Annotated in this window: 90 protein-coding genes and 1 pseudogene (1 of these 91 only partly in view); 36 read left to right on the top strand and 55 right to left on the bottom strand. The window is 75.9% G+C overall.

Going from position 1 to position 105,191, the window contains the following annotated elements; translation table 11 throughout:
• The first annotated feature begins 202 nt into the window (after positions 1–202).
• Positions 203–1,432, top strand: a pseudogene (locus PHK61_RS09450) (IS110 family RNA-guided transposase).
• A 78-nt stretch (positions 1,433–1,510) separates the two neighbouring features.
• On the opposite strand, the gene PHK61_RS09445 reads toward PHK61_RS09450, so the two are convergent.
• Positions 1,511–2,065 (bottom strand): hypothetical protein, encoded by a 555-nt coding sequence (locus tag PHK61_RS09445; RefSeq protein WP_274280703.1) that lies wholly within the window; start codon positions 2,063–2,065, stop codon positions 1,511–1,513.
• 201 nt (positions 2,066–2,266) lie between these two features.
• Between PHK61_RS09445 and PHK61_RS09440 the strand changes: the two genes are divergently transcribed.
• Positions 2,267–2,941 (top strand): GPR1/FUN34/YaaH family transporter, encoded by a 675-nt coding sequence (locus PHK61_RS09440; protein ID WP_274280702.1) that lies wholly within the window; start codon positions 2,267–2,269, stop codon positions 2,939–2,941.
• Between the two features lie 124 nt (positions 2,942–3,065).
• On the opposite strand, the gene PHK61_RS09435 is transcribed toward PHK61_RS09440, so the two are convergent.
• The 6 genes from PHK61_RS09435 to PHK61_RS09410 all read right to left on the bottom strand — a co-directional run bounded on the left by PHK61_RS09435 (position 3,066) and on the right by PHK61_RS09410 (position 11,728).
• The gene (locus PHK61_RS09435; RefSeq protein ID WP_274280716.1) at positions 3,066–6,641 is read right to left on the bottom strand and encodes an error-prone DNA polymerase; all 3,576 of its coding nucleotides are present in this window, start codon (positions 6,639–6,641) and stop codon (positions 3,066–3,068) included.
• Between the two features lie 107 nt (positions 6,642–6,748).
• On the bottom strand, positions 6,749–7,132 hold the full coding sequence (locus tag PHK61_RS09430) for a DoxX family protein (protein WP_274280701.1): 384 nt from the start codon (positions 7,130–7,132) through the stop codon (positions 6,749–6,751).
• A gap of 133 nt (positions 7,133–7,265) precedes the next feature.
• Positions 7,266–8,183, bottom strand: coding sequence for an RNA polymerase sigma-70 factor (locus PHK61_RS09425; protein WP_274280700.1), 918 nt, complete (start codon positions 8,181–8,183; stop codon positions 7,266–7,268).
• The gene (locus PHK61_RS09420; RefSeq protein WP_274280699.1) at positions 8,180–9,103 is read right to left on the bottom strand and encodes an NAD-dependent epimerase/dehydratase family protein; all 924 of its coding nucleotides are present in this window, start codon (positions 9,101–9,103) and stop codon (positions 8,180–8,182) included. The genes PHK61_RS09425 and PHK61_RS09420 overlap by 4 nt, the downstream gene beginning before the upstream one ends.
• A 73-nt stretch (positions 9,104–9,176) precedes the next feature.
• Positions 9,177–10,883, bottom strand: coding sequence for a DNA polymerase Y family protein (locus PHK61_RS09415; RefSeq protein WP_274280698.1), 1,707 nt, complete (start codon positions 10,881–10,883; stop codon positions 9,177–9,179).
• Positions 10,880–11,728 carry a hypothetical protein gene (locus tag PHK61_RS09410; protein WP_274280697.1) on the bottom strand — a complete coding sequence of 283 codons (849 nt, stop codon included), beginning with the start codon at positions 11,726–11,728 and terminating at the stop codon, positions 10,880–10,882. The genes PHK61_RS09415 and PHK61_RS09410 overlap by 4 nt, the downstream gene beginning before the upstream one ends.
• 102 nt (positions 11,729–11,830) lie before the next feature.
• On the opposite strand from PHK61_RS09410, the gene PHK61_RS09405 reads away from it, so the two are divergent.
• A complete protein-coding gene (locus PHK61_RS09405) occupies positions 11,831–12,607 on the top strand; it encodes an NAD-dependent epimerase/dehydratase family protein (RefSeq protein WP_274280696.1) in 777 nt (258 codons plus the stop codon).
• Here PHK61_RS09405 and PHK61_RS09400 read toward each other — a convergent pair.
• On the bottom strand, positions 12,559–12,879 hold the full coding sequence (locus PHK61_RS09400) for a chorismate mutase (protein WP_274280695.1): 321 nt from the start codon (positions 12,877–12,879) through the stop codon (positions 12,559–12,561). The two genes, PHK61_RS09405 and PHK61_RS09400, sit on opposite strands and share 49 nt — an antisense overlap.
• Positions 12,880–12,943: 64 nt before the next feature.
• Between PHK61_RS09400 and PHK61_RS09395 the strand changes: the two genes are divergently transcribed.
• Positions 12,944–14,341, top strand: a complete 1,398-nt coding sequence (locus PHK61_RS09395; RefSeq protein ID WP_274280694.1) for an MFS transporter — start codon at positions 12,944–12,946, stop codon at positions 14,339–14,341.
• An 11-nt stretch (positions 14,342–14,352) separates the two neighbouring features.
• Complete coding sequence (locus PHK61_RS09390; protein ID WP_274280693.1) at positions 14,353–15,249, top strand: alpha/beta hydrolase fold domain-containing protein; 897 nt, start codon at positions 14,353–14,355, stop codon at positions 15,247–15,249.
• 17 nt (positions 15,250–15,266) lie between these two features.
• Here PHK61_RS09390 and purH read toward each other — a convergent pair whose 3' ends face one another.
• From purH to sucC, 6 genes are all read right to left on the bottom strand, one after another.
• A complete protein-coding gene (purH, locus tag PHK61_RS09385) occupies positions 15,267–16,856 on the bottom strand; it encodes a bifunctional phosphoribosylaminoimidazolecarboxamide formyltransferase/IMP cyclohydrolase (RefSeq protein ID WP_274280692.1) in 1,590 nt (529 codons plus the stop codon).
• Entirely contained in the window at positions 16,853–17,470 is a 618-nt protein-coding gene (gene purN, locus PHK61_RS09380; protein WP_274280715.1) for a phosphoribosylglycinamide formyltransferase, read from the bottom strand. Before purN ends, purH begins: the two co-directional genes overlap by 4 nt.
• Positions 17,471–17,531: 61 nt before the next feature.
• Positions 17,532–18,944, bottom strand: a complete 1,413-nt coding sequence (locus PHK61_RS09375; protein ID WP_274280691.1) for a cell division protein PerM — start codon at positions 18,942–18,944, stop codon at positions 17,532–17,534.
• 245 nt (positions 18,945–19,189) lie between these two features.
• A complete protein-coding gene (locus PHK61_RS09370; protein ID WP_274280690.1) occupies positions 19,190–20,761 on the bottom strand; it encodes a DUF5336 domain-containing protein in 1,572 nt (523 codons plus the stop codon).
• 57 nt (positions 20,762–20,818) lie between these two features.
• Positions 20,819–21,703 (bottom strand): succinate--CoA ligase subunit alpha, encoded by an 885-nt coding sequence (sucD, locus tag PHK61_RS09365; protein ID WP_274280689.1) that lies wholly within the window; start codon positions 21,701–21,703, stop codon positions 20,819–20,821.
• 1 nt (position 21,704) lies between these two features.
• A complete protein-coding gene (sucC, locus tag PHK61_RS09360; protein WP_274280688.1) occupies positions 21,705–22,877 on the bottom strand; it encodes an ADP-forming succinate--CoA ligase subunit beta in 1,173 nt (390 codons plus the stop codon).
• Between the two features lie 294 nt (positions 22,878–23,171).
• Between sucC and PHK61_RS09355 the strand changes: the two genes are divergently transcribed.
• Together PHK61_RS09355 and PHK61_RS31890 are read left to right on the top strand one after the other, a co-directional pair.
• Entirely contained in the window at positions 23,172–24,125 is a 954-nt protein-coding gene (locus PHK61_RS09355; protein WP_274280687.1) for a lipase family alpha/beta hydrolase, read from the top strand.
• A gap of 367 nt (positions 24,126–24,492) precedes the next feature.
• Positions 24,493–25,749, top strand: a complete 1,257-nt coding sequence (locus PHK61_RS31890; RefSeq protein WP_337993945.1) for a M23 family metallopeptidase — start codon at positions 24,493–24,495, stop codon at positions 25,747–25,749.
• Positions 25,750–26,227: 478 nt separating this feature from the next.
• Here PHK61_RS31890 and pcrA read toward each other — a convergent pair whose 3' ends face one another.
• Positions 26,228–28,543, bottom strand: coding sequence for a DNA helicase PcrA (gene pcrA / locus PHK61_RS09345; protein WP_274280713.1), 2,316 nt, complete (start codon positions 28,541–28,543; stop codon positions 26,228–26,230).
• 469 nt (positions 28,544–29,012) lie between these two features.
• On the opposite strand from pcrA, the gene PHK61_RS09340 reads away from it, so the two are divergent.
• The 4 genes from PHK61_RS09340 (at position 29,013) to PHK61_RS09325 (ending at position 33,609) form a co-directional block, all read left to right on the top strand.
• Positions 29,013–29,351 (top strand): chorismate mutase, encoded by a 339-nt coding sequence (locus PHK61_RS09340; RefSeq protein ID WP_274280686.1) that lies wholly within the window; start codon positions 29,013–29,015, stop codon positions 29,349–29,351.
• 103 nt (positions 29,352–29,454) lie between these two features.
• Positions 29,455–29,772, top strand: a complete 318-nt coding sequence (locus PHK61_RS09335; RefSeq protein WP_274280685.1) for a hypothetical protein — start codon at positions 29,455–29,457, stop codon at positions 29,770–29,772.
• A 255-nt stretch (positions 29,773–30,027) separates the two neighbouring features.
• Entirely contained in the window at positions 30,028–31,791 is a 1,764-nt protein-coding gene (locus tag PHK61_RS09330) for a hypothetical protein (protein ID WP_274280684.1), read from the top strand.
• Between the two features lie 111 nt (positions 31,792–31,902).
• On the top strand, positions 31,903–33,609 hold the full coding sequence (locus PHK61_RS09325) for a serine/threonine-protein kinase (RefSeq protein ID WP_274280683.1): 1,707 nt from the start codon (positions 31,903–31,905) through the stop codon (positions 33,607–33,609).
• A 10-nt stretch (positions 33,610–33,619) separates the two neighbouring features.
• Here PHK61_RS09325 and PHK61_RS09320 read toward each other — a convergent pair whose 3' ends face one another.
• Positions 33,620–34,297, bottom strand: coding sequence for a response regulator (locus PHK61_RS09320; RefSeq protein ID WP_274280682.1), 678 nt, complete (start codon positions 34,295–34,297; stop codon positions 33,620–33,622).
• Entirely contained in the window at positions 34,294–35,667 is a 1,374-nt protein-coding gene (locus PHK61_RS09315; RefSeq protein WP_274280681.1) for a PspC domain-containing protein, read from the bottom strand. The genes PHK61_RS09320 and PHK61_RS09315 overlap by 4 nt, the downstream gene beginning before the upstream one ends.
• Positions 35,668–35,822: 155 nt before the next feature.
• On the opposite strand from PHK61_RS09315, the gene PHK61_RS09310 reads away from it, so the two are divergent.
• Together PHK61_RS09310 and PHK61_RS09305 are read left to right on the top strand one after the other, a co-directional pair.
• Positions 35,823–37,055 (top strand): PspC domain-containing protein, encoded by a 1,233-nt coding sequence (locus tag PHK61_RS09310; protein ID WP_274280680.1) that lies wholly within the window; start codon positions 35,823–35,825, stop codon positions 37,053–37,055.
• Positions 37,048–37,308: a hypothetical protein gene (locus PHK61_RS09305; protein ID WP_274280679.1), complete on the top strand. Its 261-nt coding sequence runs from the start codon at positions 37,048–37,050 to the stop codon at positions 37,306–37,308. The genes PHK61_RS09310 and PHK61_RS09305 overlap by 8 nt, the downstream gene beginning before the upstream one ends.
• Before the next feature lie 63 nt (positions 37,309–37,371).
• Here the strand turns inward: PHK61_RS09305 and PHK61_RS09300 are convergent, their stop codons facing one another.
• Both PHK61_RS09300 and PHK61_RS09295 read right to left on the bottom strand, forming a co-directional pair.
• Positions 37,372–39,306, bottom strand: coding sequence for a primary-amine oxidase (locus PHK61_RS09300; protein ID WP_274280678.1), 1,935 nt, complete (start codon positions 39,304–39,306; stop codon positions 37,372–37,374).
• Between the two features lie 45 nt (positions 39,307–39,351).
• Positions 39,352–40,824, bottom strand: coding sequence for an APC family permease (locus tag PHK61_RS09295; protein ID WP_274280677.1), 1,473 nt, complete (start codon positions 40,822–40,824; stop codon positions 39,352–39,354).
• A 281-nt stretch (positions 40,825–41,105) separates the two neighbouring features.
• Between PHK61_RS09295 and PHK61_RS09290 the strand changes: the two genes are divergently transcribed.
• Entirely contained in the window at positions 41,106–42,584 is a 1,479-nt protein-coding gene (locus PHK61_RS09290; RefSeq protein WP_274280712.1) for an APC family permease, read from the top strand.
• Positions 42,581–43,309, top strand: coding sequence for an IclR family transcriptional regulator (locus PHK61_RS09285; RefSeq protein ID WP_274280676.1), 729 nt, complete (start codon positions 42,581–42,583; stop codon positions 43,307–43,309). The genes PHK61_RS09290 and PHK61_RS09285 overlap by 4 nt, the downstream gene beginning before the upstream one ends.
• A 108-nt stretch (positions 43,310–43,417) precedes the next feature.
• Here PHK61_RS09285 and PHK61_RS09280 read toward each other — a convergent pair whose 3' ends face one another.
• Positions 43,418–44,563: a PucR family transcriptional regulator gene (locus PHK61_RS09280; RefSeq protein ID WP_274280675.1), complete on the bottom strand. Its 1,146-nt coding sequence runs from the start codon at positions 44,561–44,563 to the stop codon at positions 43,418–43,420.
• Between the two features lie 100 nt (positions 44,564–44,663).
• Here PHK61_RS09280 and PHK61_RS09275 point away from each other — a divergent pair, with 100 nt between their 5' ends.
• The 4 genes from PHK61_RS09275 to PHK61_RS09260 are packed head-to-tail and all read left to right on the top strand — an operon-like array spanning position 44,664 to position 49,937.
• Positions 44,664–45,254: an urease subunit gamma gene (locus PHK61_RS09275; RefSeq protein WP_274280674.1), complete on the top strand. Its 591-nt coding sequence runs from the start codon at positions 44,664–44,666 to the stop codon at positions 45,252–45,254.
• The gene (locus PHK61_RS09270; RefSeq protein ID WP_274280673.1) at positions 45,251–46,939 is read left to right on the top strand and encodes an urease subunit alpha; all 1,689 of its coding nucleotides are present in this window, start codon (positions 45,251–45,253) and stop codon (positions 46,937–46,939) included. The genes PHK61_RS09275 and PHK61_RS09270 overlap by 4 nt, the downstream gene beginning before the upstream one ends.
• 8 nt (positions 46,940–46,947) lie before the next feature.
• Positions 46,948–48,609 (top strand): amidohydrolase, encoded by a 1,662-nt coding sequence (locus PHK61_RS09265; protein WP_274280672.1) that lies wholly within the window; start codon positions 46,948–46,950, stop codon positions 48,607–48,609.
• The gene (locus tag PHK61_RS09260; RefSeq protein WP_274280671.1) at positions 48,606–49,937 is read left to right on the top strand and encodes an MFS transporter; all 1,332 of its coding nucleotides are present in this window, start codon (positions 48,606–48,608) and stop codon (positions 49,935–49,937) included. Before PHK61_RS09265 ends, PHK61_RS09260 begins: the two co-directional genes overlap by 4 nt.
• Before the next feature lie 15 nt (positions 49,938–49,952).
• Here PHK61_RS09260 and PHK61_RS09255 read toward each other — a convergent pair whose 3' ends face one another.
• The gene (locus PHK61_RS09255; RefSeq protein ID WP_274280670.1) at positions 49,953–51,176 is read right to left on the bottom strand and encodes an FAD-dependent monooxygenase; all 1,224 of its coding nucleotides are present in this window, start codon (positions 51,174–51,176) and stop codon (positions 49,953–49,955) included.
• A 135-nt stretch (positions 51,177–51,311) separates the two neighbouring features.
• On the opposite strand from PHK61_RS09255, the gene PHK61_RS09250 reads away from it, so the two are divergent.
• Positions 51,312–51,461: a hypothetical protein gene (locus PHK61_RS09250; protein WP_274280669.1), complete on the top strand. Its 150-nt coding sequence runs from the start codon at positions 51,312–51,314 to the stop codon at positions 51,459–51,461.
• On the opposite strand, the gene PHK61_RS09245 is transcribed toward PHK61_RS09250, so the two are convergent.
• Complete coding sequence (locus PHK61_RS09245; RefSeq protein WP_337993944.1) at positions 51,458–52,579, bottom strand: aminotransferase class I/II-fold pyridoxal phosphate-dependent enzyme; 1,122 nt, start codon at positions 52,577–52,579, stop codon at positions 51,458–51,460. The genes PHK61_RS09250 and PHK61_RS09245 overlap by 4 nt on opposite strands.
• Positions 52,580–52,658: 79 nt before the next feature.
• The gene (guaA, locus tag PHK61_RS09240; RefSeq protein WP_274280668.1) at positions 52,659–54,221 is read right to left on the bottom strand and encodes a glutamine-hydrolyzing GMP synthase; all 1,563 of its coding nucleotides are present in this window, start codon (positions 54,219–54,221) and stop codon (positions 52,659–52,661) included.
• 77 nt (positions 54,222–54,298) lie between these two features.
• Between guaA and PHK61_RS09235 the strand changes: the two genes are divergently transcribed.
• Together PHK61_RS09235 and PHK61_RS09230 are read left to right on the top strand one after the other, a co-directional pair.
• The gene (locus tag PHK61_RS09235) at positions 54,299–54,913 is read left to right on the top strand and encodes a PadR family transcriptional regulator (RefSeq protein ID WP_274280667.1); all 615 of its coding nucleotides are present in this window, start codon (positions 54,299–54,301) and stop codon (positions 54,911–54,913) included.
• A complete protein-coding gene (locus PHK61_RS09230) occupies positions 54,910–56,256 on the top strand; it encodes an FAD-dependent oxidoreductase (protein WP_274280666.1) in 1,347 nt (448 codons plus the stop codon). Before PHK61_RS09235 ends, PHK61_RS09230 begins: the two co-directional genes overlap by 4 nt.
• A 39-nt stretch (positions 56,257–56,295) precedes the next feature.
• Here the strand turns inward: PHK61_RS09230 and PHK61_RS09225 are convergent, their stop codons facing one another.
• Both PHK61_RS09225 and PHK61_RS09220 read right to left on the bottom strand, forming a co-directional pair.
• Positions 56,296–56,724 carry a cytochrome P450 gene (locus PHK61_RS09225; RefSeq protein WP_274280665.1) on the bottom strand — a complete coding sequence of 143 codons (429 nt, stop codon included), beginning with the start codon at positions 56,722–56,724 and terminating at the stop codon, positions 56,296–56,298.
• 41 nt (positions 56,725–56,765) lie between these two features.
• A complete protein-coding gene (locus PHK61_RS09220) occupies positions 56,766–57,431 on the bottom strand; it encodes a cytochrome P450 family protein (RefSeq protein WP_274280664.1) in 666 nt (221 codons plus the stop codon).
• Between the two features lie 74 nt (positions 57,432–57,505).
• On the opposite strand from PHK61_RS09220, the gene PHK61_RS09215 reads away from it, so the two are divergent.
• Complete coding sequence (locus PHK61_RS09215; protein ID WP_274280663.1) at positions 57,506–58,129, top strand: TetR/AcrR family transcriptional regulator; 624 nt, start codon at positions 57,506–57,508, stop codon at positions 58,127–58,129.
• On the opposite strand, the gene PHK61_RS09210 is transcribed toward PHK61_RS09215, so the two are convergent.
• Both PHK61_RS09210 and PHK61_RS09205 read right to left on the bottom strand, forming a co-directional pair.
• Positions 58,086–59,141, bottom strand: coding sequence for a maleylacetate reductase (locus PHK61_RS09210; RefSeq protein ID WP_274280662.1), 1,056 nt, complete (start codon positions 59,139–59,141; stop codon positions 58,086–58,088). The genes PHK61_RS09215 and PHK61_RS09210 overlap by 44 nt on opposite strands.
• A 22-nt stretch (positions 59,142–59,163) precedes the next feature.
• Positions 59,164–60,123: an amidohydrolase family protein gene (locus PHK61_RS09205; RefSeq protein ID WP_274280661.1), complete on the bottom strand. Its 960-nt coding sequence runs from the start codon at positions 60,121–60,123 to the stop codon at positions 59,164–59,166.
• 92 nt (positions 60,124–60,215) lie between these two features.
• On the opposite strand from PHK61_RS09205, the gene PHK61_RS09200 reads away from it, so the two are divergent.
• From PHK61_RS09200 to PHK61_RS09180, 5 genes are all read left to right on the top strand, one after another.
• Positions 60,216–61,856, top strand: coding sequence for a bifunctional 3-(3-hydroxy-phenyl)propionate/3-hydroxycinnamic acid hydroxylase (locus tag PHK61_RS09200; protein ID WP_274280660.1), 1,641 nt, complete (start codon positions 60,216–60,218; stop codon positions 61,854–61,856).
• A 32-nt stretch (positions 61,857–61,888) separates the two neighbouring features.
• The gene (locus PHK61_RS09195; RefSeq protein ID WP_274280659.1) at positions 61,889–62,788 is read left to right on the top strand and encodes an MFS transporter; all 900 of its coding nucleotides are present in this window, start codon (positions 61,889–61,891) and stop codon (positions 62,786–62,788) included.
• A complete protein-coding gene (locus PHK61_RS09190) occupies positions 62,788–63,159 on the top strand; it encodes an MFS transporter (RefSeq protein ID WP_274280658.1) in 372 nt (123 codons plus the stop codon). The genes PHK61_RS09195 and PHK61_RS09190 overlap by 1 nt, the downstream gene beginning before the upstream one ends.
• Positions 63,156–63,989 (top strand): IclR family transcriptional regulator, encoded by an 834-nt coding sequence (locus tag PHK61_RS09185; RefSeq protein WP_274280657.1) that lies wholly within the window; start codon positions 63,156–63,158, stop codon positions 63,987–63,989. Before PHK61_RS09190 ends, PHK61_RS09185 begins: the two co-directional genes overlap by 4 nt.
• A gap of 84 nt (positions 63,990–64,073) precedes the next feature.
• Positions 64,074–65,285, top strand: a complete 1,212-nt coding sequence (locus tag PHK61_RS09180; protein ID WP_274280656.1) for an RtcB family protein — start codon at positions 64,074–64,076, stop codon at positions 65,283–65,285.
• A 4-nt stretch (positions 65,286–65,289) separates the two neighbouring features.
• On the opposite strand, the gene PHK61_RS09175 is transcribed toward PHK61_RS09180, so the two are convergent.
• A complete protein-coding gene (locus PHK61_RS09175; protein ID WP_274280655.1) occupies positions 65,290–67,017 on the bottom strand; it encodes a phosphoenolpyruvate--protein phosphotransferase in 1,728 nt (575 codons plus the stop codon).
• 208 nt (positions 67,018–67,225) lie between these two features.
• Here PHK61_RS09175 and PHK61_RS09170 point away from each other — a divergent pair, with 208 nt between their 5' ends.
• From PHK61_RS09170 to PHK61_RS09150, 5 genes are read left to right on the top strand one after another with little or no spacing between them, the layout of a single operon-like run.
• On the top strand, positions 67,226–67,996 hold the full coding sequence (locus PHK61_RS09170; RefSeq protein ID WP_274280654.1) for a DeoR/GlpR family DNA-binding transcription regulator: 771 nt from the start codon (positions 67,226–67,228) through the stop codon (positions 67,994–67,996).
• Positions 67,997–68,013: 17 nt separating this feature from the next.
• Positions 68,014–68,970: a 1-phosphofructokinase gene (gene pfkB / locus PHK61_RS09165; protein WP_274280710.1), complete on the top strand. Its 957-nt coding sequence runs from the start codon at positions 68,014–68,016 to the stop codon at positions 68,968–68,970.
• Positions 68,967–69,425 (top strand): PTS sugar transporter subunit IIA, encoded by a 459-nt coding sequence (locus tag PHK61_RS09160; protein ID WP_274280653.1) that lies wholly within the window; start codon positions 68,967–68,969, stop codon positions 69,423–69,425. The genes pfkB and PHK61_RS09160 overlap by 4 nt, the downstream gene beginning before the upstream one ends.
• Positions 69,422–70,993 carry a PTS fructose transporter subunit IIC gene (locus tag PHK61_RS09155; protein WP_274280652.1) on the top strand — a complete coding sequence of 524 codons (1,572 nt, stop codon included), beginning with the start codon at positions 69,422–69,424 and terminating at the stop codon, positions 70,991–70,993. Before PHK61_RS09160 ends, PHK61_RS09155 begins: the two co-directional genes overlap by 4 nt.
• The gene (locus PHK61_RS09150) at positions 70,990–71,304 is read left to right on the top strand and encodes an HPr family phosphocarrier protein (protein WP_274280651.1); all 315 of its coding nucleotides are present in this window, start codon (positions 70,990–70,992) and stop codon (positions 71,302–71,304) included. The genes PHK61_RS09155 and PHK61_RS09150 overlap by 4 nt, the downstream gene beginning before the upstream one ends.
• A 102-nt stretch (positions 71,305–71,406) precedes the next feature.
• Here PHK61_RS09150 and PHK61_RS09145 read toward each other — a convergent pair whose 3' ends face one another.
• The 6 genes from PHK61_RS09145 to guaB all read right to left on the bottom strand — a co-directional run bounded on the left by PHK61_RS09145 (position 71,407) and on the right by guaB (position 81,150).
• The gene (locus tag PHK61_RS09145; protein ID WP_274280650.1) at positions 71,407–74,646 is read right to left on the bottom strand and encodes a bifunctional cytochrome P450/NADPH--P450 reductase; all 3,240 of its coding nucleotides are present in this window, start codon (positions 74,644–74,646) and stop codon (positions 71,407–71,409) included.
• Entirely contained in the window at positions 74,643–75,353 is a 711-nt protein-coding gene (locus PHK61_RS09140; protein WP_274280649.1) for a hypothetical protein, read from the bottom strand. Before PHK61_RS09140 ends, PHK61_RS09145 begins: the two co-directional genes overlap by 4 nt.
• Positions 75,350–75,511 (bottom strand): hypothetical protein, encoded by a 162-nt coding sequence (locus PHK61_RS09135; RefSeq protein WP_274280648.1) that lies wholly within the window; start codon positions 75,509–75,511, stop codon positions 75,350–75,352. Before PHK61_RS09135 ends, PHK61_RS09140 begins: the two co-directional genes overlap by 4 nt.
• 83 nt (positions 75,512–75,594) lie before the next feature.
• Positions 75,595–78,369 (bottom strand): AAA family ATPase, encoded by a 2,775-nt coding sequence (locus PHK61_RS09130; RefSeq protein ID WP_274280647.1) that lies wholly within the window; start codon positions 78,367–78,369, stop codon positions 75,595–75,597.
• 85 nt (positions 78,370–78,454) lie between these two features.
• Positions 78,455–79,591, bottom strand: coding sequence for a GuaB3 family IMP dehydrogenase-related protein (locus PHK61_RS09125; RefSeq protein ID WP_274280646.1), 1,137 nt, complete (start codon positions 79,589–79,591; stop codon positions 78,455–78,457).
• A gap of 17 nt (positions 79,592–79,608) precedes the next feature.
• Positions 79,609–81,150 carry an IMP dehydrogenase gene (guaB, locus tag PHK61_RS09120; RefSeq protein WP_274280645.1) on the bottom strand — a complete coding sequence of 514 codons (1,542 nt, stop codon included), beginning with the start codon at positions 81,148–81,150 and terminating at the stop codon, positions 79,609–79,611.
• An 87-nt stretch (positions 81,151–81,237) separates the two neighbouring features.
• Here guaB and PHK61_RS09115 point away from each other — a divergent pair, with 87 nt between their 5' ends.
• A complete protein-coding gene (locus PHK61_RS09115) occupies positions 81,238–81,624 on the top strand; it encodes a DUF5319 domain-containing protein (protein ID WP_378023403.1) in 387 nt (128 codons plus the stop codon).
• A 65-nt stretch (positions 81,625–81,689) separates the two neighbouring features.
• Here the strand turns inward: PHK61_RS09115 and PHK61_RS09110 are convergent, their stop codons facing one another.
• From PHK61_RS09110 to PHK61_RS09100, 3 genes are all read right to left on the bottom strand, one after another.
• Positions 81,690–82,568, bottom strand: coding sequence for an anti-sigma-D factor RsdA (locus PHK61_RS09110; protein WP_274280643.1), 879 nt, complete (start codon positions 82,566–82,568; stop codon positions 81,690–81,692).
• Positions 82,569–83,147: a sigma-70 family RNA polymerase sigma factor gene (locus PHK61_RS09105; RefSeq protein ID WP_274280709.1), complete on the bottom strand. Its 579-nt coding sequence runs from the start codon at positions 83,145–83,147 to the stop codon at positions 82,569–82,571.
• Positions 83,148–83,461: 314 nt separating this feature from the next.
• Positions 83,462–84,058 carry a response regulator transcription factor gene (locus PHK61_RS09100; protein ID WP_116709579.1) on the bottom strand — a complete coding sequence of 199 codons (597 nt, stop codon included), beginning with the start codon at positions 84,056–84,058 and terminating at the stop codon, positions 83,462–83,464.
• Positions 84,059–84,695: 637 nt separating this feature from the next.
• Here PHK61_RS09100 and PHK61_RS09095 point away from each other — a divergent pair.
• Positions 84,696–84,986 (top strand): WhiB family transcriptional regulator, encoded by a 291-nt coding sequence (locus PHK61_RS09095; protein ID WP_274280642.1) that lies wholly within the window; start codon positions 84,696–84,698, stop codon positions 84,984–84,986.
• A gap of 69 nt (positions 84,987–85,055) precedes the next feature.
• Here PHK61_RS09095 and groL read toward each other — a convergent pair whose 3' ends face one another.
• From groL to glmS, 9 genes are all read right to left on the bottom strand, one after another.
• Complete coding sequence (groL, locus tag PHK61_RS09090; protein ID WP_274280641.1) at positions 85,056–86,687, bottom strand: chaperonin GroEL; 1,632 nt, start codon at positions 86,685–86,687, stop codon at positions 85,056–85,058.
• A 115-nt stretch (positions 86,688–86,802) separates the two neighbouring features.
• Positions 86,803–87,114, bottom strand: coding sequence for a co-chaperone GroES (groES, locus tag PHK61_RS09085; protein WP_116709688.1), 312 nt, complete (start codon positions 87,112–87,114; stop codon positions 86,803–86,805).
• A 128-nt stretch (positions 87,115–87,242) separates the two neighbouring features.
• Positions 87,243–87,743: a ribosomal protein S18-alanine N-acetyltransferase gene (rimI, locus tag PHK61_RS09080; RefSeq protein ID WP_274280640.1), complete on the bottom strand. Its 501-nt coding sequence runs from the start codon at positions 87,741–87,743 to the stop codon at positions 87,243–87,245.
• The gene (tsaB, locus tag PHK61_RS09075) at positions 87,740–88,459 is read right to left on the bottom strand and encodes a tRNA (adenosine(37)-N6)-threonylcarbamoyltransferase complex dimerization subunit type 1 TsaB (RefSeq protein ID WP_274280639.1); all 720 of its coding nucleotides are present in this window, start codon (positions 88,457–88,459) and stop codon (positions 87,740–87,742) included. The genes rimI and tsaB overlap by 4 nt, the downstream gene beginning before the upstream one ends.
• A gap of 9 nt (positions 88,460–88,468) precedes the next feature.
• Positions 88,469–88,987: a tRNA (adenosine(37)-N6)-threonylcarbamoyltransferase complex ATPase subunit type 1 TsaE gene (tsaE, locus tag PHK61_RS09070; RefSeq protein WP_274280638.1), complete on the bottom strand. Its 519-nt coding sequence runs from the start codon at positions 88,985–88,987 to the stop codon at positions 88,469–88,471.
• Positions 88,984–90,183: an alpha/beta fold hydrolase gene (locus tag PHK61_RS09065; protein WP_274280637.1), complete on the bottom strand. Its 1,200-nt coding sequence runs from the start codon at positions 90,181–90,183 to the stop codon at positions 88,984–88,986. The genes tsaE and PHK61_RS09065 overlap by 4 nt, the downstream gene beginning before the upstream one ends.
• Positions 90,180–91,349, bottom strand: a complete 1,170-nt coding sequence (alr, locus tag PHK61_RS09060) for an alanine racemase (RefSeq protein ID WP_274280636.1) — start codon at positions 91,347–91,349, stop codon at positions 90,180–90,182. The genes PHK61_RS09065 and alr overlap by 4 nt, the downstream gene beginning before the upstream one ends.
• On the bottom strand, positions 91,346–92,809 hold the full coding sequence (locus PHK61_RS09055) for an NAD(P)H-hydrate dehydratase (protein ID WP_274280635.1): 1,464 nt from the start codon (positions 92,807–92,809) through the stop codon (positions 91,346–91,348). The genes alr and PHK61_RS09055 overlap by 4 nt, the downstream gene beginning before the upstream one ends.
• Positions 92,810–92,877: 68 nt before the next feature.
• The gene (gene glmS / locus PHK61_RS09050; protein WP_274280634.1) at positions 92,878–94,764 is read right to left on the bottom strand and encodes a glutamine--fructose-6-phosphate transaminase (isomerizing); all 1,887 of its coding nucleotides are present in this window, start codon (positions 94,762–94,764) and stop codon (positions 92,878–92,880) included.
• 113 nt (positions 94,765–94,877) lie between these two features.
• On the opposite strand from glmS, the gene PHK61_RS09045 reads away from it, so the two are divergent.
• Complete coding sequence (locus PHK61_RS09045) at positions 94,878–95,759, top strand: dienelactone hydrolase family protein (protein WP_274280633.1); 882 nt, start codon at positions 94,878–94,880, stop codon at positions 95,757–95,759.
• Here PHK61_RS09045 and PHK61_RS09040 read toward each other — a convergent pair.
• From PHK61_RS09040 to eccCa, 9 genes are all read right to left on the bottom strand, one after another.
• On the bottom strand, positions 95,731–96,486 hold the full coding sequence (locus PHK61_RS09040; RefSeq protein ID WP_274280632.1) for a hypothetical protein: 756 nt from the start codon (positions 96,484–96,486) through the stop codon (positions 95,731–95,733). The two genes, PHK61_RS09045 and PHK61_RS09040, sit on opposite strands and share 29 nt — an antisense overlap.
• Positions 96,483–96,905, bottom strand: coding sequence for a hypothetical protein (locus PHK61_RS09035; RefSeq protein WP_274280631.1), 423 nt, complete (start codon positions 96,903–96,905; stop codon positions 96,483–96,485). Before PHK61_RS09035 ends, PHK61_RS09040 begins: the two co-directional genes overlap by 4 nt.
• 164 nt (positions 96,906–97,069) lie before the next feature.
• Entirely contained in the window at positions 97,070–98,488 is a 1,419-nt protein-coding gene (gene glmM / locus PHK61_RS09030) for a phosphoglucosamine mutase (RefSeq protein ID WP_274280630.1), read from the bottom strand.
• Positions 98,488–99,123, bottom strand: a complete 636-nt coding sequence (gene rpsI, locus PHK61_RS09025) for a 30S ribosomal protein S9 (RefSeq protein ID WP_274280629.1) — start codon at positions 99,121–99,123, stop codon at positions 98,488–98,490. The genes glmM and rpsI overlap by 1 nt, the downstream gene beginning before the upstream one ends.
• The gene (gene rplM, locus PHK61_RS09020; RefSeq protein WP_274280628.1) at positions 99,120–99,563 is read right to left on the bottom strand and encodes a 50S ribosomal protein L13; all 444 of its coding nucleotides are present in this window, start codon (positions 99,561–99,563) and stop codon (positions 99,120–99,122) included. Before rplM ends, rpsI begins: the two co-directional genes overlap by 4 nt.
• Before the next feature lie 154 nt (positions 99,564–99,717).
• Positions 99,718–100,014: a WXG100 family type VII secretion target gene (locus PHK61_RS09015; protein ID WP_274280627.1), complete on the bottom strand. Its 297-nt coding sequence runs from the start codon at positions 100,012–100,014 to the stop codon at positions 99,718–99,720.
• A gap of 46 nt (positions 100,015–100,060) precedes the next feature.
• Positions 100,061–100,429, bottom strand: a complete 369-nt coding sequence (locus PHK61_RS09010; protein WP_274280626.1) for a WXG100 family type VII secretion target — start codon at positions 100,427–100,429, stop codon at positions 100,061–100,063.
• A 98-nt stretch (positions 100,430–100,527) separates the two neighbouring features.
• Positions 100,528–102,645, bottom strand: coding sequence for a type VII secretion-associated protein (locus tag PHK61_RS09005; protein WP_274280625.1), 2,118 nt, complete (start codon positions 102,643–102,645; stop codon positions 100,528–100,530).
• On the bottom strand, positions 102,642–105,191 hold the 3' portion of the coding sequence (gene eccCa, locus PHK61_RS09000; RefSeq protein WP_274280624.1) for a type VII secretion protein EccCa. It continues 1,575 nt past the right edge of the window; the window shows 2,550 of its 4,125 coding nt (coding positions 1,576–4,125); its start codon lies beyond the right edge, outside the window; its stop codon occupies positions 102,642–102,644. The genes PHK61_RS09005 and eccCa overlap by 4 nt, the downstream gene beginning before the upstream one ends.

Genomic DNA, 105,191 nt, shown 5'->3' with positions numbered 1-105,191 from the left:
CTGTCTCAACTCGCCACGCCGCTGGCCACCGTCACCAACGTCCTGGCCGGGTACAGCTAGATCGTGCCCCTCGTCGGTGAGCGAGGAGTTCGTAGGGCTGGTGGGATGTCGTGCCCGGCCGACCGCGCCGCGAGCACTGTTCCATTAGGTCGCACCCGTTCTCCTCCAGGCTCACCGGATCGGTGCAAACGAAGGAGAGCTGGTGCTGTTCGTCGGAGACGACTGGGCCGAGGACCATCACGACGTCGAGATCGTCGACCAGGCCGGGCAGCGGCTGGCGCGCCGGCGTCTCGACGAGGGAGCGGCCGGCCTCGCGGCGCTGCACGCGCTGATCGCCGACCATCTCGACCCGGACGCCGAGTCCGACCAGGTGCTGGTCGGGATCGAGACCGACCGCGGGCCGTGGGTGCAGGCACTGCTCGCTGCGGGCTATGTCGTCTATGCGGTCAACCCGCTGCAGGCCGCTCGCTAGCGGGAACGCCACGGGGCCTCGGGCGCCAAGAGCGATCCCGGCGACGCGCACGTACTGGCCGAGCTGGTGCGCCTCGACCGTGACCACCACCGCCCGATCGCCGGTGACTCGACGATCGCCGAGCACGTCAAGGTCGTCGCCCGCGCCCATCAGTCGATGATCTGGTCGCGGCAACGACAGACCAACACGTTGCGATCGATGCTGCGCGAGTACTACCCCGGCGCTGTGGCCGCGTTCGACGACCTCGCCGGGCGTGACGCCCTCGCGGTGCTCGCGCTGGCACCGACCCCGGCCCAGGGTCGGCGTCTGCGCGTGGCGCAGGTCGAGAAGGCACTGCGCGCCGCCGGCCGCCAGCGCAACCTCCCCGCGACTGCGCATCGCATCGTGGCGGCGCTGCGCGCCGAGCAGCTCGAGGCCCACCCCGGGGTGGTGGACGCCTACGCCGCGAGCGTGAAGGCCCTGGTCGCGGTGATCGGCGAGCTCGCCCGCCAGTGCGAGGTCCTGCGAGGCGAGGTGCAGGCGGGTTTTGGCCGGCACCCGGACGCTGAGCTCTACCTGTCCCAGCCCGGGCTGGGACCAGTGCTCGCCGCCCGGGTGCTCGCCGAATTCGGAGACGACCCGCACCGCTACGCCGACGCGCGGGCCCGCAAGAACTACTCCGGCATGGCCCCGGTCACCCGCGCCTCGGGCAAGACCCGAGTCGTGCTGGCCCGCCACGCCCGCAACCGCCGCCTGGCCGACGCGCTCTACCAGCAGGCCTTCGCCGCCCTGAACACCTCGCCCGGCGCCCGGGCCCACTACGACGCTCATCGCGCCCGCGGCAACACCCACCACCAAGCCCTACGGGCCCTCGCCAACCGGCTCGTCGGCATCCTGCACGGCTGCCTGCGCCACCGACGTCTCTACGACGAGGCCACCGCATGGCACCCCGTCGACAACACCACCCCAGCCGCAGCTTGACCGCTTACGACCGTGGGATGTCTAGCGCGCGCTCCGCGTCCCCGCCGGGCGACCGATGGCCCGCGACCGACCGGCGGGTCAGCCCCGACGGCGACCGAGGCGCGCGGTCAGCGTCGGCGAGGCCGTCGCCGCGTTGGCCGCCGCGACGACGCCCGCGTAGATCGCGTGCTGGACGAAGCTCGTCACCACCAGGCGGCGCTCCCAGTGCCACGGCGGTGGCGTCTCGCCGAGCACCGGGAACAGGCCGAGGGCCATCACCTGGGACGCGGTGAAGAACGCCAGCCCGGCCGCAGGCTCGCGGCGCAGCACGCGCTGCAGGACGACGTGGGCGGCGCCGACCGCCGAGCCGTACCCCCAGTGCACGAGCCAGAACAGCGCCGTGCGCTCCTGCGACGACCGCGGCGACCACCCGACGACGTGGCGCGTCAACGTCGCCGCGGCGATGACGACGTGCTCGCTGTCGTCGTAGTCGAGGACCACGCCGGCGTCCTCGGGGGTGATCCCGTGGCGGCGGGTGAAGCGGCGACGCCGGAGATGGGCCGCGAGGGCCATCGCGCCGGTGCCGACCGCGCCGCCGAGCGCCCCTCGAGCGGTCTCGCGCAGCACCCGTGCGTCGTCGCGCCGTCTGCCCATGGGGGCCAGCATGCCCTGGATCGGTTCACGATGCGGACGGACAGGTTCCCCCTCCGTTCGTCCCCCTCCGTTCGTCCGGTGACGCGCGAGGCGTGTCCCACACCACACTTGGTTTCACACCGGATTCACGTCGTTGCGCCGCGTGGCGCAAGGGGGCGAGCCCCGTGCGTGCATCCCGGTCGGCAGAACGAAGGAGTGGGGATGACCACGATCGACGAGCAGTCCGCCGACGCCGGTGGCGCGCACGCCGCCACCGACACCGCCGCCGCGGACGCGGCAGCGGCGGCAGGCGCCAACCCGGCACTGGTCGGGGTCCCGACGTTCGTGATCGGGTCGGTGGCACTCGGGCTGTACCTCATCGGGTTCACGGGCGCCTCGAGCACCGCCCTGGTCGGCATGCTGCCGATCCTGTTCATGTGCACCGGCATCGGGCAGCTCGTGGCCACGGTGTGGGCGGCGCGCACGGGCAACGGTGCGGCCGCCGCGATCTTCGGCATCTTCACCGGCTTCTGGCTGAGCTTCGCGGTGCTGGCGACCTCGCTGGGCGCCGACTGGTTCGGGCCGACCTCCACCGACACCGCCGTGGCGACGGGGGCCCAGGAGACGTTCCTGCTCACGTGGCTGATCGGCGTCGTCGTCCTCACCGTGGCCTCGCTGCGCCTGCCGGCGATGTTCACCGTGCTGTTCGTCCTCATCGACGCCGCCCTGCTGATCGTGCTGCTCGGCACCTCGAGCGGATCGACCGGGCTGCTGTTCCTCGGCGGCATCGTGGTGTTCGCCTTCGCCCTGGTCGGCGTCTACATGTTCGTGGACGCCCTCGGCCAGGCGACCGGCGGCAAGCCGATGCCGATGGGCAAGCCGATCGTCGGCGGCTGACCGACCGCCGCGGTGCCGGGCCGCGGTGCCGGGCCGCGGTGCTGAGCGAAGGGCCCCTTCGCTCGGGTAGATGGGCCGTGGGCGCCCGTCGCCGGGTCCTCGTTCGGCAGCGGTCCTACAGGGGTCAGCGGAAGTCCCGCGAGCTCGACGGCACGCGGAGCTCGAGGCGCTCGACGCGGTCGGCGACGAGGTTGACCACGCTCGGCGCGTCGTGGGCCCGCTCGACACGGCCGCGGATCACGAGCGCGGCGCTGGTGCGGGCCACGACGCGGTGGCGCGCCCAGAGGCCCTCCGAGCAGACGACGTTGAGCATGCCGGTCTCGTCCTCGAGGTTGAGGAACGTCGTCCCGCCCGCCGTCGCGGGACGCTGGCGGTGGGTGACCACCCCGCCGACCTCGATGCGCTCGCCCTCAGGCACGGCGGCGACCCCGGCCACCGAGTACGCGCCCCGCTCGTCGAGGGCGGCGCGCAGGTGGGTCACCGGGTGGCTGTCGGGGGTCAGGCCGGTGGCCCACACGTCGGCGACGGTGAGCTCGACCGCGCTCATCCCCGGCAGCGCCGGGGCCTCGAGCCCCACCGCGGTGTCGGGCAGGCGGTCGTGCCGCACCCCGTCACGCACCACCCCCACCCCGGCGGCGGCCGCGCCGGCGGCCCACAGCGCCTCGCGGCGGTCGAGACCGAAGCAGCCCAGCGCCCCGGCCGTCGCGAGGGCCTCGACGTGGGCGGTGGTCAGCTCGGCGCGGCGGGCGAGGTCGGCGACGTCGCGGTAGGCGCCACGGGTGTCGCGCTCGGCCACGATCCGCGCGGCCACCTCGTCGCCGAGCCCCCGCACGCCGGCGAGCCCCAGCCGCACCGCGACCCCGCCGGCGCTGCCCTCGTGCGGCTCGAGGCCCGGGGTGTCCAGGGCGACCTGGACGTCGGGGCCCAGCACCACCACGCCGTGGCGGCGGGCGTCGGCGGTGAGCGACTGGGGCGAGTAGAAGCCCATCGGCTGGGCCCGCAGCAGCGCCGCGCAGAAGGCGGCGGGGTGGTAGAGCTTGTACCAGGCGCTGACGTAGACCAGCGACGCGAAGCTGATCGAGTGGCTCTCGGGGAAGCCGAAGTTCGCGAACGCCTTGGTCTTGTGGAAGATCGTGTCCGCGAGGTCGCCGGTGATCCCGTTGGCCGCCATGCCCTCGTAGAACCGCGCGCGCATCCGCTCGATCCGCTCGCTGGAACGCTTGGCCGACAGGGCGCGCCGCAGCTCGTCGGCCTCGGCGGCGGAGAAGCCGGCCACGTCCACCGCGAGCTGCATGAGCTGCTCCTGGAACAGCGGCACCCCGAGGGTCTTCTCCAGCGCCGGCTCGCAGAGCGGGTGGTCGTAGACGACGCGCTCCAGCCCGTTGCGCCGCCGGATGTAGGGGTGCACCGACCCGCCCTGGATCGGCCCGGGCCGGATGAGGGCGACCTCGACCACCAGGTCGTAGAACTCCCGGGGCCGCAGCCGGGGCAGCGTCGCCATCTGGGCCCGGGACTCGACCTGGAACACGCCCACCGAGTCGCCCTCGGCGAGCATGGCGAACACCGCGGGGTCGGTGGGCTGCAGGTCGTGCAGCTTCACCCGCACCCCGTGGTGTTCGGCGACCAGGTCGGCGGCGTAGTGCAGCACCGAGAGCATCCCCAGCCCCAGCAGGTCGAACTTGACCAGCCCGACCGCCGCCGCGTCGTCCTTGTCCCACTGGATGACGCTGCGCCCCGGCATCCGCCCCCACTCCACGGGCACCACCTGGTCGACCGGGCGGTCGCAGATGACCATGCCGCCGGAATGGATCCCCAGGTGGCGCGGGAAGCCCGCGATCTGCTCGGCGAGCGAGGCCACCGCCGGCGGCATCTCGGGCACCTGGCCCGCGAGCTCCGCGCCGGGACCCCACCGGTCGATCTGCTTGCTCCACGCGTCCTGCTGGCCCTGCGAGAACCCCAGCGCGCGAGCCGCGTCGCGCACCGCCGACCGCGGCCGGTAGGTGATGACGTTGGCGACCTGCGCGGCCCGGTCGCGCCCGTAGCGCGCGTAGACGTACTGGATGGCCTCCTCGCGGCGGTCGGACTCGATGTCGAGGTCGATGTCGGGGTAGCCGTCGCGCTCCGGGGAGAGGAAGCGTTCGAACAGCAGGCCCATCTGGACGGCGTCGACGTGGGTGATGCCCAGCGCGAAGCAGACCGCCGAGTTGGCCGCCGACCCCCGGCCCTGGCAGTAGATGTCGTGGTCGACGCAGTACTGCACGATGTCGGCGACGATGAGGAAGTAGCCGGGGAAGCCCTGCTGCTCGATGACGTCCAGCTCGTGGTCGATCACCTCGAACGCCCGCGGCGAGCGCAGCCGGTCGCCGTAGCGCACCCCCGCCCCCAGCCACGTCAGCCGGCGCAGCCAGCTCGCCTCGGTCTCGCCCTCGGGCACCGCGAACGGCGGGAGCTCGGGGGCCAGCAGCTCGAGACCGAACGCGCACTCGCGCCCCAGCGCCGCGGCGTGGGCGACGGCCTGCGGGTGGCGCGCGAACCGCTGCGCCATCTCCGCCCCCGAGCGCAGGTGCGACGGCCCCGGCGGCAGCCAGCCCTCGGCGTCGTCGAGGCTGCGCCGCGCCCGCACCGCCCCGAGCGCCGCCGCGAGCCGCGCACGGTCGGGCGTCGCGTAGTGGGCTCCGGTGGTGGCCACCGTGCGCAGACCCCGGCCCCGGTCGGCGCGCCCGGCGAGCTCGGCCAGCGCCGCGTTGCGCTCGGTGTCGTCCGGGAGGCCCTGGTCGGTGAGCTCGACCGCGACGTTGTCGACGCCGAACAGCGCGACGAGCCGCTCGATCTCGCGGGCGGCCGCCTCCGCCCCGCCCGTCGCCAGCGCCCGGCGGACCGACCCCTTGCGGCACCCCGTCAGCACCTGCACGTGCCCCCCGAGCGTCGACGCGACGCGCTCGGGGTCGTACACCGGGCGGCCCTTCTCGCCGTGGGTGTGCATCTGTCCCTCGGTGATCGCCCGCGAGATCGCCCGGTAGCCGTCGGGGTCGCGAGCGAGGACCAGCAGGTGGTCGCCCTCGGGGTCGGGCACGCCGTTCTGCGGGGCGGACAGGCCCAGCGAGAGCTCGGCGCCGTAGACCGTCGGGACCCCCAGCTCCTGCGCGGCCTCGGCGAAGCGCACCACTCCGTACATGCCGTCGTGGTCGGTCAGCGCGATCGCCTCGAGGCCCAGGCGCGCCGCCTCCTCGACCAGCTCCTCGGGGTGCGACGCGCCGTCGAGGAAGCTGAAGTTGGAGTGCACGTGCAGCTCGGCGTAGGGGACGGTCGTGCCCGTGGCGCGCGTCCCCGTCGGCGGACGGTAGGGCGTGCGGTGCCGCGACCACGCCGGGCTGTCGCCCCCGTCGCCGGGGAACTGCTCGTCGCGCGGCGGCCGCAGGGTGCCCGGGCCGTCCACGCGATCGCCGTCGTCGAAGGCGAGGGGGTCGCGCACGAAGTCGTCCGGGGGCCAGGGGCCGATGTGCCCCTCGTGCGGCTCGTCGTCGCGCCGCCGGACCGCGGCGTCTCCCTCCCGACGGGTCGGGCTCCGCTTCGCAGCGTCTCCCTGGATCGCCTTCCGCGTCCCGTTGCCCCGCCCCTGCAGACTGGGCCCGTCGGCCGGGCGCCCGGACAGCAGGCGTTCCATCTCCGACCAGTCGACCGGCGGGTTGTTCCACCCCATCGGCACCTCGCGAACCGTCGATCGAACACGTGTTCGACAGAATAGACGATGGGGGCGACGGAGAGGGGCGCCCGCAGTCCCGCGCCGGTCGACCGGTCGGGGCGCGGTCAGAGGACGAAGGGCTCCGCGCCGACGCGACCCCACACGACGAACGCGGCCATCGTGAGATAGAGCAGGTTCAGCATCACCAGTGCCGTCTCGCCGCGGCGGCCGTGGGTCACCATCGCCCCGACCATGAGCACGATCCAGCAGACGGCGGTCACCGGCACCAGCACCGGGGCGACGCCGGCCACCGCGGGCAGGATCAGGCCCACCGCGGCGAGGAGCTCGAGGACGCCGAGCGTCTTGACGAAGCCGGCGCTGGCGCCGCCGGTCCATCCACCGCCCGGGACCGCGGGGAGCTTCTCCTTGGGCACGAACACCTTGGTGATCCCGCCGAGCAGGGCCACGGCGGCCAGCACGGCGGCGACGATCCAGAGTGCGAGATTCATCGGTCCTCCTGACGGGGGTGTGCGTGATCGCCCTCGGGGGCGTGGTGCCGGCCCACGCGACCGGGGGCGGCCGGGGCTCCCGGACGACGCGGTCGTCCGCGGCGGAGCCGTGTGGGACGGGTGGTCCGGAGCGTCAGCTCCGGCGGGCCTCGGTGGCCTCGCGGGCGATCTCCCAGGGGTCCGCCACGGGCCCCAGGTGCCGGAGCTTGTCCGGGTTCAGGACCGAGCGGATCGTCTGGATCCGCCCGTCGAGGACGTCGAGGGTCCAGGTGGTGAGGACCTGACCGTCCCGGTCGCGGAAGATCGCTCCCGGCTGACCGTTCACCGGGCGTGGCTCCACGGTGACGCCGATGCGGACGAGCGGCGGGACGTTCGCGGCGAGCACCCGGACCACGTTCTCGACGCCGAGGACGCCGCGGGGCCATCGCGGAGCCTTGCCGCCACCGTCGCCGACCAGGTGCACGTCGGCGGCGAGCACCTCGCGGAGCCCGTCCACGTCACCTTCCCGGAAGGCGTGGAAGAACCGGTCGGCGAGCTCGTCGCGCTCCTGCCGATCGGCGTCGAAGCGAGCGCGGCCGGTGTCCATGTGGCGGCGCGCGCGGGCGGCCAGCTGGCGACATGCCGCCTCCGAGCGGCCCACGGCCTCGGCGACCTCGGGGAAGCCGAACCCGAACACCTCGCGCAGCACGAACACCGCACGCTCGGGCGGGGTCAGCCGCTCGAGGAGCAGGAGGGCGGCCGTCGACAGCGAGTCGGCCAGCTCCGCCGAGCGCTGCGGGTCCTCGTAGGGATCGGCCAGCAGGGGCTCGGGGAACCACGGCCCGACGTACTCCTCGCGGCGCATCCGCGCCGACCGCAGCACGTCGATCGAGATCCGGGTGACCACGGCGGAGAGGAAGGCCTTGGTCGACGTGGGCGATGTCGGGGAGGCGTCGAAGCGCAGCCAGGTCTCCTGGACCGCGTCCTCGGCCTCGCCCACGCTGCCGAGCATGCGGTAGGCGATGGCGAACAGCCGCGGCCGCAGCTCCTGGAACTCCTCAGCGCGGGTCACAGCAGCTCCTCCTGGAAGCCCTGGCGCCACGACGGGTGCCGCAGCTGCCAGCCGAGCTGCTGCTTGGCCTTCGCGTTGGAGAAGCCGCGCCCCTCGGTCATCGCCGTGACCGCCACGTCCCCGGCCACCAGCCGCGCGAGCCAGGCGGGGACCCGTCGGGGCGGCTTCGCCCCGGCGCACGCGGCCAACCAGGGGAGCCACTCGCGAGCCGGAGCGGGTTCGTCGTCGACGACGTCGAACACGCCCCTCGCGTGCTGCTCCACCGCCAGGACGGTGGCGCTCGCCGCGTCGTCGAGGTGCACCCACGAGCTGTGGCCACCACCGCCGCCGACCAGCGGGAACGCCCGTCGGCGGACGAGCTCGACCTGGTCGTCGGTGGCACCCGGACCGTAGAGCCCGCCGTACCGCAGGACTGCGCCGTCCGCCCTGAGCACTGCGTCCTCGAGGTACCGGAGGGCCGCCATCACCGGCGCGGCCGACCCGACGCCGGGGTCCAGCGGGTCCTCCTCGGACTTCACCCATCCGCCCTGGCGGATGCCGTTCCAGCCGGCGTACCCCTGGGCGACGACGTGGGGGACCCCGGTGGCCTCGGCCGCGGCGAGCAGGTGATCCGTCCCCTCGGTGCGCAGCCGGTTCGTGAGGGCGAACCACCGATCCATGTGCCGCAGGTCGGGCTTGCCGGCGATCGCGGTCATCTGGTGCACGATCACGTCCGGTCGTGCGGTGGCCACCGCCTCACCGACCGACGCGCCGTCCAGGCCGTCCATCACGACGGCCTCGGCGCCCAGCTGTTCGAGGAGGTCCTTCTTCTGCGGGCCCGTGGTCGTCGCCGTCACCTGGTGACCACGGGCCACGAGCTGCGGCACCAGGCGCCGCCCGACGACCCCGGTCGCTCCCGCCACGAACACTCGCATGGCCATCGCCCTCCCGGACCGAGACATTGTCCCTCCGGAGACGAGACAGCACCGCCCGGCTGTGACACGAGGCGGCAGCTCAGTCGTAGATCCCCTCCACCGCCCAGCGGCCGTCGCGGTGCACCAGCAGCAGGGCGCGCCCGACCGCGTCGGCGCCGGAGGCGACCGGGTCGGGCGCGAGGTCGGCCGCCGGGTCGGGCTCGGGGTCGCGGCCGGCGGCGATCTCGTCGGCGTCGGTGCTGCACACCACCTGGATGCGCAGGCTGCCCCCGGCGACGGCGCGGGGGTCCCACCAGCGGCCGGGATCGGGCCACGGGCCGCCCCACGCGCGCACCGGCGCGGTGGGGGCCGACGGGTCGGCACCGAGCGCCACGTGGGCGGGCGGGGCCGTGAGCCGCCCGCGGGAGGCCCGCCGCACCGGGGCACCCCCGGCGTCGAGCACCCGCGCCGGCAGCGGCTCGGGCGGCACGCGCGCCGGCGAGGGCGCCGGGAGGACGCCGGGCCAGGGCGCCTCCGGGTCGGCGCCGCGGGGCACCCGCTCGTCGCCCCAGGGCACGAGGCGGATCCGCTCGCCGGGACCGCGCCCCCCGCCGGACACCCCGGTGAGCACCTCCTCGGGCCCGAGCAGCCCCTGGACGCGCACCAGCGCCCGCCCGGCCCGCTCGTCGGCCACCCCGACCTCGCCCCAGAGCCCGAGCTGCAACCGCCCGGCGTCGACGACCTCCTCGGGCACCAGGCGCAGCACGGTGAGCCCGCCGTCACGCCTGTCGCCCTGCCGCCGTGACAACCAGCCCTCGAGCTGCCAGCGCACGCGGTCGGCGGTGCCGTGCGGGGTGAGCGGCTCGGCGCAGCGCCAGACCCGGGCCAGCTCGTCGCCCTCGGTGGTGCGGGCCTGCACGCCGAGGCGCGTGCAGGCCAGGCCCGCCCGGCCCAGCGCCTCGTGCAGCCGTTCGGACAGCGAGCGGGCGGCGAAGGCGGCGGCGTCGACCCGGTCGACCGGCGGATCGAGGGGGAGCTCGACGGTGAGCTCGTCGGGGATCCGGCGCCGGGAGGGCGGGCGCTCGTCGAGCCCGCGGGCCAGGCGGTGGGCCCGGACCGCGGCGGCGTCGAAGCGCGAGGCCACGTCGGTGGCCGACAGGTCGGCGAAGGCGCCCAGCGTCGTGAGCCCGAGCCGGCGCAGCAGGCCGATCAGCTCCGCGCGCGTCGCGCTCGCGTCGTCGTCGGCGCCGGCGGTGTCGGGCTCGACGCCCGGCTCGAGCTCGAGCTCGGTGACCGGCAGCGGCGCCAGGAACGCCGGGCTCCCGCCGGGCGGCACCAGCAGCGAGCGGCGGGCGGCGAGGCCGGCGGGGAACAGCCCGTCGGCCACCCCCACCTGGCACTCGACGCGGGTGCGGCCCGCCACGAGGTCGACCAGGCGCTCGGCCACGACCTCCTCGCCCCCGAAGTACCGCGCCGGGCCGCGCGCCGAGAGCGCGACGAGCCCCGGGCGCACCACCTCGACCCCCGGCGCGAGCTCCTCGACCGCCGCCGCGACCGGCTCGAAGCAGCGGGCGTCGCGCTCGGGGTCGCGGGCGAGCACCGCGAGGTCCGGGCAGCGGGCCTGGGCCTCGCGTCGGCGCAGCCCCCGTCGGATGCCCTGCGCCCGGGCCGTCGCCGAGCAGGCCACCACCCGGTGGGACGCCAGCACCGCCGCGGGCCGCGCGGGCGGCAGCCCCGCCTCGGCGGCGCCCGCCACCACCGGCCAGTCGGGACACCAGAGCGCGAGCACCCGCGCCGGCGCGCTCACCCGGCCACCGCCCCGAGGCGGGTGGGCGCTCGCTCCACCCGCCGGGGCGGGCCCGTCAGCGGCGCCCCGACCGGCAGCTCCCCGTCCGGCAGGCACGTCCCGGCGGGCCCGGGCAGCAGCAGCGGCTCCTCCTGCTCGCCCGGCCGGCCCCGGGCCGCGGAGCGCACCCGGACCCGCCGCGAGCGCAGGCGTCCCGCGCCGTCGCCCCCGAGCCCGGCCCAGGCGCTGCCCTCGGCCCGCAGCTCGACCTCGGCCCCCGGCCACGCGCCCGGCGCCCCGACCGGCACCAGTACCGCCCCCCGCTGGCGGACCCGTGCGCCGAGCCGCTGGCGCTCGCCCGCGGGCCACCGCACGCCGGGCAGCGTCGTGTCGAGCACGACCACGTCGACCCCGTCGACCAGTGCCGCCACCACCGCCGCCGGACGCGGCCCGGGCCGGGGCACCAGCGCCGTGCGCGCCAGGTCGAGCCCCGCCTCGGCCGCCGCCTGGACCCCGAGGTCGCCCAGCCCCACCACCGCGCACCACGCACCGTCGCGCGAGGCCTCGGCCAGCAGCGCGAGCAGCAGCGACGTCGACCCGCACACCGCGACCGTCGACCCGCGCCGCAACCCGCCGTCGGGCAGCAGACCGGCCAGCGGCGCGGACACCGGCAGCACCGCGCTGCCCTCGCGGTCCGCGCGCGGCGGCTCGGCCGGCACGACCTCCTCCGGGACCGGGTCCGGCGCCCGTTCCGACACCGGAGCGCGCCGCCGGCCCCGCAGCTCCGAGGCCCGCACCACCCCGAGGTCGGCCCACCGCCGCGACGGGGAACCCTGCTCGTCGAGCAACGACGACGCACCACCCATGAGCGCCCTCCTCGAACACGTGTTCGAACACCGAGAACGCTAACCCACACCCCCGACAACCGCCGAGCCCTGCGGGTGAGGTCACGAGAACGGAGGAGACCCATGCGCGTCCTGGTCACCGGCGCCTCCGGGCGGATCGGCGGCTACCTCCGGGCCCGCCTCCCCCGTCCCGGGCACACGCTGCGCCTGCTCGACATCGCCACCCCGGACGACGTGGGCGAGCAGGAAGAGGCGGTCACCGCCTCCGTCACCGACCTCGACGCGATGGTCGAGGCCTGCGCCGGGGTCGACGCCGTCGTCCACCTCGGCGGGCAGAGCGGCGAGGCGCCGTGGGACCGGATCCTCGCGACCAACATCCACGGCACCTACGTCGCGTTCGAGGCCGCCCGCCGCGCCGGGGTCGGCCGCGTGGTGTTCGCGAGCAGCAACCACGCCGCCGGCTTCCACCCCGCCACGGACCCCGTCCCCGACGACCTCCCGACCCGGCCGGACACCTACTACGGCGTCAGCAAGGTGACCGGCGAGGCCCTGGGCAGCCTGTACCACGACCGCTACGGCCTCGACGTCGTCTGCCTGCGCATCGGCACCTGCAGCGACACCCCGCCCAACGCCCGCGGGCTCGCGACCTGGCTCTCGCCCGACGACTGCGGCCGGCTCGTCGAGGCCGCGCTGACCTGCCGTGCGCCCGGGTTCCGCGTCGTCTGGGGCGTCTCGGCCAACACGCGCCGGGTCTGGTCGCTGGCCGGCGCGCACGAGATCGGCTACCGCCCGCAGGACGACGCGGAGGTGTTCGCCGCGGAGGTCGGCGACCGCACCGCCCCCACCGACGGCTACGTCGGCGGCGAGTTCGCGGGCCCGTCGTTCGACACCCCGGACTGAGCGACGATCGCCTCCTCGACCCGGATCGCCTCCTCCATGAGCAGGTCGGCGAGCCGGACGAGGAAGGTCCCGGACAGGCCGTTGTCGCGGGCGAAGTCGGCGGCCTGCTGCTCGACCTCCTCCGCGCGCCCGGGCTGGAACACCGCCATCGACGCGCGGGCCTTCACCGCCCCGACGCGCTCGATGCACCGCATCCGGTCGCGCACCAGGGCGTAGAGGGCCTGGTCGATGCGGTCGAGCTCCGCGCGCAGGATCTCGAGCTCCTCGGTCATCGGACCTCCACTTGAACGACGCAGAGTGATGACGAACTGAGCATGACGCCCTAACGTACTCCTCATGGCCCTGTCGACGGCTACGGTGCGTGCCGCAACGCCGTTCCTCCCCGTCGCCGCGGGTCTCTTCTGCATCCAGCTCGACTTCTTCTCGCTGGGCCTCGCCCTGCCGACGATCGCCCTCGAGCTGGGCACCACGGTCACGAACCTGCAGTGGCTGCTGAGCGGCTACATGATCGCGCTGGGGGCGCTGCTCATCCCGAGCGGACGGCTCGGCGACATGCTCGGGCGGCGCGAGGTCGTGCTCGCCGGGATCGCGCTGTTCGGACTGAGCTCGCTGGTCTGCGGCCTGGCGAGCTCCGTCCCGGTGCTCATCGGCGCGCGCGTGGCGCAGGGGGTGGGCGCCGCGCTGATCATGCCGTCGAGTTTCGCGCTGGTCACCAACGCGACGACCGAACAGGAACGTCCGAAGGTGACCGGGGTGCTCCTCGGCATCTCGGGCGTCGGCACCGCCCTCGGGCCGGTCGTCGGCGGCGTCCTGTCCTCGACGATCGGCTGGCGCTGGGTGTTCCTCGTCAACGTGCCGGTGGCGCTGGTCGCGCTCTGGGGCGGGCGCCGGATGCGCACGTCGCGTGACGAGGAGGCGGGCCGCGACCTGCGGACCCTCGACTGGTGGGGCGTCGCGACCGTCGTCGGCGGTCTCGTCGCGATCAGCGTGGCGATCGACGACGTCGGCGTCGAGGGCTGGACCGCCCCCGTGACGTGGGGACCGCTGCTCGGCGGGGTGGCGCTGCTCGCCGCCTTCGCGGTCCGCGAGCGCCACGCCGCCGCGCCGCTCGTCCAGCCCTCGCTCGTGCGCAACCGCGTGTTCGTCCTGCTCTGCCTCGCCGGCACCCTGGCCAACGTCGGCACCGTGGCCTACGTCGTCGCCGCGACCATCGACCTGCAGACCTTGCGGGGGCTCCCGGCCGCGGCCGCGGGGCTGGCCTTCGTCGTGTCCTCGGTCGGGCTCGCCGCGACCGGGCCGCTGTCGGGGTGGCTGACGACGAAGGTCCCGCCCGGCCTCGTCATGGCCGTGTCGGTGCTGGCCTCCGCGCCGGCGCTCGTGCTGCTCGCGCTGGCCGCGCCGCTGCCGCTCTACGTCGTCGCGCTCGGGCTCTGCGGGCTCACCACCGGCATGGGCTACGGGCTCGGCCCGCTCGCCGTGCAGAACGTCCTGTCGCCACAGCGCTCGGCCGAGGGCACCGGGGTCGTGCTCACCTCGCTGATCTGCGTCGGCGGCATCGGCATCGTCGCGGCCACCGCGGTGATCGAGGCCGTCGGCCCGCACCCGCCCACCACGGCCGGCCTCGCCCTCACGCTGATCGCGATCGCCGCGCTCCTGCTCGTCGCCGGGGTCGCCGCCCTGGTCAGCCAGTGGCCGCGGCACCGGGTCGCGGCCGCCGACCCCGTCCCGACCTGAGGAGGACGACCGTGGTGAGTGCCGAGGCCCAGCGCTTCGCCGACATGTTGCGTGGGGCGCCGCGGATGGCCGAGATGCCGCTGACGGCGCAGCGGGAGGCCGGCGAGCACGCCGAGGACCTCACCGCCACCCCCGAGCACGTCGCGTACGAGCCCGCCGACGGCGTCGCGGGGACATGGGTCCAGGCGACGGACCGCGCGCCCACCAGCACCGTCCTCTACCTGTTCGGCGGCGGGCACGTCATCACCTCGCCCGCGTCACGCCACAAGTTCTCGGGCCACCTCGCCCGGGCACTCGACGCCCGCGTGCTCCTGCTGGACTACCCGCTCGCCCCCGAGCACCCCTACCCGCAGGACGTCGACGCGGCGGTCGCGGCCGCCCGGTGGCTGCTCGAGCAGCAGGGGGTCCCGAGCGGGCGCCTCGTGCTGGCCGGCGAGTCGTCCGGGGGCGGGCTGGTCCTCGAGACGCTGCTGGCCGCCGCGCGCGCCGGGCTCGCCCGCCCGGCGGCGGCCTACCTGATGTCGCCGTGGGCCGACCTCACCTGCTCGGCGCCGTCCTTCGAGGCCCGCCGCGCCGTCGACCTCGAGTGCAGCCGCGAGAGCCTGACGCGGATGGCCCGCCAGTACCTCGACGGCCACGACCCCACCGACCCCGCCGCCTCGCCCGCGCTCGCCTCGCCCACCGACGTCGCCGCCGCCTGGCCCCCGCTGCTGGTGCAGGTCGGGAGCCACGAGGTGCTGCTCGACGACGCCCTCGCCGTCACCCGCGCCGCCGCGCTGGCCGACGTCCCGGTCACCCTGGACGTCGGGCCGCAGATGCAGCACTTCTTCCAGCTCGGCGTCGGGGTCTACCCCGAGGCGGCGGCCGCACTGGCCCGCGCGGGGGCGTGGCTGCGCCAGCAGCTCTAGGTGGGCTCTGGTGGGCTCTAGTGGGCGAAGTGGCGGGTGCCCGTGAGGTACATCGTCACGCCGGCCCGCTGCGCCGCCTCGATCGTCTGCTCGTCGCGCACCGACCCGCCGGGCTGGACGACGGCCGCGACCCCGGCGTCGGCGAGGACCTCGAAGCCGTCCGGGAACGGGAAGAACGCGTCCGACGCCGCCACCGAGCCGGTCACGCGGTCGCCGGCGCGGGCGACCGCGAGGCGCGCGGCGTCGACGCGGTTGACCTGGCCCATGCCGACGCCGACGGTGGCGCCGTCGTGGGCCAGCAGGATCGCGTTCGACTTCACCGCGCGGCAGGCACGCCAGGCGAAGGCGAGGTCGGCGAGCACGTCCTCGGAGGCCGGAGAGCCGCAGGCCAGGGTCCACGACGCCGGGTCGTCGCCCGGGGCGTCGACGGCGTCGTGCTGCTGCAGCAGCAGGCCCCCGGAGATCGGGCGCTGCTCGACCGGGGCGGGCGTCCACGTCGCGGTCAGCACGCGGATGTTCTTCTTGCGGGCCAGCACCTCGACCGCGCCCTCGGCGTAGGACGGCGCCACGATCACCTCGGTGAAGATCTCGGAGACGGTCTCGGCCATCGCCACGCCGACCTCGGTGTTCGTCGCGATGACGCCACCGAACGCGCTGGTGGGGTCGCAGGCGTGGGCCTTGCGGTGCACGGCGGCCACGTCGTCGTCACCGGTCGCGACGGCGATCCCGCACGGGTTGGCGTGCTTGATGATCGCGACGCAGACGCCGTCGTGGTCGTGGGCCGCGCGCCAGGCGGCGTCGGTGTCGACGTAGTTGTTGTACGACATCTCCTTGCCGTGCAGCTGCGTCGCGCCGGCGACGCCCGAGGTCACCTCCGGGTCGCCGTAGAGCGCGGCGGCCTGGTGCGGGTTCTCGCCGTAGCGCAGCACGGCCCGGCGTCGGGCCGTGGTGCCGACCCAGCCCGGGAACGGCGAGCCGGGCACCGACGGATCCGGGTCGGAGGCGAGCACGTTGCCCATCCACGAAGCGACCGCCACGTCGTAGGACGCGGTGTGGCGGAAGGCCTCGGCCGCGAGGGCGCGGCGGTCGGCGAGCGTGACGCCGCCGTTCTTGGCCTGCTCGAGCAGCCACGGGTAGCGCGTCGGATCGGTGATCACGGTCATCGTCTCGTGGTTCTTCGCGGACGCCCGGATCATCGCAGGACCGCCGATGTCGATCTGCTCGACGCAGTCGTCGGGCGAGGCCCCGGACGCGACCGTCTGCGTGAACGGGTAGAGGTTGACCACCAGCAGGTCGAACGGCGCGATGCCGAGCTCCTCGAGCTGGCTGACGTGCGTGGGCAGCCGCGAGTCGGCGAGCAGCCCGGCGTGCACACGCGGGTGCAGCGTCTTCACCCGGCCGTCGAGGCACTCCGGGAACCCGGTGAGCTCCTCGACGCGCGTGACGGGGACGCCGGCGTCGGCGATCCGCCCGGCGGTGGACCCCGTGGACACGACCTCGACGCCGGCGGCGTGCAGGCCCGTCGCGAGGTCGAGCAGGCCGGCCTTGTCGAACACGCTGACCAGGGCGCGGCGGATGGGCCGGCGGCCCTCGATGGCGTCGGTCACGGAATCCTCACTCCTCGTCCGGTGACGGTGGCGCCGTGGCGGGCCAGAGCGGCCACGGTCTCGACGAGCACGCGCCGCTCCACCACCTTGATGCGCTCGTGCAGCGTGTCCTCGGTGTCGTCGGGCTCGACGGTGACGGCCTCCTGGGCCAGCACCGGGCCGGTGTCCACGCCGGCGTCGACCAGGTGCACGGTCGCCCCGGTGACCTTCACCCCGTAGGCGACGGTGTCGCGCACCGGGTGGGCGCCCGGGAACGCCGGCAGCAGCGCCGGGTGCGTGTTGATCGTGCGGCCGCCGAAGCGGGCCAGGAACGCCGTGCCGAGCAGCCGGGCGAACCCGGCGGACACGACGAGGTCGGGCTCGGCGGCGGCGACGGCCTCGGCGAGCGCGGCGTCCCAGTCGGCTCGGTCGGCGAACTCGGCCGGCGGCACCACCGCGGTGTCGACGCCCGCGGCCGTGGCACGGTCCAGCGCGCCCACCGCGGTGCGGTCGGAGACGACGGTGACGACGCGCGCCGGGTAGTGCTCGCCCTCGCACGCGTCGAGCAGCGCCTGCAGCAGACTCCCCGAGCCGGAGGCCAGGACGACGACGCGGGCGGGCACGGGCAGAGTCAGCCGGTGCTGCTCGGTGGTGGTCAGCGCTGCTCCCGGGCCGCCGTGGGTGTCGGCGTCCAGGTTAGCGGCGTGGTTCCTCCGCAGGTCGGACGCCCTCGTTCGGCTCCTCCGCCGACGTCGCGGAGTCGGCGGGAGAGGCGCCGGCGTCCGCCGGTGCCCCGGCGGTGGCGGCGGTCCCCGGCGCGTCGTCGGCGGTCTTCCCGGGGGTGCGGCGCTTCGTGGTCGAGGGGCGGCGCCGGGAGCGGTCGGGCACGGTCCCGAGCGGGACCGCGAGCAGCGCGACGACCAGCCCGGGCACGAGCACCCAGCCCAGCACCGCGAGGGCCACGGGCACGGCCGGCACCTCGACCGGGTCGAACGGCCCCCCGCCGAGCCGCCCGCCGGACAGGGCCGCCGCGAGGCCCAGGAGCACCGCGGCGGTGACCGCCGCGGTGACGGTCGCCTTCACGCGCGACGGGGCGTCGGCGGCGGTCGGGGCCAGGCGCCAGCCCACGATGCTCCCGACGGCCAGCGGGACGGCGAACGCGAGTCCCGCCCAGGTCGGCGGCGGGCTCTGCGGCAGCAGCGCCGCGAGCGGCACGGGCGGCAGCAGCCCCGACGTGATCGCCATCGGGGTCGCCGAGGCGGCCCCGATCGCCACGCCCGGCCCGACGAGCCAGGCCGCGGCCGCGACGACGGCGTTCGGCAGGTAGGCGAGCGTGAGCAGGGTGAGGCCGGCCCCGCTGCCCGCCTCGGGGGCGACGTCGGCGAGCACCTCGCGCACCGCGGCGGTGTCGGCGAGCAGGGCGGCGAGCAGCAGGCCCGCGCCGGCGGTGAGCAGCGCCGTGGTCGCGAGGAAGCCGCCCTGCAGGCCCTGGCGCGCCCACCCCGGCAGGCGGCGGGGCAGCGCGAGCAGTCCGCAGGGGCGGGCGACGCCGGCCAGCGCGGCGAGGCCCGCGAGCAGCCCGCACACCACGCCGGCGAGCCCCGGCGACGCGTCGACGACGGCCTCGGGGGTGAGCAGCGCCGCCGCGAGCACGCCGATCACCGCGTGCGCCGCGGCGGCCGTGGCCACGACGGGCACGCCGACCCCGTGCAGGAGACCGGCGGTGCGCCCGTCGGCGCGACGCCCGAGGCGGGCGACCGCGCCGCGGGCCTCGCTCGCGACCAGGGTGGCGAGCAGCAGGGCGGGGGCGAGGGGCAGCGTGCCCAGCGGCACCCCGGTGACCTGCAGCGGGACGAGGTGCGCGACCAGCCACAGCGGGATGCCGACGGCGAGCGCCTGCCCGAGCCCCGGCTCCCCGCCCGGCGTCGTGCCGGACGCCAGCGCGGCGATCACGCCGGCGAGCACCACGGCGACGCCGTAGAGGGTCAGCGGCGGCAGGAGCGCCACGCGCGCGAGGACCGGCACCCAGCCGGGGTCGTGCGCGGTGGCGGTGGCCGTGCGACTCCCCCGCCCGCCGCGTCGCGGGGACTGGCTGGTCGGGACGGTCACGCTCCCGACCCTGTCAAACCGCGGACACGAGGACCCGCCGCCACGCCGCGCCGTCGGCCTCGCCGGTGGGGCGTGCGAGCGATGCGGCATCGCTGGCGTGTGACGCCAGGATCGCCACATCCTCGTTTGAGCGACACGCCGCAGCACGGGCTCGCCGGGCTCACCCGTGATCACGAGCGCGCCGGGTACCTCACGACGCGTCCCGCGGTCACCCCGCGCTCCTGATCACCAGGAGGTGGGCTTCGTCAGCGCGGGGAGCCCCACTCGCCGCGTCGGTCGTCCGGGGACGCCGTGTCCCCGGCCGGGCGGCCGGGGTCCTCGCCGGACTCGTGGGCGCCGCGGCGCTCGCCACCGGGCGGCGGGGCGACCGGACCGTTCGCCGGCCCCGAGCCGGTGCCGGGGCCCGACGGGGCGCCCCAGCCGGTGGAGGGGATGCCGTAACCCGGCGTGGAACTGACGCCGGACGACGCCTGGGGGGTGCCCTGCGGCGGGGTGCTCGGGCCGTCGCCGGCGGTCGACGACTCGCCCGACCCGTAGGAGCTGAAGCCGGGCGAACCCGCCGGGGTGCCGGCGTCGGACGACCCGGGCCCCGCGCCCGGGCCCGACGACCCGGGGCCGTTCGACGTCGCGTCGTCACGGGACGCGGACCCCCCGGCATCGCCGCCGGCAGAGCCATGGGCGCCCTGACCACCCTGACCGCCGGCCGTCGCGCTGGGCACGACCTGCGTGGTGGCGGCCGACCCGTACCCGGCCCCGAACGGACCGGAGGGCGGCCCCGAGGCCGGACCACCCGACGCCGGCCCGGAGCCCGGCGCGCCCTGGCCGCGCGGGGCCGCGAACTGCCCGGACCCCGGCCCGGTGTGCTGTCCCGGAGCGCCGTAGCCGGGCTGCTGCTGGGCCCCCGGGGAGGACATGCCCCCCGAGGGCGGGCCGCCCGGCCCGCCCCACGGCCCGGCGGGGGTCGGCTGCGCGCCCGGTCCGCCGGGTCCCCCGGCCTGCCCCCCGGCAGCGGGGGCGCCGAAGCCCGCCGATGCCGGCCGCGCGGCGGGAGCGCTGATGACCCCGGCGCCGAACAGCGCGGCGACCACGGCGGCGACGGCGGCGAGCACCGCGAGCACCACCTGCACGACGAGCAGCGCGTCGGCGTAGGCGAGCAGCGGGAGCATCGCCAGCGCGCCGGTGACCCCGACGACCGCGCCCGGCACGAGCGTGTCCGGGCTGCGGGGCAGCGGCGACGCGGCGGTGAGCAGGCCGCCGGCGAGCACCAGCGGCATGTAGAACAGCGAGCCGAACGCCGCGCTCAGGTCCGAGGCCACGCCCGACGCCTCGGCGGAGCCGAAGAACGTCAGGATATAGGCGAGCAGGGCGAGGGCCCCCGCGCCCAGCGCGACGCCGCGCTCGACACCGGAGCCCGACCCCGCCGTCCCGTGCCGGGCCCCGCCGTCCGACCCGCCGGTCTCGGGCGTGGCCGTGATCGTGGTCGTGGCCGCGGGGAAGCCCCCGGTCTGCGGCGGGGACGACGACGGCGCGGCGCCGGCTCCCTGCCCCCAGCCGGGCGCCTGGCCCGGGGCCGGCGAGCCGTACCCCTGACCCTGCGCCTGACCCGGAGCCCCGTACGGCTGCGGCTGTTGCTGGGGCTGTTGCTGCTGCTGACCGGCGCCGGCCCAGGAGGACCCCCCGTAGGGGGCACCACCGGGAGTGCCGGGGGACCCGTACGAGCCGCCGCCGGCACCCCAGCCACCCGGTCCCTGTGCCGCCTGACCCGGTCGCTGACCGGACGGGCCGCCCGGGGGCGGGCCCTGCGTCGGTGAGCTCATGAGGTGTCCTCCCGGGGACGGCGGTGTCGGCCTGGAGCAGGTGCTGTCAGGCGCTGATCAGCCGTTGATCAGCGAGCGCGCGAGGTCGGCGGTCTCGGTGGGAGTCTTGCCCACCCTCACCCCCGCGGCCTCGAGCGCCTCCTTCTTGGCCTGCGCGGTCCCCGCGGAACCCGAGACGATGGCGCCGGCGTGGCCCATCGTCTTGCCCTCGGGGGCCGTGAACCCCGCAACGTAGCCCACGACGGGCTTGGTCACGTTGGCCTTGATGAAGTCCGCGGCCCGCTCCTCGGCGTCACCACCGATCTCGCCGATCATCACGATCGCCTCGGTGTCGGGGTCGGCCTCGAACGCCTCGAGGGCGTCGATGTGCGTCGTCCCGATGATCGGGTCGCCGCCGATGCCGATCGCGGTGGAGAAGCCGACGTCGCGCAGCTCGAACATCATCTGGTAGGTCAGCGTGCCGGACTTCGACACCAGACCCATCTTGCCGGGGCCGGAGATGTTCGCCGGGATGATGCCCGCGAGGGACTTCGACGGCGAGATGATCCCCGGGCAGTTCGGCCCGATGATGCGGGTGCGGTTGCCGTTCGCCGAGGCGTGCGACCAGAACCAGGCGGAGTCGTGCACCGGGATGCCCTCGGTGATGACCACGGCCAGGCCGATGCCCGCGTCGACCGCCTCGATGACGGCGTCCTTGGCGAACTTCGGGGGCACGAAGAGCACCGAGACGTCGGCCCCGGTCTCCTTCATGGCCTCCTCGACGCCGCCGAACACCGGCACGTCGGTGCCGTCGAGGTCGACACTCGTCCCGGCCTTGCGGGCGTTGACGCCACCGACGAGCTGCGTGCCCGCGGCGAGCATCTTGCGCCCGTGCTTCATGCCCTCGGAGCCGGTGAGGCCCTGGACGATGACCTTGCTGTTCTCGTTGAGGAAGATCGACATCTCAGGCCCCTGCCGCAGCCAGCTCGGCGGCCTTCGCGGCCGCGTCGTCCATCGTGTCCACCACCGTGACCAGGGGGTGGTTCGCCTCGGCGAGGATCCGGCGACCCTCGTCGACGTTGTTGCCGTCCAGGCGGACGACGAGCGGCTTCCTGGCGTCGTCGCCCAGGATCTTCAGGGCCTCGACGATGCCGTTGGCGACCGCGTCGCAGGCGGTGATGCCGCCGAAGACGTTGACGAAGACGCTGCGCACGTCGTCGTCGCCCAGGATGACGTCCAGTCCGGCCGCCATGACCTCGGCCGACGCGCCGCCGCCGATGTCCAGGAAGTTGGCGGGCTTCATGCCGCCGTGCTGCTCACCGGCGTAGGCGACGACGTCCAGAGTCGACATCACCAGCCCGGCGCCGTTGCCGATGATGCCGACCTGGCCACCCTCGAGCTTGACGTAGTTGAGGTCCGACTCCTTGGCCTTGGCCTCGAGCGGGTTCTGGCTCTTCTCGTCGACGAGCTGGGCGTGCGCCTCGTGCCGGAACTCGGCGTTCTCGTCGAGGGTGACCTTGCCGTCGAGGGCGACGACGTTGTCCTGCGGGTCGCGGACCAGCGGGTTGACCTCGACCAGCGTCGCGTCCTCGCCGACGAACGTGTCCCAGAGCTTGACGATGACCTGCGCGGCCTCGTCGGCGACCTCGGCGGGCAGCTTCCCCTGCGCGACGATCTCGTCGGCCTTCGCGCGGTCGACGCCGGCGATCGGGTCGATCGGCACCCGGGCCAGGGCCTCGGGCCGCTCGACCGCGAGCTCCTCGATCTCCATGCCGCCCTCGGCCGAGCACATGGCCAGGAAGGTGCGGTTGGAGCGGTCGAGCAGGAAGGAGAAGTAGTACTCCTCCGCGATGTCGCTGGCCGCCGTGACCAGGACGCGGTGCACGATGTGGCCCTTGATGTCGAGCCCGAGGATCGCCTCGGCCTTCTCCTTGGCCTCGGCCGGGCTCTGCGCCAGCTTGACGCCGCCGGCCTTGCCGCGGCCACCGGTCTTCACCTGTGCCTTGACGACGACCGGGCCGCCGATCTCCTCCGCGGCCCGCTCCGCCTCGGCGGCGGTGTCGACGGTGCGACCGGGCAGCACCGGCACCCCGTGGGCGGCGAAGAGGTCCTTCGCCTGGTACTCGTACAGGTCCACTCGTGAACTCTCCTCACCAACTCCCCGGCCGCCGCGGACGGCGGTCGCCGGGCGAGGTCGCGCGGCGCCCTCCTGTGCAACGAGCGCCCACGTCCCGACGGATGCGCGGCGACCCTATCCACGCCGGGACCCGCGGGGCGCCGCGACCGGGGCGACGCCGGACACACGAGCAGGTCGGCCGGGGTCTGGATCGTTCCGGGCGTGGCCCGAACGGGGCCATCTGCGGTCGATCTTGATCGGTTCGGCGGCCACCCTGGTGCGATCGTCGAGTGAACAACCCTTAACGTCCACCTCATGGACGTGACGGGCGTCATGTCGTCGGCACCGGAGCCGGCGGACGCGCTGGGCCCCGCGGAGCGGCCGGTGACCGCCGTGGCCGGCGCCCTCTGGCGGGGCCTGGGCTACGTCGCGCGCACCTTCGGGGTGCCGGCGGGCGTCCGGGGCCTCGCGGTCGAGGTCGCCTACACCGCCGTGCACATGTCGCTCTATCCCTGGGGCCTGGTCGACGAGGTGCTGCGCCCGGCGGGCACGTTCGCCCACCACCGCACCGAGGCCCTCTCCCCCGCGCAGCGCAGCCTCGTCGTCTCCGACATGGAGAGCTCGACGACGCCCGTGCTGCTCGTGCACGGCATCGTCGACAACCGCTCGATCTTCGCGCTGCTCGCCCGCGCCCTGCGCCGCCGCGGGTTCGGGGTCGTGCACGCGATCAACTTCAGCGTCCTGACGGCGTTCACCGGCGACATCCGGGAGGCCGCCCGCGAGCTCGGGCACCACGTCGAGCGCCTGTGCGCCGGCACCGGCTCCGACCGGGTGCACGTCGTGGGGCACTCGCTGGGCGGGCTCATCGCGCGCTACTACGTCCAGCGCCTCGGCGGCGACACCCGCGTCGACACCCTCGTCACGCTCGGCACCCCGCACGAGGGCAGCCTCATCGCGCACTTCCTCCCGCCCACGCCCGTACCGGTGCAGCTGCAGCCGGGCTCCGACCTGCTGCGCGAGCTCGAGGAGCCCGCCCCGGACTGCCGCACCCGCTTCCTCGCGGTCTGGAGCCGCCAGGACCAGCTGATCATCCCGCAGCGCGCGGCGCGGCTGACCCACCCCGACCTGCAGGTCACCGAGATCGAGCTCGAGCACGTCGGGCACCTGTCGATGACGATCGATCCCGAGGTCGTGCACCTGGTCACGCGGCTGTTGTCCCGGCGCCCGGTGCCGGGCAACCGCGACCGCAGGGCCCGGATCGCCGGATGACGGCACGACGCCCGGCGGCACCGTCGCGTCGAACGGTCGGCGGGACCTGTCGGCGGGCCGCGCCGCCGCGCCGAGCGGCCGGGAACACTGCGAGGGCCGCGGCGCTGCCGCCGACCGAGCGACAGGCCGTCACCCGACCCGGTGACGACCGCTCGGCGCGCACGCCCGCACGCACGGCGTAGCGACCGGCTCGGGGCACTCCTGTCGTTTGCTCACGCCGTGACCTCGTCGCTACTTTCTGGCCGTCCTCATCACGGCCAGGTCACGAACGACATACGGAACGACCCCGAACGTTCCGCAGGGCACTCCCCGAACTCCCCGCCCTGGATGTCGCCGCGACGGGCCCCGATCTGCGGGAAGGATGGTCTTGGCGCACAGCTCCCCCCGCCCACCGTCCGCGCCCCTCTTCGGTTCCTTCGGTCTCACCCCCGCCCTCGCCGGCGCCGGTGGAGCTCCGTCGGGACCGCGCTTCCCCGACCTCTCCGGCTTCGCCGGGGGGCTGCCCGGGCTCGGTGCCCGCGGCGGCCGTCGCGGCGGTGACGCCGCCGGTCTGGTCAGCGGCCCGGGGCAGGCACCCGGTCCGGTGCCGGCACGTCCGGTCGGGCTCCGCCCCGCACCCCAGGGCCCGCCGGCCCCCGCGCGTCCGGCCCCGCAGGGTCCGACCACCGGGGGCCACCGTCGTCCCGCGCGGCACGACGAGACCCTCCGCGACCTCCCCCGTGAGCACCGTGGGCACCAGGACCCCCGGCAGGACCCTCGGCAGGGCCCGCCGCAGCGCGCTCCCCAGCGCCGCGACGTCGACCCCCGCCGCGGCGTCCGTCCGGCCCCGCCCGCCGAGCGCGGCCCGTCGCCCCTGCGCGGCCGGCTGGCCGTCGCCGCGGTGGCCGCGGGCGCCCTGGCCACCGCGGGGCACAGCTTCGCGGGGCTCGACGCGCTCGGCGACGCCCCGACGACCGCCGAGCTCGCCCTCGCCGCCGACCGCGGCACGACGAGCGACGACACCGGTTCGTCGGCGTCCGGCAGCGCGACGGGGCTCGACGCGGCCACCTCGGGGGTCCTCCCGGTCACCACGACCGCGGACTCCGGCTCGGCGACCGGGGCGCGCTCGGCGGCCTCGTCGTCCTCGTCCTCCGACGCCGAGGACGGCCACCAGGTCGGCTCGCTCAGCAAGGCCGCGGACCGTGCGGCGGCCCAGGCCCGGGCCGCTGCCGAGGCCGCCCGCCCCGACTTCGCCAAGCCCGCCGACGGGCGCTTCACCTCGGGCTTCGGTGCCCGCTGGGGCTCGTCGCACCGCGGCATCGACATCGCCGGCCCGATCGGCACCCCGATCGTGTCGGTGGGCGACGGCACCGTCATCGAGTCCGGCCCCGCCAGCGGCTTCGGCCAGTGGGTCCGCGTGCAGCTCGAGGACGGCACGGTCAACGTCTACGGCCACGTGAACCGCTCCTACGTCCGCGAGGGCCAGCAGGTCCGCGCCGGCGAGGAGATCGCGGAGATCGGCAACCGCGGCCAGTCGACCGGCCCGCACCTGCACTTCGAGGTGTGGGAGGACGGCGGCCGCAAGATCAACCCGCTGCCGTGGCTCGCCGAGCGCGGCATCTCGCTGGGTTCCCCTCAGGACTAGTCCGCTCCCCGCAGGACGGCAGGGGCCCCGGAGCACACGCTCCGGGGCCCTCGTCGTGTCCGGGGTGGGCGTGGCGTGCGGCGTGCGCGGGGTGGGTGTGGGGTCGGTGCGCGGGTGCGGGTCGGTGCTGAGCGAAGGGCCCCGTCGATCGAAACCGGGCGCGGGCGTCGCCGGCCGCGCAATCCGGCGAGGGGCACCCCTCGCCCATCTCTCCGAACCACGGGGCCCTTCGCTCGGAGCCGGGCGCGGACACTCGGAGATCACCAGCACTCGGTGCGCCGGGACCGGTCCGCGCGCATCGATGACGCGCTCCTGATCTCCACGGCACGCCGGACACGGCGCGCACGACCGCGAGCGGCACGTCGCGCATGACCGGAGCGCCCGCCGACCTGCCGAACGTGCCGCTCGCCCCGGACGACGCCCGGTCGAGGCCGGCGACGGGCGCCCCTGGCCCGTCGATGCGATCGAAGGTGCCCTGTTACAGCTTCGTGAGCGGGACGCCGCCGATGAGCATGAGGCGCACGGTGCCCGAGGAGCCGAAGTCGATGGTGGCCGTGGCCCGGGAGCCGACGCCGTCGACGGTGACGACCGTGCCGAGGCCGTACTTGTCGTGGGTGACGCGGTCGCCGACCTCGAGGGAGATGGTCGGCGCCTCCTTCCAGTCCGGGCGCATCGGCGACGGGCGCGAGGTGCGGCCCGACAGGTCGGTGCCGGGGCTCGCCCAACGCCCGGAGCCGAAGCGCGTGCGCCCCACCGGCGAGGAGCGCTCGGAGCTGGGCTCGACGCGGCGCCACTCCCACACGTCGGCGGGGACCTCGTCGAGGAACCGCGAGGGCGGGTTGGCCTGCGGCTGCCCGAACGCCGAGCGCATCACCGCGCGCGAGAGGTAGAGCCGCTTCTGCGCGCGGGTGATGCCGACGTAGGCGAGCCGGCGCTCCTCGGAGAGCTCCGCCGGGTCGGCCAGCGCCCGCGAGTGGGGGAAGACGCCGTCCTCCCAGCCGGTCGCGAACACCACGGGGAACTCGAGGCCCTTGGCGGTGTGCAGCGTCATCAGGGTGACGACGCCGTCGCCGCCGTCGGGGATCGAGTCGGCGTCGGCCACCAGCGACACCCGCTCGAGGAACGCCTCCAGCGAGCCGGGCTCGGGCACGCCGTCGGTGCCGGCCGCCGGCGCGTCGTCGCCGGCGTCGTCACCCTCGAGACCCTCGGCGTTGCGGGCGTCCTGGACGAACTCGCGGGCGACGCTGACGAGCTCCTGGAGGTTCTCCAGACGCGACTGCTCCTGGGGGTCCTCGGAGCCCTCGAGCTCGGCGCGGTAGCCCGAGCGGTCGAGGATCGCGTCGAGCACCTCGTCGACCGGGGCGCCGTCCACGAGCGTCGCGGCCAGCCCGTCCATCATCTCGACGAAGTCGGCGATGTTGCGCTGCGAGCGCGTGGCCAGCCCGTGGACCTCGCCCGCCGCGGCCCGGCGCAGCGCGGCCGCGAAGGTGATGCGCTCGCGGTCGGCGGCGTCGGCGACCACCGACTCGGCGCGGTCGCCGATCCCGCGCTTGGGGACGTTGAGGATGCGCCGCAGCGAGACCGTGTCCTCGGGGTTGGACAGCACCTTGAGGTAGGCCATCGCGTCGCGGACCTCGCGGCGCTCGTAGAAGCGCACGCCCCCGACGATCTTGTAGGGCAGCCCGAGGCGGATGAACACGTCCTCGAAGACCCGGGACTGACCGTTGGTGCGGTAGAACACCGCGACCTCGCCGAAGCGCACCTCGCCGGCGTCGACCAGCCGGTCGATCTCGGCCGCGACGAACGCGGCCTCGTCGTGCTCGTTGTCGGCGACGTAGCCGACGACCAGCTCGCCGTCGCCCGCGTCGGTCCACAGCCGCTTGTCGCGACGCTCCGGGTTGCGGCTGATGACCGCGTTGGCCGCGGTGAGGATCCGCTGGGTGGAGCGGTAGTTCTGCTCGAGCAGGATGGTGCGCGCCTCGGGGTAGTCGCGCTCGAACTCGACGATGTTGCGGATGGTCGCGCCGCGGAAGGCGTAGATCGACTGGTCGGCGTCGCCCACCACGCAGAGCTCCGCGGGCTTCACCGAGCCGTCCTCGCTGCCCGCGGCCAGCGAGCGGACCAGCATGTACTGGGCGTGGTTGGTGTCCTGGTACTCGTCGACCAGGATGTGGCGGAACCGGCGGCGGTAGTACTCCGCGACGTCCGGGAAGCGCGTGAGCAGGTCGACCGTGCGGCCGATGAGGTCGTCGAAGTCCAGCGAGTTCGACTGCTGCAGGCGCTGCTGGTAGACGGTGTAGACCTCGGCGGTGCGCTTCTCCGCCTCGGTGGTGGCGGCGTCGACGGCCTCGACGGGGTCGACCAGCTCGTTCTTCCACGCCGAGATGCGCGCGAGCAGGCCCCGCGGCGAGTACTTCTTGGCGTCGAGGTCGAGCCCCCGGGCCACCGACGCGACCAGCCGCCGCGAGTCGTCCGCGTCGTAGATGGAGAACGTGGAGCTCAGGTCGAGGTGGCGGTACTCGCGGCGCAGGATGCGCACGCACATCGAGTGGAACGTCGACACCCACATCGCGTTCGCCCGCCGGCCCACCAGCGCGGCCACGCGCTCGCGCATCTCGGCGGCGGCCTTGTTGGTGAACGTGATGGCCATGACCTGGCCCGGCCCGACGCCCTGGTGGCGCATCTGCCAGGCGATCCGGTGGGTGAGCACCCGTGTCTTGCCCGACCCGGCGCCGGCGACGATCAGCAGCGGCGAGCCCGTGTGCACCACGGCCTCGCGCTGCGGGGGGTTCATGCCCTCGAGCAGGGGATCGTCGGCGGGATCGGGCGTGTCGGACCCCCGGCGCAGCGCGCCGCCCGCCCCCGCGTCGGCGCCGCCCGCGGCGGCCGCGGCGAGCCGGCGGGACAGGGCGGAGGCCGCCGAGCGCACAGGGGGACCCGACCCGGCGCCCGACCCGGCCTCGGACGCGGCGTCGGGCCCGGCGCGGCGGGTGGCAGGACCGGTGCTCATCGTCGGTCCACGCTACCGGGGCACTCCGACAGCGGGCGGTTGGCGGCACGGGAGCCCGGTGGCATGATGTTCGTCGTGCACGAGCAGACCGTTCGATTTTTCTACGGGTACCGGACCCCGGTGCCCGTGGAGACCTGACGCGCCTGCCGCGCCCGACCCACGCCGCCCCGGAGTCCACGGACCCCGGGGCGTTCTCGTGTCCGGGGTCCGCCAGGACCCACCACCCCCGGACACACCCTGGAGGCCGATCCCCGTGAGTGCTGCGACCAGCGACTCCACCCCCACCGCCGACGCCGATGGTGACGCCGACCCCGCGTCGGACACGGCGCTCACCCCCGCGAGCGCCGAGGAGATCCCCGACCTGCGGGTGGAGATCGACGCCATCGACGCGGAGATCCTGCGCCTGATCCAGCGGCGCTCCGAGATCTCGCAGCGGATCGGGCTGGCGCGCATGGCCGCCGGCGGCCCGCGCATCGTCTACAACCGCGAGATGGCCGTGCTCGCCCGCTTCCGCGCGCTCGGCGCCGAGGGCCGCGAGCTCGGCATGCTGCTCCTGCGCCTCGGCCGGGGCCGGCTGGGCGGGCGGAGCTGACGCCGGCCCCGAGCCCGACCCGCCGGGCCCTGAGCCGCCACCCCGAACAACACCGGGGTCGCGGCGAGCACCGACCACACGGCGATGGTGGCACCCTGGTGTCATGGGAACGGTCATCGACCTGATCGCCACGATCGTCACGGTGCTCAGCCTGCTCGCCGCCGTCGGCTACGGCGGCTACCTGCTCATGATCTCGTCGGTGGCCTCCAAGCGCCCGGGGGCCTCGCACCTCGCGACCGACGCGCGCAAGCGGCTGCCCGCCGCGGGCGGCCTCGCCCTCGGGGCGCTCGTCGCACTACTCCTCACGGGTGGCGGCATCCCGCTCGACGTCATCGCGCTGCTCGTCGGCGGCGGGGTCGGCCTCGTCGCGACGAACCAGCTCCAGGGCGCCCGCAAGCGCCTCGCCGCGCCCCCACGCTGAGCCGGACGGTCCGCTCACCGCGCCCGACGGTGCATGACCGCTCAACTGTCCGTCCAGCGAACGGCTGATTTCGTCCGTCCCCGGTCGGCCCTGCCGACATGCCCGTTGGGCGACGGAACACGAACGATGGCCACTCGTCCCCCGGACGACCTCTCCCCCGTCGGGTGACGTCCGAGTAGCTATTCCCCTACGCGGAGTGGGGACGAGGTCACCGGTCGGGGACGCCGGACGCAGCGGACGAGGAGCACGGACGAGATGAACGAGCGCGGCGGGCGGCACGCGTGGTTCGACGACCCGGGCGAGACCACCGGCACCTTGCTGGTCCCGCCGACCGTCCCCCCGCCCGCGCTGCCCGATGACGTCGACTCGGACGGCGTCGAGACGGTGCAGGCCCCGGGCGCGGACACCGGCGAGCACGGGACCGACCTCGTCCCGGTGCCCCGGCGGCCCGCCGACGACCTGCCACCGGTACCGGCCCGGGTCGAGGCCCGCCACACCGGCGGCATCCCGGTCTCGGAGATCCTCGCCCGGCTGACCGGTCCGCAGCCCGCGGTCGCGCCGGAGCAGGCCGGGCCCGCCGAGGAGGTCGTCACCGCGACGACCGGGGCCGCCCCCGACGCCGACGAGCTCCGGGCCCTCGCCTTCGCCGCTGCCCTCGAGGCCGCCGAGGCGCAGGACGGTGCCGCCGCTCCCGACGCGGCCCGTCCCCGTCCGTCCGCGCCCCGGCCCCGCCCGCCCCGCGCCGTGCCGGTGCGTCCCCAGCCGACGCCCGGACGCACGGCGCGCCGGCGCACCAACCCGTTCCGCGTCGGCCGCAGCCGGGCGCTGGGCGCGAGCACGGGCGCGTTCCTGGTGGCGGGCACGATCGCGAGCCTCGCCGGCATGCCGCTGCCCGGCCTGCCGATCCAGGACGTGCCCTACCCGGGCGACCCGCAGGCCCTGCCGCCCGGCGTCGCCCAGGTCCCCGGCCTGCCCGGCGGCGCGGGGTCGGTGCTCGACACCACGGCCGGCGGCGTCGCCGTCCCCGGTGGTGTCGCCCTCAGCGCCGCGATCAGCGACCTCGGCCTCGGCGCGCCCGGCGGCACCGGGCCCGCCGGAGCGCCCGGTCCCCTCGCGGCCGGCTCGGCGGGCGTGCTCCCCGGCGCCGCGGCACCGGGTGCGGGTGCGCCCGGTGCCGCCGGCGGGGGAGCTCCCGATGCCGGGCCGGTCCTCGTCCCCGGCGGTGGCGGCGGCACCGGTGGCGGCGCACCCGGCGGTGGCGGCGGCGGTGGCGGCGACACGGGCGGCGGTGGCCTCGTCCCCGACCTCGGGGACGGCGTCGGGGACACGGTCGACGACGTCGGGTCGGGTCTCGGCACCACCGTCGCCGGGGTCGGCACGACCGTCGGAGGGCTCACCGGCGGCGTCGACACCACCGTCCGCCACGTGGGGAGCGGCCTGGGCGCCACGGTGGACGGCGTCGGCACCACGGTCGGCACGGTCGAGCACCAGGTCGTCGCGCCCCTGGGGGGTACGACGTCCGGCCTGCTGCGCGACACCGGGCGGACCGTGGGCACGACGCTGCAGAACACGGCCCGGGAGGTCGTCGCCCCGGCCACCGGCACCGTCACCGGCGCCGTGCGCGACACCGGCGACACGGTCGGCGCGACCCTGCGGAACGCCGCCCAGGAGGTCGTCGAGCCCGCCACCGGCACCGTCACCGGCGCGGTGCGCGACACCGGCCGGGCCGCCGGGGACGCCGTCGACGACGTCCCCGCCGTCGGCCGCACGACCTCGCGGGTCGTGGAGGACACCACCGACGCGGTGAGCGAGTCCGTGGACGACACCGCCGACTCCGTCTCCTCGTCGGTCGAGGACGCGAGCGAGGACGTCGAGGACACCACCGACGCGGTGGGCGACGCGGTGGACGACACGGTCGAGTCCGTGTCCTCCGGCGTCGAGGACACGGGCGAGGCGGTCGAGGACGCCACCGACGCCGTCGGCGACACCGTCGGCGGCCTCCTCGGCGACGACGACTGACCGGCACTGCGGTGCGGGTCCGGTGGGTCGTGGCGAGCCACGGGCGCGTGGTCGTCACCCGGTCGGGACCTCTACTGTGACCCCCGTGGACACACCGACGGGGAGCGGCCAGTGAGCTCTCCCCGCGTGGTCGCCGGGCGGTACCGCCTCGAGGAGCGCATCGGCTCGGGGGCGATGGGCGTGGTGTGGCGCGGGACCGACGAGCGCCTGGGGCGCGTCGTCGCGGTCAAGCAGGTGTTCCTGCACGCGGGTCTGGACGACCGGGAGGCCGAGGAGGTCCGCCAGCGCACGCTGCGCGAGGGCCGCATCGCCGCACGCCTGCAGCACCCGCACGCGATCTCGGTGTTCGACGCCTCCATCGAGGGCGACGAGCCGTGGCTGGTCATGGAGTACCTGCCCTCACGCAGCCTCGCCAACGTGCTCGGCGAGCAGGCCACGCTCGAGCCGCGCACGGTCGCGCGCATCGGGCGCCAGGTCGCCGACGCGCTCGACGCCGCCCACCAGGCCGGGATCGTGCACCGCGACGTCAAGCCCGGCAACGTCCTGCTCGGCGCCGACGGCACCGTGAAGATCACCGACTTCGGCATCTCCCGGGCCACCGGCGACCTCACGCTGACCCGCACCGGGATGCTCGCCGGCACGCCGGCCTACCTCGCGCCCGAGGTCGCCCGCGGCGACGACTCCACGGCGGCGTCGGACGTCTTCTCCCTCGGCGCCACCCTCTACGCGGCCGTCGAGGGCATGCCCCCGTTCGGTGCCGACGACAACGCGCTCGCGCTGCTGCACTCGGTGGCCGCCGGCAAGGTCGTGCCGCCCTCGCAGGCCGGGCCGCTCACGGCGCTGCTCATGCGCCTGCTGCGCAACGACCCCGCCGAGCGCCCGTCCGCCGCCGAGGCGCGCCAGGAGCTGGGCCGGATCGCGCACGCGGGCGGGCGCGCCGAGGAGCCGCTGGCCAACCTCGTCCCGCTCGGTGCCCCCGGCGCCGGCGCCCCGCCGTCGGTCCCCGAGGCGCGGCACTCCTCCGACCCGTGGATGCCCGGCCCGGGCTCGGGCGGCGCCGGGTCGGCATCCGGCGGCTCCGGTCCGGCCGGCCCCCCGACCCGCCAGGGCATGCCCGCCCCGGACCTCCCGCCGCGGCGGCGCCGCGGGCGGCGGCCGACCACGGCGATCGTCGTGCTCGTCCTGCTCGTCGCCCTCGCCGCGGGCGGGGTGGTCGGTGTCGCGCTGCTCTCGACGTCGGGCTCCGACTCGACGGGCGCGAGCGTGGCCGCCCCCGGCGCCGCGACGCCGGACGACCCGCAGGCCGCCATGGTGGCCGCGGTCCGCGACTACTACGGCGTCGTCACCGGCAACGAGGCCGCGGGCTGGGCGCGCCTCGGCCCCAACCTCCAGTCGCAGGCCGGGGGCTTCGCGCGCTACCAGGCGTTCTGGACGACGATCTCGTCGGTGCAGGTCGTGGACGCGAGCGCGCTGGACGCCGACACCGTGCGCGCCACCCTCGACTTCGTGCCCGAGGGCCGCGAGCGCATCCGCGAGGTCCACGAGCTCGGCATGGTCCGCAGCCCCGACGGCCGCTGGCTGATCGACACCGACGAGAGCGTCGACGGGGCGAGCCCGCGCGCCGCCGCGACGGGCCTGCGCCTCGACACCCCGCTCGCGGAGGCGGGGCCCACGACCTCGGCGTCCCCGTCACGCGCGGCCGAGGACCGCCACTCGGGACGCGGCGACGACCACGGCGACGACCACGGTGGGGACGACCACGGCGACGGGTCCGGCGACGACGGGCACGGCGGGGACGACCACGCCGACGAGGGCTGACCCGGCCGCCTCAGACCAGTCGACGGTCGCTCGCCCAGCGCGAGAGCTCGTGGCGGTTCGACGACTGGGTCTTGCGCAGGACGCTCGACACGTGGGTCTCCACGGTCTTGACCGAGATGACGAGCTCGGCGGCGATCTCCTTGTACGACCAGCCCCGCGCCAGCAGGCGCAGGACGTCGCGCTCGCGACGGGTGAGCTGGTCGAGCTCGGGGTCGACGACGCCCGTCGCGCCCGGGCGGTCGGCGAACGCGTCGAGCACGAACCCCGCGAGCCGCGGCGAGAACACGGCGTCGCCGGCCTTCACACGCACGATCGCGTCGGCGAGCTCACGACCCGAGATCGTCTTGGTGACGTAGCCCCGGGCGCCCGCGCGGATGACCGAGATGACGTCCTCGGCCGCGTCGGACACCGAGAGCGCGAGGAACACGACGTCCGGGTGGTCGGGGCGCGTGCGGGTGAGCACCGCGGCCCCGCCGCCGTCGGGCATGTGCACGTCGAGCAGCACGACGTCGGGACGGCGGTGGCCGATGACGGCGACGGCCTCGTCCACCGACCCGGCCTCGCCGACGACGCTGACGGTGCGCCGGGCCAGCGACTCGAGCTCGGCGCGGACACCGCGACGGAAGAGCGCGTGGTCGTCGACGAGGACGACGCTGACGGCCTCCTCGGCGGGCGCGGGCTCGGTCATCGGCTCTCCTCCTGGGGAACGGGGGCACCGCGCCGGGTGCGGGGCAGCACGAGGCCGACCTCGGTGCCCTCCCCGGGCGCGGTGCGCAGGCGCACGCTCCCGCCGTGGCGGGTCATGCGGTCGTGGACCGAGCCCGCGAGACCGCGGCGGTCCTCGGGCACGGCGTCGGGGTCGAACCCGCGGCCGCGGTCGCGCACGAAGACCTCGACGGTGTCCGGCTCGACCTCCACGTAGACGTCGACCTCGTCGACGCCGGCGTGCTTGGCGGCGTTCACCATCGCCTCGCGGGCGGCCGCGACGAGCGCGGTCGTGTCGGGGTCGAGGTCCGCGTCGCCGACGACGACCGGCGCCACCCGCAGCCCGTAGTCGTCCTCGACCTCGCCCGCGGCCGTCGCCAGCGCGGCGGCCAGCGTGGCGTCCCCGGACCCGGCGGGGCGCCCGGCGTCGCCGCCCGGCGGGCCGTAGAGCCACGCCCGCAGCTCGCGCTCCTGGCTGCGCGCGAGCCGGCGCACCTCGCGGCCCGCGGTGTCCTCGCCGGCCTGCTTCTGGATCAGCGCCAGGGTCTGGAGCACCGAGTCGTGCAGGTGCGCGGCGATGTCGGCGCGCTCCTGGCCCCGGATGCGCTCGCGGCGCTCGCTGCCGAGCTCGCGCACCAGGCGCATCCACCACGGCACGGTGATGACGACGACGCCGGCCAGCGTGGCGAGCGCGGCGAGGACACCGAACTGGACCTGGCCGAGGTCGACGTTGCCGAGCAGGAACACCGCGATGCCCATGGCGACCAGCAGCGCGCCCGCCAGCAGCCGCAGCAGGCCGAGCCGGCGCCCGACCAGCCACCGCGAGCGCCACCCCGTCTCGCCCACCACGGCCGCGCCGCCGGTGTCGGCCTCGCGCCACACCAGCGCCACGCCGATGACCACGACGGCCAGCGGCCCGATCACCCAGCCGGAGAGCTGCCCGCCGAGCCCGGAGATCACGAAGGCGAGCAGCACGCCGAGCGTCGCGAGCCCGAGACCCTGCCGGCGCTCGCGGGGCGGCACCGCGCGCGGCACGCCCCGCGGCTCGATCGGGCAGAACAGCCACAGCGCGGCGTAGGCGATGAAGCCCGCGCCCGCGGCCGCGACGAGCAGCACGAACACCAGGCGCACGCGCAGGACGTCGACCCCGAGGTGGTCGGCCACCCCGCCGGTGACGCCCGCGATCACCGAGCCCTGCCGCCGGCGGCGGATGCGGTGGATCACCGGGCCGGTCGGCGCCGGGGCCGGCGCGGGGGCCGGCTCCGGTGCCGGCTCCGGGGCCGGCGCAGGCGCGTCCCCGGTGGCCGGCGGGGTGCCGGTGCGCAGGGTCGTCGCCTCGTCCACGTCGCCCATCGTCACACGTCACGGACCCCCGGTGGGCCCGCCTCGACCCCCGAGGTCCTCGGGGTCGTCTCGGGGGCAGGACCGGGGTGGCTCCCGGATTCCCGGGGCCGGTCGCTCGCGCAGTCTCGGTGTCCGGATCGCCGGAGCGAGGAGGATGAGGCGTGATGAGCAGTCCGGGGAGCAGTCCGGGGCAGGGATCACCGGCGCCGGCGGGCGCCGACGTCGGCGCGACCCTGCGCGAGATGTGGGCGACGCGTCCCGCGCGTCTCAAGGAGGACCGCAAGATCGGCGGCGTCTGCGCCGCGATCGCGCGGCGCTACGCCATCGACCCGACGCTGGTGCGCGTCGCGTTCGTCGTGTCGGCGTTCTACGGCTTCGGCCTGCTCGTGTACCTGGCCGGCATGCTGGTGCTGCCGCGGGTCGACGCGCAGGGCCGGCGCGAGACGCCGGTGTGGGCGATCGTCCTCGGCACCCTGCTGGCGGTCGCCGCGGTCGTCGGGGCCTTCTCCGGCGACCTCGGCACGGTCATCGCCGTGGTCACCGTGCTCGCGCTGGTGTACGCGCTGCACCGCAGCCGCGGGCACCTGCGCGATCCGCAGCGCCCGGCCGTGGCCGGTGACGCCGCCGCGGCGCCGGGCGCCGAGGGCGTCGAGGGCACGGCGGACACGCCCCGCCCGCCGTCGTGGGACCCGCTGGGTGCCGCGCCGTTCGCGTGGGACCTGCCCGAGCCGGCCGCGCCCCCCGCGCCGAAGCCGCCGCGCTCGAAGCTCGTGCCGCTGACGCTCGCCGCGGCGCTCGTCGCGGCCGCGGTCGTCGCCGGGCTCGGGCTGCTCGGGCTCGTCCCCCTCGGGGTGACCGCCGTGGTCGGCACCGCGCTGGCCGTGGTCGGCGCCGGCCTGGTCGTCGGCGCGTTCCGCCACCAGGGCCGCAGCCTCGTGGTGGCCGCCGTGCCGCTCGCGCTGCTGCTGGTCGCCGCGGCGAACGACGACGGACGCACCGGCCCGCCGCCGTGGATCGACCAGGTCGACGGGTACCAGCAGACCGACGGCGCCGGCGCCGTCCAGACCCTCGGCGACGCGCGGTGGCGCCCGGCGGCGACCGCGGTGGCCCCGGCCTACGAGACGGCCTACGGCGACGCGGAGCTCGACCTGCGCGACCTCGGGCCCGCCCCGCTGCCCGTGCGCACCCAGGTGCAGAGCGGCGCCGGGGACGTCACCGTCATCGTGCCCGCGACCGCGGACGTCACCGCCACGTGCGAGTCCGGCGGCGGCGACGCCGACTGCCTCGGGCGCGGCTCCGGCCCCGTGACCGACCTCGGGCCCGACGGGCCCGGGGGACCCCGGATCGACCTGCAGGCCGTCAGCGGCGGCGGGGACGTGGAGGTGCGCCGTGGATGACAAGACCCCCGACCAGCCCTACACCGTCCACCGTGACGTGGACCTGATCGAGGACGAGGACACCGGGCGCACCCCGGCGACCCGTCCCGGCCCCGACCCGCTGGGGCTCGTCGCCGGGCTGACCGCGATCGTCATCGCGGTCCTCGCCCTCACCGGCGCCCTCGCGAGCGTCGACCCGCGCTGGGTGCTCGTCATCGGCGCGGTCGGCGTCGGCACCGCCGTGCTCTGGATGACCCTGCGTCGCCGGTCCTGACCCGGCACACACGACACCGGCCGGTACCGCACAGCGCGGTACCGGCCGGTGTCGTTCCCGGGGTCAGCTGTGGCAGTGCCCGTTCGACGACGGCGGCACGTCCAGCGTGGGGTTGCGGTCGAAGAACCCGACGGGCATCAGCCGGAAGCCGGCGTAGTCGACGGGCATGATCGGCCAGTCCTCCGGGCGCGGCACGTGCGTCAGGCCGAACGTGTGCCACAGGACGACGTCGGCGCCCTGCCCGCCCTCGTCGAGCGACCGGTCGGCCGCGGTCCAGGTCGGCAGGCCCGCCCCGCCGGCGTGCTGGTTGACGTAGTCACCCGCGGGGTAGCGCTCGTCGGCGTCGTACGCGGTGACCCAGAGGTGCTTCGTGGCGAAGGCGGCGCGTCCGGCGACGACCGAGCTGTCGTCGGCGAGCAGCGTGGGGCTGCCCTCGGCGTGCAGGGCGTAGGCCACCGGCCGGCCGTGCCGGTTGGTCGACCCCGGGTTGACCACCTGCCACGTGCGCCCGCGGCCCGGGTCGGCGACCCGCCGGGCGTCGGCCTCGCGGGTCAGCCGCGTGCGGGACTCGGTGAAGGCGTTGCCCCAGGGGTTGTCGTCGCCCACCGGCAGCGCGACGGCCTCGCACTCCTCGACGACGTTGCGGGTGCCGTCGACGGCCATGTCGAGGCGGGCCGAGAACAGGTGCTGGTGGTAGGGCAGCCCGAGGCCCGGCGCCACCGGCGTGGCGAACGGGTGCCCCTCGGACGGGTAGGCCGAGGTGAACGGGATGCCGGTCAGCTTCGACTCGCACGCGATCGTGCCGTCGAGGTAGAGGTACCAGTAGAAGCCGTAGTCGTAGTTGCCGATGGTGGTGAAGAACGAGATCACCATGCGGCGCTGGCGACGGGTCTCCGACGCGTTGGTGAACAGGTCGGAGTGCTTCCAGAGGATGCCGTAGTCCTCCTCGTGCAGGCAGATCGCGTTCGTGATCGTGCGCGGCGACCCGTCGTCGTCGGCCACGACGACGTCCATGTACCGGATCTCGCCGAGGCAGTCGCAGCCGAGCTCGAGGGAGTTGGCGTAGCGGGCGAACATGTACTCGCCGGCGTCGAAGTAGTTCTGCCAGAACCGCACCGGCGACGGGTCGGCGTAGGGCACGACCATCTCGGCGATCGAGGCCCGGTAGACCACCGGGCGACCGTGGATGCCGATCTGGTGCAGGGTCAGGCCCTCGCGCTCGTTGAAGCCGACGCGCAGGTCCCAGCCCTCCCAGCGCAGCCGGTTGCCCTCGAGGCGGAAGCTCACGCCCTCGGGCTGGGTGATCTCGATCGGCTTGAGGGTGGTGCGCTGCGGCCCGACCTGCTCGGGGTCGTCGAAGTTGCCGGGCTCGTCGGGCACCGGCAGCGGTGCGTGGTCGATCACGCGGGTGACCTCGCGGCGGGTCAGGTCGACGTAGGCGACGACGCCGTCCACCGGGTGGGCCCAGGGCGAGTCCTTCTCGTGGTCCTGGCGGAACCCGAGCACCCGCGCCATGCGGCGGCCCGACTCCTCCGGGTAGTACGCGCCCGCCGAGAGCGGCACGGCCCGCACCGTGGCGGGGTCGATGTCGCGGCGGCGCAACGCGTCGCACCACTCCTGGGACGCCAGGACGATCTCCTCCATGATCTCGAACTCGGAGTCGATGATCGGGAGCTGGCCGCTCGTGGCCGGGTCGAGCTCGGTCGCCGAGTCGATCTCGCGGCGGGACGCGGAGACGACGACGTCGCGCGAGGGCGCCCCGCTCATGTCGAGCAGCAGGACGCGGAAGCGCCGGTCGACCCGGTCGCCGTCGGTGTGGGCGAGGACGGTGGCCTTGTCCGGCTCCTCGAGCCCGGCGAAGCAGTAGCGCACGGCGTCGCCGAGCAGGCCGGCCTCGTCGAGCACCTCACGGACCGCGCGGAACTCGTCGGCGGTGGCCAGGTCGAGGGGATGGGTGGCGGCGCCGGTGTCGACGTTCGCGGGTGCGGTGGCGGTCATGCGGGCAGACCTCCTGTCGGGGGCGATGTCGGGACGGGTCGCTGGCTAGACGTTCTCGCGGGGAGTGTCGCCGTGGACACCGCCGGGAGTCACGGAATCGGTTCCGGACAAGCCGGACACCGCGGGCCGGACCAGGGCGACGACGACGCCCGCGAGGAAGACGACGACGAGGACGGCACCGATCGCGAGCGCGAGGCCGGTCGAGCCGCCGATGAGGGTCGGGAAGTTGCGGATGGTCAGCACGAGGCAGACCAGCAGGCCGACGAGGCCCAGGGCCGGGGCGATGCGGGTGTGCCACACCCGCCGGTCGACGCGGCTGCGGGCGAAGAAGGCGAGCACGGCCACGCAGGTGAGCACCATGAGGACGAGGACGCCGAGCGTCGCGGTGCCGGCCATCCAGGCGAAGACCTGGGCGACGGGGTCGAGCCCGGCGAGCGCGAACACGATGACGAGCAGCGCGGCGAGGATCGTTTGCGCCAGCGACGCGATGTGCGGCGAGCCGTGCCGGGTGTGGGTGCGGGCGACCGCACCGGGGAAGGCGCCGTGCCCGCCGAGCGCGTACCAGTAGCGCGCGGCCACGTTGTGGAACGCGAGGATCGCGGCGAAGAGGCTCGTGACCAGCAGGATCGTGACGATGAGCCCGCCGGTCGGGCCGAGCCAGTTCGTCACCGTGGTGAGCAGGAACGTGGCCGGGTTCGCGGCCGACTCGGTGACGGCGGCCTCGTCGCCCCAGGCCGAGACGATCGCCCAGGTCGACACCGCGTAGAAGACGCCGACGACGACGAGCGCGAGGTAGGTGGCGCGCGGGATCGTGCGCTGCGGGTCGCGGGCCTCGTCGCGGAACACCGCGGTGGCCTCGAAGCCGATGAAGCTCGCGATCGCGAACATGATCGCGATGCCGACCTCGCCGGAGATCACCTGCGCGGGATCGAACAGCGCGGTGGACAGGCCGCCGGGGCCGCCGCCGCTGGCGAAGACGACGACGTCGAGCACCAGCACGATGGCGATCTCGGCCAGCAGCAGCACACCCAGCACGCGGCTCGAGAGCTCGATGTGGCGGTAGCCGAGCACGCCGACGATCGCGACGACGGCGAGCGTCCAGACCCACCAGGGCACGCTCGGGCCGCCGAGGCTCGCGACGAGCTCGTCGATCGCCGCGCCGATGTAGCCGTAGACCGCGGCCTGGACCGCGGTGTAGGTGGCGAGGGCGAGGAACGCGGCGCCGAGCCCGAGGGGGCGGCCCAGGCCGTGGCGGATGTAGGTGAAGAAGGCGCCGGCGTCGGGGACGTGCGGGCTCATGGCGCAGAACCCGACCGCGAACAGCAGCAGCACGACGGCGCAGAGCACGAAGGTCATCGGGAACGCGGCGCCGTTCCCGGCGCCGACGCCCAGGGGGATGGTGCCGGCGATGACGGTCAGCGGCGCCGCAGCGGCGATGACCATGAAGACGATCGAACCCACGCCGAGGGTGCCGGAGAGACGGGATGCCGGCGCGGCGGATTCGGCGGGTGCAGCCATGGCGACTCCCGGAGAGGAACGGTGGAGGGGACCGAGGAAATGTCGCGGGTCACGTTTGCGGAGCCGTTCCCGCGGGGTCAACCCCTCGTTGAGCTGCGCGAGGCAGAATGAGATCCGCATTCTCGGTGCGCCGCGCCCCCACCTGCGGGATTCTCCGAACGGAGAACGGTGCATCGTTTCCGCGGGCCGAACGAGAATGGCTCGTGCCCGATTCTCGTTCGGCCCTTCTCCGGTCCTTCGCGCGACGGCCTCCGGGCTCTACGGTGTCGGTCGTGGCACGCATGGCGCGCATTCCCGGGCTGCGCTCGCGCTCGCCCGTCGCCGGCCTGCACCGTCGCGCGCTGCGTCCGCTCGGGGTGTTCGCGCAGTCGGTGGCGACGACGGCCCCGGCCGGCGCGATGGCCTCGACGCCCCTGCTCGTCATCGCCGTCGCGGGCAGCGGGGCCCCGTGGTCGTTCGCGATCGCCGCGGTGGTGGTCGGGCTGGTCGCTGCGTGCATCACGGCGTTCGCGCGGCGGATGGCCGCGGCCGGCGGCCTGTACAGCTTCACCGCCAAGGGGCTCGGGGCCGGCGGCGCCTACGCGTGCGCGGTGGCGATGATCGTCGGCTACGGGGTGCTCGTCGCCGTCGCGCTCTCCGGGGCGTCCTGGTACGGCGGCGCCCTGCTCGCGCGCCTGCTCTCGGGCCCCGCCGCCGACACCGGCGCGGTCGCCGCCGGCACCGGCGTGGTGCTCGTCGTCGCCCTGGCGATCACCGCCGCGGTGTGCGCGATCCGCGGGGTGCGGCTGGCCGGGCGCGTCATGCTCGTGATCGAGGCGGCCTCGATCGGCCTCATCCTGGTGGTGCTCGTCGCGCTCGCCCTCACGACGGCCCCGACCGTGCCGGCCCCACCGGTCGGCGGCGGTGCGGGCGGCGGGGTCGGCGGTGTCGGCGGTGTCGGCGGTGTGGCCGTCGGCGTGCTCCCGGCGCTCGCGGCGTTCATCGGGTTCGACAGCGCCGCCTCGCTGGGCGTGGAGGCGCGGCGGCCGTTCGCGTCGGTGCCCCGCGCGATCCTCGCGACGGCCGGCGTCACCGCGGTGCTCTACCTGGTGGCGACCCTCGTGGTCCTCGCCGCCCCCGGCGCCACCGAGGGGGCCACGAGCCCGCCGACCGGCGTGGGCGGGGTCGACGACCTCAGCTGGGCGTCGGTGCTCATGGACCTCGGGATCGTCGCCTCCTTCGGCGCGTGCGCGCTGGCGGCGCTGAACACGCTGGTGCGCGTGCTGTTCTCGCTGGCCCGCGAGGGCGTGGCGCCCGCGGTGCTGGGGCGGACCCACCGGCGCCACCTCACGCCCGCGGTCGCGGTCACGGTCGCCGTGCCCGTCATCGCCGCCGTGGTGGTCGTCGGCACCCTCGCCGGGGTGCCGCCCGCGACGGTCTTCGGCGCGCTGGTGTCGGTGGCGACCCTGGGCTTCCTCGCCGCCTACCTGCTCGTGTGCGTCGCCGCGCCCCGCTTCCTGGCCCGGATCGGCGAGCTGACCCGCGGCATCGTGGTGGCCGCGGTGCTCGCGTCGGCGGCGCTCGTCGCGATCCTGGTCGTGGTGCTGGCGAACGCCGGCACCGGGCTCCTGATCACCGTCGCCGCGCTCGTCGCCGTCGGGGCCGGCGGGTGGCTCGTGCTCCGGGTCCGCCGCGCCGCCGCCCTGCGCGGCATGGGTGTCTACGACGAGACCACCACCGCCGACGTCCTCGGCGCCCCGACGTCCGCACCGCCGCGGTGACCTCGCCGATCAGCGGTCGCCAGCCCCAGGCGGTGCGCAGCGCGCTGCTCATCCTCGAGGAGGTCGCGGCCGCCGGCGTCGGGATCACCGCCAAGGAGATCTCGACCGCGCTGCGCATCCCGCCCGCCACGACCTACCGGCTGCTCAACCTGCTGGTCGCCGAGGAGTACCTCGTGCGCCTGCCCGACCTGGGCGGCTTCGCCCTCGGCCGGCGCAGCGCCAACCTCGCCCCGCTCCCCCTCGCCACGCCCACCGCCGCGCGCACGGTGATGCGCCGCCTGCGCGAGCGCGTGCGCTGGGGCGCGCATCTCGTCGCGTTCGACCGCCACCGCCTGCAGTTCCTCGACCCGGACCCCGACCACCCCCCGACCGACGCCGACGAGCTCTCCCGCCACCCGCACGCGACCGGTCTCGGGCGCCTCCTGCTCGCCGAGCACGACCTCCCCGACGGCCCCCTGGCCCGCCTGACCCCGCACACCACCGTCGACCCGGAGCGCCTGCGCACGCTGCTCGCCGAGGTGCGCGAGTCGGGCGTCGCCCGCCAGTGCGGGGAGTTCCACGCCGCCCTGGGCTGCCTCGCCGTGGCCATCCGCGCGCCGGGCGACGGGCGCCTCGTCGCGGGCCTCGCGCTCACCGGGCCCGCCGACCGCGTCGCGGCCCCGAACGCCGAACTCATCGACCTCCTGCGCGACCACGCCGCCGAACTGGCCCCGCTCCTGGCGTAGCCCCGGTACGAGCGATGCGGCATCGCTCGCATGTGACGCCAGGATCGCCACATCCTCGCTCGCGCGACACGCCGACCGGGGTGTTCCAGCCCGGCGGCCACGCCGGCGTCAGACGTCAGGGCCGCCACGATCGCTCGCCAGCGCCAGCAGCAGGACCGCGGCGTCGGCCGGCACGGTGACGTCGCGTCCGGTGAGCTCGGCGACGCGCCGCAGGCGGTTGAGCACCGTGTTGCGGTGGCAGTAGAGCGCCGCCGCGGTGTCCCGCACCGAGCCGTCCACGGCGAACCGCCGCACCGTCGCCACCAGGCGCTCCCGCTCCGCGGGCGTCACGTCCGCGAGGCCGCCGAGCTCGGCGGTCACCAGGTCCGCGCGGACGTCCCCGAGGCGCGCGGCCGCGAGCGGGAGCCAGACCGAGGCGAGGGTCCGCGGTACGACGGGGCCGCCCGCGGTGACGTCGGCGAGCTCCGCGGCCAGCCGCGCGCTGCGCGGGACGTCGGCGAGCCCGTGCGCCGTCGGGCCCACCCCGCAGCGCACCCCCTCGAGCGCCGCGCGCACCGGCGCGCCCTCCGGCCCGTCCCACCGCGCGAGCAGCACGCTGTGCCGGCCGGTGGGCTGCACGTGGACGGGCCGGCCGTCGCCGGCGAACCGGTCGGCCGCCCGCCGCAGCGCCGCGCCGTCCTCGCCCGCCGCCGCGACGACCAGGACGTCGGCGTCCTCCGCCACCTGCAGCGCGATCGCCACCCGGGTCACGTCCTCGGGCGCGGGGTCGTCGGCCGCGAGCAGGGCGGCGACGAGCGCGGTCCGCTCGCCCTGGCGCTCCCGGGCCAGGATCGCCTGCTCCTCCTGGTAGGCGACCCGGATGCGCGTGGAGTACTCCTCGACCACCGACCACACGGTCTGCACGTGGTCCACGAGCAGCGCGGCCTCGTCCGGGTCGGCGCGGGCCCGGAACGCCTCCCACAGCACCCGGAAGTCCTGGCGGACCGCGGTGAGCAGATCGTCGAGCGGCACGCCGCGCCGGGCCCGGTCGCGGCCGATCGCCGGCCCCACCGCGACCAGCCGGTCGGGCACCGCACGCCCGGCGAGGCGCCCGAGCAGGTAGGCGAACGTCTCGTCGGCGTCGGCCTCGAGGCGCGCGGCGGGCACCAGGCCGCGGGCGTACGCGGGGACGTCGCGCAGCCGGCGCAGGAACGCCGTCCGCAGCGCGTCGGTGTCGTCGCCGACCCGCGCCACGAGGTCCTCCCAATTGTGCACGTGCCCAAGCTAGAGCCGGCAGGACGCGGCGAACACGCCTTCCGTCGACCACGTCCGCCCGGGCACGCTGGTCAGCCGACCGCTGCACCGGGAGGACACCGTGCACCTCACCCCGCGCGAGCAGGAGAGAGTGCTGCTGCACAGCGCGGCCGAGCTCGCGCGCCGGCGTCTGGCGCGCCATGCCGTGCTGGGGGCCGCCGAGGCGGTGGCGCTGGTCTGCGACGAGATCTGCGAGCTGGCCTGGGACGGCCACGACCTCGACGACGTGGTGCGCCGCGCCCGCGAGGTCGTCACCCCCGACCAGCTCGTCGACGGCGTCACCGCCGCCGTGCCGTCGCTGCAGGTCGAGGCGCTCTTCCCGCACGGCACGACGCTCGTGCACGTCGACCGCCCGTTCGGCCCGCCGGAGGCCGACGCTCCCGGTGCCGTGCGCCCCGCGACCGGGACGATCGAGCTCGCGCCGGGCCGCGACCGCCACGACGTCGTGCTGTGCAACGACGGCGACCAGGCGGTCTGGGTGAGCTCGCACGTCCCGCTCGACCGGCTCAACCGCCGGCTGCGGGTGGACGTCGCCGACGGCACCGACCCCGCGCACCTGCGCCTCGACCTCGCCGCGGGCACCGCCGTGCGCGTCGAGGTCGGGGCGACGCGGGCGGCGAGCGCGGTCCGACTCGGAGGTGCCTCGCGATGACCGCCATGGACCGCGCCGAGTACACCCGCCTCTACGGCCCCACCACCGGCGACCGCGTGCGCCTCGGCGACACCGACCTCTGGGTCGAGGTCACCGCCGACGACACCGAACCGGGCGAGGAGATGCTCGGCGGCTGCGGCAAGACCGCCCGCCAGGGCGCGCTCGTCGCCGACCGCGCACCCCGGGACAGCGCCCTCGACCTCGTCGTGCTCGGGGTCCTGCTGCTCGACCCCGTGCTCGGCATCCGGAAGACGTCGATCGGGGTCAAGGACGGGCGGATCGTGGGCGTGGGCCGTGCCGGGAACCCCGACGTGCAGGACGGCGTCGAGCTCGTCGTCGACGCCCACACGGCGATGGTGCCGGGCGAGGGCCTCCTCGCGACGCCCGGCGCCGTGGACTCCCACGTGCACCTCTCGAACGCCGACCTGGCGCCGGTGGCCCTGTCCACCGGGGTGACGACGCTGGTCGGCATGGGCATCGGCGGTGTCTGGGACGTCGGCGCCAACCCGGCGCCCAACCTGCACACGCTGATGGCCTCCTGGACCGGCGCGCCGGTGAACGCCGCGTTCCTCGCCCGCGGCTCGTCCGGCTCGGCGGAGCTGCTCGAGCGGGCGGTGCTCGCCGGGGCCGGCGGGTTCAAGGTCCACGAGGACTGGGGCGCCGGCCCGGACGCCGTCGACACCTGCCTCGGCGTCGCCGACCGGGCCGACCTGCCCGTCGCCCTGCACACCGACACCCTGAACGAGTCGGGCTACCTCGACGACACGCTCGACGCGATCGGCGGACGCACGGTGCACGCCTACCACGTCGAGGGCGGCGGCGGGCACCCCGACCTGCTGCGCATCGTCGGGCTCGACTCCGTGCTGACGTCCTCCACGACGCCCACGCTCCCGCTGACCGCGGCGACGGTGCGCGAGCTGGGACCGATGACGATGACCGTGCACCGCGGGCACCCCGACCTGCCCAGCGACCGCAGCATCGCCGCGAGCCGCATCCGCGAGCACGCCATCGCCGCGGAGAACCGGCTGCACGACGACGGCGCCATCGCGATCGTCAACTCCGACGCGCTGGGCATGGGCCGCATCGGCGAGACCGTGCGCCGCACCTGGCAGCTCGCCCACGTGCAGGCCCACCTCGCCGGCGAGACCGGCCCCGACGTCGCGAACAACGCCCGGGTGCTGCGCTACCTGGCCAAGCTCACGCACAACCCGGCGGTCGCGCACGGTCTCGCCGGCCACGTGGGCTCGCTGCGGGCCGGGCGGATCGCCGACATCGTGCTGTGGTCGCCGGCGTGGTTCGGCGCGACCCCCGAGCTGGTGATCAAGTCGGGGTTCGTCGCCTGGGGGGCGGCCGGGTCGGGATCGGGGTCGACCCGGCTCACGCAGCCCCGCCGGATGCGCGGCTTCCACGGGGCGCGCGGCGGCGCGCCGGCCCGTCTCGCGCACCAGTTCGTCGCCGCGGCGTGCCTGGACGACCCCGCGGCCCGCGCCGCCCTGCCCTCCGGGCCGCGCTACACGCCCGTGGCCGGGAGCCGGGGCCTCGGGTCGGCCGACATGCTGTTCAACACCGCGACGCCGCACGTCGAGATCCCCGGCGAGCCGGCACCGGTGCGGATCGACGGCCGCGAGGTGCCGCTGCACCACGCTGCCGACCTGCCCCTGACCCGCCTGCACCACCTGGGGTGAGGACCATCGTGGAGATCGACCTGCTGCTGCGCGACGCCGACGTCCTGACCCTCGACGACGCGCGCCCACGGGGCCGTGCCGTGGCCGTGCACCACGGCCACGTCCTGGCCGTGCTGGACGACGACGAGCTGCCGGCCGGGGTCCGCGCCCGCCGCGTCGTCGACGCCGGCGGGGCCACCGTGGTGCCCGGGTTCGACGACGCCCACCAGCACACCGCCTGGTTCGGGCAGTCGCTCGCCGAGATCCCGCTGGGCGGGCTGCGCGACCTCGACGCCGTGTACGACGCCGTCGCGGCGCGGGCCGCCGAGCTGGCGGCCGACGCGTTCGTCGTCGGCAGCGGCTACGACGACGTCGCGCTGGGCGGCTCCCCGGACCGGCGGGCGCTCGACCGCGCCGGCGGCGGGCGCCCGGTGTGGCTCAAGCACCGGTCCGCGCACGTCTGCGCGGTGTCCAGCGAGGTGCTGCGGCGGGCCGGGGTGCTGGACGGGGAGGCGGTCGTCCCCGCGGGGGGCGTCGTGGTGCGCGACGAGGCCGGCGACCCGACCGGCGTCCTCCTCGAGGCCGCCCAGGCCCTGGCGGGCGACCTGCTGCGGCCGTACTCCGTCGAGGACCTGGCCGACGCGATCGCCGCGGCCACCGCGGTGTTCGCCCGGCAGGGCATCACGCACGTCACCGAGGCCGGCATCGGCGGCGGCTGGATCGGGCGCTCCCCGCGCGAGCTCGCCGCCTACCAGCTCGCCCGCGAGCGCGGGGACCTCGCGGTGCGCGTCGACCTCATGCCCGAGACCTCCGTCCTGCACGACACCGCCGGCGGGCCGGGACGCGGCCTCGATCTGGGCCTGCGCCCGGGGCTCGGCGACCGGCACCTCCGCGTCGGCCCCATGAAGATCTTCTTCGACGGCGCCCTGAGCTCGCGGACCGCCGCGATGCGCGAGCCCTACGCCGACCGGGACCACGCCGGCTACCTCGGCGACGATCCCGACGCCCTGCGGCACGCCCTCGTCGGGGCCGTCGCCGGCGGGTGGTCGGTCGCCGCGCACGCCATCGGCGACCGCGCGGTCGACGCCGCGCTCGACGCGTTCGAGGAGACGGCCCGCCGGCCCTGGCCCGGTGTCCGCCCGCCGCGGCACCGCCTCGAGCACGCCGGGGTCGTCGACGACGCCGCGCTGGCGCGGATGGCCGCCCTGGGCGTCACCCCCGTCCCCCAGGCCCGGTTCCTGTTCGAGATCGGGGACTCGATGGCCGCCGCCGTCGGCGACGAGCGCGTCGACCGGCTCTACCGCCACGCGTCGTTCCTGCGGGCCGGGCTGCGCGTGCCCGCCAGCTCGGACCGGCCGTGCGTCGCCGACGGCCACCCCCTGCGCGGGATGCGGTCGATGGTGCAGCGGCGCACGGCGGCCGGGTGCACGCTCGGCGCCGACGAGGCCGTCGACGCCGCGACCGCCCTGCGCGCCTCCACCGTCGACGCCGCGTGGGTGGCCGGCGACGAGGACGCCCGCGGGCGCCTGGCCCCCGGCTTCGCCGCCGACCTCGTCGTCCTCGGCGACGACCCCACCCGCACCGATCCCGACCGCATCGGCGACATCGAGGTCGTCGCCACCCTCCGGGACGGGCGCGCCACCCACGGCGCGGACGTCCTGGGCCTGCCGCCCGACGGAGACACACAATGAGCACTGCACCGCAACCGAGCTCCATCCCCACCGAGGCCGACGCCCGCCGCGTGGCCGTCGGGGCGTTCGTCGGCACCGCGCTCGAGTGGTACGACTTCTTCCTCTACGGCACCGCCGCGTCGCTGGTGTTCAACCGCCTGTTCTTCACGACCGGCGACCCCGTCGTCGCGACCCTCGCCGCGTTCGCGTCGTTCGCGGTCGGGTTCGCCGCCCGCCCGCTCGGCGGGATCGTGTTCGGCCACCTCGGCGACCGCGTCGGCCGCCGCGCGTGCCTGCTGATCACGGTGGTGATGATCGGCGCGGTCACCGGGCTCATCGGCGTGCTGCCGGGCTTCGCCGACATCGGGGTCGCCGCGCCGGTGCTGCTCACCCTGCTGCGGCTGCTGCAGGGCGTCGCGGTCGGCGGCGAGTGGGGCGGGGCGATCACCCTCGCCGTCGAGCACGCCCCGCCGGGCAAGCGCGGGCGCTACGCCGCGATGCCCCAGATCGGGTCGCCGGTCGGCACGCTGCTGTCGTCCGGGGCGTTCCTGCTGGTCGCGCTGCTGCCGCCCGAGGACTTCGACACCTGGGGCTGGCGCCTGCCCTTCCTCGCGGCGTTCCCCCTGCTCGGCGTGGCCCTGTGGTTGCGCCGCCGGGTCGAGGAGTCGCCGCTGTTCGACCGCCTGCTCGCCGAGGACGCGCGCGCCTCGGCGCCCGTGCGCGACGTCGTGGCGCACGCGTGGCCGGCGCTGCTCGTCGGTGCGGGGTCGGCGTTCCTCGGGGTCGGCGGCTTCTACCTCGCCACCACGTTCGTCATCAGCTACGCCACCGGCGACCTCGACCTCCCGCGACCGCTGGCGCTGGGGGCCACGCTCGTCGCCGCCGTCGTGGAGATCGGCGTGCTCGTGCTGGGCGGCCGGCTCGCGGAACGGTTCGGGTCCGCGCGGGTGACGGTGGTCGGCGGCGTCGCGTCCGCCCTCGTCGCGCTGCCGATGTTCTGGTTGCTCGACACGCGCAACGCCGTCGCCGTGATCTTCGGGGTCACGCTCGGCGTGGCGGCGCTCTCGATCCCCTACGCCGTCTCGGGCGACCTCCTGGCCCGGCTCTTCCCGGCCCGCGTGCGCTACAGCGGCATCGCGCTCGCCGCCAACCTGGCCGGGATCGCGTCCGGGTTCGTGCCCCTGGCCGCGACCGCGGTCCTCGCCGCGGCCGGCGGGGCCTCCTGGGCGCCGGGCCTCCTGCTCGTCGGCATCGCCCTGGTCACCGTCGTCAGCGGGCTCGCGGCGCCGCGGCTCTACGTCCCGGACACCGAACTGACCACCGCAGGGGTCGCCGGACGCACGGGGTGAGCCGGCGTGGCGGCCTCACGGCGCGCCGGCGGCGATCACCGGCACCGGCGCCGGCACCTCGACGCGGTTGCGCCGGCCCGCGAAGCGCGGGAACCCCGGCACGCGGGCGAGCGTGCGCAGGGCGGTCGGCGGCCCGGCGTCGCCCGCGTCGATCCGCTGCGCCGCGAGGCGCTCGGTGCGCACCTGGGCCTGCTGCTCGCGCTCGACGCCCGGCCGGCGCGCCGTCTCGAGGCCCGCGGCGGCGTCGTCGAGCTGCGCCGGGTCGGGCGGCGTGCGCCGCAGGGGGCCGACGAGCCGGTTCGCGAGGTCGGCGGCGTCGGCGAGCGCGAGGTTGATCCCGTTGCCGCCCACCGGCGACACGACGTGCGCCGCGTCGCCGAGCAGCACGAGGCCGGGGCGCGACCAGCGCTCCACGGTGGTGATGCGCACGGGCAGCAGCGTCAGGTCGGCGACGTCGCGCAGGTCGTCGAGCCGCCCCGCGAGCCACGGCAGCGCCCCGACCGCGGCGTCGCGCAGCGCGTCGATGCCGCGCGCCTTCACCTCGGCCAGCGTCCCGGCCCGGATCGTCCACCCGAGCTGCCAGTCGCCGCGCTGGTCGAGCAGCGCGACGCTGCCGGTCGGGGTGCCGAAGAGGTCGAGCCCGGAGTACGACGGGTCCTCGGCGCGGCGCGGGAAGGCCTGCCAGAGGATGTCGAGGCTCGCCCCGAGCTCGGTGGCCGCGAGCCCGGACGCGGCGCGGACCTTGGAGTTCCGCCCGTCGGCGCCCACGACGAGCGCGGCCTCGAGCCGGTGCTTCTCGGCGTCGACGGTGTACTCGACGCCGCTCACCCGGCCCGCGGCGTCCGTCAGCAGCGACGAGAACCGCGACCCCATCAGCACGCGGGCGCCGTGCGCGCGGGCCCGGTCGGCGAGCCACGGCAGGAACGCCGCCTGCGGGATCAGGGCGTAGAAGGGGAACCGGCGGCTCGCGCCGCGGTAGTCGACGAGGGTCCAGGTGCGCTCGGCGGTGTGCCAGCGGAAGGCGTCCGAGCGCGTGTGGGGCACCTCGTCGAGCAGCGGGCGGGCGAGCCCGAGGGTGTCGAGGTACTCGAGGACACCCGGCGCGAGCGTGTCGCCCCGGAAGCGGCGGGCGAAGTCGTGCCGCGACTCCAGCAGCGTCACCGACGCGCCGCCCCGCGCGAGCAGATAGGTCAGGAGCACCCCTCCGGGCCCGCCGCCGACGACCACCACGTCACTCATTCCGCCATCGTACCTCTTGATGATAGAGATATCTCGGTGGTGGCGCGGCTCCCACGGCGCCGGCGAGGTCTTGACCGTGCCGCGACGGCACGGTGCGCAATGGCGGTCCCGCCGGGTCACGTCAGGGAGGACGCCATGCACAGCATCGACGCGGAGATGGCCGCGATCATCGATCGGCTCCGGCGCCTGCGCGCCGAGGTGCAGGCGGCGCTCCGCAGCGTCGAGGATCGCGGGGGATCCGCTGACGCCGAACGCCGGCGTCGCCGGACAGACACGGGCACCTAGAGCTTGCGCAGTCGCAGGAGGGCGTCGGCGAGGATCTCGTCGCGCTTGCAGCACGCGAAGCGGACCTGGGTCTCCACGCCCTGCGGGGAGGCGTGGAAGACCTGGTTCGGCACCGCCGCGACGCCGACGCGCTCGGGCAGCGAGCGGCAGAACTCCAGGGAGTCGGTGACGCCGAGCGGCGCCACGTCCGCGGTGACGAAGTAGGTCGCCTTGGAGTGGAACACGTCGAGGCCCAGCTCGCGCAGGCCGTCGGTGAGCAGGTCGCGCTTGCGGGCGAGGTCGTCGCCCAGGTGCGCGAGGCGCTCGTCGGGCAGCTCGAGGCCGGTGGCGATGCCGTGCTGCAGCGGGGTGCCGGCGGCGAACGAGAACCACTGCTTGACGCCGAGCACCTTCTCCACCAACGGAGCGGGCCCGGTCGCCCACCCGATCTTCCAGCCGGTGACCGAGAACGTCTTGCCGCCCGAGCCCACCGTGATCGTGCGCTCGAACATCCCGGGCAGCGTCGCGATGGGGACGTGCACGTTGTCGTCGAACACCAGGTGCTCGTAGACCTCGTCGGACAGCACGACGAGGTCGTGCACGATCGCGACGTCGGCGATCGCCTGCAGCTCGGTGCGCGAGAGCACCGCGCCGGTCGGGTTGTGCGGCGTGTTCAGGACGATCATCGTCGTCCGCTCGGTCACCGCCGCCCGTAGCGCCGCGGCGTCCAGCGCGTAGTCGGGCGCGTGGATGCGCACCGGCACCAGCGTCGCGCCGAGCAGCGCCGCGGTCGCGCCGTAGAGGTCGTAGTACGGCTCGAGCGCGATCACCTCGTCGCCCGGGCGCAGCAGCCCGGTCATCGCCGACGAGAGCGCCTCCGACGCGCCCGAGCACACCACGACCCCGCCGTCGGCGGCCACGTCCAGGCCGTACCAGCGGCGCTGGTGGTCGGCGATCGCCGCGCGCAGCGACGCGATGCCGACCGCGGGCGGGTACTGGTTCCAGCCCTTGTGCATCGCGGCGACCGCGGCGTCCACGACCTCGCGGGGGCCCGGCGTGTCGGGGAACCCCTGGCCGAGGTTGATCGCGTCGTGCTCCAGCGCGAGCCGCGACATCTCGCTGAAGATCGTCTCGGCCACTACGCCCTCCTCGCTGTGTCGAGCTCCGCTCCGCTGCGTCTCCTCGATGGGTCGAGCTCTGCTCCGCCGCGTCTCGCGCCTACTCCCACTCGATCGTCCCCGGCGGCTTGCTCGTCACGTCCAGGACGACGCGGTTGATCTCGGCGCACTCGTTGGTGATGCGGGTGGAGATGCGTTCGAGCACGTCGTAGGGCAGGCGCGTCCAGTCCGCGGTCATCGCATCCTCGCTGGAGACCGGCCGCAGCACCACCGGGTGCCCGTAGGTGCGGCCGTCGCCCTGCACGCCGACCGAGCGGACGTCGGCGAGCAGGACCACCGGGCACTGCCAGATCACCTCGTCGAGCCCGGCCGACGTCAGCTCCTCGCGCGCGATCGCGTCGGCGCGCCGCAGGGTCGCCAGCCGCCCGGCGTCGACCGACCCGATGATCCGGATCGCGAGCCCCGGCCCGGGGAACGGCTGGCGGCGCACGATCGTCTCCGGTAGCCCGAGCTCGGCCCCGACGCGGCGCACCTCGTCCTTGAACAGCGCGCGCAGCGGCTCGACCAGCGAGAACTGCAGGTCGTCGGGGAGCCCGCCGACGTTGTGGTGCGACTTGATCGTCGCCGCGCCGGACCCGCCGCCGGACTCGACGACGTCGGGGTAGAGCGTGCCCTGCACGAGGAAGTCCGCGCCCTCGCCCTTGGCGATCTCGCTCGCGGCACCCTCGAACGCGCGGATGAACTCGCGTCCGATGATCTTGCGTTTCTCCTCCGGGTCGACGACGCCGTCGAGCTCGCGCAGGAAGGTCTCCGCGGCGTCGACGGTGACGAGGTCGACCCCGGTGGCGGCCACGAAGTCGCGCTCGACCTGGCCCCGCTCGCCCTCGCGCAGCAGGCCGTGGTCGACGAAGACGCAGGTCAGACGCTCGCCGATCGCGCGCTGGACGAGCGCGGCGGCCACGGCCGAGTCGACGCCGCCCGAGAGCCCGCAGATCGCGCGGCCCTCGGGGCCGACCTGCCGGCGCACGGCCTCGACGGTCTCCTCGACGATGTTGGCGACGTTCCAGTCGGCGGGGACGCCGGCGACGTCGCGCAGGAAGCGGCGCAGCACCTCCTGGCCGTGCGGCGAGTGCCCGACCTCCGGGTGGTACTGCACGCCCGCGAACCGCCGCGCGACGTCCTCGAACGCGGCCACCGGCGCCCCCGGCGAGGACGCGGTGACCGTGAAGCCCTCGGGGGCCTTGGTGACGCCGTCGCCGTGGCTCATCCACACCGGGTGCGCGTCGGGCAGGTCGCCGTGCAGCCGTCCGGCGTCGCCCGCGACCGAGAGCGCGGTGCGGCCGTACTCGCGGTCGCCGGTGTGCGCGACCGTGCCGCCCAGCGCGCCGGCCATGAGCTGGAAGCCGTAGCAGATGCCGAACACCGGCACGCCGGCGTCGAACAGCGCGGCGTCGATGCCCGGGGCGCCCTCGGCGTAGACGCTCGCCGGCCCGCCCGAGAGCACGATGGCCGCGGGGTCCCTGGCGAGCATCTCGTCGACCGGCGTCGTGTGCGGCACGACCTCGGAGTACACCTGCGCCTCGCGCACCCGGCGGGCGATGAGCTGCGCGTACTGGGCGCCGTAGTCGACGACGAGGACGGGGCGGTCACCACTGGCGGTCACGCCCCCATCGTGCCCGACGGCGGCTCGCGAGCTGACGCTTGCCAGATAGTGTCGATGACACTAGTGTCCATCACACCATGACTCAGCGCTCCGGACTCGCCCTCGCCGTCCTCGCCCTCGCCGCGGAGGAGCCCATGCACCCGTACCGGATGCAGCAGCTCCTGCGGGAACGCGGCAAGGACCAGGTCGTCAACGTCGGGCAGCGCTCGCAGCTCTACAAGACGATCGACCGGCTCGTGCGCGACGGCCTGCTCGCGGCGCAGGGCACCGAGCGGGAGGCGACCCGACCGGAGCGCACCGTGTACGCGGCCACCGACGCGGGCCGGGAGCTGGCGGTCACCTGGACCCTCGACATGCTCACGGCGCCGCGCCAGGAGTTCGGTGAGTTCGCCGCCGCGCTGTCGTACCTGCCGCTGCTCGATCCCGAGGTCGCCGCCGACGCGCTCGCCCTGCGCCTGTCCGCCCGGCGCGGCGAGCTCGAGCACCGGCGCCGCGAGCTCGACCACGTGGCCGGCGTGCTGCCCCGCGTCGTCCTGCTCGACGACGACTACGCGATCGCCCACCTCGAGGCCGACGTCACCTACCTCGCCGGCCTCCTCGACGACCTGCGCTCCGGCACCCTCACCTGGGACCGCGCCGAGCTCCTCGACATCGCACGCCGGATCGATGTCGAGCGGGAGGACACACCATGAAGGTCATCATCATCGGCGGCGGGACGGGCGGCATGTGCCTCGCGCACGGGCTGCGCCACGCGGGGATCGACGTCGCCGTCCACGAGCGCGACCGCACGCGCAGCAGCGGGCTGCACGGCTACCGGGTGGGCATCTCGCCGAACGGGGCGCGCGCGCTGAAGGCCTGCCTGAGCCCCGAGCTGTTCGCGACGTTCGTGGCCACGACCGCGGCGCCCTACGAGATGCTCGCCATGCTCACCGAGCGGTACCGGACGCTGCTCCGCCTGGACTTCGCCGACTTCCCGCACACCGGCGACGGCCCCGGGGCTCGTGCTCCTGAAGACGGCGAGCACAACGTCAGCCGCATGACCCTGCGCCAGGTGCTGTTCACGGGCATGGAGGACGTCGTCACGTTCGACCGCCGGTTCACGCACTACGAGCAGCACCCCGACGGGCGGGTCACCGCACACTTCGCCGACGGCGGCTCCGACACCGGCGACCTGCTCGTCGGCGCCGACGGGGCGAGCTCGCCGGTGCGCCGGCAGTACCTGCCGCACGCGACGCACACCGAGACCGGGCTGGTCGCGATCGGCGGCAAGACGCTGCTCACCGAGCGCACGCTCGCACTGCTGCCCGAACCCGTGCGGCACGGCTTCGGCATGTACTTCGACCGGCGCGGCCAGTTCGGGATCACGCACGTGATGCGCATGCCGTGGGGCGGTGTCGACGGTCCGGGCTCGAACGACGACGAGCTGCTCGCCCGCTGGCCCGGCCTGCGCTTCGACAACACCACCGACTACGTGTCCTGGGCGATCACGACGTCCCGGACGCTCGCGCCCGCCGACCTGCTCGACCGCACCGACAGCGCGCTCGTCACGCTCGCCGGCGAGCTGAGCGAGGGCTGGGACCCCCGCTGGCTCGACCTGATCGCGACGTCGGACCCCGGCGCCGCGGTGGCCCTGGCCATCCGCACCGCCGACCCCGTGCCGGCGTGGACCCCGACCACGGTGACGCTGCTCGGCGACGCCGCCCACACCATGACCCCGGGTCGCGGCGCCGGGGCCAACACCGCCCTGCGCGACGCCCGCGAGCTGCGCGACCGCCTCGTCCGGGTGCGCGACGGCGAGATGACGCTGCTCGAGGCGGTCGGCGAGTACGAGGACCTCATGCGCCGCTACTCGTCGCTCGCGGTCCGCGAGTCGCTGGAGTTCATGAACGACAACGGCACCGCGCGCCGGCCGGTGATCGGCCCGCTGTCGGTGTTCGCGCAGCGCACCGGGATGCGGCTGGTCGACCGCATCCCGCCGGCCAAGCGCCGCATGGCCCGCGGATTCCAGAAGGTGCGCGACTCCGAGCTGGTGTGACGGCCACGTGAGCACGTCCCGGGGCTGTCGGCCAGGAGCTCACGGACGGACCGGCAGCGCCAGGGGGCCGGCGTCGACCTCGCCGCGGTGCCACGGGATCTCCGCGACCGGGACGGCCAGGCGCAGGTGCGGGGCCCGGCGCGACAGCGCGGTGAGCGCGGCGGTGAGCTCGACGCGGGCCAGCGCGGCCCCGAGGCAGTGGTGCGGCCCGCGCCCGAAGCCGAGGTGCGGACCGGAGCGCGCCGGGTCGTGGTTCGCGGCCTCGAGGCGCAGCAGCACCTTCTCGCCGGCCGCGACCGCCACCCCGCCCAGCTCGAGGTCGACCTGCGCCCACCGCGGGAACACCTCGACGCCCATCCGCCGCACGAGCTCGTCGACGAGCCCCGGCACGTCCGGGCGGTCCGCCAGGTCCGCGAGCCCGTCCTCGCCCAGGAGGTGCACCACCGCCACCGCCAGCCCGCCCCGCACCGTGATCACCCCCGCCGCGAGCAGGGCGGTGACCAGCGCGATCAGCTCGCCGTCGCCGAGGCGCCCGTCGTCGGCGTCGGAGATCGCGGCGAGCGCGGAGAGCAGGTCGTCACCCGGGCGCTCGCGGGCGGCCGCGACGAGCCCGGCGGTGAACGCCGTGAGCGCGCCCCACGCCCGCTCGGCCTCGGCGAGCAGGCGGGGTCGCCGGCCGCGGCCATCGGGTCGGCGCGCAGGGCGTCGTCGACCAGCGCGCGGAAGTGCGGGTGGTCCTCGAGCGCGACCCCGAGCAGCAGCCCGAGCGACCCGACGGCGAGCGGGGCGCCGACGAGGTCGACGAGGTCCGCGGGCCCGTCCTGCGCCGCCGCGACCAGGGCCGCCACGTGCTCGTCGGCGAGGGCCTCGATCCGGGGCGCGAGCGCGGCGACCCGCCGCGGGGTGAACGCGCGCGCCACCAGGCGGCGCAGCCGGGTGTGCGCGGGCCCGTCCCGGAACAGCGACGCGCGCTCGTCCACGGGGACCCCGGGCGGGGTGAGCCCGAGGCGTGGGTCGGTGAGCCCGGCCGCGACGAGGTCGTACGACGTCACGAGCCACGCCGGCGTCCCGTCGGCGCCGACGACGCGGGCCACCGGCTCGTGCTCCTGCAGCCACCGGTACGCGGCCGGCGGGGTCGTCGGGTCGGGCCGCTCGAGCGGGAGCGTCGTGTCCACGGAGGCCTCCTTTTGCGTTGCAGTCGCAACGTATCGGAGGTGGCGTTGCAGATGCAATGTGACAAGGTGTCCCCGTGCCGAAGCAGGTCGACCACCACGAGCGCCGGACGCTGCTCGCCGACGCGCTGCTGCGCGTGGCCGCGAACCGCGGACTGATGGACGTGAGCCTGCGCCACGTCGCGGCGGAGGCCGGCGTGACCGCGGGGATGGTGCAGCACTACTTCCGCACCAAGGACGAGATGATGATCTTCGCGTTGGACGTCGTCGCGGCGCGCGTGCAGGCGCGCCTCGAGGACGACCCGGACGCCACCGGCGACGATCCGCGCCGCCTCGTCGGCGCCCTGCTGGTTCAGCTGCTCCCCCTCGACGCCGACCGCGAGCTCGAGGGCCGGGTCGCCGTCGCCTACCACGCCTACGCGGCGACCCGCCCCGACGTCGCGGCGCGCCTCCGCCAGGACACCGAGGGCATGCGCGCCGCGGTCGCCGGGCGCATCCGTGCCGCCGGGCACGCCGGCCCGCTCGATCCCGAGATCGCGGCGACGGGCCTGCTCGCGCTCGTCGAGGGCCTCGCCGTGCACGTGCTGGGCGGGCACCTCGCGCCCGACGCCGCGCGGGCGACCCTCGACGGGCACCTCGACGTGGCATTCGGGTCGGTCAGTACGCCGCCTCGAGCAGCGCGGTCAGGCTCTCGCGCGTGACCGGCGCCGGATTCGCGTAGGGCTGCGCGAGCACCCGCTCGACGACCTGCGCGAGCCCGTCGCGGGGCATCCCGAGCGCCGCGAGCGAGGTCGGCGCGCCGAGGCCGCGGGCGCGGTCGGCGAGCGCCGTCGTCACCGTCCCGGGGTCGGCCGCCACCCCGAGCGCCCGCCCGAGCGCCGCGACCGCGGCCGGCGCCGACGGCCCGTTGTGGGCGACGACGTGCGGGAGCACGACGGCGTGGGTCTCGGCGTGCGGCAGGTCGAACGAGCCGCCGAGCACGTGACAGAGCTTGTGGTGCAGCGACATCGTCGTCGCCCCGAGCACCGCGCCGCACAGCCACGCGCCCTGCAGCGCCCCGGACCGGGCCTCGATGTCGTCGGGGTGCTCGACGATCGTCGGCAGCGCCGCGAGCAGCGAGCGCGCGCCCTCCTCGGCCATCAGCGCGGTGATCGGGGTGCCGTCCGGCGCCCACAGCCCCTCGACGGCGTGCGCCACGGCGTTGAGCCCGCTGGTCACCGACAGCCCGACGGGCAGCGAGCGCGTCAGCTCCGGGTCGTAGACCACGGTGCGCGGCAGCACCGCGCGGTCGCGGCCGGTGCGCTTCTCGCCGTCCTCGGTCAGCCCCCAGATCGGGGTCATCTCGGAGCCGGCGTAGGTCGTCGGCACGGCGACCACGGGCAGGCCGTGGCGCAGCGCGACGGCCTTGCCCAGCCCCACCGACGACCCGCCGCCGACCGCGACGCACCCGTCGGCGCCCAGCTCGCGGGCCCGGTCGGCCGCCGCGGCGGCGACCGCGGCCGGCACGTGCTGGCGCGCCTGCGGGAAGACGTCCGCCGCGCGCCCGCCCAGCCCGTCCGCCGTCGCCCGCAGCGTCGCCTCCTGCTCGGGCGTGCCGAGCACCAGCACCCGGCGCAGGCCGAGGCGCTCGACCTCCGCGCCGAGCTCGGCAAGACGCCCGGGGCCGAAGACCACGCGCATCGGCAGCGCGTCGTGGACGAAGGACAGGCTCACGGGCGTCACGGTACGGCCGGCGTCAGAGCCGCAGCAGCCGCTCGGCGTTGCCGTGCGCGATCTTCTCCCGGTCGGCCTCGCTGATCGGGGCGGTGCGCAGGAACTCGGTGGCGACGTCCATCTCCTCGAAGGGGTAGTCGGTGCCGAAGAGGATGTGGTCGGAGCCGAGTGCCAGCAACGAGCACAGCAGCGGCGCGGCGGAGCACACCCCGCTGGTCGTGATGTAGAGGTTGTGCCGCAGGTACTCCGACGGGCGCCCGCGGGCGAGCTCGATGCCGTGGTGGGCGTGGAAGTCCCAGCGCGAGTCGAGGCGCCACAGGGTGAACGGCAGCGCCTCGCCCATGTGCCCGAGCAGCAGCTTGGCCTCGGGGAAGTCGTCGAACACCCCGCTGAAGACCAGGCGCAGGGCGTGCGACGCGGTGTCGGTGCCCCAGCTCCAGATCGGCCCGATGAGCTCGGGGTGCCCCGAGAGCACGTGCGCGGCGTCGACACCGGTGGCCGGGTGCAGGTAGAGCGGAACGTCCAGGCCCTGCGCGTACTCCCAGACGACCCGCAGCTCGGGGTCGTCGAGGTAGCGGCCGTGGGTGTGGGCGTTGACCAGCGCGCCCCGCAGGCCCAGCTGGGTCACCGAGCGCTCGAGCTCCTTCGCCGCGGCCTGCGGGTCCTGCAGCGGCAGGGCGGCGAAGCCGGCGAAGCGGGTGGGGTGCGCCTCGACGGTCGCGGCGAGCAGGTCGTTGACGGATGTGGCGCGGGAGACGGCGAGTGCGGCGTCGGGCTCGGCCTGCAGTCCCGGCGAGTTCAGCGAGAGCACCTGGACGTCGAGCCCGGCGGCGTCCATGCGCTCGAGGCGCGCGCCGGTGAGGTCGTGGAGCCGGCGCGACATCTCCTCCCAGACGTGCGGCTCCGCGATCGTCGCCGTCCCGGCGCCGTAGGGCGCGAGCTCCGGGGTCACGAAGTGCTCTTCCAGGCCGATCGTGCGCATCCTGCCCTCGATCCGTTTCACCATCGTGCATTGACTTGCGTAATAATGAATCCTACGGTTCGGCGGTGTCAAACCTCACAGGAGGAGAGCGCATGACCCAGGACGGAGACGCAGCGCAGCGGAGCTCGACCATCGGGGCCGACGACAGCGCCGACGTCGTCGACGTGGCCGTCGTGGGCTACGGGCCGGTCGGGATGGTCACGGCCGCCCTGCTCGGCGCCGCCGGGCACCGCGTCGTCGTGCTGGAGCGCTACGACGGGCTCTACAACCTGCCGCGCGCGGCGATCTTCGACGACGAGACGATGCGGACGTTCGCGCGCGTCGGGATCGCCGAGGCGCTGCTGCCCGCGCTCCACGTGCAGCGCAACTACGAGTGGCGCAATGCGGCGGGCGAGCTGCTCATCGAGCACCACTTCGCCGCGCGCGGCCGCAGCGGCTGGGCGGAGTGGTACATGATGTACCAGCCCGATCTCGAGGCGGCGCTCGACGAGCGCGTGCGGGCCACCGGGGTCGAGGTCCGGCTCGGGACGCCGGTCACGGGCCTGACCGACGGCGTCGACGGCGGGGGCGACCACGTCGAGCTGCTCACCGGCGGCCGCCGTCCCGACCGCGTGCGCGCCCGCTGGGTGATCGCCTGCGACGGCGGCAACAGCTTCGTGCGCGAGGCGCTCGGGCGCACCATGGACGACTACGGGTTCTCCGAGCCGTGGATGGTCTGCGACTTCCGGTTCCGCGACCCGTCGGCCCCGCCGGCGGTGCCGACGGCGCGCCAGGTCGGCGACCCGGCCGGGCCCACCTCGATCATCTCGCTCGGGCCGGCGCACCACCGGTTCAGCTACATGCTCGACTCGGTCGAGGACTTCGGAGCAGAGCGCGACCCGGCGAAGGTCTGGGCCCGCACGCGGCGCTGGCTCTCCCCCGACGACGCCGAGCTCATCCGCGTCGCCACCTACACGTTCCGCTCCCTGGTCACCGACCGCTGGCGGGTCGGGCACGTGCTGCTCGCCGGCGACGCCGCGCACCAAATGCCGCCGTTCCTGGGCCAGGGCATGTGCTCGGGTATCCGCGACGCGCAGAACATCGCCTTCAAGCTCGACGCCGTCCTGCGCGGGCGCCTCGGCGACGAGGTGCTCGACACCTACCAGCAGGAGCGCGAGCCGCACGTGCGCGCGGTGATCGAGAAGGGTATCGAGCTGGGCCGCCAGCAGACGGTCCGCGACCCGGCGCGGGCCGCCGAGCGCGACCGCGTGCTGCTCGCTCGCCGGGCGGCGCACCAGCACCCGGAAGAGATCCGGTTCCCGGGGCTGGTCGAGGGCCTGCTCGCGACGTCGTCGGGGCCCGGGCGCGGGGAGCTGGTCGCGCAGGGCGTGGTCGACGACGGGGCACGGCGCGACCGGCTCGACCAGGTCGTCGGGCACCCGGCGCACCTCCTGCTCGACGCCCGGCGCGTGACCCTCGCCGACGACCTGCTCGCCGTCCTCGCCGACGCCGGCGTCCGCGTCGTCGCGCTGCACGAGGCCGGCACCGCGTCGCCCGCTGCCCCCGACCCTGGCCACGTCGTCGACGCCGAGGGCACGCACCTCGCGTGGCTCGCCGCCCACGACGCCGTGGCCGCTGCGGTCCGGCCCGACTTCTACGTCTTCGGCACCGCGACCGACCCGGGTGCCGCCGACACCCTCGCCCGCGAGCTGGCCGCCGCCCTCGGCGCGCCCGCGCCCGCCCTCCTCCGCTGACCCTCCCGCCGACGCCGCTGCCAGGAGCCACCGTGACCGCACCGCCCACCCGCGCCACCGAGCGCCTCGTCCTGGTCCTCTCCGCGGGCTTCGCCGCCCTCGAGGGCTACGACCTCGCCTGCTACGGCGTGACCGTCCCCTCCCTGCTCGCCGACCCCGCCGTCGGCGCGGACAAGGGCTCCGCCGGCACCGTGGGCTCGCTCGTGGCCATCGGGATGCTGGTCGGTGCCGCGATCTGCGCCGCGACGATCCGGCGCGCCGGCAGCCGGCGGCTGCTCATCGGCGGCGCGGCCCTGTTCTCGCTCGGCATGCTCGTGTGCGCGGTCGCCCCGGGCTTCGCGCTGTTCGGCGCCGCCCGCTTCGCCGTCGGCGTCGGGCTCGGCATCGTGCTCCCGACGGTGACCGCCTACGTCGCCGACCTCTCGGCGCCGGAGCGCCGGGCCCGCAACGTCGGGATCATGATGTCCGGCTACGCCGGGGGCGCGCTGCTCGCGCCGCTGCTGGGCGCCGCGCTGCTGACCGGCGGGAGCTGGCGCTGGATCTACGTCATCGGCGCGGCCCCGGCGCTCGTCCTGCTCCCGCTCGCGATCCGGCTGCTGCCCGAGAGCCCGGTGCACGAGGAGTCGGGCGGCCGGTCCCGCGGCGACCTGCTGGGCCTGCGCCCCCTGCTCGCCCCCGGCGTGCGCGGCGCGACCCTCCTGTTCTGGGCGATGTCGTTCTGCGGCCTGCTGCTCGTGTTCGGCATCAGCACCTGGCTCCCGACGATCATGCAGACCGCGGGCTACTCGCTCGGCTCGTCGCTGCTGCAGACCGCGGCCATGTGGGTCGGTGCGGGCGTGGGCATGGTGCTCGGCGGCAAGATCGCCGACCGGGTCGGTGTCAAGCCCGTCGTCGCCGTCGCGTCCTGGCCGGCGCCGCGAGCCTGCTGGTGATGAGCGCCCGCCCGGCGCTCGGCCTGCTCTTCCTGCTCATGTTCGTCAGCGGCCTCGGGCTCATCGGCTCGCAGGTGCTGACCAACGCCTTCATCGTCGGCCACCACCCGGCGGAGCTGCGCGGGCGCGCGATCGGCTGGGCGCTGTCCGTCGGCCGCCTCGGCGCGATCGCCGGGCCGCTCCTCGGCGCCGCGATCCTGTCGTCCGGGCTCGGCGTGGAGTGGAACTTCTACCTGTTCGCCGTCCCCGGCGTCCTCGGTGCGCTGCTCGCCGCCGCCGTGCCCGCGATCCGCTCGCGCAGCGCCGACCCCAGCGCCGACCCCACCGCCGACCCCACCGCCGACCCGGACACCCCGCGGGTCAGCGCATGAGCGCCGGGGGCCACGTCGCGATGACTAGGGTCGACGGCGTGGCCCCCGCCGGCACGGACGACGACACCGACACCCCCGGCCCGCCGGGCAGCACCCGCCAGGGCATCCAGTCGGTCGAGATCGCCATGACCGTCCTCGACGCGCTCGAGCGGGGCGGCGGGCCGATGAGCCTGACCCAGATCGCGAACGCCAGCGGCATGGGCGCGAGCAAGGCCCACCGCTACCTCGTCAGCCTCGGGCGGGCGGGGATGGTGGCCCAGTCGCCCAGCTCCGGGCTCTACGACATGGGCCCGGCCCTGCGCCGCCTCGGCGCCGAGTCGCTGCGGCGCATGGACGAGGTCGGCCTGGTCGGGCAGTTCATCCCCGGGCTGCGCGACCGGACCGGTCACGCGGTCAACCTCGCGGTGTGGGGCGACCACGGCCCGGTGATCGTGCGCTGGGACTACGGGGCCTACGCGCTGCCGATCACCGTGCGGGTCGGGGCGACGATGCCGCTGCTGACCTCGTCGGTGGGACAGGTGTACCTCGCGCACCTCCCGCGCGCGCTGACCGACCCGGTCCTGCGCGCGCAGGGCGCGGAGCCGACCGTCGCGGAGATCGACCGGATCACCGAGGAGGTCCGCCGGCGGGGCTGCGCGCTGACCTCCGGCGGGGTCATCCCCGGCATCGCGTCGGTCGCGGCGCCGGTGTTCACCACGGGTGACTCGCTGCCGCTGGTCGTCGCGCTGGCCCTGCCCGAGCGGGCCGCGGCGCCGGGGGTCCTCGAGGACGTCACGACGGCGCTGCTGGAGGCGACGGCGGCGATGTCCGCCGAGCTCGGGGTCGCGTAATCCGGAGGTGCGCCGCCCCGTCCGTGGCTACCGTCACCTCCGATCCGCACGGCACCCGAGCCGCGGAGGGGGGACGACGGAGCCATGGAGAAGATCAACGAGCGGCTGCTCAACTGGGCGTCGATCCTCGACCAGAGCACCCGCGAGCAGGCCGAGCGGACCGCGGCGATGCCGTTCATCCACCCGCACGTCGCGCTGATGCCCGACGCGCACCTCGGCCGGGGCGCAACCGTCGGCTCGGTGATCCCGACGCTGCGGGCGATCATGCCGGCGGCGGTGGGCGTGGACATCGGCTGCGGGATGGCGGCGGTGCGCACGCAGTTCGACGTCGCGGAGCTCCTGCGGCACGGAGCGAAGCGGAGCCCCCGCGCCGGAGGCGGACGGCTGCCGCCGGGGTCGCTCGCCCCGCTGCGGGAGGCGATCGAGCGGGCGATCCCGCTGGGCGCCGGGCACCACAACCGCAAGGTCGTGGCGACGTCCGTGCCGCGGGTCGAGGAGCTGACCACCCTCGCCGAGGAGGCCGGGTTCGACCCGTCGCGGGACAAGAAGGGATGGGAGGCGCAGCTCGGCACGCTGGGCGGCGGCAACCACTTCATCGAGGTCTCCGTCGACGAGGCCGACCGGGTGTGGCTGTTCCTGCACTCCGGCTCCCGGGGCGTCGGCAACAAGATCGCCCAGCGGCACACGGCCGTGGCCCGGGAGGCGTGCGCGGGCGTCGACCTGCCCGACCAGGACCTCGCCTACCTCACCGAGGACACCGACGAGTTCTGGACCTACATCCGCGAGCTGCGGTGGGCGCAGCACTACGCGCTGCTCAACCGCGAGGAGATGATGGACCGGGTCGTGCGGCAGACCGCCGAGTTCGTCGGCACCGAGGTCGTGGAGGAGGAGCGGATCTCCTGCCACCACAACTACACGGTGCCGGAGACCCACGCGGGCGAGGACGTCTGGGTCTCGCGCAAGGGCGCCATCGACGCCACCGCGGGCCGCGCGGGACTCGTCCCGGGGTCGATGGGCACGGCGTCGTACGTCGTGACCGGCAAGGGCGAGGCGGACTCGCTGCGCAGCTCGCCCCACGGGGCGGGCCGGGCGTACTCGCGGACGAAGGCCCGCGCGACCTTCACCCACGAGCAGCTGCGGGAGGCCATGGCGGGCATCGAGTTCCGGGACACCGACGCGTTCATCGACGAGATCCCGGCCGCCTACAAGGACGTCGACGTGGTCATGGCCGACGCCGCCGACCTCGTCGAGGTCCGGCACACCCTGCGCCAGATCGTGAACGTGAAGGGCGCGTAGACGCTCAGCCCGCGTCCGCCGCCGCCCGCACGGCCGCCCGGGCGCCCTCGGCGTCCGGAGCGGCGAGGGCGGCGCTCGCGGCCCGGCGGCACGTGTCGAGGTCGAGCGCGGCGATCCGGGCGGCGACCGCGGGCAGCGCCGACGGCGAGGCCGACAGCGACGTCACGCCGAGCCCCACGAGCACGACGGTGAGGTCGGGGTCCGCGGCCGCCTCCCCGCAGACGCCGACCGGGGTGGCCGCCACCACCGCCTCGCGGCAGAGCTGGTCGAGCAGGCGCAGCAGGGCGGGCTGCCACGGGTCGTTGAGCCCGGCGAGCGCGCCCGACTGGCGGTCGGCGGCGAAGAGGTACTGGGTGAGGTCGTTGGTGCCGACCGAGACGAAGTCGACCTCGGCGAGCAGCTCGCGCGCCCCGAGCACCGCGGCCGGGACCTCGATCATCACGCCGACCTCGTCGACGCCGGCGGCACGGGCGCGGGCGACGAACCGCGCGGCCTCGCCGGCCGTGGCGATCATCGGCGCCATCACCTTGAGCCGGACCCCGGCGTCGGCGGCGCCCCCGACCAGGGCGGCGAGCTGGCGGTCGAGCACGCCGTCGTGATCGGCGGTCCCCTGGTCGAACACCCGTTGTCCGCGCACGCCGAGCGCCGGGTTGGGCTCGGGGGGCATGTGCAGGAACGGGACGGGCTTGTCGGCGCCTGCGTCGAGGGTGCGCGCGGTGATCGGGACACCCGCGGTGCCGGCGAGCGGGGCCATCGTCGCCGCGTACCCGGCGCGCTGGTCCGCCGCCGTGGGCTCGGTCGTCGCCGAGAGGAACGTCAGCTCGGTGCGCAGCAGGCCCACGCCCTCGGCGCCGACCTCGGCGGCGCGCTCGGCGTCCTTGGCCTCGGCGATGTTGGCGACGACGGCGACGCGGTGCCCGTCGGTGGTGGTGACCGGGCCGGTCACGGCGCGGGGCCCGGCCGCCGCGACGTCGGCGCCGACGGGGGTCCCGGCCGGGACGACCGCCACCGTCCCGGCGGTCCCGTCGACGCGCACGAGCGTGCCCTCGTCGAGCCCGGCGGCGCCGCGGCACGCGACGACCGCGGGCACGCCCAGCGAGCGGGCCAGGATCGCGGTGTGGCTGGTCGGGCCGCCCTCCTCGGTGACCAGGGCGAGGGCGGTGCCCGGCTCGAGGGTCGCGGTGTCGGCGGGGGCGAGGTCGCGGGCGACGAGCACGGACGGGCCGTCCAGCGGCGGCACGCCCGGGGCGGGGACGCCGAGCAGCTCGGCCACGAGCCGGTCGCGCACGTCGGCGACGTCGCCGGCCCGCTCGGCCATGTAGCCACCGGCCGCCTGCAGGGCGGCGACGAACCGGGCGGCGGCCTCGTGCACGGCGCGGGCGGGCGGGGTGCCGTGCTCGCGGACCAGGGCGGTCGCCGCGTCGAGCAGCGCCGGGTCCTCGGCCATCATCGACGTCGCGAACAGCACGTTCGCCACGTCCGGGGCGAGCCCGGGCCGACCGCCCAGCGCCATGAGGCGCGCGGCGACCTCGGCCGCGGCCGGCGCGATGCGCGCGGCCTCGGCCTCGCGGCGCTCGGCGGGCACCGCGGGGCCGGCGGCCGGCTCGCCGAGCGGCTCCGGGACGCGCACCACGGGGCCCACGGCGGCGCCCCGGCTCGCCGGGGTCCCGCGCAGGGGTCCGTCCCCTCCTCGCGTGCCGGCCTGCTGCTCGCGCGTCTCGGTCGTGCTCATCGTCGGCTCCCGTTCCCGTGTCCCCCGGCTGTGCCCGGTCGTGTCCGGATGTGTGGTTCTTCGTGGTGTCCCTGCGGCGGTCTCCGGGGTGCGGCGTCGCGCCCTCCCGGTGTCGCCGCCGGAAACGCTACGAGACGAACCCCTTGACAGTCCACAGGTAAAACCACAAACTTCCAACCAAGCCAACATGGAACGGAGGTGATCGGGCATGTACGCCGCCGAGCGTCACCAGCTCCTTGTCCGCCGGGCCCAGGAGCTCGGGCGCCTCGAGGTCACCGCGATCGCCGCGGAGCTCGGGGTGACCACCGAGACCATCCGCCGCGACCTCACCGCCCTCGAGCGCCAGGGCCTGCTGCACCGGGTGCACGGCGGCGCCATCGCCGCGGGTCGCCTCGAGGTCGAGCCGGGCGTCGCCGCGCGCGACGTCACGCACCAGGAGGAGAAGGACCGCATCGCCAAGGCCGCGGTCGCCGAGCTCGGGCAGGCGTCGACGATCCTGCTCGACGCGGGCACCACCACCGCCCGGATCGCCGCGCTGCTGCCCGACGACGTCGAGCTCACCGTCGTCACCAACGCGCTGCCGATCGCGTCCCTGCTGGCCGGCCGGCACCGCATCACGGTGCACATGATCGGCGGCCGCGTGCGCGGCACGACGCTCTCCGCGGTCGACCGCTGGGCCCTCCAGACGCTCGAGAGCGTCAACGTCGACGTCGCGGTGCTCGGCACCAACGGCTTCTCGGTCGACCGGGGCCTCACGACCCCGGACGTCGCGGAGGCCGCGGTCAAGGGCGCGATGGTGCGCACCGGGGCCCGCACGATCGTGGTCGCCGACGCCAGCAAGTACGGCGCCGACTCGTTCTCGCGCTTCGCGACCCTCGAGGCGATCGACACGCTGATCACCGACGGCCGCCTGGCCGCCGCCCACCCGGAGGCCCCCGAGGCGCTGCGGGCCGCGGGTCCCGAGCTGGTGATCGCGTGAGCGGGGCGGCGGGGGACATCGTCGTCACGGTCACCCCGAACCCCAGCCTCGACCGCACCGTCGAGATCCCCGCGCTGACCCGCGGCGCGGTCCTGCGCGCCACCGCTCACCGCGTCGACCCCGGCGGCAAGGGCGTCAACGTCTCGCGCGTCCTGGCCCGCTTCGGGCACCCGACCCTCGCGGTGATGCCGGGCGGCACCGGGGAGCTCGCCGAGCTGCTGCGGGCAGCCGGCATCCAGCCGGTGAGCACGCCGGCGCGCGGCGTCACGCGGGTCAACACCGCGCTCGTGGAACCCGACGGGACCACGACGAAGGTCAACGAGCCGGGCGTCGAGCTCGCCGCGACCGAGGTCGACGTCCTCGTCGACACCGTCGCCGTGCACGCCGCCCCGGCGGCCTGGGTCGTCAGCGCGGGCAGCGTGCCCCGCGGCGCCCCGGACGACCTGCACGCCCGCATCGTCTCCGCAGCCCGCCGCGGCGGGCCCGGCACCCGGGTCGCCGTGGACACCAGCGGGCCCGCGCTCGCCGCCGCGGTCGCCGCGTGCCCCGACCTGGTCAAGCCCAACGTCGCCGAGCTCGCCGAGCTCGTCGGCCACCCGCTGCCCCGCCTCGCCGACGTCCTCGCCGCCACCGACGAGATCCGCGCCGGGGGCGTCGGGACCGTCCTGGTCAGCATGGGCGCCGCGGGCGCCCTGGTCGCCACCGCGGAGGGCACCTGGCACTGCGCCGCCGAGCCCGTCACCGCGGTCCGCAGCACGGTCGGGGCCGGCGACTCGACCCTGGCCGGCTACCTGCTCGCCCGCACCTCCGGCGCGTCCCCGGCCGACGCCCTGGTGCACGCGGTGGCCTGCGGGGCCGCCGCCGTCGGACTGCCCGGCACCGCGGTGCCCGGCCCCGCCGACGTCGACATCACGTCCGTCAAACCGGCGTCCGCGCCGCCGGAGTCCCTCGACCTCACCGGAGAGGCATCATGACCACGAGCACCGCCCTCATCACCGCCGACCTCGTCGACCTCGACCTGCCCGCGGGCGACCGCGCCGCCGTCGTGCGCTCGCTCGCCGAGCGGCTCGTCGCCGCCGGCCGCGTCACCGACCTCGACCGGTTCCTGGCCGACATCGAGGCCCGCGAGGCCCAGATGCCGACCGGCCTCGAGGGCGGCATCGGCATCCCGCACTGCCGCTCCGAGGCGGTCACCGCACCCACCCTCGGCTTCGGCCGCAGCCGCGCCGGCGTCGACTTCGGCGCCGAGGACGGCCCCGCCGACCTCGTCTTCCTCATCGCCGCGCCCGCGGGCGGCGGCGACGCCCACATGACCGTGCTCGCGGCGCTGGCCCGCCGCCTGGTGCGGCAGTCGTTCAAGGACACCCTGCGGTCCGCCACCGACGCGGCCGAGGCCGCCGACTTCATCGCGAAGGAGGTGTCGGCGTGAAGATCGTCGCCGTCACCGCGTGCCCGACGGGCATCGCCCACACGTACATGGCCGCCGAGGCCCTCGAGGCCGCCGCGGAGGAGGCCGGGCACTCGATCGTCGTCGAGACCCAGGGTTCGGCCGGCTCGACGCCCCTGACCGGGACCCAGCTCGCCGAGGCCGACGCCGCGATCTTCGCCGCCGACGTCGAGGTGCGCGACAAGGAGCGCTTCGCCCACCTGCCGCTCGTGCAGGTCGGGGTCAAGAAGGCCATCTCCGGCGCGCCGGGGCTCATCAGCCAGGCCGAGGAGGCCGCCGCGAACGCGCCGGCGCCCGCGACCACGGGTGCCCCCGCCGGCACCGCGGCCACCCCCGCCGGCGCCAAGGCCCCGGCGGGTCCGGGCGCCGCGTCGAAGGTCCGCGCCTGGCTCATGACGGGCGTCAGCTTCGTCATCCCGTTCGTCGCCGCCGGCGGCCTGCTGATCGCCCTGGGCTTCGCCCTCGGCGGCTACCAGATCAACCTGCCCGAGGACGCGCCGCTCTACGAGTCGATCCTCGAGGGCGGCTTCGACGTCGGCTCGCTCACCGCCTGGGGCGCGCTCGCCTTCGGCATCGGGTCGGCGGCGTTCAACTTCCTCGTCCCGGTCCTCTCCGGCTACATCGCCTACGCGATGGCCGACCGGCCCGCGCTCGTGCCCGGCTTCGTCGGCGGCGCCATCGCGGTCACCACCGGCGCCGGCTTCCTCGGCGGGCTCGTCTCCGGTTTCGCCGCCGGCGGTCTGGTCATGTGGATCAAGACCTGGCGCGTGCCCCGGGCGCTGGCCGGGATCATGCCGGTGGTCGTCATCCCACTGCTGTCCACCGCGGTCGTCGGCCTGCTGATGTTCGTCGTCGTCGGGCGCCCCATCGCGGCGGCCACCGACGCCCTGACCTCCTGGCTCAACGGCCTCTCGGGCACCAACGCGATCCTGCTCGGCCTGCTGCTCGGGCTGATGATGTGCTTCGACATGGGCGGGCCGGTCAACAAGGCGGCCTACACCTTCGCCGTCGCCGGCCTCACCACGGCGTCGCCCACCGCGCTGACGATCATGGCGGCGGTCATGGCCGCCGGCATGGTGCCCCCGCTGGCGATGGCGCTGGCCACGGTCGTGCGCAGGTCGCTGTTCACCCAGGCCGAGCGCGAGAACGGCCGGGCCGCCTGGCTGCTCGGCGCCTCGTTCATCTCCGAGGGCGCGATCCCCTTCGCGGCGGCCGACCCGTTCCGCGTCATCCCCTCGATCATGGTCGGCGGCGCCGTGACCGGCGCCCTGTCCATGGCCTTCGGCGCGACCCTGCGCGCCCCGCACGGCGGTGTCTTCGTGGTGCCGCTGATGGGCAACCCGCTCGGCTTCCTCGTGGCGGTCGTCGCCGGGACGCTCGTCGCGTGCGCCCTGGTCCTGCTGCTGAAGACGGTCGCCCGCCGCCGTGACGACGGCACCCCCGTCGCCCTCGGGGAGGCGCCCGCCGAGGCCGCCCCGAGCACCCCGTCCGCGAGCACCCCGTCCGCGACCAGCCCGTCCGCGACCAGCCACGCCGGGGCCACCGCATGAGCGCCCCGCACGCCACCCCCTCGGCCCAGGAGACCGTCATGATCACGCGCCAGGTCGTCGTCGCCACCCCGATCGGGCTGCACGCCCGCCCCGCGATGGTCTTCTGCAAGGCCGCCGCCGCCCAGCCCGCCAAGGTCACCATCGGGACCGCCGAGGGCTCCACCGCCGACGCGCGCAGCATGCTCTCGGTGCTCGGGCTCGGCGTCCGCGGCGGCCAGGAGATCACCCTGAGCGCCGACACGGGCGACCAGGACGCCCGGGCCAGCGTCGACGCCCTCGCCGAGCTCCTCGCCACGGACCTCGACGCCTGACCCGCACCGCACCGCACCACCCGCACCACCGAGTTGAGCGAAGGGCCCCTTCGGTCGCACCAGTCGACCGAAGGGGCCCTTCGCGCGGTTCCGCCACCGCGCTTACACCACCGCCGTCTCGCCCCAGATGTCCTCGAGGTAGCGGTTCGAGGCCCGCAGGCCGGCGAGCCACGCCTCGCCGTCGGCCTCGCCCGCGCCGGTCTTCGCGCGGAACACCGCGACCAGGGCCGCGCGCACACCGGGCGCCATGGTCGAGGCGTTGCCGCACACGTAGACCACGGCGTCCTGCTGCATCGCCGCCCACACCTCGTCCGCCGCGCCCTCGAGCGCGTGCTGGACGTAGCGGTACGGGTAGCCCGACACCCGCGAGTACGCCGGGAACAGGGTCGCCACGCCGGCCTTGTCGAACGCGGCGAGCTCGTCGGCGTAGAGCAGGTCGTCCTCGGGGTCGCGGCAGCCGAGGAACAGCAGCGACCGCGCGATCGGCACGCCCTTGGCGCGCAGCGACTCGCGCTCCTGCAGGAACCCGCGGAACGGCGCCATGCCCGTCCCCGCACCCACCATGATCATCGGGATGTGCGGGTTCTCCGGCGGGCGGAACGCGATGCTGGGGCTGCGCACGAACGTGAACACCGTGCCGCCCTCGGGGACCTCGTCGAGGTGCCCGGAGCACACGCCGCGGAAGGTCGACCCGTCGCCCGCGCGGGCCGGGCCCTCGAGCACCCCGACCGTCAGCGCGACGTCCGACGACGCCTGCGGCGACGAGGAGATCGAGTAGAAGCGCGGGCGCAGCGGGGGCAGGAGGTCGAGGAAGTCCGCGAAGGTCAGCGCGCAGTCGGGGTGCGCCTCGAGCAGCTCGAGCAGCGTGCGGCGCGGCTTCGCGATCCGCTCCCGGTACTGCGCCTTCGCCTCGTCGTCGGTGCCGGCGAGGGCGGCGAGCCCGTCGCGGGCCGTCCCCTCCGGCATCGCCGCCGCCATCGCCGCGAGCCCGGCGCGGCTCGCCACGTCCTGCAGCTCGACGCAGCCGGCGAGGATCGCGAGCAGCGGGTAGGGCTCGCCGACGGGCAGGTGGGTCGGCGCGCTGCCGCCCGCCGTCAGCGTCGCGAACTGGCCGCCGTCGAGGCCGAAGCGCCGGATGACGCGGTTGACCAGCGACATCGGGTTGCGCGGCAGGACACCGAGGTGGTCGCCCGTGCCGTAGGTCGTGCCGGTGGGCATGGCGATCTCGAGGTGGCGCACCGAGCGCCCGCCCGGCGTGCCCGCGCGGGCGGTGAGCTCGCGGTTGATGCGCACCGTCGCCGCCTGTCCCCGATAGGACTGCAGCACCGGGCTCGCGGTCCGGCGCTGCTCGAGCGCCACCGCCAGCCGCGGGCCGCCCCCGGCCGTCGCGGTCGCCGACGCCTCGAGGCCCAGCGCCGCGCCCAGCGCGCCCCACAGCCCGCCGTACCAGTCCTCGAACTGCGCGTCGAAGTCGCCGCGGGCGTCACCCTCGCCGCGCGGGTACACGCGCGTCCCGCCCCGGGCCTCGAGGCCGGCGTCCACGCGGGTCGGCACGGCCTGGTAGGTCGCGGCCCAGTCGCGGTTGCCGCAGCCGAAGACGGTGAACCGCACCCCGGTCGCCGACGCGGCGGCGGAGTCGAGCCAGGCGCAGAACTTCCCGGCGTTGTCCGGGGGCTCGCCGTTGTAGGAGGAGGTCACGACGACCACGGCGCCCTCGGTCGGCAGCTCGCCGACCGCCTCGTCGAGCGCGGCGGTCCGCGCGGTGTACCCGCGGTCCGTGGCATCGCGGGCGACGCGGGTGGCGAGGTCCTCGGCCGCGCCGAGGTTGGAACCGAACAGCACCAGCAGCGGCGTGCCGTGCCGGTCCGCGGGCGTGACCGGCAACGCCGCGGGACGCGGCTCGGCGGCCGCCACCGCCGCGGGGCGCGCCGCCGACCCCCACGTGCGTCCTTCCCGGGGCCGGACGGTGATCGTCAGGCCCTCGGGCTTGATGGTCAGCGACTCCTTGATCTTCAGCTCGTAGTTCGCGTGGTCGACGAGGTCGAAGCGCTGCAGGACCATCCCGAGCACGAGCACGGCCTCCTGCAGGGCGAACTGCCGGCCGATGCACGCCCGCTGCCCGGAGCCGAAGGGCCGGTAGGCGTTCGGGGGCAGCGCGTCGAGGCGCTCCGGGGCCATGTGGTCGGGGTTGAACTCCCGGGCATCGGCGCCCCAGACCTCCGGGAGCCGGTGCAGCATCGGGGTCAGCGCGACGATCCCCGTCCCCGGGTCGAAGGGGCCGTAGCCGCCGACGGTCTCGCCCGGGTTCCGGGCCTGGCGCGTGAACGCGGGCGCCGTCGGCCAGAGTCGCAGCGTCTCGTCGAGGATCTGGCGGACGTAGGTGAGCCGGCCGACCTGGGCCACGGTCGGCGCCGCGGACGGGTCGGTGCCCAGCACGCGGTCGACCTCCTCCTGGGCGCGGGCGACGACGTCGGGATTCTTGAGCAGGTAGGCGATCGCGAACGACAGGAGACCGCTCGTGGTCTCGTGACCGGCGATGAGGAAGGTGCCGCACTGGGCGACGATGTTGTGGTCGGGCAGCGTGTTGCCCTGCTTGTCGGTGCCGACCAGCATGTGCCCGAGCAGGTCGCTGCCGGGATCCCCGGACGCCCGCCGCTCCTTGACGATCTTGTCGATCGTGTCGTCCATGAACTTCGCGTTCGCGAGGAAGCGCTGCTGGGCGCCCCGGCGCATCTTGATCTGGATCGGGAGCATCTGCTGGCGCTTGAGGCTCTCCGAGAGCGACTCCATCATCGCCTCGACGAAGGGGTGCTGGGTGTCGCGGTAGAAGGAGTTGAAGCGGTAGCCGAAGCCGCACAGCGCGATGGTGTCGAGCGTCAGCCGGGTCATGTCGCCCGCCACGTCGATCGGCTCGTCGGGGTTGAGCCGCTCCCACTTGAGCATCAGCTGCTGGGCGATGTCGACCATCGGGTCGAGGTAGCCCTTCATCGCCCAGGTCGAGAAGCTCGGCAGCAGGATGTCGTGCGCGGACTTCCACAGCGGGTCGGCGGTGTCGGCGGTGAACAGGCCGGCGCTGGTGTGGGTCTTGCGGATCTCGCGCTGGCCGGTGCCGACGAGCTTGTCGAAGCGGGCGTCGTCGCAGAGGTCCTGGACCATCTCCAGGCCGGAGACGACGAACGTCGTGCCGCCGGGCGTGTGCAGCTGGAAGATCGGGCCGTACCGGTCGGCCAGCTCCATGATGCTCTGGATCAGCCGGTGCGTGTCGATGTCGCGCGCGTTGCCGATGACCGGCAGCGGCTTCGGACCGGGGACCTCGGAGAGCGGGCGGGGGGTGGTGGTCATGACTCGCTCCTCGGGCTCAGGACGGCGGGGGTCGGGTCGGGCGACGGTGCCGGGGCTCCCCGACGGACGTGGCGGTCGTGGCGCAGCAGGACGACGGCGACGAGCAGCACCCAGGCGGGCAGGACGAGCAGGCTCGCGGGGTGGTCGGTGGCGGTCAGCAGCAGCCAGGTCGCGAGCAGGTACGCGACGACCGCGGCGCCCCGGGGCATGACGCCCGCACCGCGCAGCAGCGTCGTCGTGGTCAGCGCGAACATGCCCGCCCCGCGGACCGAGAACAGGAAGACCAGGCCGTAGCCGAGCGCGGAGAGCCCCCGCGCGATCTCGGGGTCGAGCGGCGCGCCGCCGCCGATCGTGGTCAGCAGCACCGGCGTGGCCATCGCGGCGGTGCCGGCGAACAGCAGCCCCACGAACAGGACCCCGGAGAGCAGGTTGAGCCCGTCGGCCATCGCCGAGGGCTTCGTCTCGAGCGCGTCGATCACCGAGCGCATCGCGACGGCGAACCAGAGGAACGCGATCCCGGCCAGCGGCACGAGGTAGATCGCGACCGCGGTGACGAGGGTGTCGCCGGCCCCGTCGTAGAAGGCGGCGTAGTCGCCGACGGGCGCGTTCAGGTGCGGGATGCCGTTGACGCTCACCAGCGCCGCGACGAACAGGGCGGCGAAGACGATGCCCAGCACCGCGGCCAGCCGCGGGGTCGCGGGCCTCACCGCGACCACCGCTCCTCGGACGGCTCGGGCTGCAGATCCTCCAGGATCCGCAGCAGGTCGAGCGTGCCGGAGAACGCCTGCTCACGGCCGGTCTCGGTGATCACGGTGCCCTCCAGACGCCCGTCGGACGTGCGGAGGAGATCGACCGACAGGTGCATGGGGACCTCCTCCTCGACGCGGTCGAGCGTGCGCCGCCGGAGGGGTCGTGCACCCCGTCCGGACCTTCCAGTCCGGTTTCCAGTCAGTGGTGGCGCAGGCGCACCAGCTCGCGCCGGGAGGCGATGCCGAGCTTCGCGTAGACGTTGGACAGGTGGTAGGCGACGGTGCGCGGGGTGATGTAGAGGTCCTGGCCGATCTCGCGGTTGGTCAGGCCGCGGGCGACGAGGGCGACGACGGCCTTCTCGTGCGGGGTGAGACCGAGCGCCTCGTCCGTGGCCGCCGGGGTCAGCCCGGCCCCGTGCAGGAGGGACTCGCAGCGCGCCCGCCACGGCGCCGCGCCGAGCCGGGCGAGGGTGTCGCGAGCGCCGCGGAGCAGGTCGACGCCGGCGCGGCGCTCGCCGCCCGCGAGCAGCCGGCGCCCGATCTCGGTCTCGAGCCGGGCGAGCGCGTGCGGCGCCGCGACCCCGTCCACGCCGAGCTCGGCCACCGACCGCGGGCGCCCGCCGTCCCGGCACAGTCGCAGGCGGGCGGCGTCGACCCGGTGCCGTCCCGCCGCGCGCTGCTCCAGCCCCGCGAGCGCCGCGTCCGCCTCGTCGGTGCGCCCCAGGGCCAGGAGCGCCTCGATCTCGAGGACCCGCGGCGCGAGCATCCCCAGCCCGTCGGCCAGGGCGCGCACCCCGGGGTCGCGGGTCGGCGCGAGGGCCTCGAGGACGCCGGCCGGGTCGTCGGACACCTCGGCGAGGCGCGCCGCGGCGATGGCCGCGCAGACGTCGATGCCCCACCAGCGCGGCCCCGACGCCGCGGCGGCCGCGAGGTGCGCGCGGGCCTCGTCGGTGCGACCCCGCACGGCCAGGGCCTCGGCGGCGAAGGCGTGGGCGAACGCACCGGGCAGGGCGGTGCCGCCGTCGCGGGCGAGGGTGACGGCCAGCTCGAAGCCCTCGACGACGCCGTCGGGCGCGCCGGTGCGGTCGGCGACCGCGGGCCGGAACGCCAGCGCCAGCGCCAGGCCGCGCACCGGCTCGCCCGCCCGCGCCCGCTGCACCGCCTCGTCGAGATCGACCGCGGCCGCCGGGTCGTCGCCGGCGAGCGCGGCGAGCACCCCGCGCACGATGACGGCGTCGACCAGGGGCGGGCGCCCGTCGCCGGCCGAGGCGCGGTCGAGGACGGCGCGGGCGTCGGCGCCGCGGCCCAGGGCGGCGAGCCCGAGGACGAGCGCGAGCCCGCCCGGCAGGCGCACGTCGGCGCCGCGGGCACCCTGGGACAGCGCGACGCCGGCGGTGGCCACGGCGCGCTCCGGGTCGCCGTGCAGCAGGTGCAGGATCGCGAGGTGTGCGGCGGCGCCCGCCCGGGCCCGGTCACCGGGGCGCTCCTCGCCGGGGGCGCTCGGCTCGGTCGCCAGCGCCGCCTCGAACCACTCCCGTGCCACGCCGAACCGCCCCGTGAACAGGGCGAGCTGGCCCAGCACCGCCGAGCGCCAGGGCCCCGGCCGGCAGCCCTCCACCGCGTCGGCCAGCGCCACGGCGCGCCCGATCTCGCCGTCGCCGATGAGGCGTGACGTCGCCGCCAGCAGCCGGCGCTCGCGGTCGTCGGGCGCGGTGCTCAGCTCCGAGGCCGCGCGCAGCAGATCGGCGGCCTCCGCGCCGGCGAGGGCGCCCGGCGCCGCGACCAGCTCCTCGATCTCGGAGGCGAGCGCGGGGTCGGGCCCGGCGGCGGCCGCGATGCGGTGGTCGAGGGCGGCCCGCCCGGCCAGCCGCGCGGCAGCGGCGGCGTGCAGGGCCCGGCGCCGCGCCGGGGGCAGGTCCCCGCGGACCGCGGCGCGCACGAGGGGGTGGACGAACCCGATCCGCACCGGCGGCCCGCCCGGGAGCTCCTCGACGAGCCCGAGCCCGACGCCCTCGTCGAGCGCGGCGGAGGGGTCGTCGAGGCCCGCGACGGCGGCGGCGAGCGCGAGCGGGGCGCTCTCCCCCAGCACGGCCGCCGCGACGACGAGCGCCTCGGTGCCCGGCGCCGCCCGCGACAGCCGCACGAGCAGCACCGAGGGCAGGCTGCGCGGGGCGGGCAGGACGTCGGCGGTGCCGGCGAGGACCTCGGGCGGCAGCTCCTCGAGCAGCGTCCGGGCGTGCAGCGGGTGCCCGCGGGTGTGGCGCCAGAGCCGCTCGGCGGCGCCCGTCGAGCCCAGCGGACGCCCCAGCGCCGCCGCCAGCTCGGAGAGCTCGCCGGGGTCCAGGCCCTCGAGCCGGACCCGGCGCACCGTGTCCCCGGTCGCGGGCAGCCGCTCCCACCACCGTGGCGCGACCGGCCGGTCCCCCTCGTCCGCGTCGCCCGGCCCGACCGCGGGGTGGCGGATGCCCGCGAGGACGAGCACCCGGTCGTGGCGCAGGCGGCGCAGCGCGAACACCAGCGCGCGCACCGACGCCGGGTCGGCCCACTGCACGTCGTCGAGCACGACGAGCACCGGGTCGTCGTCGGGCACCGCGCCCAGCGCCCCGAGGAGGTCCGCGCCGACGGCCAGCGGGTCGGCCCGCGGCGCGCGGTCGGGGCGCAGGAGCGGGAAGCGGTCGAGGAGCCCGGGCGGCAGGCCCGCGACCACCTGGTCGAGCAGGCCGTGGGCGAGCGCGGACTCGGCGGCGTCGCCGGTGGCGGTGAGCACGGCGGCCGCGCGCCGGCCGGCGGCGGCGCGCGCCAGGAACGCGGTCTTGCCCGCGCCGGCCTCGCCCTCGACCCACACGACGGCCGGGCGACCGGCCCGCGCGTCCTCCCAGGCCTGGTCGACCTCCGCGAGCGGACCCCGGCGCCCGACGAAGACCGGGCCGGTCACGGCGCGCCGCGACCACGCGGGGTCGGGGCGCGTCGTCATGATTCAGAACGAAGCGCACCCCTCGCGGTCTGTCCAGGAGCACTTCCGTGGGAGACGGCGCGGTAGCGCTGCGTGTCCGGCCTGGTCAGCGGCGTACGGAGAGCCCGACGCGCTGGAACTCCTTGAGGTCGGAGTAGCCGGTCTTGGCCATCGCGCGGCGCAGCGCCCCGAAGAGGTTCATCGTGCCCGCGCCGGAGCGGGCGGGGCCGGTGAGCACGGTCGCGAGGTCGGCGGCGACGGTGGGCACGCGCGTGATGCCGCTGCGGGGCAGCGAGGGGTGGGCCGCCGACGGCGTCCAGTACCAGCCGCCGCCGGGAGCCTCCTCGGCCGCGGCGAGCTGCTCGCCGAGCATCACCGCGTCGGCGCCGCACGCGATGGCCTTGGCGATGTCGCCGGACGTGCTCATCGCGCCGTCGGCGATGACGTGGACGTAGCGCCCGCCGGTCTCGTCGAGGTAGTCGCGGCGCGCGGCGGCCGCGTCGACGAGCGCCGTCGCCATCGGGACCCCGATGCCGAGCACGTCGTCGGTGGTGGTCGCCGCCGACTGCCCGTAGCCGACGATGACGCCGGCGGCGCCGGTGCGCATGAGGTGCATCGCGGTGCGGTAGTCGCCCACCCCGCCGGCGACGACGGGGATGTCGAGCCCCTCGATGAAGTCCTCGAGGTCGAGCGGGCCGTCGGTCTCGGCGTGGTCGCCCGGGACGTGCTCCGCCGAGATGATCGTGCCCTGCACGACCAGCACCTCGACACCGGCCGCCAGCAGCGTGGGCGTGAGCTCGCGGGCGTGCTGCGGGCTGACGCGCGCGGCCACCGTGGCGCCGGCGGTGCGGACGCGGTCGAGCGCCTCGGTGAGCAGCGCGGGCTGCACGGGCGCGGCGTGCAGGCGCTGCAGCTCCGCGACGGCCTCGGCGGGGTCGGTGGCCGCGCGGGTGACCACCTCGCCCAGCGCCTTCTCCGCCTCGGCGTGGCGGGCCCACAGCCCCTCGGCGTTGAGCACGCCCAGGCCGCCGAGCTCGCCGACGCGCGCCGCCGTGGCCGGGCTGACGACCGCGTCGGTGGGGTGGGTCAGCAGCGGGAGCTCGAAGCGGTAGGCGTCGAGCTGCCAGGCCGTGGACACCGCCGACGACGACCGCGTGCGCCGCGACGGGACGATGTCGAGGTCGTCGAAGACGTAGCTGCGCTGGGCGCTGCGGTTCCGCCCGATCTCGACCTGCTCGCGCACGCGGCGGTCCTCTCCTGCTAGCGCGCGCCGTAGTTCGGCGCCTCGGCGGTCATCGTGACGTGGTGCGGGTGCGACTCGGCGAGCCCTGCCGCGGTGATCCGGACGAGGTGCGCACGCTGCAGCTCGTCGATGGTCCGCGACCCCGTGTAGCCCATCGCCGCCCGCAGCCCGCCGACGAGCTGATGGGCCACCTGGGCCAGCGGCCCCCGGAAGGGTACGCGGCCCTCGACACCCTCGGGCACCAGCTTGTCGTCGGAGAGGACGTCGTCCTGGAAGTAGCGGTCCTTGGAGTACGAGCCCTGCTGGCCGCGGCTGCGCATGGCGCCGAGCGAGCCCATACCGCGGTAGGTCTTGAACTGCTTGCCGTCGAGCAGCACCAGGTCGCCGGGCGTCTCGGCGGTGCCCGCGAGCAGCGAGCCCAGCATGACGGTGCCCGCCCCGGTCGCCAGCGCCTTGGCGATGTCCCCGGAGGACTGCAGGCCGCCGTCGCCGATGATCGGCACGCCGTGCGGGGCCGCGGCCGCGGCCGCCTCGTGGATGGCGGTGATCTGGGGGACGCCGACGCCGGCGATGACGCGCGTGGTGCAGATCGAGCCGGGGCCGACGCCGACCTTCACCGCGTCCGCGCCCGCGTCCACCAGGGCCTGGGCGCCCGCGCGCGTGGCGACGTTGCCGCCGACGACCTCGACCCGCTCGCCGAGCTCCTGCTTGAGCTTGGCCACCATCGCGGTGACCGCCCGCGAGTGGCCGTGCGCGGTGTCGACGACGAGCACGTCGACCCCGGCGTCGACCAGCGCCATGGCCCGCGACCAGGCGTCGTCGCCGACGCCCACTGCGGCGCCGCACAGCAGCCGGCCGTCGGGGTCCTTGGTCGCGAGGGGGTACTGCTCGGTCTTGACGAAGTCCTTGACCGTGATGAGGCCGCGCAGCACGCCGGCGCCGTCGACCAGCGGCAGCTTCTCGATCTTGCGGCGGCGCAGCAGCCCGAGCGCGGCCTCGGCGGTGACGCCGACCTGCGCGGTGACGAGGTCCTCGGCGGTCATCACCTCGCGCACCCGGCGCGAGTGGTCGACCTCGAAGCGCATGTCCCGGTTGGTGATGATGCCGACCAGGCGCCCGCCCTCGTCGACGACGGGCAGCCCCGAGATGCGGAACTTGGCGCACAGCGCGTCGACCTCGGCGAGCGTGTCGTCGGGCGAGCAGGTGACCGGGTCGGTGACCATGCCGGCCTCGGACCGCTTGACCACCTCGACCTGCGCCGCCTGCTCCTCGGCCGGGAGGTTGCGGTGCAGCACGCCCATGCCGCCCTGGCGCGCCATCGCGATCGCCATGCGGGACTCGGTCACGGTGTCCATCGCGGAGCTGACGAGCGGGACCCGCAGCGTGACCCGGCGCGTCAGGCGCGCCGACGTGTCCGCCTCGGAGGGCACCACGTCCGACTCGCCCGGCAGGAGCATGACGTCGTCGAAGGTGAGTCCGAGCAACGCGAACTTCTCGGAGTCGAATGGTCCAGCTCCGCTGCGCTCCGTGTCCCCCCGACCGGGCTCGTTCAGCACCATGGCCCCGATCGTAGTCCGCCCTCCGACGGGGTCCCCCGGGCGCGCACACCGCCGCTGGGTGTCGCGCGTCGCCGCACGGGTAAATTGCTGGTCGTGGCCTACGAAGCGCTGCCGCCCGATCCGTTCGCGGGAGACCCCGCGGACCCCGCTCGCGCGCTCGGGGGACCGGACGGCGACGCCCCCGACGACGCCCCCCTCGACGACGCCGAGCGCGACGAGGTGGTGGCCGACCTCGGCGACCTCGCGGTGTTCGAGGCCCTGCTCGCGCCCCGGGGCATCCGGGGTGTGGTGGTCGACTGCGAGGACTGCTCCGAGCAGCACTACCACGACTGGGACCTGCTGCGGGCGAGCCTGCAGCAGCTGCTCGACGAGGGCCACATGCGCCCGCACGAGCCCCCGTTCGACCCGGACCCGGCCGCCTACGTCACGTGGGAGTACTGCCGCGGTTTCGCGGACGCGACGCTCGCCGAGTAGCACGACTCACACAGACGACCGGCCCGGCCCCCGAGGGGGCCGGGCCGGTCGGCGTTCGGCGGGTGTCAGCCCGTGGTGGGCGACGTGGATCCCGAGCTCGACGACATCCCGCTCGGCGTCGGGGTCCCGGCCGGGTCCTCGGTACCGCGCGTGCTCGGGTCGACGGTCTGCGGCTCCGGACCCGCGGGGTCCTCGGCCGGCGGGGCCGCGGGCTCGGCCGGGCTGACCGTGGCGGTGTCCTCCGGCGCCGGCGGCGACGTGGGCTCCGACGAGCGCGGCGAGGAGCCGGCGGTGGGCTCGCGGGTGGGCGACGGGTCGCTCGACAGGGAGGTCTGCACCCGGTCGCGCTCGGCCACCAGCGGCGCCCGCTGCTCGGGGGCGACCTGCGGGATGGCGACGTTGGCCTGGGCCAGCTCGTTGCGGGCGGCCTGGGTGTCGCCCCGGGCGAGGGCGCCGTTGGCGGCCTCGATCCGGTTGCGGACCTCCTCGACGCGCTCGACGCCGGCCGCGCGCTCGGAGAAGAAGACCTTGGAGACGCCCCAGAGGGTGTCGCCGGGCATGGCGCCGTGGACGGCGACCGTGAGGCCCGCGCACGCGACCGCGGCGGCGACCGCGGCGATGGCGAACGGCATCCGCCGACGCCCGCGCGAGCGCAGCCGGTCGCGGCTCTCGTGGCCCGCGGTCACGGCCTCGGCCGCCTCGTCCAGCGTCACGAGCTCGGGCATCGGATCGGCCTCGATGTCGGCCCGCCACGCCGCGAGGATCGCCGCGAGCCGGTCGTCATCGGTGCCGCCGCCGAAGCCGTACGCGCCGGTGTCACCCGCACCGCCGGCACCGCCGGCGAGCGCGTCGATCAGGGCGTCGTCCGCCCGGACCGCCGCGAGGTCGACGGGGCCGTCGACGAGGTCACCCTCGGACCCGCCCGACGCCCTGTGGCCGCCCACTCAACTCACCTCTTCCGAGATCGCGGACACCGCGGTCCGCAACTTTGACAACGCCCGGTGCTGGGCCACCCGTACCGCCCCGGGGGTGGACTCGACCGCTTCCGCGGTTTCCTCCGCCGACAGTCCAACGACGACACGCAGCACGAGGATTTCCCTCTGTTTGGGCGGCAGCGTGTCGAGGAGCTGACCCATCTGGACGGACAGCGCTCCGTTGAGTGCCCGCTGCTCGGGCCCGTCCCGGTGATCGAGCTCCTCGGGGAGCTCGTCCACGGGTTCGGACCGGCTGCGCGCGACCGACCGGTGCGCGTCGACGACCTTGTGGGCCGCGATGCCGTAGACGAAGGCGAGGAACGGACGGCCCTGGTCGCGGTATCCCGGCAGCGCGGTGAGCACGGCCAAGCACACCTCCTGGGCCACGTCGTCGGCGGAGACCGACGACCGTTCCTGCCGACCGATGCGCGCGCGGCAGTACCGCACGACCAGCGGCCGGATGATCGCGAGAACGCGGTTGAGGGCCGAGCGGTCGCCGTCGTTGGCGGCGGCCACCAGGCCCTCGAGATCGTTCCCTGCGTCAGTCATCGCTCCACGTGGCCCCGGTGTTACGCGGGGCGGTGGCGCCGGGTGCATCGGGGTCGGGGCCACCGCCGGACGGTCCGGCGCCCCGGCCGAGGTGAGGGGGCCGGGCGCCGTCAAGGTCGTCTCAGCGTAGCGGGCGGTCCCGGGGTCCGGCGCGGGCCGCGGGGCGGCGTTCGCCCGATCCGGGGCACGCCACCGGTCCGCGGCGCGGTGGACCGCCCGCGGGATACCGATCACCGGCGTCGGGACGTCGTCGGCGTGGACCCCGTGGGGCGGGCCGACCGAACCGCCCGAACGGCCGTCGTTCCGGGAGGCGGTCAGGAGACCAGGCCCCGTCGGAAGCCGTGCGCCACGGCCTGCGCACGGTCGCGGACGCCGAGCTTGCGGAACAGGCGCCGGGCGTGGGTCTTCACCGTGTCCTCGGACAGGTAGAGCTCCCGGCCGATCTGGCCGTTGCTCTTGCCCTGCGCCATCCCGCGCAGCACCTGCAGCTCCCGCTCGGTGAGCTGGACACCCGAGTCGGCGGGGGTGCGCGGCGCCGGCACCGAGGTGCTGGCCAGCGTGTGGGCGAGCGCGGCGACGAGCTCGGGGCGGGACGCGTCCCAGCGCAGGTAGCCGCGGGCCCCGCCGGCGATGGCGGCGGCGATGCTGCCCGAGTCGTCGGGGGCGCCGAAGACGATGACGTTGGCCTGCGGGTGCGCGGCGACGAGCCGCCGGGTGGCCTCCACGCCGGTGGGCACGGCGCGCTGGGTGCCGACCAGGACGACGTCGACCGTCTGCCGCGAGAAGCGGGTGAGCAGTTCGTCGCCGTGGGCGACGCAGTCGATGCGGTGGACACCCGGGACCGCGGACATCACCCTGGTGAGGCCTTCACGGACGCTGCGACGGTCGTCGCAGATCAGCACCGTGGTCACGGGAGCTCCTTTCTGCAGCGACCCTGCAGCCGATGAGCGAGCACTCTCCCCCATCGGCGCGCCGACCGACGAGCTTGACCCGCCGCCCGGAGCGAATTCGGTACGACGTCCGGCCGGTTCGCGTCCGCGGTCGGCTGGCCGCTCGGCGTGCCGGTCCATGCGCTCTCCTTGTACGACGGGCGCAGGACGTGCCACGCCTCGATGGGGCCGAGGGCCCTCCACGGCCGAATCGGCGCCGGTCGGCGGACCGACCGGCCGGTGTGGCGACCCTCCCCCTGTTCAACGTGCGGGCGACCCTACGGTGACGACCGGAGATCCACCGATGACGACCGTCCGGCGACACTCCCGTGTACTCCGCGTGCGGGGAATGATCACGGATCGGAGCCGGTTCGGCAAGCACCCCGACATGTAGGCGACCGCTCACCGATGAATACATCGAGGAATGGCGCACGTCGCATGTACTTGTCGGGTCGTGCACAACCGCCATAGGGTCCAACCACGGTGGTCGCGGTGCGCGCCGAGAAGCGCACGCAGCGTGACCATCTGCAGGTGCACGGCGCGGTGCGGAGCCGGTCGCGGTCCGCACGGGGCGTGCGTGGAGCCGGACCCGCGGGTCCTCGCGACGTGGAGGTGGCACATGGCGGACGTCCGCCGGCTGCCGGGACCCAACGCTGACGTGTGGGACTGGCAGCGCCTCGGGGCCTGCCGTGGCATGGACAGCACGTTCTTCTTCCACCCGGACGGTGAGCGGGGCCCCGCGCGGGCGCACCGGGAGCGGCGCGCCAAGGCGGTCTGCCGCGACTGCCCGGTGATCGAGCCGTGCCGCCGGCACGCGATCGCCGCCGGCGAGCCCTACGGCATCTGGGGCGGGATGTCGGAGTCCGAGCGCGTCGCGGCCGCCACCGGCCGGCCCCGCCGCCTGGGCTGACACAGCACGGCCACGGACGACGACGGGCCCCCGGCCGGCGGCCGGGGGCCCGTCGTTCTGTCGTGCGGACTAGTGACCGTGGCCGTGGCCGTGCCCGTGGCCACCGGCGGCGCCCGCCGGCTCCTCCTCCTCGGGCTTGTCCACGATGGCGCTCTCCGTGGTGAGCACCATGCGGGCGATGGAGGTGGCGTTCTCCAGGGCGGAGCGCGTCACCTTCACCGGGTCGATGATGCCGGCGGCCATGAGGTCGCCGTACTCCTCGGCCGCGGCGTCGTACCCGTGGCCCCAGCCCGACTCGGCGACCCGGGCCGTGACGACGGCACCCTCGAGCCCGGCGTTGTGGGCGATCGCCTTGAGCGGCGCCGCGAGCGCGCGGCGCACGAGGGCCACCCCGGTGGCCTCGTCGCCGGTGCGGCCGAGGCCGTCGGCGAGCTCCGCCGCGGCGTGCAGCAGCGCGCTGCCGCCGCCGGGGACGATGCCCTCCTCCACCGCCGCGCGGGTGGCGGCGATGGCGTCCTCGATGCGGTGCTTGCGCTCCTTCATCTCGGTCTCGGTGGCCGCACCGACCTTGATGACCGCGACGCCGCCGGCGAGCTTCGCCAGCCGCTCCTGCAGCTTCTCGCGGTCCCAGTCGGAGTCGGTCTCCTCGATCTCACGCCGGATCTGGGTGACGCGGGCGTCCACGTCCTCCCGGCGCCCGCCGCCCTCGACGAGGGTGGTGGCGTCCTTGGTGATCACGGCGCGGCGCGCGCTGCCGAGCACCTCGGGGCCCGACTCGGCGAGCTTGATGCCGACCTCGGGGTTGACCACCGTGGCGCCGGTGGCGGCCGCGAGGTCGTCGAGGAACGCCTTGCGGCGGTCGCCGAAGAACGGCGCCTTGACCGCGGCCACCTTCACCGTCTTGCGGATCGAGTTGACGACGAGGGTCGACAGGGCCTCGGCCTCGACGTCCTCGGCGACGATCAGCAGCGGCTTGCCCGACTCCACGACCTTCTCCAGCAGCGGGAGCAGGTCCTGGATGGAGCTGATCTTCTCGCGGTGCAGGAGGATCTGGGCGTCCTCGAGCACGGCCTCCATCGAGTCGTTGTCGGTGACGAAGTAGGGCGAGATGTAGCCCTTGTCGAACTGCAGACCCTCGGTGATCTCCAGCTCGGTGGCCAGCGTCGAGGCCTCCTCGACCGTGATGACGCCGTCCTCGCCGACCTTCTCCATGGCCTCGCCGATGAGGTCGCCGATCGTCTGGTCGCGCGAGGCGACCGCACCGACGGCGGCGATGCCCTGGCGGCCGTCCACCGGGGTGGCCTTCGACCGCAGGATCTCGGTGACCTTCTCAGTGGCGGCGAGCATGCCGGCCCCGAGCGCGGTCGGGTTGGCGCCCGCCGCGAGGTTGCGCAGACCCTCGCACACGAGCGCCTGCGCGAGGACGGTGGCCGTCGTCGTGCCGTCGCCCGCGACGTCGTTGGTCTTCGTGGCGACGTTCTTCGCCAGCTGCGCGCCGAGGTTCTCGAACGGGTCGTCGAGCTCGATCTCGCGGGCGATGGTGACGCCGTCGTTGGTGATCGTCGGACCACCGAACTTCTTCTCCAGGACGACGTGACGGCCCCGCGGCCCGAGGGTCACCACGACCGCATTGGCCAGCTGGTCGACCCCGCGCTCGAGCGCGCGGCGGGCGGTCTCGTCGAAGGTGATCTGTTTGGGCACTGAGCCAACCTTTCCGGCAGAGTCTTCCTCACGGGCTCACGCGGGGAACGACGCCGCCCCGGCGCCCCGTGGGGGCCACCGGGGCGGCGTTCGTGTCCTGCGGTGCGCGCGGGTCCTAGTTGACGACCGCCAGCACGTCGCGCGAGGAGAGGATCAGGTAGTCCTCGCCGTTGTACTTGACCTCGGTGCCGCCGTACTTCGAGAAGATGACGACGTCGCCCACGGCGACGTCCAGCGGGATGCGGTTCCCGTTGTCGTCCACGCGGCCCGGGCCGACGGCGAGGACCTTGCCCTCCTGGGGCTTCTCCTTCGCCGTGTCCGGGATGACGATGCCGGAAGCGGTCGTGGTCTCGGCCTCGCTGGCCTGCACCACGAGCTTGTCCTCGAGCGGCTTGATGTTCACGCTGGCCACGTCGGTGACCTCCACCTGTCTGGAGTCGGAGCGGATGCGTCCTGTTGTCCTCACGGCACCGGGGGTCCGCCCCGCCGTCGCGGGAGCCGGGGCGGCTCCGACGCCGTGCTGATTGGCACTCTAGCGCCGAGAGTGCCAAGCCTTCAACGAGGGGCGTCCGCGGGCGTGCCCCCGACCGTGACACCGCCGGGCGGCCGGCGCATCGTATGGGCGTCGGCGCCCGAGGAGTAGTAGCGCCGGCGGGTGCCCAGCACCGCGAAACCGGCGGCGCGGTAGAGGCCCAGCGCCGGCGCGTTGTCGACGCGGACCTCGAGGTAGGTCGTCGCCCCGATCTCGTCCGCCGCGGCGAGCAGCCCGTCGAGCAGGGCCCGCCCGACGCCCCGGCCCTGGTGGGCGGGGTCGACCCCGATCGTGTGGATCTCGGCCTCGGCCTGCTGGCCGAGGCGGCCGGGCAGCAGGGCCACGCCGCCGTAGCCGATCAGCCGCCCGTCGTCCCGGGCCGCGAGGTAGCGGTGCCCGGCGCGCAGCTCGTCGCGGAAGGCGCGCGCGCTCCACGGGTCGTCGCCGGGGAAGAGGATCGCCTCGAGCTCGGCGCAGCGTTCGGCGTCGGCCTCGGTCAGCGCGTCGAGGACGACGTCGCTCACGCGCGGGTCACGGCCTTGGGCGCCCCGGGCGGGACGGCGTCGGGCCGGCGCAGGTAGAGCGGCACCAGCGGACCGGGGTCGGCGCCCGCGCGCAGGGCCGGCGCGGCGACCGCGACGAGGCCCTCGGGGCGGGGGCCGGGCGCGCCGTCGGGAGCGCCCACCCGCCCGGCGTCGACCTTCTGGGCCGCGTCGCCCACGACCCGGTCGACCGGGCCGAGGTCGCCGTCGGGACCGAGGCGCGCGGCGAGCTCGGCGGGCGCGACGACCTCGGGACCATGGGTGCGGACACCGTCGGCGAACCGGCTCCAGTAGACCTCGCGGCGCCGCGCGTCGGTGACGACCAGGACCGCGCCGGGGACGCCGACGGCCAGGGCGTCGTGGGTCGGGACGCCGTGCACGGGCAGGCCGAGCCCGTCGCCCATCGCCGCGGCGGTCACGAGCCCGACGCGCAGGCCGGTGAAGGGGCCGGGGCCCAGCCCGGCGACGACGGCGTCGAGGTCGGCGCGGGTGCACCCCGCCTCGGCCAGGGCGTCGGCGACCGCGGGGGCGAGCAGCTCGGCGTGCGCGCGGGCGCCCTCGGCGTCGCGCGCGGCGAGGGTGACGGGCGGCGGGAGACGGAGCGGAGCGGAGCTCGACCCCGAGGAGCCGTCGTCGGGGAGCTCCACCACGCCCGCCGTGATGCGGGCGGTGGCGGTGTCGAGGGCCAGGACGAGCACGGTCCGACCTTACGGACCGGAGGCGACCAGCCTCGCGGGCCCGTGGAGGTGCGCCTCGCGGTCCTCGGCCGTGCTCGAGCGGTCCAGCCGGACCAGCAGGTGCTCGGCGGCGAGGTGCTCGGCGACGCCCTCGCCCCACTCGATCACCACGGCGGCGCGGGTGAGGTCAGTGTCGAGGTCGAGGTCGTCGAGCTGCGCGGCGACCTCGCGCGGGTCCGGGGTGACGGCGGTGCCGACCCCGAGGCGGTAGGCGTCGACGTGCACGAGGACGACGCCGCGCCCGCCGAGCGCGGCGGGCAGGGGCGGGTGCTCGCGCGCGATGACGAACGTCGGCGAGGTGACCGGCCCCTCGACGCCCAGGCCCTCGCCCACGCCCGCGGCGAGGCAGGTCTTGCCGGCGCCCAGGGGACCCGCGAGCACGACGAGGTCGCCGGGGCGCAGGCGCGCGCCGATCTCCTGCCCGAGCGCGGCGGTGTCCGCGGCGGTGGGCAGCGCGACGCGGCGGTCGGCGATCAGGTCGGCGCTCATGCCCGGCGGCGGGGTCGGCGCAGGCCGCGGCGCGGGCGGTCGGTCCGCGGGGCACCGCCGGGCCGCAGCCGGCGCAGGACCTGGCTGCGGTGGGTGCAGCGGCGCAGCAGCTCGAGCAGGGCGGCGTCGTACTCGCCCGGCTGCTCGAGCATCGCCATGTGTCCCGCGCCCTCGAGCGGGAGCAGCTCGGCGTGCGGCATCTCCGCGGCGATCAGCTCGGAGTGCTCGTAGGGGATCATCCGGTCGCGCGTGCCGCCGGCCACCAGCACCTCGCACTGCGACAGCCCGGCCAGCGCGGCGCGCCGGTTGTGCGTCGAGAGGGTGTTGGCGAACGAGGTGAGCGCGTCGAGCGGCGTCGAGGCGATCGTGCGGTCGACGAGGTCCACCAGCGCGGGGTCGGTGGAGCGGTCGCCGAACGACAGGCCCTGCACGAACGCCCAGATGACGTTGCCCGCGGCGCGGCGCACCCGGTCGGCGAAGGCGGGCTGCCAGTGCGCGATGCGCCCGAGGACGTTGACCGTCGGGTTGCGGTGCGACAGGACGGCCTGCTTGAGGCCCCCGGCCATGACCTCGCCGGCCGAGGTGCACAGCAGCGAGACCCCGACGATGCGCTCCCGGAAGAGCTTCGGGTTCCGCTCGGCCAGCGCCATGATCGTCATGCCGCCCATGGAGTGGCCGACGAGCACGATCGGACCCTCGGGCACGACGGCGCGCAGGATCGCGTCGAGGTCGGCGCCGAGCTGGGCGATCGTGCACGACCGGGCGCCGGCCTGCGCGGACCGGCCGTGGCGGCGCTGGTCGTAGAGGACCGTGCGCACCGACGGCTCGGTGAGCTCGGAGAGCATGCGGCGCTGGAAGTGCCAGCACTTGCGGTCGAGGGCGAAGCCGTGGACCAGCACCACGGTCAGCTCCGGCGTCCCGCCCTCGACGGGGTCGACCTCCTCCACCGAGAGCCGCACCCCGTCGTCGGCGGCGACCGACGACTCGCGCCCGGCCGGGACCAGCCCCAGCATCGAGGGATGGGCCTTCTCCTCCTCGGAGAGGCGTTCGCGCTGGCGCAGGATCCGCGACCGGGCGCGCCCGGCCCCGACGGCGCCCGCCGCGGCCGCGCCGCCCAGCACCGTGCCCGCCACGGCCCCGGCGACGGCGCCGGGCGAGAGGTGGTGGGGCTGACGGGGACGGTGCTCGGCGCTCACGCCGTCGACCCCCTCGTCCGGGTCACCCGGGGCCGGCACCCGACACCGGTGACGACCTCGTAGTGGATCGTGTCGAGCCAGCGGGCCCAGTCGAGCGCCGTCGGCTCGCCCGCGTCGCCCGGGCCGAAGAGCAGGACCTCGTCGCCGGGGGTCACGGTGTCGGTGTACTCGGCGGCGGGACCGAGGTCGACCACGACCTGGTCCATGCACACGCGTCCGACGACCGGTCGGCGCCCGCCGGCGAGCTGCACCGTCATCGTCCCTCCGAGCCGTCGCGGCACCCCGTCGGCGTACCCCGTCGGCACCAGCGCCAGCACCCGGTCGTCGGGGGCCACCCACTCGTGACCGTAGGACACACCTTCCCCGGCGGCCACGCGTTTGACCAGCGCCACGCGGGTGCGGAAGGTCATGATCGGCCGCAGGCCGTGCTGGTCCGCCGCCTCGAGCGGGTCGAGCCCGTAGACGGCGATCCCGGGCCGCACGAGGTCGAGGTGCAGGTCCGGACGGGTGAGGGTGGCGGCGGAGTTCGCAAGGTGGCGCCACGGGCGCGGGCCGCCCAGCCGGTCCCCGGCGACCCGCCAGGCCTCGTCGAGGCGCTTGGCCTGGACGTCGATCGTGGGGTGGTCGGGGGCGTCGGCGTGCGCGAGGTGCGACCACACGGCGGCCACCTCGACGTCGCCCGCGGTGCGGGCGAGCTCGACCGCGTCGAGCAGGTCGGCCCACGCCTCGGGCGGGCAGCCGTTGCGGCTCAGCCCGGTGTCGATCTTGAGGTGGACGCGGGCCGTCCGCCCGGCGCGCCCGGCTCCGGCGACGACGCCGTCGAGCTCCGCGCGGGAGGAGACGCCGAGGTCGACCCCGTCGGCGACGGCGGGGGCGAAGTCGTCGTCGGGCAGGTGCAGCCACGACAGCACCGGGGCGGTGATCCCGCCGCCACGCAGCTGCGCGGCCTCCTCGAGGGTGCAGACGCCGAGCCACGTCGCGCCCGACGCCAGCGCCGTGCGCGCGACCTCCACCGCCCCGTGCCCGTAGCCGTCGGCCTTGACCACCGCCATCGTCGCCGCGCCGGACCTCCGGGCGAGGGCGGCGAGCAGGCCGACGTTGTGGGCCAGGGCGTCGTGGTCGATGCGGGCCTCGACGCGGGGACGGGTGCTCGTGGAACTCGTCACTGCACGGCCTCCCGGACCTCACGGATGGCCCGTGGCAGGGCCCGTTGGACGAACGACGCGGGCACCGGCGAGCCGGGGCCGTCCGTGGCGCCGGCCCCGACGTCGGCGGCGCGCGCGTGCACGAACGCCGCGCAGCCGCCCGCCCACCAGGGGTCGAGCCCGGCGGCGAGCAGCGCGCCGGCGACCCCGGAGAGCACGTCGCCCGACCCCGCGGTCGCGAGCCAGGCGCTGCCCGCGGGGTGCACGAGCACGCGCCCGTCGGGGGCGGCGACGATCGTCGCGTTGCCCTTGAGCAGCACGGTGACGCCGAGGTCGGCGGCGGCGCGCCGGGCGGAGTCGACGCGGTCGTCGGTCAGCTCGGCGACGCGGGCGAACTCGCCGGCGTGCGGGGTGATGAGGACCGGGGCGCCGCGCGCCCGCTCGCGCAGCCCGGCGTGCTGCCCGAGCAGCGTCACCGCGTCGGCGTCGGCGAGCACGGGCAGGCCCGCGTCGAGGACGTCGCCGAGGGTGCGCGCGCCCGCGTCGTCGGTGCCGAGCCCGGGGCCGACCACCCAGGCCTGCACGCGCCCGGCCTCGCCGACCGTGTCGGTGGCGACGATCTCGGGCCACGCGGCGCGCACCTCGTCGGCGGCGCTGCCGGCGTAGCGGACCATGCCGCTGGTGGACAGCGCGGCGGCGCCACTCGCGAGGACCGCGGCGCCCGGGTAGGTCCGCGAGCCCGCGGCGACGCCGACCACGCCCTGGGTGTACTTGTCGTCGCCGGGACCGGGCACGGGCCAGCGCGCACCGACGTCGGCCGCCTCGAGCACGCGCACCGGGGCCGGCGGCAGCTCGGGGCCGATCCCGATGTCGATCAGCGTCACGGGCCCGCACCGGGGCGCGGCGAGCACGTGGACGGGCTTGCGGGCGCCGAAGGTGACGGTGGCGGCCGCCCGCACGGAGGCCTCGGCGGGGACGCCGGTGAGCGGGTCGACGCCGCTCGGGGTGTCGACGGCGAGGACCGGGACGCGGGCGCCGGCCGCGGCGTCGGCGAGGGTCGCGGCCTCGGGGCGCAGGCCGCCCTGCGCGCCGGTGCCGACGATGGCGTCGAGCACGAGGTCGGCGCGGTCGATGGCGGCGACGCCGTGCTCGACGTCGGTGACGACGCGGCCCCGCTGCCGGCGCAGGGCCGCCAGGCCGTCGGGGTGGGCGCGGTGCGGGCTCAGCAGCACCGCGGTGACGGCGACCCCGCGGCGGCGCAGCTCGTAGCCGGCCCACAGCCCGTCGCCGCCGTTGTTGCCCGCCCCGGCGAGCACGACGACCCGGCGGCCGGGAACACCCCCGGTGCGGCGCGCGAGCTCGGCCAGCGCGACCTGGGCGACGCCCCGGGCGGCGCGGCGCATGAGCGCACCCTCGGGGGTCCGCGCCAGCACCGGCTCCTCGGCCGCGCGCACCTGCTCGGGCGTCCACACGCCGTACACGATCGCTCCCTCCGCCCCATGTGAGCGAACTTCGGGGCTATCGCCCCGAAGTCCGCTCACATACCCGGCTACTCCACCGTGACGGACTTGGCGAGGTTGCGGGGCTTGTCGACGTCGTAGCCGCGGGCGCGGGCGACCTCGGCGGCGAAGACCTGCAGCGGCACGCTCGCCACCAGCGGCTGGAGCAGGGTGGACACCGCGGGCACCTCGATGAGGTGCTCGGCGAACGGGCGCACCGTCTCGTCGCCCTCCTCGGCCACCACGATCGTCCGCGCCCCGCGGGCCTGGATCTCGCGGATGTTCGAGAGCAGCTTCTGGTGCAGGATCGCCCGGCCCTTGGGCGAGGGCATGACGACCACCACGGGCAGGTCCTGCTCGATCAGCGCGATCGGCCCGTGCTTCAGCTCGCCCGCCGCGAAGCCCTCCGCGTGCATGTAGGCGAGCTCCTTGAGCTTGAGCGCGCCCTCCAGCGCCACGGGGAACCCGACGTGGCGCCCGAGGAAGAGCACCGCCTTCGACGGGGCGAGGTCGCGGGCGAGCGCGCGGGTGGGCTCGACGACGGCGTCGAGCACCCGCGCCACCGCGACCGTGCTCGACTCGAGCTCGGCGTACTCGCGGGCCACCTCGTCGGCGTACTTCGTGCCGAACACCTGCGCCAGCGCCAAGCCCACCAGGTAGCAGGCGATCACCTGCGCGGTGAACGTCTTGGTCGCCGCCACCCCGACCTCGGGGCCGGCGTGGGTGTAGAGCACGGCGTCGGACTCGCGCGGGATCTGCGCGCCGTTGGTGTTGCAGATCGCCAGCACGCGGGCCTTCTGGTCGCGGGCGTGGCGCACGGCCTCCAGCGTGTCGGCCGTCTCCCCGGACTGGGAGATCGCGACGACGAGCGTCGAGCGGTCGAGCACCGGGTCGCGGTAGCGGAACTCGCTGGCGACCTCGACCTCGACCGGGATGCGGCACCAGTGCTCGATCGCGTACTTCGCCAGCAGGCCCGCGTGGTACGCCGTGCCGCAGGCCACGACGAACACCTTGTCGATGTCGCGCAGCTCCTGGTCGGACAGGCGCTGCTCGTCGAGCACGACGCGGCCGTCGACGAGGTGCCCGCGCAGCGTGTCGGCCAGCGCGGTCGGCTGCTCCTCGATCTCCTTGAGCATGAAGAAGTCGTGGCCGCCCTTCTCGGCGGCCTCGATGTCCCAGTCGACGTGGAAGGGCCGGGTCTTCGCCGTCTCGCCGAGGAAGTCGGTGACGACGGCGCCCTCGGCGGTCAGCGTGACGATCTGGTCCTGGCCCAGCTCGACCGCGTCGCGGGTGAAGTCGATGAACGCCGCCACGTCGGACGCCACGAACATCTCGCCCTGCCCGACGCCCACCACCAGCGGCGACGAGCGGCGCGCCGCGACGATCTCCTCGGGCCGGTCGGCGTGCGTGATGACCAGCGTGAACGCGCCCTCGAGGCGGCCCACCACGGCGCGCACGGCCGCGGTCAGCCCGGCGTCCGGGTCGGCGTCGACAGCCCGCGCCACCAGGTGCGCGGCGACCTCGCTGTCGGTGTCGCTGCTCAGCTCCACCCCGTCGGCCTCGAGCTCGGCGCGCAGCGCGGCGAAGTTCTCGATGATGCCGTTGTGGACCACCGCGACCCGGCCGCTCGCGTCGCGGTGCGGGTGGGCGTTGCGGTCGGTCGGCGGCCCGTGGGTGGCCCAGCGGGTGTGCCCCATCCCGGCCGTGGCACGCAGCGCAGCGGGGCTGCCGGACGCTGTCCCGGACGTGTCGCCCTCCGGGAGCACCGCCACGAGGTTGTCGAGCGGACCGGCCGCCCGGTGCACCTCGAGCCCGCCCGCACCGTCCACGATCGCGACCCCGGCGGAGTCGTACCCGCGGTACTCCAGGCGCCGCAGTCCGTTGACGAGGACCTCCTGGGCACCGCGCCTGCCGACGTATCCCACGATCCCGCACACGGGGCCCAGGGTAACGACGGCCCGGATCCGCCCTCCCGGCCCGGCCGCCCGGACGGGCCCACGGGCGGGTCACGACAGGCCCCGACCAGGCGCCTCCGCTAGGTTCCCGGGCCATGGCGAGCGTGATCGGGAGCAAGGCCCTGGCGCCGAAGGCGGTGGTCGCCGAGCTGTCGCGGCCCGGCCCGTACCCGGTGCTGCGCGGGGAGCTGGCGCTCGTCGGCCTGCCCGGGGTGGTGTTCACGCCCGCCTCGGGCACCGGGCTGCCCGCCGTCGCCTTCGGGCACGACTGGCTGCAGCCCGCCGCCCGCTACCTGGGGCTGCTGCGCCACCTGGCGTCCTGGGGCATCGTCGCGGCCGCGCCGGACACCCAGCGCGGCCCCGTCGGCTCCCACCGCGGCCTCGCCCAGGACCTGCGCACCGCGCTCGGCGTCGTGTCCGGCGTCCGCCTCGGCGGCACCGCCCGCGGCGCCGCGGTGAGCGTCGATCCCGGCAAGCTCGGCGTCGCCGGGCACGGGATGGGCGCGGGGTCGGCCGTCCTCGCCGCCGCGGTGCCGGCCGCGGACACCCAGGTGCAGGCCGTCGGCGAGCCCTACTGGGAGGTCGGGCACGGCGTCGCCGTCCAGGCCGTGGCCACCGTCGCCCTCACCGACACGCAGCCCTCCGCGGTCGAGGCCGCCCGCGCGGTCCACGTGCCCGGCATGCACCTCGCGTTCGGCCGGGACCTCGTCTCGCCGCCGGCCGCCGGCGCGGAGCTGCTCGACAAGGCCTGGGGCGGCGAGTCGTCGCTGCGCACCGTGAAGAAGGCCACCCACCTCGGGCTGCTCGAGGGCCGGCACTGGAGCGACGTCCTGCTCGACGGCAAGGGCGAGCCCGCGACGCGCACCCTCGTGCGGGCGCTGCTGACGGGCTACCTGCTGCACCGCCTCGGCGGCGACGGCCGCTACGCGGCGGCGTTCGACGGCATCGTCAAGGGGACGGAGCCCGGTTCGGGCTGAGCGGGTCGCCGCCGCCCGCCGCGAGCCGCTCGCGGACCCGCGCCCCGGCCTCCCGCCCGACGGCGCGGCTGCGCGCCGCCGCCGCGAGGAAGGCGCGCGTGCGCTCCTCGAGGTCGGCCGCCCACGCGCGCAGCGGGGCCTGCGCCGACGGGTCGGTGCGCACGCGCGCGAGCAGGGCGTCCACCTGGGCGGGGAGCAGCCCGCCCACCGGGTCGGCCGGACGGACCGCCGCCGCGCCGGCCGCCAGGTCGCGCACCGCGGCCGCCGTGCGCGCCGCGGCCACCTCGAACACGTCGGCGGTGTCGCCGAGCTCGGAGACCAGGCCGTGCGCCGAGCGCGCGAGCGCCGAGACCCGCTTCTGGACCGCGTCGGCCGACGGGCCCGCCCACGTGTCCCACAGCGGCCCGAGGTCCTCTGCCGTCTCGACGTGCTGGCGGCGCACCAGCGTCACGGCCTCCCGCAGGGCCTCGGCCTGCGCGGCGAGCGCGGGCGGGTCGGGCAGCTCGCGGGCCTCCGCGCCGGCGCGCCGGACCGTGGCCGGGTCGGTGTCGGGGCCGGCCGGGACGCCGCGCCAGCGCGGGGGCAGCGCCGACCAGCGCGCCAGGTGGGTGGTCAGCACGCCGACCGCGGCGTCGACGCCGGCCAGGAGGGTCGCGCGGTCCGGGCCGGTGAGGTCCACCGCACCGGGCGCCGGCGCGAGCCGCAGCGGGCGCTCGGGGCCGCTCACCCGACGTGGCGCGGCACGCCTCGCGGGCCCGGCGCGCCCGACCCGCCGGCGCCCTCGGGCGCGGGGTCGGCGTCGTCGGGAGCGGGAACGTCCGCGCCGGTGGTGGCCGGGGTGCGCGCGGCACTCCCGGGATCGGCGGGGTCGCTGCTCCGGTCGCCGCCCGCCGCCTGGAGGTGCTCGGCGAGGTCGTCGACCGCGCCGGCGTGGGCGCGCAGCAGGGCGACCGCGGAGAGCCCGTCGCCGCTCAGGCGGTCGGCGAGACGGTGCAGGTCGCGGGCCCGGCCGGTGACGGCCTCGACGACCTCGGGCAGGTCCGGCGGCGCCGCGTCGGTGCCCTCGTCGGCGGCGTCGTGGCCGAGGTCGGCGAGCAGGTCGTCGAGACGGCGGGCCGGGCCGTGAACGGGCGGGACCGAGTCCATCCGCGTCCTCCGCGTCCGGCCCGCGCCGGGCGCGGGGCTGTGCCGACGTCCGCCAGGTTAACGCGTGGCGGGACGACGGTGGGCGGGAACCCGGTACCGGCACGCCCGGGCATCCGACCCCGGCCATCACCGTCGACCGAGCGTGTCCGCGCGGTCGCGCAGGGTCAGCGGACGGTGGAGACGAGCCCCGCGAGTCGGTCGGCGACCTCGCCCGCGACCACCTGCGTCGGCGCCTCGACCATCACCCGCACGAGCTGCTCGGTGCCCGAGGGGCGCAGCAGCACGCGGCCCCGGCCGCCGAGCTCGGCCTCCGCGGCCGCGACGGCGTCGGCGACCTCGGGTGACGACCCGACCGCGGCCTTGTCGGCCACCGGCACGTTGACCAGCACCTGGGGCAGCCGCGTCATCACCGCGGCGAGGTCGGCGAGCGTGCGGCCGCTCTGGGCCATGCGGGCCATGAGGCGCAGCGCGGTGAGCAGGCCGTCGCCCGTGGTGGCGTGGGTCGGGAGCACCACGTGCCCCGACTGCTCGCCGCCCAGGGCGAACCCGCCGGCCCGCAGCTCCTCGAGCACGTAGCGGTCGCCGACCGCGGTGGTGCGCAGGCTGACGCCGGCGTCGGCCATGGCCAGGTGCAGGCCGAGGTTGCTCATCACCGTGACGACCAGCGTCGCGTCGGTGAGCTCGCCGCGCTCGAGCAGGTCGAGGGCGAGGATCGCGAGGATCTGGTCGCCGTCGACCACGCTGCCGTCAGCGGCGACCGCGAGGCAGCGGTCGGCGTCGCCGTCGTGCGCGATGCCCAGGTCGGCGCCCTCGGCGACCACCGTGCGGGCGAGCGTCTCGATGTGGGTGGAGCCGACGCCGTCGTTGATGTTCCAGCCGTCGGGCTCGGCGTGCAGCGCCGTGACCCGGGCCCCCGCCGCGGCGTAGGCGCCGGGCGCGGCGGTCGACGCGGCGCCGTGTGCGCAGTCGACGACGACGTGCAGGCCCGTCAGGGGCGTCGGCGTCGCGCCGGCGAGGTGCTCGACGTAGCGGTCGAGCGCGTTGGGGACGTCGCGCACCCGCCCGATCTCCCGGCCGGTGGGCCGCGGCCCGGTGGTGCCCGCCTCGCCGAGACGCCTCTCGATCGCGTCCTCGACGGCGTCGGGCAGCTTGTGCCCGCCGTCGGCGAAGAGCTTGATGCCGTTGTCGGGCATCGGGTTGTGCGACGCGGAGATCATGACGCCGAGGTCGGCGTCGAACTCGGCGGTCAGGAACGCCACGGCGGGCGTCGGCAGCACGCCGACGCGCAGCACGTCCGCCCCGGCGGCGGCGAGACCTGCGGTGACCGCGGCCTCGAGCATCTCGCCGCTGGCGCGCGGGTCGCGGCCGACGACCGCCACGGGTCGCGCGGCCGCACCCCGCCGACCCTCGGCCCGGGCGCGCTCGGCGAGCACGCCCACGGCCGCCGCGGAGACCGCGGTCGCCAGCTCGGGCGAGAGGTCGGCGTTGGCCAGGCCGCGGACACCGTCGGTGCCGAAGAGCCGCGGAGGCGGGGTCGAGCCCCGCTCCCCTCTCGGCGTGCTGTGTCCGGCGTCTCCCGCCATCAGCGCTTCGAGTACTGAGGAGCCTTCCGGGCCTTCTTGAGGCCGTACTTCTTGCGCTCCGTCGCCCGCGCGTCGCGGGTGAGGAAGCCGGCCTTCTTGAGGCCCGGGCGGTCGTCGGGGTCGACCTCGACGAGCGCGCGGGCGAGGCCGAGGCGCAGGGCGCCGGCCTGGCCGGACGTGCCGCCGCCGGTGAGGGTGGCGAAGACGTCGAACTGCTCGGTGCGCTCGGTGACCACCAGCGGCTCGCGGATGAGCTGCTGGTGCACCTTGTTCGGGAAGTACTCCTCGAACGCCTTGCCGTTGCAGACGATGCGCCCGGTGCCGGAGACGAGGCGCACCCGGACGATGGCCTCCTTGCGGCGGCCGACCGTCTGCACCGGGCGGTCGATCCCGGCGAACACCGGCGCGGCGGTCTCGCCGAAGACGTCGCCGTCGGTGTCCTCGTCGGCGTCGGAGCTCACGACGTCGGCGACGACCTCGTCGTCGGCCGGCCCGTCGCTGGCGGGGTCGTCGGTGGCCGACACCGGGGTGCCGCCCACGGCGCCCTCGGGCAGGTCGGCGGCCTCGGCGAGCGTCTGCGCCGCGTCGTTGTCGGCGACCTCGGGCAGGTCGGTCGCGTCGTCAGGGGTGGTCACTGGCTCACCTGTCGAATCTCGTACGGCACCGGCTTCTGCGCGGCGTGGGGGTGCTCGGGGCCCGCGTAGACCTTGAGCTTGCTGCCCATCGCCCGGCCCAGCCGGTTCTTCGGGAGCATGCCCTTGATGGCCTTCTCGACCAGGCGCGCCGGGAAGCGCTCCAGCTCCTCGCCCACCGTGCGGGCCTTGAGCCCGCCCGGGTAGCCACTGTGGTGGTAGACGAAGCGGTCGTCGCGCTTGCTGCCCGTGAGGGCGATCTTCTCCGCGTTCACGATGATCACGAAGTCACCGGTGTCGACGTGCGGCGCGTACGTGGGCTTGTGCTTGCCCCGCAGCAGCGTCGCGCTCTGGCTGGCCAGGCGGCCGAGCACGACGTCGGACGCGTCGATGACGTGCCAGGCGCGATCGATGTCGCCGGGCTTCGGACTGAACGTGCGCACGGAAGCTACCTCGTCACGGACGGCTGGGCGGGTCGGCTCGGGACCGGTGGGTCGAGCGGGTCGAGCAGGCGCGGGACGTACACCGCGCAACGATCCTCCAGAGTACGCGTCGCCCCGTGGCCGGCACCGACCACCCCCTACCCGGGCACGCGCCTCACGCGCGGAACATCGCGCCGACGCCGGACTCGGTCTCCATGTACTGCTGGGTGGCCTGGTCGGTGCGGCCGCGGATCTGCGCGAGCAGCTCCTTGAGATCGTTCCACGCCGTGTCGATCTGCTGCTGCTGCTGGCGGTAGAAGTCCGACGACGCGCCGTCCCACACGGCGAGCTGCCCCACCGCGGTGCGGACGTCCTGGAGCTGCGCCTCGATCGCGGCGTGCGAGCTGGTGATGTCCTGGCTGGCCTGCTGGAGCGCGCCGAAGCGGACCTTGATGTTGTCCGGGCTGGTCATGGTGTCCTCGTTCTCCCTGGTCGCGTCGGTGGGTCCGGTCGCTCGCTCAGCCCAGCGCGTTCGTGATCGTGCCGGCGCCCGGGCCGCCGACGGCGCCGCCGCCCGCACCACCCCCGTCGCCGAGGACGCCCAGCATCGAGGCCGCCTCGGCCTCGTTCGCCGCGTAGCGGCCGGCACCGGCGCGCACCCGCTCGGCGATGCCGAGCAGCGCGTCGTTGATGCGCTTGGCGTCGGTCTGCCAGCGGACCATCGTCCCCTGAAAGGCGTTGGAGCCCTGGCCCTGCCAGTCGGCGACCAGCGGCTCGAGCCGCCCCTGAAGCGACCGGAGCTGCCCCTGGAGCTCGCCGTTGATGGACTCCAGCCGGCCGGCCACGCCGGCCATGACGTCGGTCTGGGTCCCGAATCCTCCCGCCACGCCGCCCCTCCTCTCCTCGCGGGCCCGCGGGCCCTGTGTGCTCGTGACGGATCGAGCATGACGACCGCGCCGCGGGCGTGGTGGCCGTTTGGGAGAAGTCAGCCGGCGGGTTCGAGGGTCTCGACGACCTGCGCGCAGGCGGCGAGGACGCGGCGCTCGTCGGCGGCGTCGACGCCGTGGCGGCAGCCGACGCTCACCATCGAGGGCGCGGACACCACGACGAACCAGTCGACGCGGACGCCGGGCGCGGGGTCCTGGCGGTAGCGGGCCACGTCGCGGCCGCCGAACTCGGTGCTCGCCTCGTAGCCCGACACCGGGTCCCCGCCCGCCCGCGCCGCCTCGTACTGGCCGGCGAGCTGGGCGCGGGCGCGCGCGGGGTCGGCGGCGCTCGCCGGGTCGAGCGGGTTCTCCTGCACGGCGACGAGGTCGGTGCCGCGCGGGGCGCCCGCGGGCCGCAGGAGCAGGCGCCGGGCACCGGGGTCGCCGCCCGCCTCCGCCCAGCCGATCGGGGCCACGAAGGTCTGCCCGCCCACGACCACCGTGGTGCCCGAAGGGCCCTGCAGCGCCCGGACCCCGAGCACGACCACGGTGACCAGCGCGACCACCGCGAGCAGGGCGACGATCACCGCGCCCACCCCGATCCGGCCGCGCGGCGCCGGGCGGCGGGCCGGCAGGTGCCGGCGGGCGGGCAGGTGGCGCGGCGCGTCGACGTCCGGCACCGGCTCCGCGACGTCGGTGTCGTCGACGGCGTCGCCCGGCGCGGTGAGCTCCTCGTCGGGGTCCAGACGGCGCACCGGCACCTGGACGTCGGTGCGCTCCGGCGAGGTCGGCGTCAGCCACTCCGGATCGCCGTAAGGGTCACCGAGGTCCTCGGTCCGCTCCCCCACCGCGGGCGACAGCGGGGCGGTCGGCGGGTCGAGGAGCGGGCCGGAGCGCAGGCCCGCGGAGGTGGCGGCGTGGGTGGCGGCGGCGGTCGCGGCGGTCGCGGCGGAGGCGACGGCAGGCACGGCCGCGGGCACGGCCGCCGCCCGCACCCGCGCCCCGCCCCGGCGGGGCGCCGCGTCCTCGCGCGCCACCACCAGGGCCCCGTGCGCGACGACCGAGCGCGGCTCGGTCGCCACGGTGGCGGGCACGCCCAGCTCGCGGTGCACGAGGGCGGCGAGCAGCGGGATCCGCGCGCCACCGCCGGTCAGCCGGACACCGTCGAGGTGCTCGGGCCCGGTGCCGGCGTCCGCGAGCGTGTCGGCGAGCAGGTCGACGACGCCGCGCAGCGCCGGGCGCAGGACCTCGGTGAGCTCGCCCCGCGACAGCCACGCCGCCGTGACCCGCCCGGGCAGCGGCACCGCCGCCTGCTCGGCGTCCGAGAGCTGCTCCTTCGCGGCGCGGACGTCGTCGAGCAGCACCTGGCGGTGGCGCCGGTCGCCGAGCGTCGTCCCGGCGACGACCTCCCGGACGCGGTCGGCGCCGTCGTCGTCCGGGTCGTCGTGCAGCGTCGAGAGCAGGTGGGCCAGCAGCAGCTCGTCGGCGTCGTCGCCCCCGAACCGGGCCTCCTCGCGGCGCGCGAGCACCCGCGCGCCCCCGCAGCGGCCCGGCACCGGGGCGAGCACGGCCGCCGACGCCCCGCGCGCCCCGAGGTCGAGCACGGCGAGCGGCCGCGGGCGCGGCGCGCGTGACGGGTCGGGCTCCGCGGCGCCACGCCCGCCGCCCGGGCGCATCCACGCCGCGTGCGCCGCCGCGGCGACGGGCTCCTCGAGCAGCGTGAGGTCCTCGGCGAGCCCCGACCCGGCGCGGCGCAGCACCTCGCGGCGCCCGGCGTCCCAGCCCGCGGGGTGGGTCAGGACGAGGTGGCGGGGCCGCCCGCCGCGCAGCAGCGGACCGGCGCGGTCGAGGACCCCGGCGAGCACCGCCCCCCATGCCTCGGAGACCCCGACCACGCGGGTGCCGAGCAGCAGGTCGGGCTCGTCGACGCGCAGCCGCGGGGTCGGCTCGTAGCGCGATGGGTCGGTGGGCGCGAGGCGGTGGGCCGCGCCGCCGACCACGAGCGCGGTGCCGTCGGCCGGCGCGAACACCGCGGCGAGGTCGTGCGCCAGGTCGGTGGGGTCCACGGACGCGACGGACGGCTCGGACGGCTCGGCCGGGCCGGCCGGGCCGGTGTCGACCGCCGCCGCCACCGTCGTCACGCCCAGGTCGACCGCGACGACCGGACCGTCGCTCACGCGTCCCCCGCGGCCGCGTCCGGCACGGCCGTGATCGGCGGGTCCGGGTCGCGCCAGCCCACCTGCACGAGGCGCTCGCCGTGGCGGCGCGAGACGAGCCAGCCGCGCCCCGGCGGCTGCGGTCCGGGCCGCACGGTGCCGAGCAGGACGCCCTCGTCGCGGCTGCCGCTCATGAGGATGCCGGGTGAGGAGAGCTCGCGCAGCCGGGCCAGGACCGGCTCGAAGAGCGCCCGCGACGCGCCGCCCGTGCGCCGCGCCACGACGAGGTGCAGCCCGACGTCGCGGGCCTGGGGCAGCAGGTCGAGCAGGGCGGTGAGCGGGTTGGTGGTGGCGCCGGCGACGAGGTCGTAGTCGTCGACCAGCACGAACACGTCGGGCCCGGTCCACCAGGACCGGGCGCGCAGCTGTTCGGGCGTGACGTCGGGCCCGGGCAGGCGGCGCTGCAGGGACCCGACCAGCTCGGTCATCGCCTCGGTGAGCGCCGGCGCCGACGACGTGTAGGAGATGAGGTGCTCGCTCGCGACCGCCCCGAGCAGCGAGCGCCGGTAGTCGACGATCATCAGCCGGGCCTGGTCGGGCCGGAAGCGCGTGACGATCTGGTGCGCCAGCCCGCGCAGCAGCGCCGTCTTGCCCGACTCCGCGTCGGCGAAGCAGACGAAGTGCGGGTCGGCGGCCACGTCGAGCAGCACCGGCGCGAGGCGCTCCTCCGAGAGCCCCAGCGGCAGCAGGTGCGGGCGGCCCTCGTCCGGGCCGGGCAGCGACTCGACCCCGACGCGCTCGGGCAGCAGCCGCACCCGGGGCGCCCCGGTGCCGCCCCAGGCGCCGGCGACGCGGGCGACCAGCTCGCCCGTCGCACGTCCGAGGTCCTCGGTGTCGGCGACGCCGTCGAGGCGGGGCAGCGCGGTGAGCACGTGCAGCTTCTCCCGCGACAGCCCCCGCCCGGGCCGCCCCGCGGGCACGACGGCGGCGACGCGGCGGTCGACCTCGGACTCCGAGGGGTCGCCGAGGCGCAGCTCGAAGCGGGTGCCGAGCAGGTCCTTGAGCGCGGGTCGCAGCTCCGCCCACCGGCTCGCGGTGATCACGACATGCACCCCGTACGACATCCCGGCGGTGGCCAGCGAGATCACCGTCTGCTCGAGCGCCTCGTGCTCGCTGCGGAACGCGTGCCAGCCGTCGACGACGAGGAAGACGTCGCCGAGCATGTCGCTGCCCCCGGTCCCGGGCGCGAGCTCGCCGCTCCGTCGGAGGAGATGGTCGAGCTCCCCTATCGGCGTGCTCCCCTGATTGCTGCGTCTCCGGCGCGCCCGCAGGTCGGCCATCGACTCCAGCCCCGCCTCGCGGAACCAGCGCTCGCGGCCGGCGAGCAGCGCCGCGACCTCGGCCACGGTGCGGCGCACGAGGTCGGGCTCGCCGCGCCCGGCGACGGTGCCGACGTGGGGCAGCCCGGCGAGTCCGGCGAGCGTGCCGCCGCCCAGGTCGACCGCGTAGAACTGCACCTCGGCCGGGGTGTGCGTCAGCGCGGCCGCGGCGATCAGCGTGCGCAGCAGCGTCGACTTGCCCGACTGCGGCCCGCCGGCCACCACGACGTGCCCCGCGGCGCCCGCGAGCTCGGCCCACAGCACGTCGCGGCGCTGGTCGTAGGGGCGGTCGACGATGCCCACCGGCACCGCGAGCGCCCCGGTGGCGGGGAAGCCGGGCGCGGTCAGCCCGCGGTCGGGCGTCGCGACGAGGGGCGGCAGCAGCGCGTCGAGGGTGGCGGGGTCGGCCAGCGGCGGCAGCCACACCTCGTGGGCGGGCGGCCCCTGCCCGCGCAGCCGTTCGACGACGACGTCGAGCACCGAGGGGGTCCCGCTGCGGGGCCCGATCACCGCCGGGGGGCCGCCGGCCGGGACGTGCCCGTCGGCCGTGGCGTCGGACGGGCTCTCCAGCACCGTCGGCGCCGCGGGCTCGACCCACTGCGCCGAGAACGGCCGCGGGCGCATCTCGCGGGGCAGCGGCGACTCGTCGGGCACGACGCGCTCGGCGGCGCGGTAGGGGGCCGACACGTAGCCCGCCTTGAACCGGATCATCGTCGACGACTCGACCTTGAGGTAGCCCGAGCCGGGCACCGCGGGCAGCTCCGCCGCGTCCGGGACCCCGAGCACGGCCCGCGAGTCCGACGCCGAGAACGTCTTGAGCCCGATCCGGTAGGACAGGTGCGAGTCGAGCCCCCGCAGCCTGCCCTCCTCGAGGCGCTGCGAGGCGAGCAGCAGGTGCATCTGCAGCGAGCGGCCCAGCCGCCCGATGGCGACGAACAGCTCGGCGAAGTCGGGCTTCTGGCTCAGCAGCTCGGAGAACTCGTCGACGACGACGAACAGCGTCGGCAGCGGCTCGAGCGGCGCGCCGTTCTCCCGCGCGCGCTCGTAGTCGGTGACGTTGGCGAGGTTGCCCGCCGCGCGCAGCAGCTCCTGGCGGCGCTGCATCTCGCCGGCCAGCGCGTCCTGCATGCGGTCGACGAGGCTCAGGTCGTCGGCCAGGTTGGTGATCACCGCGGCGACGTGCGGCGC

Origin of the sequence: Actinomycetospora lutea (assembly GCF_028737205.1) — a bacterium.
GTDB lineage: Bacteria > Actinomycetota > Actinomycetes > Mycobacteriales > Pseudonocardiaceae > Actinomycetospora > Actinomycetospora lutea.
Note: the sequence above shows the minus strand (reverse complement) of the source record. Positions and strands in the feature narration are given on the sequence as shown.

Coding starts and splice junctions, on each gene's coding strand:
- PHK61_RS09135 (WP_274280648.1), bottom strand. CDS start 75,511: ATGCACCTGTCGGTCGATCTCCTCCGCACGTCCGACGGGCGTCTGGAG.
- PHK61_RS09440 (WP_274280702.1), top strand. CDS start 2,267: ATGACCACGATCGACGAGCAGTCCGCCGACGCCGGTGGCGCGCACGCC.
- PHK61_RS09235 (WP_274280667.1), top strand. CDS start 54,299: ATGACTCAGCGCTCCGGACTCGCCCTCGCCGTCCTCGCCCTCGCCGCG.
- PHK61_RS09430 (WP_274280701.1), bottom strand. CDS start 7,132: ATGAATCTCGCACTCTGGATCGTCGCCGCCGTGCTGGCCGCCGTGGCC.
- PHK61_RS09445 (WP_274280703.1), bottom strand. CDS start 2,065: ATGGGCAGACGGCGCGACGACGCACGGGTGCTGCGCGAGACCGCTCGA.
- PHK61_RS09320 (WP_274280682.1), bottom strand. CDS start 34,297: ATGACCGAGCCCGCGCCCGCCGAGGAGGCCGTCAGCGTCGTCCTCGTC.
- glmM (WP_274280630.1), bottom strand. CDS start 98,488: ATGGCGGGAGACGCCGGACACAGCACGCCGAGAGGGGAGCGGGGCTCG.
- PHK61_RS09405 (WP_274280696.1), top strand. CDS start 11,831: ATGCGCGTCCTGGTCACCGGCGCCTCCGGGCGGATCGGCGGCTACCTC.
- PHK61_RS09175 (WP_274280655.1), bottom strand. CDS start 67,017: ATGAGCACGACCGAGACGCGCGAGCAGCAGGCCGGCACGCGAGGAGGG.
- PHK61_RS09410 (WP_274280697.1), bottom strand. CDS start 11,728: ATGGGTGGTGCGTCGTCGTTGCTCGACGAGCAGGGTTCCCCGTCGCGG.
- PHK61_RS09180 (WP_274280656.1), top strand. CDS start 64,074: ATGGAGAAGATCAACGAGCGGCTGCTCAACTGGGCGTCGATCCTCGAC.
- PHK61_RS09370 (WP_274280690.1), bottom strand. CDS start 20,761: ATGAGCTCACCGACGCAGGGCCCGCCCCCGGGCGGCCCGTCCGGTCAG.
- PHK61_RS09170 (WP_274280654.1), top strand. CDS start 67,226: ATGTACGCCGCCGAGCGTCACCAGCTCCTTGTCCGCCGGGCCCAGGAG.
- sucD (WP_274280689.1), bottom strand. CDS start 21,703: ATGTCGATCTTCCTCAACGAGAACAGCAAGGTCATCGTCCAGGGCCTC.
- PHK61_RS09260 (WP_274280671.1), top strand. CDS start 48,606: ATGAGCACTGCACCGCAACCGAGCTCCATCCCCACCGAGGCCGACGCC.
- PHK61_RS09045 (WP_274280633.1), top strand. CDS start 94,878: ATGGCGAGCGTGATCGGGAGCAAGGCCCTGGCGCCGAAGGCGGTGGTC.
- PHK61_RS09420 (WP_274280699.1), bottom strand. CDS start 9,103: ATGGCCATGCGAGTGTTCGTGGCGGGAGCGACCGGGGTCGTCGGGCGG.
- PHK61_RS09400 (WP_274280695.1), bottom strand. CDS start 12,879: ATGACCGAGGAGCTCGAGATCCTGCGCGCGGAGCTCGACCGCATCGAC.
- PHK61_RS09095 (WP_274280642.1), top strand. CDS start 84,696: ATGGCGGACGTCCGCCGGCTGCCGGGACCCAACGCTGACGTGTGGGAC.
- PHK61_RS09230 (WP_274280666.1), top strand. CDS start 54,910: ATGAAGGTCATCATCATCGGCGGCGGGACGGGCGGCATGTGCCTCGCG.
- PHK61_RS09130 (WP_274280647.1), bottom strand. CDS start 78,369: ATGACGACGCGCCCCGACCCCGCGTGGTCGCGGCGCGCCGTGACCGGC.
- PHK61_RS09205 (WP_274280661.1), bottom strand. CDS start 60,123: ATGCGCACGATCGGCCTGGAAGAGCACTTCGTGACCCCGGAGCTCGCG.
- guaB (WP_274280645.1), bottom strand. CDS start 81,150: ATGGTGCTGAACGAGCCCGGTCGGGGGGACACGGAGCGCAGCGGAGCT.
- PHK61_RS09255 (WP_274280670.1), bottom strand. CDS start 51,176: ATGAGTGACGTGGTGGTCGTCGGCGGCGGGCCCGGAGGGGTGCTCCTG.
- PHK61_RS09200 (WP_274280660.1), top strand. CDS start 60,216: ATGACCCAGGACGGAGACGCAGCGCAGCGGAGCTCGACCATCGGGGCC.
- PHK61_RS09015 (WP_274280627.1), bottom strand. CDS start 100,014: ATGACCAGCCCGGACAACATCAAGGTCCGCTTCGGCGCGCTCCAGCAG.
- PHK61_RS09335 (WP_274280685.1), top strand. CDS start 29,455: ATGGGAACGGTCATCGACCTGATCGCCACGATCGTCACGGTGCTCAGC.
- PHK61_RS09290 (WP_274280712.1), top strand. CDS start 41,106: ATGGCGCGCATTCCCGGGCTGCGCTCGCGCTCGCCCGTCGCCGGCCTG.
- PHK61_RS09395 (WP_274280694.1), top strand. CDS start 12,944: ATGGCCCTGTCGACGGCTACGGTGCGTGCCGCAACGCCGTTCCTCCCC.
- PHK61_RS09105 (WP_274280709.1), bottom strand. CDS start 83,147: ATGACTGACGCAGGGAACGATCTCGAGGGCCTGGTGGCCGCCGCCAAC.
- PHK61_RS09315 (WP_274280681.1), bottom strand. CDS start 35,667: ATGGGCGACGTGGACGAGGCGACGACCCTGCGCACCGGCACCCCGCCG.
- PHK61_RS09295 (WP_274280677.1), bottom strand. CDS start 40,824: ATGGCTGCACCCGCCGAATCCGCCGCGCCGGCATCCCGTCTCTCCGGC.
- PHK61_RS09355 (WP_274280687.1), top strand. CDS start 23,172: ATGGACGTGACGGGCGTCATGTCGTCGGCACCGGAGCCGGCGGACGCG.
- PHK61_RS09435 (WP_274280716.1), bottom strand. CDS start 6,641: ATGGGGTGGAACAACCCGCCGGTCGACTGGTCGGAGATGGAACGCCTG.
- PHK61_RS09145 (WP_274280650.1), bottom strand. CDS start 74,646: ATGACCACCACCCCCCGCCCGCTCTCCGAGGTCCCCGGTCCGAAGCCG.
- PHK61_RS09035 (WP_274280631.1), bottom strand. CDS start 96,905: ATGGACTCGGTCCCGCCCGTTCACGGCCCGGCCCGCCGTCTCGACGAC.
- pcrA (WP_274280713.1), bottom strand. CDS start 28,543: ATGAACCCCCCGCAGCGCGAGGCCGTGGTGCACACGGGCTCGCCGCTG.
- PHK61_RS09190 (WP_274280658.1), top strand. CDS start 62,788: ATGAGCGCCCGCCCGGCGCTCGGCCTGCTCTTCCTGCTCATGTTCGTC.
- PHK61_RS09150 (WP_274280651.1), top strand. CDS start 70,990: ATGAGCGCCCCGCACGCCACCCCCTCGGCCCAGGAGACCGTCATGATC.
- PHK61_RS09250 (WP_274280669.1), top strand. CDS start 51,312: ATGCACAGCATCGACGCGGAGATGGCCGCGATCATCGATCGGCTCCGG.
- PHK61_RS09185 (WP_274280657.1), top strand. CDS start 63,156: ATGAGCGCCGGGGGCCACGTCGCGATGACTAGGGTCGACGGCGTGGCC.
- PHK61_RS09310 (WP_274280680.1), top strand. CDS start 35,823: ATGAGCAGTCCGGGGAGCAGTCCGGGGCAGGGATCACCGGCGCCGGCG.
- PHK61_RS09330 (WP_274280684.1), top strand. CDS start 30,028: ATGAACGAGCGCGGCGGGCGGCACGCGTGGTTCGACGACCCGGGCGAG.
- PHK61_RS09160 (WP_274280653.1), top strand. CDS start 68,967: ATGACCACGAGCACCGCCCTCATCACCGCCGACCTCGTCGACCTCGAC.
- PHK61_RS09270 (WP_274280673.1), top strand. CDS start 45,251: ATGACCGCCATGGACCGCGCCGAGTACACCCGCCTCTACGGCCCCACC.
- PHK61_RS09300 (WP_274280678.1), bottom strand. CDS start 39,306: ATGACCGCCACCGCACCCGCGAACGTCGACACCGGCGCCGCCACCCAT.
- tsaE (WP_274280638.1), bottom strand. CDS start 88,987: ATGAGCGCCGACCTGATCGCCGACCGCCGCGTCGCGCTGCCCACCGCC.